This window comes from Kitasatospora sp. NPDC097605 (genome assembly GCF_040302725.1).
In the GTDB taxonomy this organism is placed as follows: Bacteria; Actinomycetota; Actinomycetes; order Streptomycetales; family Streptomycetaceae; genus Kitasatospora.
The window spans coordinates 112623-226613 of the sequence record NZ_JBEOSF010000009.1; the positions used below are offsets into that span (position 1 = coordinate 112623).

103 protein-coding genes and 1 tRNA gene (2 of these 104 running past the window's edge) are annotated in these 113991 nt (G+C 72.9%); 34 read left to right on the forward strand and 70 right to left on the reverse strand.

Features of this window, described 5'->3' with window-relative positions:
* Positions 1 to 953 carry the 5' portion of a DNA polymerase I gene (gene polA / locus ABTX81_RS13195; protein WP_350544153.1) on the reverse strand. 1729 nt of this gene lie to the left of the window's left edge, so only the first 953 of its 2682 coding nucleotides appear in the window; it begins with the start codon at positions 951 to 953; its stop codon lies off the left edge, out of view.
* Positions 954 to 1367: 414 nt separating this feature from the next.
* Between polA and ABTX81_RS13200 the strand changes: the two genes are divergently transcribed.
* The 6 genes from ABTX81_RS13200 to ABTX81_RS13225 all read left to right on the forward strand — a co-directional run bounded on the left by ABTX81_RS13200 (position 1368) and on the right by ABTX81_RS13225 (position 8127).
* Entirely contained in the window at positions 1368 to 1781 is a 414-nt protein-coding gene (locus ABTX81_RS13200) for a PaaI family thioesterase (RefSeq protein ID WP_350544155.1), read from the forward strand.
* 544 nt (positions 1782 to 2325) lie between these two features.
* Positions 2326 to 3555 carry a branched-chain amino acid ABC transporter substrate-binding protein gene (locus ABTX81_RS13205; RefSeq protein WP_350543916.1) on the forward strand — a complete coding sequence of 410 codons (1230 nt, stop codon included), beginning with the start codon at positions 2326 to 2328 and terminating at the stop codon, positions 3553 to 3555.
* A 136-nt stretch (positions 3556 to 3691) separates the two neighbouring features.
* Entirely contained in the window at positions 3692 to 4621 is a 930-nt protein-coding gene (locus ABTX81_RS13210) for a branched-chain amino acid ABC transporter permease (RefSeq protein WP_350543919.1), read from the forward strand.
* 5 nt (positions 4622 to 4626) lie between these two features.
* Entirely contained in the window at positions 4627 to 6558 is a 1932-nt protein-coding gene (locus ABTX81_RS13215) for a branched-chain amino acid ABC transporter permease (RefSeq protein ID WP_350544157.1), read from the forward strand.
* Between the two features lie 7 nt (positions 6559 to 6565).
* Positions 6566 to 7414 (forward strand): ABC transporter ATP-binding protein, encoded by an 849-nt coding sequence (locus ABTX81_RS13220; protein ID WP_350543922.1) that lies wholly within the window; start codon positions 6566 to 6568, stop codon positions 7412 to 7414.
* Positions 7411 to 8127 (forward strand): ABC transporter ATP-binding protein, encoded by a 717-nt coding sequence (locus tag ABTX81_RS13225; protein WP_350543925.1) that lies wholly within the window; start codon positions 7411 to 7413, stop codon positions 8125 to 8127. Before ABTX81_RS13220 ends, ABTX81_RS13225 begins: the two co-directional genes overlap by 4 nt.
* A 55-nt stretch (positions 8128 to 8182) precedes the next feature.
* Here the strand turns inward: ABTX81_RS13225 and ABTX81_RS13230 are convergent, their stop codons facing one another.
* The gene (locus ABTX81_RS13230; RefSeq protein WP_350543927.1) at positions 8183 to 8845 is read right to left on the reverse strand and encodes an ANTAR domain-containing response regulator; all 663 of its coding nucleotides are present in this window, start codon (positions 8843 to 8845) and stop codon (positions 8183 to 8185) included.
* A 100-nt stretch (positions 8846 to 8945) separates the two neighbouring features.
* Here ABTX81_RS13230 and ABTX81_RS13235 point away from each other — a divergent pair.
* Both ABTX81_RS13235 and ABTX81_RS13240 read left to right on the forward strand, forming a co-directional pair.
* A tRNA-Leu gene (locus ABTX81_RS13235) sits at positions 8946 to 9019 on the forward strand.
* Positions 9020 to 9138: 119 nt separating this feature from the next.
* Positions 9139 to 9924: a helix-turn-helix domain-containing protein gene (locus tag ABTX81_RS13240; protein WP_350543929.1), complete on the forward strand. Its 786-nt coding sequence runs from the start codon at positions 9139 to 9141 to the stop codon at positions 9922 to 9924.
* Positions 9925 to 9966: 42 nt separating this feature from the next.
* On the opposite strand, the gene pyk is transcribed toward ABTX81_RS13240, so the two are convergent.
* A complete protein-coding gene (gene pyk, locus ABTX81_RS13245; RefSeq protein ID WP_350543932.1) occupies positions 9967 to 11397 on the reverse strand; it encodes a pyruvate kinase in 1431 nt (476 codons plus the stop codon).
* Between the two features lie 283 nt (positions 11398 to 11680).
* On the opposite strand from pyk, the gene ABTX81_RS13250 reads away from it, so the two are divergent.
* Genes ABTX81_RS13250 through ABTX81_RS13260 form a run of 3 tightly spaced genes read left to right on the forward strand, consistent with a single transcriptional unit; the run spans position 11681 to position 15214 of the window.
* Complete coding sequence (locus ABTX81_RS13250) at positions 11681 to 12817, forward strand: hypothetical protein (RefSeq protein ID WP_350543935.1); 1137 nt, start codon at positions 11681 to 11683, stop codon at positions 12815 to 12817.
* A 38-nt stretch (positions 12818 to 12855) separates the two neighbouring features.
* The gene (locus tag ABTX81_RS13255) at positions 12856 to 14526 is read left to right on the forward strand and encodes an extracellular solute-binding protein (RefSeq protein WP_350543938.1); all 1671 of its coding nucleotides are present in this window, start codon (positions 12856 to 12858) and stop codon (positions 14524 to 14526) included.
* Positions 14513 to 15214 (forward strand): hypothetical protein, encoded by a 702-nt coding sequence (locus ABTX81_RS13260; RefSeq protein WP_350543941.1) that lies wholly within the window; start codon positions 14513 to 14515, stop codon positions 15212 to 15214. The genes ABTX81_RS13255 and ABTX81_RS13260 overlap by 14 nt, the downstream gene beginning before the upstream one ends.
* Positions 15215 to 15324: 110 nt before the next feature.
* On the opposite strand, the gene ABTX81_RS13265 is transcribed toward ABTX81_RS13260, so the two are convergent.
* Complete coding sequence (locus tag ABTX81_RS13265; protein ID WP_350543944.1) at positions 15325 to 18333, reverse strand: helix-turn-helix transcriptional regulator; 3009 nt, start codon at positions 18331 to 18333, stop codon at positions 15325 to 15327.
* A 712-nt stretch (positions 18334 to 19045) separates the two neighbouring features.
* Between ABTX81_RS13265 and ABTX81_RS13270 the strand changes: the two genes are divergently transcribed.
* The 3 genes from ABTX81_RS13270 to ABTX81_RS13280 all read left to right on the forward strand — a co-directional run bounded on the left by ABTX81_RS13270 (position 19046) and on the right by ABTX81_RS13280 (position 22208).
* Positions 19046 to 19663 carry a helix-turn-helix transcriptional regulator gene (locus ABTX81_RS13270; RefSeq protein WP_350544159.1) on the forward strand — a complete coding sequence of 206 codons (618 nt, stop codon included), beginning with the start codon at positions 19046 to 19048 and terminating at the stop codon, positions 19661 to 19663.
* Positions 19664 to 19865: 202 nt separating this feature from the next.
* Positions 19866 to 21692, forward strand: coding sequence for a bifunctional metallophosphatase/5'-nucleotidase (locus ABTX81_RS13275; protein WP_350543946.1), 1827 nt, complete (start codon positions 19866 to 19868; stop codon positions 21690 to 21692).
* Positions 21693 to 22034: 342 nt separating this feature from the next.
* Positions 22035 to 22208, forward strand: a complete 174-nt coding sequence (locus tag ABTX81_RS13280) for a cupin domain-containing protein (protein ID WP_350543948.1) — start codon at positions 22035 to 22037, stop codon at positions 22206 to 22208.
* Positions 22209 to 22211: 3 nt separating this feature from the next.
* Here the strand turns inward: ABTX81_RS13280 and ABTX81_RS13285 are convergent, their stop codons facing one another.
* On the reverse strand, positions 22212 to 23186 hold the full coding sequence (locus ABTX81_RS13285; RefSeq protein ID WP_350543951.1) for a BtrH N-terminal domain-containing protein: 975 nt from the start codon (positions 23184 to 23186) through the stop codon (positions 22212 to 22214).
* The gene (locus ABTX81_RS13290) at positions 23183 to 24055 is read right to left on the reverse strand and encodes a MerR family transcriptional regulator (protein ID WP_350543953.1); all 873 of its coding nucleotides are present in this window, start codon (positions 24053 to 24055) and stop codon (positions 23183 to 23185) included. Before ABTX81_RS13290 ends, ABTX81_RS13285 begins: the two co-directional genes overlap by 4 nt.
* 206 nt (positions 24056 to 24261) lie before the next feature.
* Here ABTX81_RS13290 and ABTX81_RS13295 point away from each other — a divergent pair, with 206 nt between their 5' ends.
* Both ABTX81_RS13295 and ABTX81_RS13300 read left to right on the forward strand, forming a co-directional pair.
* Positions 24262 to 25188, forward strand: a complete 927-nt coding sequence (locus ABTX81_RS13295) for an NADP-dependent oxidoreductase (protein WP_350543955.1) — start codon at positions 24262 to 24264, stop codon at positions 25186 to 25188.
* A gap of 45 nt (positions 25189 to 25233) precedes the next feature.
* The gene (locus ABTX81_RS13300; RefSeq protein WP_350543957.1) at positions 25234 to 26163 is read left to right on the forward strand and encodes an AraC family transcriptional regulator; all 930 of its coding nucleotides are present in this window, start codon (positions 25234 to 25236) and stop codon (positions 26161 to 26163) included.
* A 75-nt stretch (positions 26164 to 26238) separates the two neighbouring features.
* Here ABTX81_RS13300 and ABTX81_RS13305 read toward each other — a convergent pair whose 3' ends face one another.
* The 5 genes from ABTX81_RS13305 to ABTX81_RS13325 form a co-directional block, all read right to left on the reverse strand.
* Positions 26239 to 27144 carry an LLM class flavin-dependent oxidoreductase gene (locus tag ABTX81_RS13305; protein WP_502892766.1) on the reverse strand — a complete coding sequence of 302 codons (906 nt, stop codon included), beginning with the start codon at positions 27142 to 27144 and terminating at the stop codon, positions 26239 to 26241.
* 94 nt (positions 27145 to 27238) lie between these two features.
* Positions 27239 to 27688: a MarR family winged helix-turn-helix transcriptional regulator gene (locus tag ABTX81_RS13310; protein ID WP_350543959.1), complete on the reverse strand. Its 450-nt coding sequence runs from the start codon at positions 27686 to 27688 to the stop codon at positions 27239 to 27241.
* 63 nt (positions 27689 to 27751) lie between these two features.
* Positions 27752 to 28606, reverse strand: a complete 855-nt coding sequence (locus ABTX81_RS13315; RefSeq protein WP_350543961.1) for an SAM-dependent methyltransferase — start codon at positions 28604 to 28606, stop codon at positions 27752 to 27754.
* Between the two features lie 152 nt (positions 28607 to 28758).
* Entirely contained in the window at positions 28759 to 30216 is a 1458-nt protein-coding gene (locus tag ABTX81_RS13320) for an aldehyde dehydrogenase family protein (RefSeq protein ID WP_350543964.1), read from the reverse strand.
* Between the two features lie 88 nt (positions 30217 to 30304).
* Positions 30305 to 31171, reverse strand: coding sequence for a Sco1979 family transcriptional regulator (locus ABTX81_RS13325; protein WP_350543967.1), 867 nt, complete (start codon positions 31169 to 31171; stop codon positions 30305 to 30307).
* Positions 31172 to 31474: 303 nt separating this feature from the next.
* Here ABTX81_RS13325 and ABTX81_RS13330 point away from each other — a divergent pair, with 303 nt between their 5' ends.
* Positions 31475 to 32338, forward strand: a complete 864-nt coding sequence (locus tag ABTX81_RS13330; protein ID WP_350543970.1) for a hypothetical protein — start codon at positions 31475 to 31477, stop codon at positions 32336 to 32338.
* Between the two features lie 145 nt (positions 32339 to 32483).
* Here ABTX81_RS13330 and ABTX81_RS13335 read toward each other — a convergent pair whose 3' ends face one another.
* From ABTX81_RS13335 to hisI, 17 genes are all read right to left on the reverse strand, one after another.
* Positions 32484 to 33944: a glutamate synthase subunit beta gene (locus tag ABTX81_RS13335; protein WP_350543973.1), complete on the reverse strand. Its 1461-nt coding sequence runs from the start codon at positions 33942 to 33944 to the stop codon at positions 32484 to 32486.
* Entirely contained in the window at positions 33937 to 38538 is a 4602-nt protein-coding gene (gltB, locus tag ABTX81_RS13340) for a glutamate synthase large subunit (RefSeq protein WP_350544163.1), read from the reverse strand. The genes ABTX81_RS13335 and gltB overlap by 8 nt, the downstream gene beginning before the upstream one ends.
* 465 nt (positions 38539 to 39003) lie before the next feature.
* Positions 39004 to 39723: a VIT1/CCC1 transporter family protein gene (locus tag ABTX81_RS13345; protein ID WP_350544165.1), complete on the reverse strand. Its 720-nt coding sequence runs from the start codon at positions 39721 to 39723 to the stop codon at positions 39004 to 39006.
* A gap of 172 nt (positions 39724 to 39895) precedes the next feature.
* Entirely contained in the window at positions 39896 to 40909 is a 1014-nt protein-coding gene (gene lgt / locus ABTX81_RS13350) for a prolipoprotein diacylglyceryl transferase (RefSeq protein WP_350543975.1), read from the reverse strand.
* Positions 40910 to 41064: 155 nt separating this feature from the next.
* Entirely contained in the window at positions 41065 to 41928 is an 864-nt protein-coding gene (locus tag ABTX81_RS13355; RefSeq protein WP_350543977.1) for a DsbA family protein, read from the reverse strand.
* Positions 41929 to 41996: 68 nt separating this feature from the next.
* The gene (locus ABTX81_RS13360) at positions 41997 to 42458 is read right to left on the reverse strand and encodes a MauE/DoxX family redox-associated membrane protein (RefSeq protein ID WP_350543980.1); all 462 of its coding nucleotides are present in this window, start codon (positions 42456 to 42458) and stop codon (positions 41997 to 41999) included.
* Positions 42459 to 42577: 119 nt separating this feature from the next.
* A complete protein-coding gene (locus tag ABTX81_RS13365; RefSeq protein ID WP_350543983.1) occupies positions 42578 to 42883 on the reverse strand; it encodes a hypothetical protein in 306 nt (101 codons plus the stop codon).
* Between the two features lie 207 nt (positions 42884 to 43090).
* Positions 43091 to 43900 carry a tryptophan synthase subunit alpha gene (gene trpA, locus ABTX81_RS13370; RefSeq protein ID WP_350543986.1) on the reverse strand — a complete coding sequence of 270 codons (810 nt, stop codon included), beginning with the start codon at positions 43898 to 43900 and terminating at the stop codon, positions 43091 to 43093.
* Positions 43901 to 43902: 2 nt separating this feature from the next.
* A complete protein-coding gene (gene trpB / locus ABTX81_RS13375) occupies positions 43903 to 45162 on the reverse strand; it encodes a tryptophan synthase subunit beta (protein ID WP_350543988.1) in 1260 nt (419 codons plus the stop codon).
* A gap of 56 nt (positions 45163 to 45218) precedes the next feature.
* Positions 45219 to 45368: a tryptophan biosynthesis modulator TrpM gene (trpM, locus tag ABTX81_RS13380; protein WP_350543990.1), complete on the reverse strand. Its 150-nt coding sequence runs from the start codon at positions 45366 to 45368 to the stop codon at positions 45219 to 45221.
* A gap of 10 nt (positions 45369 to 45378) precedes the next feature.
* The gene (trpC, locus tag ABTX81_RS13385; RefSeq protein WP_350543992.1) at positions 45379 to 46185 is read right to left on the reverse strand and encodes an indole-3-glycerol phosphate synthase TrpC; all 807 of its coding nucleotides are present in this window, start codon (positions 46183 to 46185) and stop codon (positions 45379 to 45381) included.
* 188 nt (positions 46186 to 46373) lie between these two features.
* Complete coding sequence (locus tag ABTX81_RS13390) at positions 46374 to 46820, reverse strand: DUF2752 domain-containing protein (RefSeq protein WP_350543994.1); 447 nt, start codon at positions 46818 to 46820, stop codon at positions 46374 to 46376.
* 86 nt (positions 46821 to 46906) lie between these two features.
* Positions 46907 to 47155, reverse strand: a complete 249-nt coding sequence (locus tag ABTX81_RS13395; protein ID WP_350543997.1) for an HGxxPAAW family protein — start codon at positions 47153 to 47155, stop codon at positions 46907 to 46909.
* 160 nt (positions 47156 to 47315) lie between these two features.
* Positions 47316 to 47954 (reverse strand): TIGR02234 family membrane protein, encoded by a 639-nt coding sequence (locus ABTX81_RS13400; protein WP_350544000.1) that lies wholly within the window; start codon positions 47952 to 47954, stop codon positions 47316 to 47318.
* Positions 47955 to 47974: 20 nt separating this feature from the next.
* A complete protein-coding gene (locus tag ABTX81_RS13405) occupies positions 47975 to 48421 on the reverse strand; it encodes a PDDEXK family nuclease (RefSeq protein ID WP_350544003.1) in 447 nt (148 codons plus the stop codon).
* A 53-nt stretch (positions 48422 to 48474) separates the two neighbouring features.
* A complete protein-coding gene (locus tag ABTX81_RS13410; protein ID WP_350544005.1) occupies positions 48475 to 49989 on the reverse strand; it encodes an anthranilate synthase component I in 1515 nt (504 codons plus the stop codon).
* Between the two features lie 56 nt (positions 49990 to 50045).
* Positions 50046 to 50417, reverse strand: a complete 372-nt coding sequence (gene hisI / locus ABTX81_RS13415; protein WP_350544007.1) for a phosphoribosyl-AMP cyclohydrolase — start codon at positions 50415 to 50417, stop codon at positions 50046 to 50048.
* Between the two features lie 166 nt (positions 50418 to 50583).
* Here hisI and ABTX81_RS13420 point away from each other — a divergent pair, with 166 nt between their 5' ends.
* The 4 genes from ABTX81_RS13420 (at position 50584) to ABTX81_RS13435 (ending at position 53584) form a co-directional block, all read left to right on the forward strand.
* Positions 50584 to 51216: a hypothetical protein gene (locus ABTX81_RS13420; protein WP_350544009.1), complete on the forward strand. Its 633-nt coding sequence runs from the start codon at positions 50584 to 50586 to the stop codon at positions 51214 to 51216.
* A 29-nt stretch (positions 51217 to 51245) separates the two neighbouring features.
* The gene (locus ABTX81_RS13425) at positions 51246 to 51884 is read left to right on the forward strand and encodes a TIGR03085 family metal-binding protein (RefSeq protein WP_350544011.1); all 639 of its coding nucleotides are present in this window, start codon (positions 51246 to 51248) and stop codon (positions 51882 to 51884) included.
* Positions 51885 to 51995: 111 nt separating this feature from the next.
* Entirely contained in the window at positions 51996 to 52781 is a 786-nt protein-coding gene (locus ABTX81_RS13430; RefSeq protein ID WP_350544014.1) for a VOC family protein, read from the forward strand.
* Positions 52782 to 52843: 62 nt separating this feature from the next.
* Positions 52844 to 53584, forward strand: coding sequence for a Crp/Fnr family transcriptional regulator (locus ABTX81_RS13435; RefSeq protein ID WP_350544017.1), 741 nt, complete (start codon positions 52844 to 52846; stop codon positions 53582 to 53584).
* On the opposite strand, the gene hisF is transcribed toward ABTX81_RS13435, so the two are convergent.
* Genes hisF through hisD form a run of 8 tightly spaced genes read right to left on the reverse strand, consistent with a single transcriptional unit; the run spans position 53581 to position 59404 of the window.
* A complete protein-coding gene (hisF, locus tag ABTX81_RS13440; protein WP_350544020.1) occupies positions 53581 to 54351 on the reverse strand; it encodes an imidazole glycerol phosphate synthase subunit HisF in 771 nt (256 codons plus the stop codon). The two genes, ABTX81_RS13435 and hisF, sit on opposite strands and share 4 nt — an antisense overlap.
* Positions 54348 to 54788 carry a Rid family hydrolase gene (locus ABTX81_RS13445; RefSeq protein ID WP_350544022.1) on the reverse strand — a complete coding sequence of 147 codons (441 nt, stop codon included), beginning with the start codon at positions 54786 to 54788 and terminating at the stop codon, positions 54348 to 54350. Before ABTX81_RS13445 ends, hisF begins: the two co-directional genes overlap by 4 nt.
* Entirely contained in the window at positions 54785 to 55510 is a 726-nt protein-coding gene (gene priA, locus ABTX81_RS13450) for a bifunctional 1-(5-phosphoribosyl)-5-((5-phosphoribosylamino)methylideneamino)imidazole-4-carboxamide isomerase/phosphoribosylanthranilate isomerase PriA (RefSeq protein WP_350544025.1), read from the reverse strand. Before priA ends, ABTX81_RS13445 begins: the two co-directional genes overlap by 4 nt.
* Before the next feature lie 20 nt (positions 55511 to 55530).
* Positions 55531 to 56166, reverse strand: a complete 636-nt coding sequence (gene hisH / locus ABTX81_RS13455) for an imidazole glycerol phosphate synthase subunit HisH (RefSeq protein ID WP_350544027.1) — start codon at positions 56164 to 56166, stop codon at positions 55531 to 55533.
* A 33-nt stretch (positions 56167 to 56199) separates the two neighbouring features.
* Positions 56200 to 56352 (reverse strand): CG2302 family histidine operon protein, encoded by a 153-nt coding sequence (locus ABTX81_RS13460; protein WP_350544030.1) that lies wholly within the window; start codon positions 56350 to 56352, stop codon positions 56200 to 56202.
* Complete coding sequence (gene hisB, locus ABTX81_RS13465) at positions 56349 to 56942, reverse strand: imidazoleglycerol-phosphate dehydratase HisB (RefSeq protein ID WP_350544032.1); 594 nt, start codon at positions 56940 to 56942, stop codon at positions 56349 to 56351. The genes ABTX81_RS13460 and hisB overlap by 4 nt, the downstream gene beginning before the upstream one ends.
* 6 nt (positions 56943 to 56948) lie before the next feature.
* The gene (locus tag ABTX81_RS13470) at positions 56949 to 58100 is read right to left on the reverse strand and encodes a histidinol-phosphate transaminase (protein ID WP_350544034.1); all 1152 of its coding nucleotides are present in this window, start codon (positions 58098 to 58100) and stop codon (positions 56949 to 56951) included.
* Positions 58097 to 59404: a histidinol dehydrogenase gene (gene hisD / locus ABTX81_RS13475; protein WP_350544036.1), complete on the reverse strand. Its 1308-nt coding sequence runs from the start codon at positions 59402 to 59404 to the stop codon at positions 58097 to 58099. The genes ABTX81_RS13470 and hisD overlap by 4 nt, the downstream gene beginning before the upstream one ends.
* 103 nt (positions 59405 to 59507) lie before the next feature.
* Between hisD and ABTX81_RS13480 the strand changes: the two genes are divergently transcribed.
* The 3 genes from ABTX81_RS13480 to ybaK all read left to right on the forward strand — a co-directional run bounded on the left by ABTX81_RS13480 (position 59508) and on the right by ybaK (position 62399).
* Positions 59508 to 61088, forward strand: a complete 1581-nt coding sequence (locus tag ABTX81_RS13480) for an oxidoreductase (protein ID WP_350544038.1) — start codon at positions 59508 to 59510, stop codon at positions 61086 to 61088.
* Positions 61089 to 61162: 74 nt separating this feature from the next.
* A complete protein-coding gene (locus ABTX81_RS13485; RefSeq protein WP_350544040.1) occupies positions 61163 to 61891 on the forward strand; it encodes an LON peptidase substrate-binding domain-containing protein in 729 nt (242 codons plus the stop codon).
* Positions 61892 to 61904: 13 nt separating this feature from the next.
* Positions 61905 to 62399, forward strand: coding sequence for a Cys-tRNA(Pro) deacylase (gene ybaK / locus ABTX81_RS13490; protein WP_350544042.1), 495 nt, complete (start codon positions 61905 to 61907; stop codon positions 62397 to 62399).
* Between the two features lie 134 nt (positions 62400 to 62533).
* Here ybaK and ABTX81_RS13495 read toward each other — a convergent pair whose 3' ends face one another.
* The 6 genes from ABTX81_RS13495 to ABTX81_RS13520 all read right to left on the reverse strand — a co-directional run bounded on the left by ABTX81_RS13495 (position 62534) and on the right by ABTX81_RS13520 (position 68768).
* Positions 62534 to 63292: a hypothetical protein gene (locus ABTX81_RS13495; RefSeq protein ID WP_350544045.1), complete on the reverse strand. Its 759-nt coding sequence runs from the start codon at positions 63290 to 63292 to the stop codon at positions 62534 to 62536.
* A gap of 59 nt (positions 63293 to 63351) precedes the next feature.
* Positions 63352 to 64164, reverse strand: coding sequence for an ABC transporter permease (locus ABTX81_RS13500; RefSeq protein ID WP_350544047.1), 813 nt, complete (start codon positions 64162 to 64164; stop codon positions 63352 to 63354).
* Complete coding sequence (locus ABTX81_RS13505; RefSeq protein WP_350544049.1) at positions 64161 to 65159, reverse strand: ABC transporter ATP-binding protein; 999 nt, start codon at positions 65157 to 65159, stop codon at positions 64161 to 64163. The genes ABTX81_RS13500 and ABTX81_RS13505 overlap by 4 nt, the downstream gene beginning before the upstream one ends.
* A 79-nt stretch (positions 65160 to 65238) precedes the next feature.
* Positions 65239 to 66510, reverse strand: coding sequence for an NYN domain-containing protein (locus ABTX81_RS13510; RefSeq protein WP_350544052.1), 1272 nt, complete (start codon positions 66508 to 66510; stop codon positions 65239 to 65241).
* Positions 66511 to 66750: 240 nt separating this feature from the next.
* Positions 66751 to 67779, reverse strand: coding sequence for an aspartate-semialdehyde dehydrogenase (locus ABTX81_RS13515; RefSeq protein ID WP_350544054.1), 1029 nt, complete (start codon positions 67777 to 67779; stop codon positions 66751 to 66753).
* Positions 67780 to 67877: 98 nt separating this feature from the next.
* On the reverse strand, positions 67878 to 68768 hold the full coding sequence (locus tag ABTX81_RS13520) for a dihydrodipicolinate synthase family protein (RefSeq protein WP_350544057.1): 891 nt from the start codon (positions 68766 to 68768) through the stop codon (positions 67878 to 67880).
* Between the two features lie 72 nt (positions 68769 to 68840).
* Between ABTX81_RS13520 and ABTX81_RS13525 the strand changes: the two genes are divergently transcribed.
* Entirely contained in the window at positions 68841 to 69728 is an 888-nt protein-coding gene (locus ABTX81_RS13525; RefSeq protein ID WP_350544060.1) for a LysR family transcriptional regulator, read from the forward strand.
* A 59-nt stretch (positions 69729 to 69787) separates the two neighbouring features.
* Here the strand turns inward: ABTX81_RS13525 and dnaE are convergent, their stop codons facing one another.
* Positions 69788 to 73333, reverse strand: a complete 3546-nt coding sequence (gene dnaE, locus ABTX81_RS13530) for a DNA polymerase III subunit alpha (protein ID WP_350544063.1) — start codon at positions 73331 to 73333, stop codon at positions 69788 to 69790.
* 188 nt (positions 73334 to 73521) lie between these two features.
* Here dnaE and ABTX81_RS13535 point away from each other — a divergent pair, with 188 nt between their 5' ends.
* The gene (locus ABTX81_RS13535; protein ID WP_350544065.1) at positions 73522 to 74850 is read left to right on the forward strand and encodes a DUF2252 domain-containing protein; all 1329 of its coding nucleotides are present in this window, start codon (positions 73522 to 73524) and stop codon (positions 74848 to 74850) included.
* 2 nt (positions 74851 to 74852) lie between these two features.
* Here ABTX81_RS13535 and ABTX81_RS13540 read toward each other — a convergent pair whose 3' ends face one another.
* The gene (locus tag ABTX81_RS13540) at positions 74853 to 75515 is read right to left on the reverse strand and encodes a hypothetical protein (protein ID WP_350544068.1); all 663 of its coding nucleotides are present in this window, start codon (positions 75513 to 75515) and stop codon (positions 74853 to 74855) included.
* Positions 75499 to 75930, reverse strand: coding sequence for an ATP-binding protein (locus ABTX81_RS13545; protein ID WP_350544070.1), 432 nt, complete (start codon positions 75928 to 75930; stop codon positions 75499 to 75501). The genes ABTX81_RS13540 and ABTX81_RS13545 overlap by 17 nt, the downstream gene beginning before the upstream one ends.
* Before the next feature lie 179 nt (positions 75931 to 76109).
* Between ABTX81_RS13545 and ABTX81_RS13550 the strand changes: the two genes are divergently transcribed.
* Positions 76110 to 76985, forward strand: coding sequence for a helix-turn-helix domain-containing protein (locus tag ABTX81_RS13550; RefSeq protein ID WP_350544073.1), 876 nt, complete (start codon positions 76110 to 76112; stop codon positions 76983 to 76985).
* Positions 76982 to 77209: a DUF397 domain-containing protein gene (locus ABTX81_RS13555; RefSeq protein WP_350544076.1), complete on the forward strand. Its 228-nt coding sequence runs from the start codon at positions 76982 to 76984 to the stop codon at positions 77207 to 77209. Before ABTX81_RS13550 ends, ABTX81_RS13555 begins: the two co-directional genes overlap by 4 nt.
* Positions 77210 to 77420: 211 nt before the next feature.
* On the opposite strand, the gene ABTX81_RS13560 is transcribed toward ABTX81_RS13555, so the two are convergent.
* Positions 77421 to 78692 (reverse strand): NsdA family TPR-like regulatory protein, encoded by a 1272-nt coding sequence (locus tag ABTX81_RS13560; protein WP_350544078.1) that lies wholly within the window; start codon positions 78690 to 78692, stop codon positions 77421 to 77423.
* Positions 78693 to 78916: 224 nt separating this feature from the next.
* Between ABTX81_RS13560 and ABTX81_RS13565 the strand changes: the two genes are divergently transcribed.
* From ABTX81_RS13565 to ABTX81_RS13575, 3 genes are read left to right on the forward strand one after another with little or no spacing between them, the layout of a single operon-like run.
* Entirely contained in the window at positions 78917 to 79450 is a 534-nt protein-coding gene (locus tag ABTX81_RS13565; protein WP_350544081.1) for an ATP-binding protein, read from the forward strand.
* Between the two features lie 10 nt (positions 79451 to 79460).
* A complete protein-coding gene (locus tag ABTX81_RS13570; protein ID WP_350544084.1) occupies positions 79461 to 80171 on the forward strand; it encodes a phytanoyl-CoA dioxygenase family protein in 711 nt (236 codons plus the stop codon).
* 44 nt (positions 80172 to 80215) lie between these two features.
* The gene (locus ABTX81_RS13575; RefSeq protein WP_350544086.1) at positions 80216 to 80647 is read left to right on the forward strand and encodes a hypothetical protein; all 432 of its coding nucleotides are present in this window, start codon (positions 80216 to 80218) and stop codon (positions 80645 to 80647) included.
* Between the two features lie 55 nt (positions 80648 to 80702).
* Here ABTX81_RS13575 and ABTX81_RS13580 read toward each other — a convergent pair whose 3' ends face one another.
* A complete protein-coding gene (locus ABTX81_RS13580) occupies positions 80703 to 82283 on the reverse strand; it encodes an MFS transporter (protein ID WP_350544089.1) in 1581 nt (526 codons plus the stop codon).
* Here ABTX81_RS13580 and ABTX81_RS13585 point away from each other — a divergent pair.
* On the forward strand, positions 82165 to 82989 hold the full coding sequence (locus ABTX81_RS13585; RefSeq protein WP_350544092.1) for a protein kinase domain-containing protein: 825 nt from the start codon (positions 82165 to 82167) through the stop codon (positions 82987 to 82989). The genes ABTX81_RS13580 and ABTX81_RS13585 overlap by 119 nt on opposite strands.
* 138 nt (positions 82990 to 83127) lie before the next feature.
* On the opposite strand, the gene ABTX81_RS13590 is transcribed toward ABTX81_RS13585, so the two are convergent.
* Positions 83128 to 83751, reverse strand: coding sequence for a dienelactone hydrolase family protein (locus tag ABTX81_RS13590; RefSeq protein ID WP_350544166.1), 624 nt, complete (start codon positions 83749 to 83751; stop codon positions 83128 to 83130).
* Positions 83752 to 83902: 151 nt separating this feature from the next.
* Here ABTX81_RS13590 and ABTX81_RS13595 point away from each other — a divergent pair, with 151 nt between their 5' ends.
* Complete coding sequence (locus ABTX81_RS13595; protein ID WP_350544169.1) at positions 83903 to 85540, forward strand: alkaline phosphatase D family protein; 1638 nt, start codon at positions 83903 to 83905, stop codon at positions 85538 to 85540.
* 221 nt (positions 85541 to 85761) lie between these two features.
* On the opposite strand, the gene ABTX81_RS13600 is transcribed toward ABTX81_RS13595, so the two are convergent.
* From ABTX81_RS13600 to ABTX81_RS13625, 6 genes are all read right to left on the reverse strand, one after another.
* Positions 85762 to 86607 (reverse strand): ABC transporter permease, encoded by an 846-nt coding sequence (locus ABTX81_RS13600; RefSeq protein WP_350544094.1) that lies wholly within the window; start codon positions 86605 to 86607, stop codon positions 85762 to 85764.
* A 32-nt stretch (positions 86608 to 86639) separates the two neighbouring features.
* Entirely contained in the window at positions 86640 to 89468 is a 2829-nt protein-coding gene (locus ABTX81_RS13605; protein ID WP_350544097.1) for an alpha/beta fold hydrolase, read from the reverse strand.
* Positions 89469 to 89538: 70 nt separating this feature from the next.
* Positions 89539 to 90000 (reverse strand): GNAT family N-acetyltransferase, encoded by a 462-nt coding sequence (locus ABTX81_RS13610; protein WP_350544099.1) that lies wholly within the window; start codon positions 89998 to 90000, stop codon positions 89539 to 89541.
* Positions 90001 to 90011: 11 nt separating this feature from the next.
* Complete coding sequence (locus ABTX81_RS13615; RefSeq protein WP_350544102.1) at positions 90012 to 90950, reverse strand: RluA family pseudouridine synthase; 939 nt, start codon at positions 90948 to 90950, stop codon at positions 90012 to 90014.
* 60 nt (positions 90951 to 91010) lie between these two features.
* The gene (gene lspA / locus ABTX81_RS13620) at positions 91011 to 91745 is read right to left on the reverse strand and encodes a signal peptidase II (RefSeq protein ID WP_502892774.1); all 735 of its coding nucleotides are present in this window, start codon (positions 91743 to 91745) and stop codon (positions 91011 to 91013) included.
* 138 nt (positions 91746 to 91883) lie between these two features.
* A complete protein-coding gene (locus ABTX81_RS13625; protein WP_350544108.1) occupies positions 91884 to 92405 on the reverse strand; it encodes a TraR/DksA family transcriptional regulator in 522 nt (173 codons plus the stop codon).
* A 580-nt stretch (positions 92406 to 92985) separates the two neighbouring features.
* On the opposite strand from ABTX81_RS13625, the gene ileS reads away from it, so the two are divergent.
* Positions 92986 to 96114 (forward strand): isoleucine--tRNA ligase, encoded by a 3129-nt coding sequence (gene ileS / locus ABTX81_RS13630; protein ID WP_350544111.1) that lies wholly within the window; start codon positions 92986 to 92988, stop codon positions 96112 to 96114.
* Positions 96115 to 96263: 149 nt separating this feature from the next.
* Here the strand turns inward: ileS and ABTX81_RS13635 are convergent, their stop codons facing one another.
* The 16 genes from ABTX81_RS13635 to rsmH all read right to left on the reverse strand — a co-directional run.
* The gene (locus ABTX81_RS13635) at positions 96264 to 97613 is read right to left on the reverse strand and encodes a DivIVA domain-containing protein (RefSeq protein ID WP_350544114.1); all 1350 of its coding nucleotides are present in this window, start codon (positions 97611 to 97613) and stop codon (positions 96264 to 96266) included.
* 59 nt (positions 97614 to 97672) lie between these two features.
* Positions 97673 to 97954, reverse strand: coding sequence for a YggT family protein (locus ABTX81_RS13640; RefSeq protein ID WP_030301231.1), 282 nt, complete (start codon positions 97952 to 97954; stop codon positions 97673 to 97675).
* Between the two features lie 93 nt (positions 97955 to 98047).
* Positions 98048 to 98650, reverse strand: a complete 603-nt coding sequence (locus tag ABTX81_RS13645; RefSeq protein WP_350544118.1) for a cell division protein SepF — start codon at positions 98648 to 98650, stop codon at positions 98048 to 98050.
* A 227-nt stretch (positions 98651 to 98877) separates the two neighbouring features.
* Positions 98878 to 99684, reverse strand: a complete 807-nt coding sequence (locus tag ABTX81_RS13650; RefSeq protein WP_350544120.1) for a YggS family pyridoxal phosphate-dependent enzyme — start codon at positions 99682 to 99684, stop codon at positions 98878 to 98880.
* A complete protein-coding gene (gene pgeF, locus ABTX81_RS13655; RefSeq protein ID WP_350544123.1) occupies positions 99684 to 100415 on the reverse strand; it encodes a peptidoglycan editing factor PgeF in 732 nt (243 codons plus the stop codon). Before pgeF ends, ABTX81_RS13650 begins: the two co-directional genes overlap by 1 nt.
* On the reverse strand, positions 100412 to 101650 hold the full coding sequence (gene ftsZ / locus ABTX81_RS13660) for a cell division protein FtsZ (protein ID WP_350544126.1): 1239 nt from the start codon (positions 101648 to 101650) through the stop codon (positions 100412 to 100414). Before ftsZ ends, pgeF begins: the two co-directional genes overlap by 4 nt.
* Before the next feature lie 411 nt (positions 101651 to 102061).
* A complete protein-coding gene (locus ABTX81_RS13665) occupies positions 102062 to 102838 on the reverse strand; it encodes a cell division protein FtsQ/DivIB (RefSeq protein ID WP_350544127.1) in 777 nt (258 codons plus the stop codon).
* On the reverse strand, positions 102831 to 103937 hold the full coding sequence (murG, locus tag ABTX81_RS13670) for an undecaprenyldiphospho-muramoylpentapeptide beta-N-acetylglucosaminyltransferase (RefSeq protein ID WP_350544128.1): 1107 nt from the start codon (positions 103935 to 103937) through the stop codon (positions 102831 to 102833). Before murG ends, ABTX81_RS13665 begins: the two co-directional genes overlap by 8 nt.
* Positions 103938 to 103943: 6 nt before the next feature.
* On the reverse strand, positions 103944 to 105302 hold the full coding sequence (gene ftsW / locus ABTX81_RS13675; RefSeq protein WP_502892767.1) for a putative lipid II flippase FtsW: 1359 nt from the start codon (positions 105300 to 105302) through the stop codon (positions 103944 to 103946).
* 65 nt (positions 105303 to 105367) lie between these two features.
* Positions 105368 to 106816, reverse strand: a complete 1449-nt coding sequence (gene murD / locus ABTX81_RS13680; protein ID WP_350544129.1) for a UDP-N-acetylmuramoyl-L-alanine--D-glutamate ligase — start codon at positions 106814 to 106816, stop codon at positions 105368 to 105370.
* A complete protein-coding gene (gene mraY / locus ABTX81_RS13685) occupies positions 106813 to 107874 on the reverse strand; it encodes a phospho-N-acetylmuramoyl-pentapeptide-transferase (RefSeq protein WP_350544130.1) in 1062 nt (353 codons plus the stop codon). Before mraY ends, murD begins: the two co-directional genes overlap by 4 nt.
* Positions 107874 to 109274 (reverse strand): UDP-N-acetylmuramoyl-tripeptide--D-alanyl-D-alanine ligase, encoded by a 1401-nt coding sequence (locus tag ABTX81_RS13690; RefSeq protein ID WP_350544132.1) that lies wholly within the window; start codon positions 109272 to 109274, stop codon positions 107874 to 107876. Before ABTX81_RS13690 ends, mraY begins: the two co-directional genes overlap by 1 nt.
* Positions 109271 to 110923, reverse strand: coding sequence for a UDP-N-acetylmuramoyl-L-alanyl-D-glutamate--2,6-diaminopimelate ligase (locus tag ABTX81_RS13695; RefSeq protein WP_502892768.1), 1653 nt, complete (start codon positions 110921 to 110923; stop codon positions 109271 to 109273). The genes ABTX81_RS13690 and ABTX81_RS13695 overlap by 4 nt, the downstream gene beginning before the upstream one ends.
* A gap of 6 nt (positions 110924 to 110929) precedes the next feature.
* Positions 110930 to 113185 (reverse strand): peptidoglycan D,D-transpeptidase FtsI family protein, encoded by a 2256-nt coding sequence (locus tag ABTX81_RS13700; protein ID WP_350544136.1) that lies wholly within the window; start codon positions 113183 to 113185, stop codon positions 110930 to 110932.
* Entirely contained in the window at positions 113182 to 113796 is a 615-nt protein-coding gene (gene ftsL / locus ABTX81_RS13705; protein ID WP_502892769.1) for a cell division protein FtsL, read from the reverse strand. The genes ABTX81_RS13700 and ftsL overlap by 4 nt, the downstream gene beginning before the upstream one ends.
* Positions 113797 to 113869: 73 nt before the next feature.
* Positions 113870 to 113991 carry the end of a 16S rRNA (cytosine(1402)-N(4))-methyltransferase RsmH gene (gene rsmH, locus ABTX81_RS13710; RefSeq protein ID WP_350544138.1) on the reverse strand. It continues 853 nt past the right edge of the window, so 122 of the gene's 975 nt are visible here — the last part of the coding sequence; its start codon lies beyond the right edge, outside the window; the stop codon is at positions 113870 to 113872.

Genomic DNA, 113991 nt, shown 5'->3' on the forward strand with positions numbered 1-113991 from the left:
CAGGCGGCGAGGGTGCCGGGGTCGGTGAGCAGTTCGCCGTCGACCTCGACGCCGGGGGCGAGTTCGGCGGCCTCGGGCTCGGCGGCGGCCGGGTCGATGCCGAAGACCCGGTCGCGGAAGTTGGCGTTGCGGAACTCCAGCGACTCCATCAGCGCGCCGACGGCCGGCTGGTCGAACGGCGCGCGGACCAGGTCGCCGACGCCGAGCGGGAGTTCGACGTCACGGACCAGCTCGGTGAGGACGCGGTTGCGCTTGACCGAGTCGAGGTGCTCGCGCAGCTTCTCGCCGATCTTGCCCTTGACCTCGTCGGCGCGGGCGACCAGCTCCTCGAAGGAGCCGAACTGGTTGACCCACTTGGCGGCGGTCTTCTCGCCGACGCCGGGGATGCCGGGCAGGTTGTCGGACGGGTCGCCGCGCAGCGCGGCGAGGTCGGGGTACTGGCGGGGGGTGACGCCGTACTTCTCGGCGACCTTCTCCGGGGTGTAGCGGGTCAGCTCGGAGACGCCCTTGGTCGGGTAGAGCACGGTGATGTGCTCGCTGACCAGCTGGAGCGAGTCGCGGTCGCCGGTGACGATGTCGACGTCGAAGCCGGCCGCCTCGGCGGCGGTGGCCAGGGTGGCGATGATGTCGTCGGCCTCGAAGCCCTCGGCGGTCAGCCGCGGCACGTTCATGGCGTCGAGCAGCTCGCCGATCAGGCCGACCTGGCTGCGGAACTCGTCCGGGGTCTTGGCCCGGTTGGCCTTGTAGTCGGGGAACTCGACCGAGCGGAAGGTCTGCCGGGAGAGGTCGAAGGCGACCGCGAGGTGGGTGGGGGCCTCGTCGCGGACGGTGTTGGCGAGCATCGAGGCGAAGCCGTACACCGCGTTGGTGGGCTGGCCGGTGGAGGTGTTGAAGTTCTCCACGGGCAGCGCGTAGAACGCCCGGTAGGCCATGGAGTGCCCGTCGAGCAGCATCAGGCGGGGCCGCGATCCGGCTCCGCCGCCACCCGGCGCGCCCTTGTCCGTACTCTGCGTAGCCACGTCAACGTCCGTTCCTGCCGATTCCACTACCGGCCACCGATCCTAGGGCCCGCCACCGACAAAAGGGGCATGCCGGGGGCGGGCGCCCCCGGGTGCGCTCACGCCCCGGACACCACGCCCGCTTCCCCCGCCACCGCCCCTACCGCCGAGTAGGACGGTCGTACGATCACAGGCAGCACGACGACGTGACCCCCGAGCGGCAGGAGTTCCCCCATGACCGACCCGGCCTCCGACGCGGCCACCGCCCCCTCCGGCGCGGCCCTCGACCCGACCGCCGACGCGACCCCGACCGCCGGCGCGGCCGCGGGCGGCGCCGCCCAGGCCCCCCTCCTGGACGTCTCGCCGGAGATGCTGGAGCACTTCGCCAAGCTCGGCGTGGAGCCGGCCACCTTCTCCGGCGGCCTGCTCGGCGAGAAGCTGGGCATCCGGATCGTCGAGGCCTCCGGCGACCGGGTGGTCGGCACCATGCCGGTGGACGGCAACCAGCAGCCGTACGGCCTGCTGCACGGCGGCGCCTCGGCGGCGCTGGCCGAGACGCTGGGCTCGGTCGGCGCGATGCTGCACGCCGGCCCGGGCCGGTACGCGGTGGGCGTGGACCTGAACGCCACCCACCACCGCTCGGCCACCTCCGGTCTGGTCACCGGCGTGGCGACCGCGGTCTTCAAGGGCCGTACGGCCGCGACCTACGAGATCGCGATCACCGACGACACCGGCAAGCGGGTCACCAGCTGCCGCCTCACCTGCATGCTGCGCGACCTCTGAGCCGATTCTTCGTCAAATCCCTTGCCCGCCCCCTTGTTTGACCTTCGACCGCCCTGGGCAGTCGTTGGTCTGGACAAGGGGGCGGCGGCGTATCGGGGCATTTCGGGCGGTGTAACACTGCGTAACAAGTAGGACATCCAAGCAACGGAGAGTTCCCGGGGGTCGAACCGGACGAAAGCAGCTCACCGGCACCACCACTGTCCGATATTCGAACGCCCACGCCCGGCGCCAACAGCCCGGACGACCCTGTCCGATTATCGGCGAGGCCAGGAGTCACCTGCCCTTCTACGCCTTACATAGGGCGAGTTGAGAACGGAACCCCAGCTACCAACGGATCGATCGGACCGGAACGACCACATGGTGAGACGACTTCTCTGTGTGCTCATAACAAGAGAATCACAGCCTCGCTACACCACTGCCCGAGCCGCCGACCGGCAACTAGTGTCACGGCCAGTCACCGCGCCACCGGAATGGGCCAGGCCCACCGCGCATCCAGGCTCCCGCCGTTCAGGCGCGGCGCCCTCCTGAACCGAAGGGGACCCTCGTGCGTCATCGTTCAGCAGTTGTCGTGAGCATTGCCGTGATCGGCGCCCTCACCCTCACCGCGTGCGGTTCCCGCGACGACAAGAAGTCCGGGGACAGCGGCAAGGGCGGCGACACCACCGTCTTCATCGGCGTCGACGCCCCGCTCACCGGCGACCTCTCCGCCCTCGGCGCCGGCATCCGCAACTCCGTGGACCTCGCCATCCGGCAGGCCAACGAGAAGAACGAGGTCCCCGGGGTCAAGTTCCAGCTCAAGGCCCTCGACGACACCGGCAAGCCCGCCCCCGGCCAGCAGAACGCCACCCAGCTGGTCGGCGACAAGGACGTCATCGGCGTCGTCGGCCCGCTCAACTCCAGCGTCGCGCAGTCGATGCAGCAGATCTTCAACGACGCCAAGCTCGTCCAGATCTCCCCCGCCAACACCGGCGTCGCCCTCAGCCAGGGCGAGAAGTGGGCCAGCGGCGAGAAGTCCCGCCCCTTCAAGACCTACTTCCGCACCGCCACCACCGACGCCGTCCAGGGCCCCTTCGCCGCCGACTTCCTGGTCAAGGACGCCAAGAAGACCAAGGTCTTCATCATCGACGACCAGAAGACCTACGGCGCCGGCCTCGCCGCCACCTTCAAGGCCCAGTTCCTCAAGAACGGCGGCCAGATCGCCGGCGAGGAGCACGTCAACCCCGACGACCGCGACTTCGCCGCCGTCGTCACCAAGGTCAAGTCCTCCGGCGCCGAAGCCGTCTACTACGGCGGCGAGTACCCCGCGGCCGGCCCGCTCTCCCTCCAGCTCAAGGACGCCGGCGTCACCATCCCGCTGATGGGCGGCGACGGCATCCAGAGCGGCGACTTCATCAAGCTCAACCCCAAGAGCCAGGGCGACTTCGCCACCGCCGTCGGCCTGCCCGTCGAACAGCTCCCCACCGCCGCCAAGTTCATCGCCGACTACAAGGCCGCCGGCTTCAAGGACGCCTACGAGACCTACGGCGGCTACTCCTACGACAGCGCCTGGGCCGTCATCCAGGGCGTCAAGGCCGTCGCCGCCGCCAACGGCGGCAAGCTCCCCACCGACGCCCGCGCCAAGGTCGTCGAGGCCGTCCAGAAGGTCTCCTTCGAGGGCGTCACCGGCAAGGTCTCCTTCGACGAGTACGGCGACACCACCAACAAGCAGCTCACCGTCTACACCGTCAAGGACGGCAAGTGGGCCGTGGAGAAGTCCGGCACGTTCAACGGCTGAACCGCCACCTGACCCAGCGTCAGGCGCACCACAGCACGCCGGAAACACCGCGCGCGGGGGACGCCACGAGCGCCCCCGCGCGCACCCACATCCACCACCCACGCGGACACCCCACACGCACAACGGAGGCCCAGCGGTGCACGACCTACCGCAGCAGCTGGCCAACGGCCTGATCCTCGGCGCCCTCTACGGGCTCGTCGCGATCGGCTACACGATGGTCTACGGCATCGTCCAGCTCATCAACTTCGCCCACGGCGAGATCGTCATGGTCGGCGGCTTCGGCGCCCTGACCGCCTACCTCGCCCTCCCCGGCGGCACCACCCTGTGGCTGGCCCTACCGCTGATGCTGCTCGCCGGCATCCTGGTCTCCACCCTCACCGCCGTCGCCGCCGAGCGCTTCGCCTACCGGCCCCTGCGCACGGCCCCCCGGCTCGCCCCGCTGATCACCGCGATCGGCCTGTCCATCCTCCTCCAGCAACTGGTCTTCGCCTTCTACCCCGACGCCAAGAAGGCCCGGGTCTTCCCCAAGATCCCCGGCGACCCCTTCGAAATCGGCTCCGTCGCCATCCAGCGCAGCGACCTCTTCCTGATCGCCGCCGCCCCGCTCTGCATGATCGCCCTCGGCTGGTTCGTCACCCGCACCCGCTCCGGCCGCGCCATGCAGGCCACCAGCCAGGACCCCGACACCGCCAAACTGATGGGCATCGACACCGACCGGATCATCGTCATGGCCTTCGCCATCGGCGCCGCCTTCGCCGCCGTCGCCGCCGTCGCCTACGGCCTGCGCAGCGGCCAGGTCGACTTCCGAATGGGCTTCCTGCTCGGCCTCAAAGCCTTCACCGCCGCCGTCCTCGGCGGCATCGGCAACATCTACGGCGCCATGCTCGGCGGCATCACCCTCGGCCTCGCCGAAGCCCTCGCCACCGGCTACATCCAACACCTGCCCGGCATGCACCTCTTCGGAGGCGGCGCCTGGAAGGACGTCTGGGCCTTCGTACTCCTCATCGTCGTCCTGCTGGTCCGGCCCCAGGGCCTGCTCGGCGAGCGCGTCGCGGACAGGGCGTGAGCACCATGACCACCACCAGCACCGAAACCACCCCGGTCATCCCCCTGCCCGGCCACACCGCCGCCCTCCTCACCGGCCTCGGCGCCCTCGCCGTCACCGCCTCCTCCCTGATGGCCTGGACCTGGACCGCCGACTACCCCGGCGACCTCACCTACTACGGCTCCCCCGCCGGCCTCCAATGGCTCGCCCTCGCCGCCGGACTCATCACCCTCCTGCTGCTCCTCGCCACCCAGGGCGTCCCCGGCCTGCGCTGGGCCGCCCCCCGCCACAGCCACAACGCCGTCCTCTTCGCCGCCACCGGCTCCCTCGCCGTCGGCTGGTTCTCCGCGATCTCCATCGCCACCGACCTCGGCGGCCTCGCCAACCTCGAACCCGGCGCCCTGGTCCTCGCCGCCGGCTCCCTGCTCGCCGTCGCCGGCGCCCTCGGCCTGCCGCTCGACCGGCGCACCGCCGTCCCGCTGCGCATCCTCGACAAGCGGCTCTTCCTGCTCGTCCCCGCCGCCCCCATCGCCTGGTTCGCCACCCACGCCATCCCCGAGGACAAGCCGGTCGCCCCCGTGCTCACCGCCCTCGCCGGCGCACTCGCCATCGCCACCGGCGCCGTCCTGCTCGTCCAACTCGGCCACCTCGCCAACAGCTGGCTGCGGCTCGGCACCGTCCAGCGCCCACTGCCCGCCGCCCGCGAACTGCCGTCCTGGGCCGAGGTCGGACTCATCGTCATCGCCTTCGCCGTCGGCCTGTTCGCCATCACCTTCGGCATCGACACCGAGTACGGCGAACTCTTCACCGGCTACCTGCTGCTCGCCGCCTCCGTCGTCGCCGCACTCGGCCGCTCCGGCCTGATCGCCCGGCTGCGCGCGCTGACCGTCAAGTACCAGGCCGTCACCACCGGCGCCGCCTTCGCCGCCGCCGCCAGCTTCCCCTTCACCCAGACCAGCGACCAGTACACCTCGGTCGCCACCAACATCCTGATCTTCGCCACCGTCGCCCTCGGCCTCAACATCGTCGTCGGCCTCGCCGGCCTGCTCGACCTCGGCTACGTCGCCTTCCTCGGCGTCGGCGCCTACAGCGCCGCCCTGGTCTCCGGCTCCCCCGCCTCCCCGATCCACGTCCAGTTCCCGTTCTGGGCCGCCATGCTCACCGGCGCCGCCGTCTCCATGGTCTTCGGCGTCGTCATCGGCGCCCCCACCCTGCGACTGCGCGGCGACTACCTCGCCATCGTCACCCTCGGCTTCGGCGAGATCTTCCGCATCACCATGCTCAACCTCAACGGCACCACCGGCCCCAAGGTCACCAACGGCTCCAACGGCATCCCCCGGATCCCCGACCTCAAGATCCTCGGCTGGGACCTCGGCAAGCCCACCACCGTCTTCGGCGTCGAACTCGGCCGGTTCTCCAACTACTACCTGCTGATGCTGCTCGTCACCGCCCTCGTCGTGCTGGTCTTCGCCCGCGTCGGCAACTCCCGCATCGGCCGCGCCTGGGTCGCCATCCGCGAGGACGAGACCGCCGCCGAGGCCATGGGCATCAACGGCTTCCGCCTCAAACTCCTCGCCTTCGCCCTCGGCGCCTGCCTCGCCGGCCTCGCCGGCACCGTCCAGGCCCACGTCAGCTACACCGTCACCCCCGACCAGTACACCTTCGCCGAAGCCCTCCCGCCCAACTCCGCCTTCCTGCTCGCCGCCGTCATCCTCGGCGGCATGGGCACCATCAGCGGCCCCCTGGCCGGCGCCACCCTCCTCTTCCTCATCCCGAAGAAGCTGGAATTCCTCGCCGACTACCAACTGCTCGCCTTCGGCATCGCCCTCATCGTCCTGATGCGGGTGCGCCCCGAGGGCCTCATCCCCAACCGGCGCCAGCAGCTGGAGTTCCACGAAGCCGCCATCCCCGCACAGCCCACCGGCGACGGCGTCGCCCTCACCAAGGCAGGGGCGTGACCCCCAGATGACCACCACCAGCGCCCCCGCACCCGCCGCCCCCGCCCCCGGCCCCGGCCCCGCCGCACCCCTGCTCGACGTCTCCGGCGTCACCATGCGCTTCGGCGGCCTCACCGCCGTCAACAACGTCTCGCTCACCGTCGGCCGCGGCGAGATCATCGGCCTCATCGGCCCCAACGGCGCCGGCAAGACCACCTTCTTCAACTGCCTCACCGGCCTCTACGTCCCCACCGAGGGCACCGTCACCTACCAGGGCACCGTCCTGCCACCCAAACCCCACCTGGTCACCCAGGCCGGCATCGCCCGCACCTTCCAGAACATCCGGCTCTTCGCCAACATGACCGTCCTCGAGAACGTCCAGGTCGGCCGGCACAGCCGGATGCACCAAGGCCTGCTCTCCGCCGTCCTGCGCGGCCCCGGCTACCGCCGCTCCGAAGCCGAGAGCCGCGAGAAAGCCCTGGAACTCCTCGAGTTCACCGGCCTCGCCGGCAAGGCCGACCACCTCGCCCGCAACCTCCCCTACGGCGAGCAGCGCAAGCTCGAGATCGCCCGCGCCCTCGCCTCCGACCCCGGCCTGCTGCTCCTCGACGAGCCCACCGCCGGCATGAACCCCCAGGAGACCCGCGCCGCCGAGGAACTCGTCTTCGCCATCCGCGACCGGGGCGTCTCCGTCCTCGTCATCGAGCACGACATGCGGTTCATCTTCAACCTCTGCGACCGCACCGCCGTGCTCGTCCAGGGCCAGAAGATCGTCGAGGGCGACCGCGAGACCGTCCAGAACGACGAACGCGTCATCACCGCCTACCTCGGCGCCCCGCTCGAAGGCACCACCCCCGTTACGGAGACCGACCAGTGACCGCACTCCTCGAGGTCCAGGACCTCCGCGTCGCCTACGGCAAGATCGAGGCCGTCAAGGGCATCAGCTTCACCGTCAACCAGGGCGAGGTCACCACCCTGATCGGCACCAACGGCGCCGGCAAGACCACCACCCTGCGCACCCTCTCCGGCCTGCTCAAGCCCACCGCCGGCAGCATCACCTTCGACGGGCAGCCGATCGACGCCGTCCCCGCCCACAAGATCGTCGCCCTCGGCCTCGCCCACTCCCCCGAGGGCCGCCACATCTTCCCGCGGATGACCATCGAGGAGAACCTCCTCCTCGGCGCCTTCCTGCGCAGCGACAGCGAGGGCATCACCCAGGACGTCGAACGGGCCTACGGCCTCTTCCCCATCCTCGGCGAACGCCGCAAGCAGGCCGCCGGCACGCTCTCCGGCGGCGAGCAGCAGATGCTCGCCATGGGCCGGGCCCTGATGTCCCGCCCCAAGCTGCTCATGCTCGACGAGCCCTCGATGGGCCTCTCGCCGCTGATGATGCAGAAGATCATGGCGACCATCGTCGAACTCAAGGCCGAAGGCACCACCATCCTGCTGGTCGAGCAGAACGCCCAGGCCGCGCTCTCCCTCTCCGACCGCGGCTACGTCATGGAGACCGGCAGCATCGTCCTCCAGGGCACCGGCGCCGACCTCCTGCACGACGAATCGGTGCGCAAGGCCTACCTCGGCGAGGACTGACCCCCGCACGGCGAAGGGCCCGGCACACCCCGTGCCGGGCCCTTCCGCAGCCTCGCTACTCCGCGCCGCCCGCGGCCTCCTCGGCCTTCTTGCGGTCCTGCGCGGCGCCCTCCTCGATGACCGCCTCGGCCACCGCCGCCATCGTCATCCGGCGGTCCATCGAGGTCTTCTGGATCCACCGGAAGGCGGCCGGCTCGTTCAGCCCGAACTTGGTCTGCAGCACGCTCTTCGCCCGGTCCACCAGCTTCCGGGTCTCCAGCCGCTGGGTGAGATCCGCGATCTCCTCCTCCAGCGTCCGCATCTCCGTGTACCGGGACACCGCCATCTCGATCGCGGGCACCAGGTCGCTCTTGGAGAACGGCTTGACGATGTACGCCATCGCCCCCGCGTCCCGCGCCCGGTCCACCAGCTCCCGCTGCGAGAACGCGGTCAGCATCAGCACCGGCGCCAAGTGCTGCTCATGGATCTGCTCGGCGGCGGACAGCCCGTCCAGCACCGGCATCTTCACGTCCAGGATCGCCAGGTCCGGCTTCAGCTCCTGCACCAGCCGGACCGCCGTGGCCCCGTCCCCGGCCTCCCCGACGACGGTGTACCCCTCCTCCTCCAGCATCTCCTTCAGATCGAGGCGGATCAGCGCCTCGTCCTCGGCGATCACAATCCGGGTGATCTGGGGCGAATCGGTCTCAAGCGGCTCGGCCTGCTCGTCGGCGGTGCTCACGGGGCTCCTCGTTCCGGCGGGGTACTGCATGCACGAGGGTACCTAGACACGGTATGTTTGAGTTCACGCAGGGTCGGAGCCAACCTTCGAAACTGTGGATGCCCCGGTAGCCCAGTGGTGAGAGGCACGGCGCTCAAACCGCCGACAGCGTGGGTTCGAATCCCACCCGGGGTACTTTTCCTTCGATTCCAAAGCCACTTAGGGCACCCTGACGGTTGGCGATCTTCATTCGTTCGAGTGGAAACAATTCCGTCCGCCCGCGCATTCGGCGCAAGGGTTCGAAGATCGCCCGTATGGCCGTTCGATCCACTCGCGAAGAAGCCGTCCGCCTCCTTCGCCAGGGCGTCCGCAACTGCGAAGTCGCCCGCCGCCTCGGAGTCCCCTCGGGCACCATCGGAGCCTGGAAGCACCACGACCTCGCCAGACACGGCAAGCTCCCCGGTCGAAAGCGCTCCGCCTGCCTGCACTGCCACGGCGACCGACTCAACCGTCCCGCGTACGCCTACCTCCTGGGTCTCTACCTCGGCGACGGCTACATCCTGCTGCCCAACGAATGCCGTAGGACCCAGAGTCTTCAGATCACATGTGACGAGAAGTGGCCGGGCATCATCGACTCCGTCGAGCAGGCCATCTGCCAGGTCCTCCCGAACAACACGCCCTGCCGGGTCCGGCGCACGGGCTGTCGCGATGTCAAGGTCTACTCGAATCACCTGACCTGCTACTTCCCCCAGCACGGCCCCGGCAAGAAGCACGAGCGCACCATAGCCCTGAAGCCGTGGCAGCAGGAGATCGTCGACGCCCACCCGTGGGAGTTCCTGCGCGGCCTGATCCACTCCGACGGCTGCCGCATCACCAACTGGACGACCCGCACCGTCGGCGGCGTCGAGAAGCGCTACGAGTACCCGCGCTACTTCTTCACCAACACCTCGACCGACATCGTCCGCCTCTTCACCAACACGCTCGACGCCGTTGGCGTGCAGTGGAAGTCCGTTACCCGCCCCACGGGCAGCATGAACGTCTCCGTGGCCCGCAAGGAGTCCGTGGCGCTCATGGACGCCCACATCGGCCCCAAGTACTGACGGCGGCGCGCCCCCGCTGGAGGGCCGCGCCGCCGGAAGGGCTCAGTCGTCCAGGGTCCCCACATGGTGGACGCGGACGAGATTGGTGGAACCGGCGAGGCCGGGCGGGGAGCCGGCGGTGATGACGACGATGTCGCCCTTCTGGCAGCGGCCGAGGGAGAGCAGGGCGGCGTCGACCTGCTCGACCATCTCGTCGGTGGTGGGCGCGAACGGGCCGAGGAAGGTCTCCACGCCCCAGGTGAGGGCGAGTTGGCTGCGGACGGCCGGTTCGTAGGTGAAGGCCAGGACGGGAATCGGCGAGCGGTAGCGGGTCAGCCGGCGGGCCGTGTCGCCGGACTGGGTGAAGGCGACCAGGTACTTGGCGTGCAGGAAGTCGCCGATCTCCGCGGCCGCCCGGGCGACGGCGCCGCCCTGGGTGCGGGGCTTGTTGCTCGGGGTGAGCGGGGGCAGTCCGTCGGCGAGGATGTCCTGCTCGGCGGCCTCGATGATCCGGCCCATCGTGCGGACCGTCTCGGACGGGTACTTCCCGACCGAGGTCTCGCCGGAGAGCATCACCGCGTCGGTGCCGTCCAGGACGGCGTTGGCGACGTCGGAGGCCTCGGCGCGGGTGGGCCGCGAGGAGTTGATCATCGAGTCGAGCATCTGGGTCGCCACGATGACCGGCTTGGCGTTCCGCCGGGCGAGCTTGACCGCCCGCTTCTGGACCATCGGCACCTGCTCCAGCGGCATCTCCACCCCGAGGTCGCCGCGGGCCACCATGACCCCGTCGAAGCGGTCGACGATGGAGTCGAGGTTCTGCACCGCCTGCGGCTTCTCGATCTTGGCGATGACCGGGACCCGGCGCCCCTCCTCGTCCATCACCCGGTGGACGTCCTCGACGTCCCGCCCGCTGCGGACGAAGGAGAGCGCGACCAGGTCGGCCCCGGCCCGCAGGGCCCAGCGCAGGTCGGCGATGTCCTTGTCGCTGAGCGCGGGCACCGAGACGGCGACCCCGGGGAGGTTGAGGCCCTTGTGGTCGGAGACCAGGCCTCCCTCGACGACGACGCAGCGGACCCGCGGTCCGTCCACCCCGACGACCTCCAGGGTGACCCGTCCGTCGTCGACGAGGATCCGCTCGCCGGCGGTGACGTCCCCGGCCAGCCCGGGGTAGGTGGTGCCGCAGCCGTTCTGGTCTCCCCCGACGCCGTTGTCGGTGGAGATGGTGAACTCGTCGCCGCGTTCGAGAAGTACCGGACCCTCCGTGAAGGTCCCGAGGCGGATCTTCGGGCCTTGAAGGTCGACGAGCACGCCGACGCTGCGGCCCGTCTCGTCCGCGGCCTTGCGGACCCGGCGGTAGCGCTCCTCGTGCTCGATGTGGGAGCCGTGGCTCAGATTCAGTCGGGCGATGTCCATCCCGGCGTCGACCAGGGACTTGATCTGGTCGTAGGTGTCGGTGGCGGGCCCGAGGGTACAGACGATTTTTGCTCGGCGCATACTGCTGAGAGTAGGCATTACCGGCGCGTAACGACGATGCGGGTCCGGACAACAGGATGGCCGTTGCCGTAAGGAGAGTTGAACAATCTGACACAACGTCGGACCGGTGTGCGAGAGGTCCCCCGGAGTCGTCCGCGCCCGTCGCCCGATGCGATTCCGTGAAGGTGTGTTCACCCCTGGTTCACCGTCACTTCCGCCATCGCTCGCGGTGCGGCGGGACGCTCGTCACCCCGGTGCGATGCCGGGGTCCGGAAGTGGTTCCGACGAGGGGGAAGCGTCCGGCATGAAACGCGGTGTGGTCGGGGTCCTGGTGCTGCTGCTGATGGCCGGCGGCGTGGTGTGGTGGCTGGTGAAACCGGGGGGCGGGGATACCGGCGGCACGACCGGCGGCACGACCGGGCAGCCGAATCCCACGAAGGTCGTGAAGGTCACCGGCACGGTCGGCTCCGAGAAGAAAGCGTTCTTCGAGGACCCCAAGGTCAAGGAGGAACTGCGCCGGCAGGGGCTGGAGGTGAGCGCCCAGAGCGCCGGCTCCTGGCAGATGAACGACGTCAAGGACGACGCCGCGACCGACTTCGCCTTCCCGGCCAGCCTGCCGCCGGCCGAGGCGATCCAGAAGGCGCGCGGCATCACCGCCACGCCGGTCCGGCCGTTCTACTCGCCGCTGGTCGTGCTCGCCTACAAGGACACGGCCGAGATCCTCAGGAACAACGGCCTGGCGGCGCGCACCGATGCCAAGGTCTGGACGCTCACGACGGACAAGTTCATCGGCGCGCTCATGGAGGGCCGCACGTGGGAGCAGCTCGCCCCGCAGAACAGGCCCTCGGAGCTTGCGGGGAAGATCTATCTGACCACCACCGATCCGGACACGTCCTCGTCCGGCGCGCTCTACATCGCGATGGCGTCCTACCTGCTGAACAACAAGGAGGCGGTGCAGGACGAGGCCACCGCCAAGCGGATCGGCACCAACCTGCATGAGCCGTTCAACCGGCAGGGCGGGATGCAGACCTCCACCGACCAGCCGTTCACGGACTTCACCTCCGGCACCGGCCGCCCGCTGGTGCTCGCCTACGAGTCCCAGGTGCTCGAACTGGCCGCCGGCGGCAACATGCCGGACAACATGGTGCTGCTCTACCCGGACACCGCGGTCATCTCCGACCATTCGCTCGTCGCGTTCACCGACAACGGGAAGAAGCTCGCCGACGTCCTCATGAAGGACGACAAGCTCCGTCAACTGGCGGTCGACCACGGCTTCCGGCCCGCCGCGCCGGCGTCGGGCGAATCCCCGTTCAAGGCGCACGTGGCCACGCTGAACACCCCCAGGAACGCCTTCGCGTTCGACCCCGATGTCAGCCACCTGCCGCTGGTCACGCTGCCCCGGCAGGAGATCCTGCTCAGCCTGATCAAGGCCACGAAGTGACGGGAACCATGGCACGCACATTCAACGGAAGGGCGAGGATGAGGAAGAGCGGTGCCCGGCACCTGGCCGTCGGACTGGCGCTGTTGGCGGCCACGGCGACGGCGTGCACGTCCTCGCCCGCCCCGGGCCCGCAGCCGAGCGGCCCGGCCTCGGGGAGCGCGCAGACCACGGTCGGCGCGCCGCCCGCGCCCACCGGGCAGCCGGGGGTGCTGCGGATCCTCGCCGGCAGCGAACTCCAGGACATGGTGCCCGTGCTGGAGGAGGCGCAGAAGGCCACCGGGGTGACCGTGCAGTTCTCCTGGACGGGGTCGCTGGACGGCGCGGACGCGGTGGCCGGGGGCAACGCCGACGGCAAGTACGACGCCATCTGGTTCCCGTCGAACCAGTACCTGCGCCTGTACGACAAGAGCAAGGAGAAGCTGCTCTCCGAGACGCCGATCATGGCCTCGCCGGTGGCTTTCGGGATCCGCACCTCGGTGCTCAACGACCTGTCGTGGGGCGACGGTTCGAAGGTGACCTGGGGCAACCTGGCGGAGGCGGCGTCGGCCGGCAAGCTGTCCTACGGCATGGCGGACCCGTCCCGCTCGAACTCGGGCTTCTCGGCGCTGGTCGCGGTGGCCTCGGCGTTCTCCGGGGCCGGCTCGGCGCTGACCGACGCGGACGTGCAGAAGGCGGCGCCGCAGCTCAAGCAGTTCTTCACCGGGCAGAAGCTGACCTCGGGTTCGTCCGGCTGGCTGGCGCAGGCGTACACCCGGACGGAGCAGGGCTCGATCGGGGCGCTGGTGAACTACGAGTCGGTGCTGCTGTCGCTGGACAAGACGCTGCCGGCCGACCAGCGGCTCACCGTGGTCCGTCCGACCGACGGTGTGATCTCCTCGAACTATCCGCTGACCCTGCTGAGTTCGACCCCGCAGCGGGAGCGCGACTCGTTCCAGCGGCTGACCTCCTACCTGCTGCAGCCGGAGGTGCAGAAGCGGATCTCGGACCTGACGCTGCGCCGTCCGATCGTGCCGGGCGTGGCGCCGGCGACCGGGCTGCCGACGGACCGGGTGCACGAGTTGCCGTTCCCGGGCACCAAGGCGGTGGCGGACGGGCTGCTGTCGGCGTACCAGAACGAGCTGCGCCGCCCCTCGCGGACGGTGTACGTGCTGGACACCTCGGGTTCGATGGCCGGGCAGCGGCTGGCCTCGCTGAAGTCGGCGATGGGCCGGCTGACCGGCTCGGACGACACCCGGGGGACGCGGCGGTTCCGGGACCGCGAGGAGGTCACGCTGATATCGTTCGCCTCCAAGGTGAAGTCCAGGAAGACCCACTCGGTGCCACCGGGCGGCGCCGCCCAGCAGGAGCTGGCGGCGATCAACGGGGACGTCCAGGCGCTGTCGGCGGACGGCGGGACGGCGGTCTACTCGTCGCTGGAGGAGGCCTACCGGGTGATCCAGCAGCAGCAGTCGGCGACGAAGGACGACCGCTTCACGTCGATCGTGCTGATGACGGACGGGGAGAGCAACGAGGGGGCGACGGACCAGGACTTCCGGGCCTTCTACGGCGGGCTCCCGGCGGCGCAGAAGTCGGTTCCGGTCTTCCCGATCCTGTTCGGTGACGCGGCGAAGGGGCAGTTGCAGGGCATCGCGGACCTGACCGGGGGCAAGCTGTTCGACGGGACGGGCTCGCTGGACGGGGCGTTCGAGGAGATCCGTGGCTACCAGTGATGGTGGCGGCGGGAGTGCCGGGCGGGGCGACCGGGCCTGGGCCTATCTGACGTCCACCCGCCACCTCGTGGCGGGCGGGTCGAGCGTGGTCGTCGGGGTCGGGACCTTCCTGCTGCAGGCTCCGACGGCGCTGCCGCCGCTGCTCGCGGTGGGCTCGTACATCGCGACGGTGACCCTGTGGCCGCAGCGGCCCCGGGACGAGGACCCGCCGGACCCGCAGGAGCCGCCGGGGCCGCCGGGGCCGCCGGGGCCGGACCCGGTACCCGGCCCTCCCGGGTCGCCGTCCGCGCGGATCGGTTTCAACCCGTTGCCCCCGCCGGCGCACGGGCGCACGGGTTTGGGTCCTGCCCGGGCCGGGGCGGCCGGGCCGCCGAGGCCGCCGGCCGCGCCGGAGGGGGCACCGGCCGCCGCCGCGCCGCGGTTGTGGCCGCGGTTGGAGGAGTTGGCTGCCTTCGTCGGTTCGGCGCCGCTGCCGCCGTCGTCGAACGTGCCGGGCCTGCTGGTGCGGCTGCGCACGGCGGGCCCGGGGCCGACCACGGAGCCGATCGTCCACCGTCGTCTGCCGCTGGCGGTGGACGGCTACCTGCGGGCGCTCACCTGGCAGCCGTGGGTGCCGGACGGGGCGGACCCGGCGGCCGAACTGGCCCGGGCGGTGGACGAGATGGCGGCGCTGGTGCCGGCGTCCTGAGCTCCTGAGCTCCTGACCCCCTGGCCTCCTCCTGGCCTCCTCCTGGCCTCCTGACCGACGCGTGCGACGACGCGGCCGGCCCCCGTCCGAGCGGACCGGGGCCGGCCGCGTCAGCCGTCCAGGGCGCCGGCGAGTTCGACCCGGCGGCGCACGCCCAGCTTGCGGAAGCTGTTGGTGAGGTGGGTCTCCACCGTACGGACCGCGAGGTGGAGCATGGCGGCGATCTCGGCGTTGGAGTGTCCGGCCGCGGCGAGGCGGCAGATGCGCCGTTCGCTGTCGGTGAGGGCCTCCGCGCCGGCGTGGTCGGCGCGGCCGATGCGGGCTCCGGAGTCGCGCAGCGCCTCCAGGGCGGCCGCCCGGTGGCGGACGGCGCCGAGGCGTTCGGCGCGGCCGGCGGCGTCGCGCAGGGCGCGGCGGGCGGCTCCGCGCCGTCCGCCGTCGCCGAGCAGGCGGCCGTAGGTGATCAGGGCGGGGATGAGTTCGGTGTCGATCTCGGCGGTGCGCAGCAGGTCGACGGCTTCGGCGGCGAGGTCGAGGCCGTGGCGTCCGCCGGTGGCGGCGGCGAGGGCTCGCAGGGCGCGGCCGACGGTGCGGGGGGTGCCCCAGACGCGGGCGAGGCGCAGTTCCTCCTCGGCGAGGGTGACGGCGGGGCCGGGTTCGCCGAGGCGGAGGTGGCATTCGGCGGCGGCGGAGCGCCAGGGGGTGACGATGGGGCTGCGGACCTGGCGTTCGCTCTGGCGGCGGCCGCATTCGAGGAGGTCGGCGAGGGCTTCGGCGGGTTCGCCGGAGGCGAGTCGGAGCAGGCCGCGGGCGTAGAGGTATTCGTTCCACTCCCAGGAGTCCTGGGCGCGGTCGGCGGCGACGGCGCGGGCGAGGCCGTGGGCCTGCCAGAGTCGGCCGGTCTCGATGAGGGCGAGGACGCTCTGGGCGACGAGGTGGGCGTTCTGTTGGCCGAGGAGTTCGGCGTAGCGGCCGGGGGCGGTCTCGTCGGGGGTGGGGGCGGCGGCGGTCCACCAGGAGGGGCCGATGGCGGTGTCGGGGTGGCCGGGGGCTCCCCAGGTGCGCGTGCGGGGCGGTCCGGGTGGTCCCCAGGGGGTGGCCGGGGTGGTGGCCGGGGTGGTGGGGGCGGTGAGGCCGTAGTCGTCGAGCAGGGCCTGGTACTGGCCGCGCATGATCCTGGTTTCGGCGCGGACGCTGAGCAGGCATTGGTAGCCGGGTTCGAGGGGGCCGCCGCGGTAGTCGGCGAAGCCTCGGGCGACGATCTCGTCGGCCTGGTCGAGGAGGTCGGCCCATTGGGAGAGGGTGGCGAGGGAGACGAGCAGGTAGGAGCGGCAGAGCGGGTCGACGGGTGCGGTGTCGAGTTCGCGGATGCGTTCGACGACCTCGGTGGCGGAGAGCAGGCCGCTGGTGGCGTCGAATTCGGTGAGGAGGGAGAAGGCGGGCGGGGCGAGGCGCTGGGGGGTGCGGGTGGCGAGGCGTTGGACGCCTTCGACGACCTGGAGCCAGCTGCGGCCGTCGTGGGCGGCGATCTGGGCGGTGGCGGCCTGGACGGCGTGCAGGACGTCCTCCTGGTCGACGAAGCGGTGGGCGAGTTCGTCCATGAGTTCGAGGGCGGCGGCGGTGTCGCCGCGGGTGGCGAGGACGGCGCCGAGGGTGTTGGCGGCGCGGAAGACGCCTTCGTCGGACTGCTGGAGGTGGACGGCTTCGGCGAGGTGGCGCAGGCCGACGGTGCGTTCGGCGGGGCCGAGGGTGACTTCGAGGCTGCCGAGTTCGGTGAGCAGCAGTCCGCGCTGGCGGTCGCCGAGGGGTTCGGCGAGGAGGCGGCGCAGCAGGGCGGCGGCGTCGGCGGGGTGGTCGTTCTCGGCGGCCTTGCGGGCGGCGCGGCGCAGGGTGTCGGAGGCCCAGCGGGGGGTGGGGGCGGGGGTGAGCAGGAGGTGGCCGGCGACGGTCTCGTCGGGGGCGCCGGTGCGGTGGAGGTGTTCGGCGGCGGCGAGGTGGACTTCGGCGCGGTGGCCGGGGGTGTGGCCGGTGAGGACGGCGTCGGCGAGCAGGGGGTGGGCGAAACGGGGCCAGTGGCCGGGGCCGGGGGTGTCGAGGTGCTGGTGGAGGGTGAGGTGGGCGAGCCAGCCGGCGAGTCGGCCGGGGTCGGTGGCGGTGAGTTCGGCCAGCAGGGGGACGGGGTCGAGGGGCGGGGTGCCGGGGGTGGGGACGGTGTCGGCGGCGGGGTGTTCGCGCATCCGGGCGAGGACGCGGGCGGCGGTGACGGCGTGGTCGCCGGCGCCGCGCAGCCAGGCGTCGACGGCTTCGGTGAAGGCGCCGCCGGGCAGGGCGCCGCAGTGTTCGGGCAGGGCGGCGGGCAGCGTGCGGGGCGGGGTGCCGGCGGCGGCGACGTCGGCGAGCAGTGCGGTGAGCAGCAGTGGGTTGCCGCCGCTGGCGCGGGCGCAGTCGGCGGCGAGGCCGGGGGGTGTGTCGGGTCCGAGGTGCTGCCGGGCGGTCCGGACGGCGGCGGGGGTGCCGAGCGGGGCGAGTCGCAGGGTGGTGGCGAGGTCGGGGGTGAGGTCGCGGGTGAAGTGGCCGGGCGGGGTGTCGAGGGTGGCCTGGCGGTGCTCGGTGGCGATGAGCAGGGCGGGCAGCCGGTCGATGCGGCGGGCGACCTGGCGCAGCCAGCGGCGGGAGGGTTCGTCGGCGAGGTGGATGTCGTCGACGGCGAGCAGCAGGGGGTGGTGGGTGCCGTGCAGGCGGAGCAGGGACCAGAGGGTGGCTTCGGCGGTGTCCGGGTCGCCGGCGCCGCTGTCGGGGGCGGGGCGGGCGGGCGGCACGGTGCCCCGGGTGGCCTTGGCGTAGGGGCCGGAGGGGGTGGGGCCGGTGTCGAAGAGTTGGCGGGCGGCCGCGTAGGGGGTGGTGCTCTCCTCGGTGGAGCAGCGGGCGCGCAGCACGGTGGTGCCGTCCTCGGCGGCGCGGTGGGCGGCCTCGGCGAGCAGCGCGGTGCGGCCGGTGCCGGTGGCGCCGGTGATCAGCAGGACGTGTCCGGTGCCCCGGCGGGCGGCGCCGGCCCGGTCGGCGATCTGCCGTAGCTGCGGTTCGCGTTCCGCGAGGTGGGTGGACGTCGTGGTGATCATCCCCGGTTTCCCTTCTTTCCCCTTCTGCCCTTCCCGGCCACCCATCGGTGTCCGAAGGGGCAGTGTCCGCCGTTGTACCGGGAAATCGGCTTGACGTGCTAACCACGTGTTACCGGTGAGTCCGGTTCTCGCCGTGGTGTGAGGGACCGGTGTGGGCCCGGGTGGCCCGGTGGAACGGCCCGGTGGGGCGAGGTCCGATCGTCGCACGGGCAGGTCAGCCGCCCTTGTGACCACCTGGGGTACCTGGGACGTTGCCCCCGTCGATCGGCGGGGACTGCCCGGCGGGCCCGATCTCGTGGTGGACCACGATGGCCGGGAGCCTGCCCGGGCGGGAAGCATGGTGGGAGTTTCCGGGGCACGGGCAGCGCTCCCGGATCGCCGTCGAAACGGCCGGCCGTCCCGGGTGGGGCGCAAACGCCCTGAGGTTCGGGGTCCGCCGGGTGGCCGGGCCGGCTTCTCCAGGAGGGGGCCAGATTTGACTGTTCTGCACACCGAGTACGACCGCCGTGGTACGGCGGTAAGGGCTTCGGCGTCCACCGCTCGAACGGTGGCTCCGCAGCGCACGGCGGCCCGCGCGGTCGCCGTGGCGGGGTCCGCGTCGGGCACGGCCGCGGTGGCGGCCGTCCGTCCTCAGGCGTCCGCCGCCGGGGCGGTCCGCGGTACGGCGGGGGCGGCCCGGCCGGTCGCCGCCGCCGCCGCCCGTACCTCGACGGTGCCGGTCGCCGTCCAGGCCGCCGATCCGCTTTCCCGGGCGGGTGCGGAGGCGCAGCTGCGCCGTTTCCCGGGGCTGGCGGTGGTGGACCCGACGGGTGCGGCCACGCCGGGCACGGTCACGGTGCTGGTCGCCGAGTCGGCCGACGCGGCCGCGACGGCGGCGCTGCGCCGCCTGGTGCGCGGGGCCGGGCAGCGGGTGGTGCTGGTGGTCGAGCGGCTGCGCGAGACCGAGTTGATGGAGGCCGTCGAGTGCGGGGTGGCGGCCATCCTGTGGCGCCGGGAGGCGACGCCGGAGCGGCTGGGCCGGGCGGTGCTGGCCGCGGCCCGGGGCGACGGTGACCTGCCGGCGGACCTGCAGGGGCGGTTGATCGCCCAGGTGGGCCGCTTGCAGCGGTCCGTGCAGGGGATGCCGGGGCAGGCTCCGGCGGGCCTGTCGGAGCGGGAGTCGGATGTGCTGCGGCTGGTCGCGGAGGGGTGGGACACCGGGGAGATCGCGGCCCGGCTGTCGTACTCGGAGCGGACCGTCAAGAACGTGCTGCACGGTCTGACCACCCGTCTCCAGCTGCGCAACCGGGCGCACGCGGTCGCCCACGCGGTCCGTGAGGGGTACATCTAGAGCCGGTCGGATCCGGTACAGGGCGGGCAGGTGCGGAGGTACAGCACCTGCCCGCCCGCGTCATGAACGAGTCGCCAAGATCTCACTTGCTGGACAGGTTCGGGGGCTGTCCTTCGGGGTGACGGCACGGCACACTTCTACGCGCGTACTTCTACGCGCGTCGCCGAGCCCCGCTCCGCAGTCCCCACGGGAGAGTCGTCCAATGTCCCTGAACCGCCGTGACTTCGTCACCCGGTCCGCCGCCACCGCCGCCGGCGCCGCCCTCGCGAGCGGCGCCGCCTTCGCCGCCGCCACCCCCGCCGCGGCGGCCGGACCGGACGAGGCCCGCGCCAAGGGGCGCACCAAGCGCCAGGCCTTCACCGTGATGGGCACCACCGACCTGCACGGCCGGGTGCTCAACTGGGACTACTTCACCGACGCGGTCTACGCCGACAAGGCGCACAACGAGGTCGGCCTCGCCAAGATCTCCACGCTGGCCAAGCAGGTGCGCGAGGAGAAGGGCTGGGACCGCTGCCTGCTCATCGACGCCGGTGACACCATCCAGGGCACCCAGCTGACGTACTACTACGCCCGGGTCGAGCCGATCGCCACCGACGCCGACACCGCGCCCGAGCACCCGATGGCGCTCGCCATGAACACCATGGAGTACACCGCCGCCGCGCTCGGCAACCACGAGTTCAACTACGGCATCGACACCCTGCGCGCCTACGAGGAGCAGCTGGACTTCCCGCTGCTGGGCGCCAACGCGCTGCACGCCCGCAACGACAAGCCGGCCTTCCCGCCGTACGTGATCCGCAAGCTGAAGCTGGGAACCGGCCCGGCGCTGAAGGTCGGCATCGTCGGCCTGACCAACCCGGGCATCGCGATCTGGGACAAGGCCAACGTGGCCGGCAGGATGACCTTCCCGGGCATCGTCGAGACCGCGAAGGCCTGGGTGCCCAAGGTCAAGGCCGCCGGCGCGGACGTCGTCGTGGTCGCCTGCCACTCCGGCATGGACGAGGCCACCTCCTACGGCGACCAGCTGCCCTGGCCGGAGAACGCCTCGGTGGCGCTGGCCGAGCAGGTGCCGGGCATCGACGCCGTCCTGGTGGGCCACGCGCACAAGGAGATCGCGCAGCGCCTGGTCGTCAACAAGGAGACCGGCAGGACCGTCGTGCTCTCCGAGCCGCTGATGTGGGGCCAGCGCCTGAGCTGCTTCGACTTCGAGGTCGAGTTCGACAAGGGCGCGTGGAAGGTCGTCTCGCTCTCCTCCCGGGTGCTGAACTCCAACACCGTCGCGGAGGACCCGGAGATCGTCGACCTGATGACCGAGCAGCACAAGAAGGTCGTCGCCTACGTCAACCAGGTGATCGGCACCGCCAGGATCGAGCTGTCCATCGCGGACGCGCCGTTCAAGGACACCCCGATCATCGACCTCATCGGCAAGGTGCAGGCCGATGTGGTCCGCGCCGCGCTGGCCGGCGGCCAGTACGCCGGGCTGCCGGTGCTCGCCCAGGCCGCGCCGTTCAACCGCACCGCGAGGATCCCGTCCGGCCAGGTCAAGCTGCGCGACGCGGCCGGCCTGTACATCTACGAGAACACCCTGGAGGCCCGCCTCCTGACGGGCGCCCAGATCAAGGACTACCTGGAGTTCTCGGCGAAGTACTACACCCAGCTCGCCCCGGGCGCGCCGGTCGACCGGGCCACCCTGACCAACGCGCAGAACACCCCGGACTACAACTACGACGCGGTGTACGGCGTCTCGTACGACATCGACATCGCCCAGCCGGTCGGCTCGCGGATCGTCGGCCTCTCCTTCGAGGGCAGGCCGATCGACCCGACCGCCCGGTTCGTCCTCGCGGTCAACAACTACCGCGCCAACGGCGGCGGCAACTTCCCGCACGTCGCGGCGGCCCAGCTGCTGTGGGCCAACTCGGACGAGATCCGCAACGCGATGATCGCCTGGGTGAAGGAGAAGGGCGTCATCGACCCGGCGGACTTCTTCACCGAGTCCTGGCGCCTGGTCCGGGCCGGCCAGCCGGTCTTCTGACCCCCGGCGCCGCCGCGCCACCCGCAGGAACAGCCCCGGACGCCCGGGGCTGTTCCCTTCCGCATCCGGCCCCGGTTGGCCTGGGCCGGTGCGGACCACCGCCTGCTGGCCCCTGGAGGCCCCGCCCCCGGACGACGTGCCGGCCGAGTTCCGCGAGCCCTGCGCCCGCATCGGCCGTGACCTGCGGCGCCTGCCCGCCGGCGCCCGGCTCCCGGACGGCCTGCGCTGGGAGCTCTCGGAGGACCACTGCACCGGGTTCCTGCTCGGGCTGGGCGGCGCCCGGGGCCGCTGTTCGCCCACGACACCGACCCGTACCTGCCGCCCGGGCCGCTCACCGCGTACGTGGCCGAGCAGGTGCAGGACCACCTGGCCGGCCATGAGTTCGTCCAGTGGCCGGCCTGCCCCGGCCACTCCCACCCGCTGGTGCCGGCCGCGGACGGCGCCGACGCCGTCTGGCGGTGCCGGACCTCCCGGCGCCCGCTGTTCCGCATCGGCGACCTGCCCGCGGGCCCCTGAGCGCTACTCCGCCAGGCGGGCCAGCTCCTCCATCGCCCCGCGCTCGGTCCGGGCCAGCTCCTCCAGCAGGCGGCCGGCCCGCTCCAGCGGCGCCCGGTCGACGGACTCCCCCGCCGCGGCGACGAGCCGGGCCACCTCGGTCCAGCCCGCCGCGGCCTCGGCGTAGCGGTCGCGGGCGGTGCGCACCCGGGGGTCGCCGAGCAGGTCGGCGCACTCACCGAGGAAGTCCCGGTAGAGGTTGCGGAACAGCGCGCCGCCGGTGCCGGCCAGCTCCATCAGCCGGGCGGCCTGGGGCAGTTGGCGATCCGGCCGCTCGGCGCGGGCCAGCCAGCCCGGCACCGCGGCGGCGGCCCTGGCGATGCCGCGGTGGCCGAGGTTGGCGATCGGCGGGTGCAGGAAGGCCGCCGCGCACGCCGCCATCGCGGGCACCACCAGGGTGCGCGGGTCGGGGAGTTCGCCGCGCCTGGCGAGCGTGAAAGAGCGGTTGCGGGCGGTCATCGGGCCGCGTTCGGCGCGCGCCGCCGCGAGCGAGGCCAGGCTGGTGGTCACCGCGCCGCCCTGCTGCGCGGTGTCCACCAGACGGGCGTTCTCGGTGTCGTAGCCCTCCATCGCGACCACATGGCCGCCGAAGTGCGTCCTGGAGGTGAAGTACTCCAGGTGGTAGCTGTCGAGCTGGAGCCCGACCGGGCGCCCGGCGTCCAGTGCGCCGGCCACGTTCTGCCAGGCCCGGCGGGCGGAGCCGGTCTCCCGGACGTCCAGGTCCAGCCCGAGCCGGGCGGCCAGCGCGCGGGTCAGCTCGAAGGGCTTGACCCGGCCGCCGAGGAACGGGAAGTCCATGCCCTTGGCGTCCCAGTAGATGAACGACAGCCCCGCCCCGAGCCCGAACAGCATCGGTTCGGACAGCTCGACGCCCTCGTGGCGCAGCAGCACGCCCAGCGCCGTCGTCTCGCAGTGCTTCCCACCGCGCGGCTGCGTCATGCCGCCTCCTCCGTCCGTTCCTCGACCCGGACCACCAGCCGGGTCGTCCACTCCTCCGCCGGGGCTTCCCCCGGTCCGACCAGGTACGCCTCCCGCACCGGCGCCAGCGGCCGCAGCCCGCGCTCGTGCACGGCGGCCAGCAACGCGTGGTAGGCGAGCGGAAGTTGGGCGTAGGGGCCGTGGTGCACGGTCTCCACCGCCGGCCCGCCGGGCAGCACCTCGCGCTCCAGGCCGTCGGGCAGCGCGTCCGCCCCGCCCGCCCCGCCCGTTTCGCCCGTCCCGTCCGGGCCCGTCGTCTCGGCGCCGACCGCGATCCGCATGCCCTCGGCGAGGTCCAGCGGGAACAGCCCCCACAGCGGGGGCCGCCAGGGCGTGCCGTCCAGGCCCGCCAGCAGCCGGCCGACGCACCCGCCGATCCGCTCCGCCAGCTCGCCCGGTCCGGCCACCGCCCGCACGACGGCGAGCCGGCGCTCCGGCTCCCGCCCGAGGGTGATCTCGTACCCGGGCAGTCCGCCGCCGTCCGCGAGGCGCTCCAGCAGCTCCAGCCGGGCGCGGTCGCGGGTGATCCGCTCGGCGACCCGGTCGCGTTCGGCGCGCAGCAGGCGGGCCCGCTCCGGCTCGGCGGCCGCCAGGGTCGCGCCGATCACCGCGAGCGGTACGTCGAGTTCGCGCAGCAGGGCGACGGTGAGCGCGTCGCGGGCCTGCCCGGGGGCGTAGTAGCGGTAGCCGGTGGCGGGGTCGACCCGGTCCGGGCGCAGCAGGCCGGTGTCGTCGTAGTGGCGGAGCTGTTTGACGCTCAGCCGGCAGAGGCGGGCGAAGCGCCCGATGGTGAGGTGGTCGTCCCGTGGGACGTCGTCTGGGTCTCGCACGGCCCCATCGTGGACCCTCCCTCCGTGGGAGGGTCCACTCGGCGCCTCCCCCGGCCGGGGCGGCCGGTCGGCGAGACGCTGGGACATCTTCCCGAGACAGCGGGATATTCAGCCGCGCGCCGGGCCTGCCTACCGTTGATCACGTCACCGAGAGCACGGCCAGTCGAGAAGTTCGAGAAGTCGAGAAGTCGAGAAGGAGCAGTCCCATGCGCGCAGTCACCCAGCGGTCCTTCGGCGGTCCCGAGGTCCTGGAGGTCGTCGAGGCCGAGCGGCCCGCCCCGCTCGGCGGCGAGGTGCTGGTCCGCGTCCACGCCAGCGGCGTCAACCCGGTGGACGCGGCGGTCCGTTCGGGCGTGTACCCGCTGCTCGGCGAGCCGCCGTTCGGGGTCGGCTGGGACATCTCCGGCGTGGTCGAGCAGGCCGGTCCGGGCGCCCGGTTCAAGGCCGGCGACGAGGTGTTCGGGATGCCGTTCTTCCCGCGCGCCGCCACCGGCTACGCCGAGTACGTGGCGGTGCCCTCCCGCCAGGTGGCCCGCAAGCCCGCCTCGCTGGACCATGTGGGGGCCGCCGCGCTGCCGTTGGCCGCGCTGACCGCCTGGCAGGGCCTGGTGGACGCGGCGGGGCTGGCCGAGGGGCAACGGGTGCTGATCCACCGGGCGGCGGGCGGCGTCGGCCACCTCGCCGTGCAGATCGCCAAGGCGCGCGGCGCGCACGTGGTCGCCCTGGCGAGCGCGCCGAAGCACGACTTCGTGCGCTCGCTGGGCGCCGACGAGGTGCTGGACTACCGCGAGGAGGGCTTCCTGGGGCGGGTCGGCCGGGTGGACGTGGTGTTCGACTCCTCCTCGCAGGGCACCGCCTCGCTGGAGGTGCTGGCGGCGGGCGGCGTGCTGGTCTCGATCATGGAGCACTGGAACACCGGGCTGGCCGCCGAGGTCGAGGCCGCCGGGCGCCGGTTCGCGGGGGTCTCGGTGGAGCCGGACTACGCCTCGCTGGAGGCGATCGCCCGGCTGGTCGACGAGGGCCGGATCCGTCCGCACGTCGCCGAGACCTTCCCGCTGGAGGAGGCCGGCAAGGCACACGAGCTGATCGCCACCGGCCGCACCCAGGGCAAGATCGTGCTGACCGTCGGCTGAGTTCCGTAGGGTTCTCGGGGACGGCACGGCGACCGGGGAGGGCATGTGGACATCCTGACCGAGGCACTGAGCTCGATGCGCACGGGGCAGCCCGCCTCCGTCCGCACCGAGGGGCGGGCCCCGTGGGGGCTGCGGCTGCCCCCGGTCGTCGGCGCCGGCTTCCACGTGGTGCTGTACGGGACGTGCTGGCTGGTGCCGCTGGAGGAGGGGAACGCGCCGATCGCGCTCAGCCCGGGGGACGTGGTGTTCCTGCGCGACGGGCGCGGCCACATCCTCGCCGACCAGCCGGGCACCCCGGCCGTGTACGATCGCGCCTCGCAGTTCCGGCCGTCGCTGCCGATCGGCACCCTCAGCATCGGCGGCGAGGGGCCGCGCACCAGCCTGCTGTGCGGCAACTACCACCTCGACCAGGCGCGCCCGCACCCGCTGGTGCGGCAGCTGCCGGCGATCGTCCACCTGCAGACCCGGCACGGCCGGCACCCGGAGCTGAGCGCGGCCGTCCAGCTGCTCGGCGCCGAGCTGGAGAACCCCCGGATCGGTTCGACCGGCATCGTCCCGGCGCTGATCGACTCGCTGCTGCTGTACATCCTGCGGGCGTGGTTCGAGGAGCAGCCGCCCGCCACCGCGGCCGGCTGGGCGGCGGCGCTCGGCGACTCGGCGGTGGCCCCGGCGCTCACCGCGATCCACCAGGCGCCGTCGACGGCGTGGACGGTGGAGTCGCTCGCCGCCCGGGCCGGGCTCTCCCGGGCGGCGTTCGCGCGCCGCTTCACCTCGCTGGTGGGCGAGCCGCCGATGGCCTATCTGACCCGCTGGCGGATGACCACGGCGGCCCGGCTGCTGCGCGAGTCGGAGGCCCCGCTCACCACCGTCGCGGCGAAGACCGGCTACGGCTCGGAGTACGCCTTCGCGAAGGCGTTCAAGCGGGAGTTCGGCCTGGCGCCCGGCGGCTACCGCCGGGAGTCCCGGGCGGCCTGAGCCCCGCCCGGCTCACCCGCCGTCCCCGGCGCGCAGCAGTTCGCCCTTCCGGGCGTCCCCCGGCGGGGCGGAGGACTACCCCTCGGCGACCGCCTCGCGCACCGCCGGGGCGATCTCGTTCGCCCAGCGGCCGAGGGTGAGCGGGTCCGGGGAGCCGTGGTCGGCGGCGAAGAGGGTGAAGCCGGAGGCGCCGTGCTCCAGCACCGCGCCGGTCAGTTCGGCCACCCACTGGTCCACCGAGCCGCCGAGCCAGGTCCGTTCGCCGTCCCGGGTCGCGGCGAGCGGGCGGTCGGTGATCTCGCCGGGGAGGTTGTAGACGGTGCGGATCTCGCGCGGGTCGCGCCCGACGGCGGCGGCCGCCTCGTCGATGACCGGCCGCGAGGTGCGGTAGCGCTCGCTGAGCCAGTCCGCCGCGTGGCCGGGGATCCAGCCGTCGGCGACCCGGCCGGTGACGGCCAGCGACTTGCGGCCGTTGGAGCCCGTCCACACCGGCGGCGCGGCCACCGGGGCGGGCTCGATCCGCCGGACGCGGTAGTGCCGGCCCTCGTGGGTGACCGGCTCGCCGCCGCCGGACAGCCGCTTCACCAGGACGATCGCCTCCTCGAAGGCCTCCACCGCCTCGCCCGGGGTGAGCCGCTCCACGCCCAGGTCGGCGATCCGGTCCCAGAGCCCGCCGGCGCCCATGCCCAGCACCACCCGCCCGCCGGAGAGCGCGGACAGCGAGGTCACCGCCCGGGCCAGCAGCGGCGCGGGCCGGCTCGGCAGGTTGGTGACATTGGCGAAGCCGCTGATCCGCTCGGTGCGCCCGAGCAGGAACCCGAGCGCGGCGTACGCGTCCACCCGTCCGCCGAGGTAGGGGTGGTCGGACAGCGAGAAGTGGTCCAGCCCGTCCCGGTCGGCCTGCTGGACGACGCTCAACAGCTGCCCGGTGTCGGCGATATCGCCCGGCGCGCCGAATCCGAAGACGACGGTACGACTCATGTTCCCTTGCCCCCAAAGCAGAAAAGAGTTGCAGTTCGCGGCACGAACATATTAGTTCGCGCCACGAACTGCAACCCCTCGGGCTCGACGGCCGCTACCCCCCGAACACCGGGGGCACCTTGTTGTCCAGCACGACCCGCCCGAGCAGCCCGGCGAGCGCCTCCCGCTCCCCGGCGGAGAGCCCGGCCGGCAACTCGTCGATCCGCCGGCAGGTCTCCGCGTAGAACCGCCTCGCCAGCGCGAGCCCCTCCACCGTCAGCGCGACCCGTACCGACCGCGCGTCCTCCTCACAACTCTCGCGCCGGACCAGCCCGTTGCGCTCACTGCGGTCGACCAGCCCGGACAGGCTCGACTTGGCCAGCCGCAGCAGCCCCCCGAGCTCCCCCATCACGTACGACCGCCCCATCAGCACACACAGCAACTGCCCCTGCTGCGACGTCAGCCCGTGCTCACGCGCCGACTCGGCATAGACCGCGTCCACCAGGAACGCCGCCCGCACCAACGCCCCCACGACCCCGACCCCGTCACCCGCACTCGTGTCCACCCACCCACCCTACCGCCCCAATTCGCACCACGAACTACCGCCGGCAGGAATGTGCCGGCCCCCTCAGGGCTTCTCGGCGACGGCGGCCCAGATGCCGATCTGGGAGTCGGTGGGGTGCTCGGGAGTGTCGGGGCGCCAGAGGGGGGCGGTGACCAGGCCGGGGGCGGTGAGGGTGAGGCCGTCGAAGAAGCGCAGCACCTGCTCGCGGCTGCGCATGGTGAGCTGGGCGGAGGCGTTGCGGTAGACGGCGGGGCCGCGGCCGGCGTCGGCGGTCGGGGTGAAGTCGAGGGTGCCGTGCGACAGGACGAGGCGGCTGCCGGACGGCAGGGCGTCCACCAGGGTGCGCACGATGCCGTACGGGTCGTCCTGCTCGTCGATGAAGTGCAGGACGGCGACGAGCAGCAGCCCCACCGGCTCGCCGGCGTCCAGCACCCGGCGGACCTCGGGGACGGCCAGGATCGCGGCCGGGTCACGCAGGTCGGCCTGGACCACCGAGGTGCTCTCCGGGGTGGTGCCGCTCAGCAGGGCGCGGCCGTGCACCAGCACGATCGGGTCGTTGTCGAGGTAGACCACCCGGGCGTCGGGCCGCACGCCCTGCGCGACCTCGTGGGTGTTCCCGGCGCTGGGGATGCCGGTGCCGATGTCGATGAACCGCCGGATGCCCTCGCCGGCGAGGTGACGCACCGCGCGGCCGAGGAAGGCCCGGTTGGCGAGCGCGCTGAGCCGCACCATCGGGCTGATCGCGAGCACCCGCTCGGCGGCCTCGCGGTCGGCCGGGAAGTTGTCCTTGCCGCCGATGTAGTAGTCGTACATCCGGGCCGGGTGCGGGATCTCGGGACGCAGGTCGGCGGGCGGCCGCGCCTCGTCGTCCTCGCCGCCGACGAGCCACTCCCGGCCGATCTCCTGAAACCCGGTCACCCTTGCCACCCCTTCGGTCCGTTCCGGTCACACACGGTCGAACACAGTCCCCCGCGGTCCGACAGGCGCAGCATAGGGCAGCCCCGGCCGGCAACGGGAACCCGGCCGTCCCCTCCGGCGCGGGAGCGGACGGCCGGGGCGGGCCGGAGCCGTCAGAACGGGAAGCGGCTGCGCCCGTGCTGGATCGAGATCCACTTCACGGTGGTGAACGCGTCGACCGTGGAGTCGCCGTTCAGCCGGCCCACGCCCGAGTTCTTCTCGCCGCCGAAGGGCACCACCGGCTCGTCCGCGATGGTCCCGTCGTTGACGTGGATCATGCCGGTCTCGATCCGCTGCGCGACCCGCACACCGCGCTCCACGTCGGCCGTGTGCACGGCGCCGCTGAGCCCGAACGGCGTGTCGTTGGCGATCCGCACCGCCTCGTCCTCGCCGTCGAACGCCACCACCAGCACGACCGGCCCGAACAGCTCGTGCCGCAGGATCGGCGCGTCGGCCGGCAGGTCGCCGAGCACCACGGGCTCCATCAGGCTGCCGGTGGTCCGGCCGCGCAGCAGCGCGGTGGCGCCGGCGGCGACCGCCTGGTCGACCTGCGCGCCGAGGGCGTCCGCCTGGACGGGGTTGATCAGCGGGCCGATGTGGGTGGCGGGGTCCCGGGGGTCGCCGACCTTGAGGGTGGCGACCTTGGCGACGAACTTGCGGGTGAACTCCTCGGCCACCGAGCGGTCGACCAGCACCCGGTTGGCCGCCATGCAGACCTGGCCCTGGTGCACGAAGCGGCTGAACACGGCCGCGTCCACCGCGTAGTCGAGGTCGGCGTCGTCCAGCACGATCAGCGCGCTGTTGCCGCCGAGCTCCAGCACGGTCCGCTTGAAGTGCGAGGCGGCGACGGTCGCGACGTGCCGGCCGACCTTGTCGGAGCCGGTGAAGGAGATCACCTTGGGGACCGGGTGCTCGATGAACGCGTCGCCGATCTCGGCGATGTCGGTGACCACGACGTTCAGCAGGCCGGCCGGCAGGCCCGCCTCCTCGAAGATCTTGGCGATCAGGGTGCCGCCGATCACCGGGGTCTCCTGGTGCGGCTTGAGCACCACGCCGTTGCCGAGCGCCAGCGCCGGGGCGACCGCCTTCATCGACAGGAACAGCGGGAAGTTGAACGGGCTGATCACCCCGACGACGCCGACCGGCAGCCGGTAGAGCCGGTTCTCCTTGCCGTCCACCGGGGAGGGCAGCAGCCGGCCCTCGGCGCGCAGCGACAGCTGCATCGCCTCACGCAGCATGTCCTTGGTGAGCGAGAGCTCGAACCAGGCCTTGACGGCGGTGCCGCCGAGCTCGGTCATGATGTCCCGGGTGATCTCCTGCTCGCGGTCCTCCAGGATGCGCAGCGCGCGCTCGAAGACCAGCCGGCGGGTGTAGGGGTTGGTCGCCGCCCACTCCTTCTGCGCCAGCGCCGCGGCCCGGTAGGCCTGGTCGACCTCCTCGACGGTGGCGACGGTGATCGCGGCGATCTTGTCACCGGTGTAGGGATCGACGTCGACGATGTCCCAGGAGCCGCTGCCCTCGCGCCACTCACCGTCGATGTACTGCAGCGCCAACTCGGAAAGGTACGACATCCGATCCCTCTCATGCCTACGGGGACGCACGAACAACGTTCGCGGTCGTTCGCGACCAGATCTGATCGGGGCTCATCGTACTTATCCGTCAGAGCTCTTGGCGTACGGAGCGAAGAAGTTCTCGTGTCCGCTCGGGGGAGAGGCTGTCCGCCACCAGACCGTCCATGGCGCCCGCGTACTCGGCGACCTCGGCCGGCTTGTCCAGGTACAGGGCGGTGGTGAACTGCTCCAGGTACACGATGTCCGGCAGTTCCCGCTCGTCGAAGGCCAGCACCGAGAACGCCCCGCCCTCGGCGCGCAGTCCGCCGAAGCCCAGTGGCATCACCTGCAGTTCGACGTTCGGCAGTTCGGTCAGCTCCAGCAGCCGGTCGACCTGCGCCCGCATCAGCTCCGGCCCGCCCCAGGGCCGGCGCAGCACGGCCTCGTCCAGCACCGCCACCAGCCGCGGCGCCCGCTCGGCGGTCAGCACCTCCTGGCGCTTGAGCCGCACCTCCACCCGCCGCTCGATCTCGGCCGGCTCGGTGACGTGCCCGCCGTGGGTGATCACCGACCGCGCGTAGTCGGCGGTCTGCAGCAGCCCGTGGACGAACTGCACCTCGTAGCTGCGGATCTCGGTGGCGGCCTCCTCCAGGCCCAGGTAGTTCTGGAACCAGCCCGGCAGGACGTCCCCGTAGCCGTGCCACCAGGACGTCGCGTTGGCCGCCCGCACCAGCCCCAGCACCGAGGCCCGCTCCGGCTCGGCGTCGACCCCGTACAGCGTCAGCAGGTCGGCGACGTCGCGCTCCTTGAAGCCGACCCGGCCGAGTTCCATCCGGCTGATCTTCGACTCGGAGGCCCGGATCGAGTAGCCGGCCTCCTCCCGGCTGACCCCGCGGGCCTCCCGGAGCCTTCGCAGTTGCGACCCCAGTAGCAGACGCCGCACCGTGGCACCACCACCCGCCTGAGTCGCACCCATCGCCTCAACCCTCCGCACCTCGCGCAGCCCCCCGGCCGTCGGCCGCAGTCTTCCATCAGGGACCGACAAACAACAGTCCTCGGAACACCCTCGACGGAGCCGCCGTCCACCGCCGTGACCGCCCGGACGACCACCGTCCGGATACGCGCGGTAGCCGACCCGTAGCTCCCCGGAACGCACTCTAGTCCCCCGCCGTCGCCATGGACATCCCCAACCCCCCGGTGACGCCCCGGGGGCCACAACTCGGCCGGATCCGACAACGGTTGACGCAACCCGAGCGCGCCGCCGGTCGTCCCCGTCGATGTGCTGAGACGACTTCGCACCGCCGCGCTCCTGCTCGCCGTGCTCGTCCTCCCCGGTGACGCCTCCTCGGCCCCCACCGGCGTCCTGGCCCCCGCCGGCGAGGCCCTGGAAAGGGCCCGGCAGGTGGCCGCCGCCTGGCCCGGCTCCGCGGCCGAGCGGATCTGGCGCACCGGCTACCAGCCCTGGATGTCCCGGGAGGAGTGGCTGCCGGGCGACTTCTCCCGGAACGACGGCGCCTTCGCCGCCTTCCTGGGCGGCCGGATGGACCTGCCGGCGGAACTCCCGGCCGCCGGCACCGGGACCGCCTCCTTCCCCGACGGTACTGCGCTGACCCTGCCGCTGACCGACCCGCGCACCGCCAACCGGTGGCTCGGCCGGCGGTCCGACCCGTGCACCAGGGAGCCCTGCGACACCCGGCTCACCGTCACCGCCGTCCGCCCCGCGACCCGGCCCCAGCGCACCAGCCGCGGGACGGCGACGGTCCCGGTCTGGGAGTTCGTGTTCGCCGGCCTCGGCGAGCCCTACGCGGTCGCCGCCGCGGAGTCCCAGGAGCCGCCCGGCCCCTCCTCCCTGGAGGACGACGCCCTGCCCGAGGGCGTCACGGACGTCCGGTACCTCCGCCCCGACCACGGCGCGCGGTGGCTGGAAGCCACGCTGTACCCGCGCGACTGCGCCGACGCCCTGCCCGGCGCGGTGTACGAGACCGCCGACGTCCTGGTGCTGGTCGGCCGCACCACCGGCCGGCCGGCCGACTGCGGGCCCTACGGCGGCTCGCGCGAGGCCCGGTTCCGGTTCGCCCGCCCCCTCGGCGACCGGGTGGTCCTCAACCTCGCCGGCCGCCCCGTCTCGTTCCCCGCAGGCTGACCCGCCCCGGGGAAACGCGAAAGGCGCCTGCCCCCAAACTGGTCGGGGATGTGGGCAGGCGCCATGGACCGCGGTGGCCCGGCGACGCTGACGGGGTGCGGCTCGGTACGACCCGGCGATGCGGCGCCGGGCTACCTGGACCGGATCAGACCACCAGGGGGCGGTCCGTCGGCCGGATCGGTGCGGGCAGCGGGGTCTTGCCGCCCAGGTAGGTGTCGACCGCCGCGGCGGCCGAGCGGCCCTCCGCGATGGCCCAGACGATCAGGGACTGGCCCCGTCCGGCGTCACCGCAGACGTAGACGCCATCGACATTGGTGGCGAAGCGGCCGTCCCGGCCCACATTACCGCGTGCGTCGAGGTCCACGCCCAGCTGCTCGACCAGACCGTTCTTCACGTCCGTCCCGGTGAAGCCCATCGCCAGGGTGACCAGCTGCGCCGGGATGGCCCGCCCGGTCCCCGGGACCTGCTCGAACTTCCCGTCCTTGAACTGGACTTCGACGAGGTGCAGCTGCTGGACGTTGCCCTCCTCGTCGCCGCTGAAGTGGGTGGTGGAGACGGAGTAGACCCGCTCGCCGCCCTCCTCGTGCGCCGAGGTGACCTTGTAGGTCATCGGCATGGTCGGCCACGGCTGGTGGGCCGGGCGGTCCTCGCCGGGCCGCGGCATGATCTCCAGCTGGGTGACCGAGGCCGCCCCCTGCCGGTGCGCGGTGCCGACGCAGTCCGCGCCGGTGTCGCCGCCGCCGATGACCACGACGTGCTTGCCCTTGGCGCTGATCGGCGACTCCACGAAGTCGCCCTCCTGCACCTTGTTGGCCAGCGGCAGGTACTCCATGGCCTGGTGGACGCCCTTGAGCTCGCGCCCGGGCACCGGCAGGTCGCGGGCGGTGGTGGCGCCGGCCGCGACGACCACCGCGTCGAAGCGCTCGCGCAGCTGCTGCCCGGTGATGTCCTCGCCGACGTGCACGCCGGTGCGGAACCGGGTGCCCTCCGCGCGCATCTGCTCGATGCGGCGGTTGATGTGGCGCTTCTCCATCTTGAACTCGGGGATGCCGTACCGCAGCAGGCCGCCGATCCGGTCGGCCCGCTCGTACACCACCACGGTGTGCCCGGCCCGGGTGAGCTGCTGGGCGGCGGCCAGGCCGGCCGGCCCGGAGCCGACCACGGCGACCGTCTTGCCGGACAGCCGCTCCGGCACCTGCGGGGTGACCCCGCCCCGGTCCCAGGCCTTGTCGATGATGGTGACCTCGACGTTCTTGATGGTCACCGCGTCCTGGTTGATGCCGAGCACGCAGGCCGACTCGCAGGGCGCCGGGCAGAGCCGCCCGGTGAACTCCGGGAAGTTGTTGGTCGCGTGCAGCCGCTCGATCGCGCCCTTCCAGTCGTCCCGGAAGGCGAGGTCGTTCCACTCCGGGATGAGGTTCCCGAGGGGGCAGCCGTTGTGGCAGAACGGGATGCCGCAGTCCATGCAGCGGCCGGCCTGCTTGGTGATGATCGGCAGCAGGCTGCGCTCGACGTAGACCTCGTTCCAGTCCCGCAGTCGCACGTCCACCGGACGCCGCTCGGCCAGCTGCTTGGGCGTGGTCAGGAAGCCCTTGGGGTCAGCCATGTGCCGCCTCCATCATCTTGCGAGTGGTCTCGGCCTCGGAGAGGCCATCGCGCTCAGCGGCGTCCTTGGCGGCGAGCACTGCCTTGTAGTCGGTCGGCATGATCGTGGAGAAGCGGGAGACCCCGCTGCCCCAGTCCGCCAGGAGCTCGGCGGCCACGGTGGAGCCGGTCTCCTCGTAGTGCTGCTGCACGGTCTCGCGCAGCCAGTCGCGGTCGGCGGCGCTGGGGGCCTCGATGCCCACCATGCCGCTGTTGACGCATCCCGGACGCAGGTCCAGCACGTAGGCGATGCCGCCGGACATGCCGGCCGCCAGGTTGCGCCCGGTCTCGCCGAGGATGACGACCCGTCCGCCGGTCATGTACTCCAGGCCGTGGTCGCCCACGCCCTCGACGACCAGGGTGGCCCCGGAGTTGCGGACGGCGAACCGCTCGCCGGCCTTGCCGCGCAGGTGGATCCGGCCGGCGGTGGCGCCGTAGCCGATGGTGTTGCCGGCGATGACGTGGTTCTGCGCGTCGTTGCCGATCGCCGCCGCGTCACGGGCCGGGCGGACCACGATCACACCGCCGGACAGGCCCTTGCCGACGTAGTCGTTGGCGTCGCCCTCCAGGCGCAGCGTGATGCCGCGCGGCACGAAGGCGCCGAAGGACTGGCCCGCCGAGCCGGTGAAGGTGACGTCGATGGTCCCCTCCGGCAGGCCCTCGCCGCGGTACCGCTTGGTCACGTGGTGGCCGAGCATGGTGCCGACGGTCCGGTTGACGTTGCGGATCGGCAGCTGGATGCGGACGGCCTCGCCGTTCTCCAGGGCGTCCTGGGCCAGGTCGATCAGCTGGTTGTCCAGGGCCTTGTCCAGCGCGTGGTCCTGGGTGGTGGTGCGGTGCAGGGCCGCGCCCTCGGGCAGCTCGGGCACGTGGAACAGCGGGGCCAGGTCGAGCCCGGCGGCCTTCCAGTGGCCGACGGCGGCCTCGGCGTCGATGTGCTCGGCGTGGCCGACGGCCTCCTCGATCGAGCGGAAGCCCAGCGAGGCCAGGATCTCCCGGACCTCCTCGGCGATGAACTCGAAGAAGTTGACCACGAACTCCGGCTTGCCGGAGAAGCGCTCGCGCAGCACCGGGTTCTGGGTGGCGACGCCGACCGGGCAGGTGTCCAGGTGGCAGACGCGCATCATGATGCAGCCGGAGACCACCAGCGGGGCGGTCGCGAAGCCGAACTCCTCGGCGCCCAGCAGGGCGGCGATGACGACGTCGCGGCCGGTCTTCAGCTGGCCGTCGGTCTGCACCACGATCCGGTCGCGCAGGCCGTTGAGCAGCAGGGTCTGCTGGGTCTCGGCGAGGCCGAGCTCCCAGGGGCCGCCCGCGTGCTTGAGCGAGGTGAGCGGCGAGGCGCCGGTGCCGCCGTCGTGGCCGGAGACCAGCACGACGTCCGCGTGCGCCTTGGAGACGCCGGCCGCGACCGTGCCGACGCCGACCTCGGAGACCAGCTTCACATGGATGCGGGCCTCGGGGTTGGCGTTCTTGAGGTCGTGGATCAGCTGCGCCAGGTCCTCGATCGAGTAGATGTCGTGGTGCGGCGGCGGCGAGATCAGGCCGACACCCGGGGTGGAGTGCCGGGTCCTGGCGACCCACGGGTAGACCTTGTGGCCGGGCAGCTGGCCGCCCTCGCCGGGCTTGGCGCCCTGGGCCATCTTGATCTGGATGTCGTCGGCGTTGACCAGGTACTCGGAGGTGACGCCGAACCGGCCGGAGGCGACCTGCTTGATCGCCGAGCGGCGCTCCGGGTCGTGCAGGCGGTCCGGGTCCTCGCCGCCCTCGCCGGTGTTGGACTTGCCGCCGAGCCGGTTCATCGCGATGGCCAGGGTCTCGTGCGCCTCGCGGGAGATCGAGCCGTAGGACATGGCGCCGGTGGAGAACCGCTTGACGATCTCGGAGACCGGCTCGACCTCCTCGACCGGCACCGGGGTGCGGCCGAGCGCGTCGAGCTTGAACAGGCCGCGCAGCGTCATCAGCCGCTCGGACTGCTCGTTCACCCGGTCCGTGTACTGCTTGAAGATGTCGTACCGGCGGTTGCGGGTGGAGTGCTGCAGCCGGAAGACGGTGTCCGGGTCGAACAGGTGCGGCTCGCCCTCGCGGCGCCACTGGTACTCGCCGCCGATCTCCAGCGCGCGGTGCGCGGCCGGGATGCCGGAGGCCGGGTACGCCTTGGCGTGCCGGGCGGCGGTCTCCTTGGCGATCTCGTCCAGGCCGATGCCGCCGAGCTTGGTGGTGGTGCCGGCGAAGTAGGCGTCCACCAGCTCCCGGGAGAGGCCGATCGCCTCGAAGACCTGGGCGCCGCGGTAGGAGGCGACGGTGGAGATGCCCATCTTGGACATCACCTTGAGCACGCCCTTGCCGAGCGCCTTGATCAGGTTCTTGATCGCCTTCTCGGGCTCCACGCCCTGCAGGCCCCCCTGCTGCAGATACGTGCCCTGCGCGACGAGGTCCTCGACCGACTCCATGGCCAGGTACGGGTTGACCGCGCCGGCGCCGTAGCCGATCAGCAGCGCGACGTGGTGCACCTCGCGGACGTCGCCCGCCTCGACCAGCAGCGACACCTGGGTGCGCTGCTTGGTGCGGATCAGGTGGTGGTGGATCGCCGAGGTGAGCAGCAGCGAGGGGATCGGGGCGTGCTCGGCGTCCGAGTGCCGGTCGGAGAGCACGATGATCCGGGCGCCGTCGGCGATCGCCGCGTCGGCCTCGGCCGCGATCGCGGTGAGCCGGGCGGCCAGGGCCTCGCCGCCGCCGGCGACCTTGTAGAGGCCGGACAGCGTGACGGCCTTGAGGCCGGGCTGGTCGCCGTCCGCGTTGATGTGGACCAGCTTGGCCAGCTCGTCGTTGTCGATCACCGGGAAGGTGATGCCGACGGAGCGGCAGGCCGCGGCCTCGGCGGCCAGCAGGTTGCCCTCGGGGCCGAGGTTGGACAGCAGCGAGGTGACCAGTTCCTCGCGGATGGCGTCCAGCGGCGGGTTGGTGACCTGCGCGAAGAGCTGCACGAAGTAGTCGAACAGCAGGCGCGGCTTCTCGCTCAGCGCGGCGATCGGCGAGTCGGTGCCCATCGAGCCGAGCGCCTCGGCGCCGGTCTTCGCCATCGGCGCCAGGATGACCCGCAGCTCCTCCTCGGTGTAGCCGAAGGTCTGCTGGCGGCGGGTGACCGAGGCGTGGGTGTGCGCGATGTGCTCGCGCTCGGGGAGCTTGGCGAGCTGGATCTGCCCGGCCTCGACCCACTCCGCGTAGGGGTGCTCGGCGGCCAGCGCCGACTTGATCTCCTCGTCCTCGACGATGCGGTGCTCGGCGGTGTCGACGAGGAACATCCGGCCGGGCTGCAGCCGGCCCTTCTTGACCACCCGGGTCTGCTCGATGTCGAGCACGCCGACCTCGGAGGAGAGGACGACCAGGCCGTCCTCGGTGATCCAGTAGCGGGCGGGGCGCAGGCCGTTGCGGTCCAGCACGGCACCGATCCGGGTGCCGTCGGTGAAGGTGACGCAGGCCGGGCCGTCCCAGGGCTCCATCAGGTTGGAGTGGTACTGGTAGAACGCGCGGCGGGCCGGGTCCATGGTGGCGTGGTTCTCCCACGCCTCCGGGATCATCATCAGCACGGCGTGCGGCAGCGAGCGGCCGCCGAGGTGGAGCAGCTCCAGGACCTCGTCGAAGGAGGCCGAGTCGGAGTGGTCCGGGGTGCAGACCGGGAAGATCCGGCTCAGGTCGCCCGGGATCAGGTCGGTGGCGAGCTGGGACTCCCGGGCGGTCATCCAGTTGCGGTTGCCCTTGACCGTGTTGATCTCGCCGTTGTGCGCGACGAACCGGTACGGGTGGGCGAGCGGCCAGCTCGGGAAGGTGTTGGTGGAGAACCGCGAGTGCACCAGGCCGAGCGCGGAGGCGTAGAGCCGGTCCGACAGGTCGGGGAAGAAGGGCTCCAGCTGGCCGGTGGTCAGCATGCCCTTGTAGACGATGGTGCGCGCGGACAGCGACGGGAAGTAGACCCCGGCCTCGCGCTCGGAGCGCTTGCGGACCACGAAGGCGATCCGGTCCAGCGCGATGCCGCTCAGGCCCTCGCCGGCCAGGAAGAGCTGGCGGAAGCGCGGCATGACGCTCCGGGCGGTGGCGCCCAGCAGGTCGGGGCCGACCGGGACGTCGCGCCAGCCGAGGACGGTCAGGCCCTCCTCGGCGGCGATCGCCTCGATCCGGGCGACGGCGGCGGCGTCCTCGTCGTCGGAGTCGGGCAGGAAGGCGATGCCGACCGCGTAGGCGCCGGCCTCGGGGAGGTCGAAGGAGACCCTGGCGCGCAGGAAGGCGTCCGGGACCTGGGTGAGGATGCCCGCGCCGTCACCGGAGTCCGGCTCGGCGCCGGTGGCGCCGCGGTGCTCCAGGTTGCGCAGGACGGTCAGCGCCTGCTCGACGACGGTGTGGTCGGCGGTGCCGGTCAGCGTGGCGACGAATCCGACGCCACAGGCATCGTGCTCGTTTCGCGGGTCGTACAGGCCCTGAGCAGCAGGTCGCGCATCCGGAACGAGCGCGTACGGCGGGCGGGGGGCGCCGGCCTGGGGCTCGTTGGCGGAGTGCATGGATGCAGACAGCATCGGCTCTCCCGTCGTCGTCTTTCGAAACTGATGCAGTAGGGACGACGTTGGCCCTGATGCGATTGAGGCACGCACGTTACATGATGCCGAAGGTCCCGGGAAGCGGAATATCGCGTCCACATCGCGGACGGATCCGCAGGTCACCGGGCAGTGAGGGGACGTGCCACACCGCACGTCCCGACGATTGTGCCCGGCCCTCCATCGCCTGAAACAGGGCCGAAATCCGGCGATCATGGGAGTCGATCAAAGTGCCCTGGGATTCCATCCCGGAAATCGATCCGCGGATGCGATTCCTCGGCCGATCCGCCCACATGGCGAGACATGGCCAGGCGCGGCCGGGCGGCCATGTGTGCAACCTCACCCGTTCAGTTGCATAACAATGCAACGGCACAGTGCCCGGCCGGCCCACCCGCAGGCCCCTCCACGGGCCCTCGACGGCCTCGCCGAAGGTCAGACCTGCCCGCCGATCAGCGCGCCCAGCAGATAGGTCACCCCGGCCGCCACCCCGCCCAGCAGCAGCTGCCGCACCCCGCTGTACCACCAGGTGCGCGCCGTCACCCGGGCCACCACCGCGCCGCAGGTGAACAGTCCGACCGCCGCGACCAGCAGCGCCGGCAGCAGCGAGGTCGCGCCCAGCAGGTAGGGCAGCAGCGGCAGCAGCGCGCCCACCGCGAAGCAGACGAAGGAGGAGCCGGCCGCCACCCACGGCGAGGGCAGGTCGTTGGGGTCGACGCCCAGTTCCTCGCGGGCGTGGATCTCCAGCGTCTGCTCCGGGTCGGCGGACAGCTGCCGCGCCACCTCGTGGGCCAGCTCGGGCTCCACCCCGCGCTCGACGTAGAGCTGGGTCAGCTCGGCCAGCTCGCCGTGCGGGTTGCGGCGCAGCTCCAGCCGCTCGACCTCGATCTCGGCCTGCACCAGCTCCCGCTGGGAGGCCACCGAGGTGTACTCCCCCGCCGCCATCGAGCAGGCGCCGGCGGCCAGCCCGGCGAGGCCGGTGAGCACCACGGTGCTGTTGGAGACGGCGCCGCCGACGACACCGGTCATCAGCGCGAAGTTGGAGACCAGGCCGTCCATCGCTCCGAACACCGCAGGCCGCAGCCAGCCGCCGTTGACGTCCCGGTGGTGCCCGGCGGCGGGTATCCGGGGGTGGTGCCCGGTCTCGTGCTCCAGGGCGGTCGCAGTCACGGCCGTTCCCCTCTCCGTCCATTGGTCCGATCGCCTTACTTATCGACCGTAGCCCTGTTGAGCTGGGCATTTCCAGCAAAGTAAGGCTGTCCGAACATGGCTGCGGCCGCCCTCCGCACGGGGTGCGGGGGCGGCCGGGAGCGGGAGTAGGCGCAGGTCAGGCCGGGTTCTTGGCGCCCTTCTCCAGCGTGTCGAGCTTCTCGGCGGGCCCGTCCCCGGGCTTGCCGTCGCGCTCCGCCTTCGGCAGATCGCCGTCCTCGGACCCGTCGGCCTTCGGCAGACCGCCCTTCGGCAGAGCGTCCTTCGGCCCGTCGGCCGGCGCGTCGGCCGCCGCCTCGGCGCGCGCCATCGGGTCGATGCTCGCCGGGTCCTCGCGGCCGGGCCGCTTCTTCCCGACGATCACGAAGTACGCCACGGCGGCGGCGAAGACGAGGATCGCCACCCAGTCGTTCAGCCGCAGGCCCAGGATGTGGTGCGCCTCGTCGATCCGCAGCCACTCGGTCCAGAACCGGCCCGCCGTGTACCCGGCGACGTACAGCGCGAAGGCCCGCCCGTGGCCCAGGGTGAACCGCTTGTCCGCCCAGATCACCAGCGCCGCGACGCCCACGCACCAGAGCGACTCGTAGAGGAAGGTCGGGTGGTGGATCGTGGTGACCACCTCGCCGTTCGGCAGCGTCTTGGTGATCTCCAGGCCCCACGGCAGGGTGGTCTCCCGCCCGTACAGCTCCTGGTTGAACCAGTTGCCCCAGCGGCCCAGCGCCTGCGCGAGCGCGATGCCCGGGGCGATCGCGTCCGCGTAGGCGGGCAGCGGGACACCGCGCCGGCGGGCGCCGATCCAGGCGCCGACCGCGCCCAGCGCGATCGCGCCCCAGATGCCGAGGCCGCCCTCCCAGATCTTGAGGGCGTTCCAGGGGTTCTTCCCCTCGCCGAAGTACAGCTGGTGGTCGGTGATCACGTGGTACAGCCGGCCGCCGACCAGGCCGAACGGCACGGCCCAGACGGCGATGTCGCCGACGGTGTGGCGGCCACCGCCCCGGGCGACCCAGCGCTTGCTGCCGAGCCAGACGGCCACGACGACACCGAGGATGATGCAGAAGGCGTAGGCGCGCAGCGGGATCGGTCCGAGGTACAGGACACCCCGCGACGGGCTGGGAATGTAGGCGATATCCATGGCAGCTCCGACGCTACAGGGTCGGTGGCCCGTCGAGGGCACCCCGGCGGGTCACAGTCGGGCACAGATCGGCGCGCGGACCCGGAGCACGGCCCGCCGCCGCCCCCTCCGGACGGGGAGGGGGCGGCGGCCACCCCGCAGCGTACGCGCCCGGTTCAGCCCGCGGTGGGCGAGGGGTTGTTGGCCTCCGAGGCGGTACTGGTGGGCGCCGGTGACTGCCCGTGGGTGCCCGGGGTGCCCAGCGGCTTGCCCTGGTTGGCGGCGTCCACCCACTTCACCAGGTTGGCCGGGGTGATCTCCTCGTTGTTGAACTTGGGGTAGATCGGCTGCCCGTTGAGCAGCACCGTCGGGGTGGACTTGAAGGTGGACTTGTCGAAGTCCTGCTGCACCGCCGACACCCAGCCGCTGAACTTCAGGTCGTTGACGCAGGCCTCGAAGGCCGGCGTGACCAGGCCGTCGACCTGCCTGGCGAGGTTGATCAGGACCGCCTTGTTCCCGAAGGCGTCGTTGGTCTCCTCCGGCTGGTTGCGGTAGAGCACGTCGTGGTAGTCGCGGAAGTGCCCGGCGTCCTGGGCGCAGCCGAGCGCGTTGGCGGCGTACTTGGAGCCCTTGCCCGGCACGGCCCGGTCGATGAACGAGACGATGTGGTAGTTGGTGAAGATCTTGCCCGCGTCCTCCAGCTGGCTGATGGTGGGCGAGAACTCCCGCTCGAAGACGCCGCAGGCGGGGCAGCGCGGGTCCTCGTAGACGGTGAGGACGGAGGGCGCGTTGTCCGAGCCGACCGGGACGACCAGGTTCTTGTCCCCGATGGTGCCGGCCGGGACGGCGGTGGGGGTCTCCGGCTGGGAGCGCTGGTCCTGCACCACCACGCCGGTGACCACGGCGGCGGCGATCACCGCGAGCGCCACTCCGCCGATGATCAGCTTCTTCTTCCGCCGGCCGCGGGCCTCGTCCTCGGCGCGTTCCGCCAGCATCCGCTCACGGGCGGTGCGCTTGCCTTCTCGGTTCTTCTCGCTCATCAGCCTTGGAATTCCAGGTTCGGGGGGTGGGGGTGCGGTGGTGCGGTCCCGGGGGCGGTGCGGGCGCTTCAGCCCGCCAGCCAGCCGTCCACCGAGAACTTCGTCCGGGGCCGCCAGACCAGCCAGCCGGCCAGCAGCAGGAACCCGGTGTCGCGCAGGATCTCCTGCAGGTACTCGGTCTGCGAGGCGTCGACCGCCCCGCCGCCGCCGAAGCACCCGCAGTCGATCGAGATGCCGCGCGCCCAGGCGGAGGTGATCCCGCCGATGAAGGCGAGCAGCAGGACCGCCGAGACGGCCGCGACCAGGCGCGTGCCCAGGCCGATCAGCAACAGCAGCGCGAGCGCCAGCTCCAGGAAGGGCAGCCCGTGACCCACCGGTTTGACCAGGGACTCGGGCAGGATCTCGTACGCGCGCACCGCCTGGGCGGCCTCCGCCGGGTCGGCGATCTTCGCCAGCCCGGCCCAGCCCCAGACCACGGCCAGGCCGAGCCGGGCGGCCGTGCCGATCCACTCCGTCGCCGGCCCGGCCATCCGGACAACCCCCTCGGGAAACACCGTCACGCCCTATGAACCGCTCGTGGGGGCGCCGGGTTTCTCCGGTTCTCCGAGTTAAGCCAAAAGAGTGAAGGTTAACCCACTCTGAGGGCATTTCACCCTAACGAGTGGTCGGGGTCGCAGCCGAACGGCCACCCCAGGTCGTGCCGGTCGAGCGCGTGGCGCTCCGGGCCCCCCGAACGGTCCGAACGGTCCGGGCGGTCGGGGCCGTGACGGCCGGCCCGCGCGGCCGCCGCCTCCATCCGGACCGCCTCCGCGCACGCAGAGGCGTCCCGCTCGGCCCGCTCCACCCCCCGTCTGGCCAGCGCCGGCCCGACCGCGCTCTGCGCCCCGAACGCGGCGCCGAGCGCCAGCGCGGCCGCGGCCGCCCGCAGCAGCACGGCTCGCTGAAGACCGGGCATCGGCCGACCCCTTCCGCTCGCCCCCGGGCACGTGGTGCGTGCACTCGTCCCTCCACTCAACGCCGCCCAACCGCGGGCTGGTGCGCGTGCCCGCCTCTGTTCACCCGTTCGGGTCGAGGGGTTGACCGAACGGGCCCGGGAACGCCGACGGCCCGCCACCCCGGGCGGGGGTGGCGGGCCGTCGGGCACCGCGGTGCGGAAGGGCGGCTACCGCCGGCGGACGCCCTGCGCCAGCTCGCCGGCCAGCTCGCGGACCGCCGCCAGCGCGGCCTGCTCGTCCCCGTCCGCGTCCAGGATCCGCTGCACGAACGCCGAGCCGACGATCACGCCGTCCGCGAACCCGGCCACCTGGGCGGCCTGCTCACGGGTCGACACCCCGAGGCCGACGCAGACCGGCAGCTCGGTGGTGGCCCTGGTCCGGGCGACCAGGTCCTCGGCCAGCTCGCCGACCTGCGCCCGGCTGCCGGTCACGCCCATCACCGCGGCCGCGTACACGAAGCCGCTGCCGGCCGCCGTGACCTCGGCCAGCCGCTTGTCCTTGCTGCTCGGAGCGACCACGAACACGGTGTCCAGACCGTGCTCCCCGGCCGCCTTGCGCCACTCCTCGGACTCCTCCACCGGCAGGTCCGGCAGGATGCAGCCCGCGCCGCCGGCCGCGGCCAGGTCGGCGGCGAACCGCGCGACCCCGTAGCGGTCCACCGGGTTCCAGTAGGTCATCACCAGCACCGCCGCGGCGGGGTGCGCGGCGGCGACCTCCTGGACGGTGCGCAGCACGTCCTTGATCCGCACGCCGGCCCGCAGCGCGATGTCGTCGGCGGTCTGGATGGTCGGGCCGTCCAGCACCGGGTCGGAGTGCGGCAGGCCGATCTCGACGACGTCGCAGCCGCCCTCGATCAGCGCGCCGACCGCCCGGATGCCGCCGTCCACGGACGGGAAGCCGGCCGGCAGGTAGCCGATCAGCGCGGCGCGGTCCTCGGCCTTGGCGGCGGCGAGGACACCACTGAGCTTCGAAGCCATGGTCACTTACCCCCGTGGGCGGAGCCGGCGCCCGGCTCGTCGTAGAGGCCGAAGTACTCGGCGGCGGTGTGCATGTCCTTGTCGCCGCGCCCGGAGAGCGAGACCAGGATGGTGGCCTCGGGTCCGAGCTCGCGGCCCAGCTCCAGGGCGCCGGCCAGCGCGTGCGCGCTCTCGATGGCCGGGATGATGCCCTCGGTGCGGGACAGCAGCCGCAGCGCCTGCATGGCGGCGTCGTCGGTGACCGGCCGGTACTCGGCGCGGCCGGTGTCCTTCAGCCAGGCGTGCTCCGGGCCGACGCCCGGGTAGTCGAGACCGGCCGAGATCGAGTGCGACTCGATGGTCTGGCCGTCCTCGTCCTGCAGGACGTAGGTGCGCGAGCCGTGCAGCACGCCCGGGTCGCCCTTGGTGAGGGTGGCCGCGTGCCGCGGGGTCTCGGCGCCCTCGCCGGCCGCCTCGCAGCCGATCAGGCGCACCCCGGCGTCCGGGATGAACTCGTGGAAGATGCCCATCGCGTTGGAGCCGCCGCCGACGCAGGCGACGACGGCGTCGGGCAGCCGCCCGGTGCGCTCCAGCACCTGCTCGCGCGCCTCCACGCCGATCACCCGGTGGAAGTCGCGGACCATCATCGGGAACGGGTGCGGCCCGGCCACGGTGCCGAACAGGTAGTGGGTGGAGTCGACGTTGGCGACCCAGTCGCGGAACGCCTCGTTGATGGCGTCCTTGAGGGTGCGGCTGCCGGACGTCACGGCCACCACCTCGGCGCCGAGCATCCGCATCCGGGCGACGTTCAGCGCCTGGCGCTGGGTGTCGACCTCGCCCATGTAGATGGTGCAGTCGAAGCCGAACAGCGCGCAGGCGGTGGCGGTGGCCACGCCGTGCTGGCCGGCGCCGGTCTCGGCGATGATCCGGGTCTTGCCCATCCGCTTGGTGAGCAGGGCCTGGCCCAGCACGTTGTTGATCTTGTGCGAGCCGGTGTGGTTGAGGTCCTCGCGCTTGAGCAGGACGCGCGCGCCGCCGGCCTCGGCGGAGAACCGCCGCACATCGGTCAGCGGGCTGGGGCGGCCGGTGTAGTCCTTGAGCAGCGCGTCGAGCTCGGCGGTGAAGGCCGGGTCGGCCTTGGCCTTCTCGTACTCCTCGGCGACCTGCTCCACGGCGGCGACCAGCGCCTCCGGGATGAAGCGGCCGCCGTACGCGCCGAAGTAGCCGCGCGCGTCCGGCACCTCGGCGCCGGGCAGGTAGTCCTTGTCGGACCGTTCGGACATGGTGAAGTCCCTCGGGAAGATGACGACGGTTGACGGTGACGTCGGTCGGCTGGGGATCAGCCGGACGTCGCGCGCCATCGCCGCCCCGGCACCTGCCCGGGCTCGCAGCCGATGACGTACCGCACCCGCCGCCCCAGCACCCGGCGTGCGGGCGCGCGGCAGCCGCGCGGGCGGCAGCCGGGGGCGAGACGGGTGGCGATCTTCATGGGTGCGGCGTCAGTCCTTGTGCCGGATCGCCGGGTGGGCGCCGGCCGCGACCAGGTCGGCCACCGCGGCCCGCGGGTCCTTGCCGGTCACCAGCGACTCGCCGACCAGCACCGCGTCCGCGCCCAGGTTGGCGTAGGAGATGACGTCCAGCGGGCCGCGCACCCCGGACTCGGCGACCTTGACGATGCTGTCCGGGATCGCGTGGACGACGTTGCCGAAGGTGTTGCGGTCCACCTCGAGGGTCTTGAGGTTGCGGGCGTTGACGCCGATGATCCGCGCCCCGGCGTCCACCGCGCGCTTGATCTCCTCCTCGTCGTGCACCTCGACCAGCGGGGTGAGGCCGATCGACCCGGCCCGCTCGATCAGCGACACCAGGGCCGGCTGGTCGAGGGCCGCGACGATCAGCAGCGCGAGGTCGGCGCCGTGGGCGCGGGCCTCCCACAGCTGGTAGGCGGTGACGATGAAGTCCTTGCGGAGCAGCGGGGTGTCCACCGCGGCCCGGACGGCGTCCAGGTCCGCCAGCGACCCGCCGAAGCGGCGCTGCTCGGTCAGCACGCTGATCGCGGCGGCACCGCCGGCCGCGTAGTCGGTCGCCAGCGAGGCGGGGTCCGCGATCGTGGCCAGCGCACCCTTGGACGGGCTGGAGCGCTTGACCTCGCAGATCACCCGGACGCCGTCGCCGCGCAGGGCCGCCACGCCGTCCTTGGCGTCCGGGGCCTTGGCGGCGAGCTCCTTGAGCTCGTCCAGCGAGACCCGGGCCTGCCGCTCGGCGAGGTCCTCGCGGACCCCTTCGACGATCGAGTCGAGCACACTCACTCGGGCGCCCCCATCATGTCTGCTAGTCCTGGTTCTGCTAGCGAGGAGCCGGACGGCCAGCAGGCCTCCGGCCCTTCGATGGTATCGGCAAGGGGGAGCGCGCAGCGCATCAGCCCGGCGCGCGTCTCACGGAACGGACCCCGGACACCGCCGCGAGCTGCGGCTTCACACCGTCGCCACCTCGACGGTCAGACCGGTGGCGGTGCCAGACCGGCGCCGACCGGCAGGTTGCGGACCACCGTGAAGACGAGGACGAGCAGCCCGACCAGCACCCAGCGACGGGCCCCGAGCGCGAGCCGGGGACCGGGCAGGGCGCGCAGCGCCGCCCAGAGCCAGCGCGCCCAGAGCACCCCGAGCACGGCGAACAGCAGCACCGCCACCGCGTTGTCGTGCAGCGCCCCGCTGAGGTCCCCGTGGGTCAGCGCGTGCACGCAGCGCAGCCCTCCGCAGCCGGGGCACCACCAGCCGGTGGCCGCCAGGAAGGGACAGTCGGGGTAGTGCCCGGGGACGTTCGGGTCCACCGCGGCGACGTACCCGGCGGGAAGGGCCACGGCGGCCGCTGCGGCCAGCGGCGGCACCAGCCGGCGCGGCGCGGAGGGCCGGGCGGAGGCGGTGGGAGCGGGGGCGGCGTTCACGCCCACGATTGTGCCCGCCCGGGAGGGAAGGTGACAGACGCGAAACGGCGGCCCGCAGGCCGCCGTTCACGCGAAGCGCCGGTCGGTCAGGCGGAGGCGGCGGCCAGCGCGGCCTGCTCCTCGTGGGTGTACACCATGGTGCTGGGCTGCTTGCCCATGCCCGCCATCGACATGGCCTTGCCGACCACGCCGCCGAGCAGGACGACCGCCAGGCCGGCATAGACGAGCAGCACCGACGGCAGGATCATCGCGACGCCCGCGACGCAGAAGCCGATGAACGAGATGGTCACGCCGGTCCAGGCGGCGGGATTGTGGCCGTGTGCTGCTGCTGCCATCGGATGGTGCTCCTACGCTCTCGGGGCCCGGCCGGGCCTGCTCGGCCCCTCACGGGTTGACGTGTCCCACTGACGTCTCCATTGTGCCGGGCCACACACCGGCGCCCCAAAGGGGGTGGCGGGTCTATCGCGTCACAGTGCGGTGCGCCCGCCCGGCCGGTCAGCCGGCCGTCGGATCCTCGCCCCGGTCCAGCGCCTTCCACAGGTCCGCCGGGCTCTCCGCGGCGGCCGCCCGCCGCGTGGCCGGCGCCTTGCCGGTCGGCGCCTCGTAGCGGCTGCCCATGGCCGGCCAGTCGCGCCCGTACCGGGCGGTCAGCAGCCCGGCCAGCGCCAGCAGCAGCCCGCCCAGCAGCGCCACCCACGGCCAGCCGGTGTGCCCGACCCCGGTCGCGGCCGAGCCGGTCAGCGCGAGCTTGCGGGCCGCCTCGGCGTCCAGCGCGGCGGTGTCGCCGGCGCCCGCCGCCGCCGCGGCCGCCGCGCCGAGGCCGGCGAGCACGGTGAGCACCCCCACCGCGAGCCGGCCGGCGCCGCGCACCGCGAACACCGCGACCCCCGCCGCCAGCGCCACCAGCGCCAGCCCGGCGGGCAGTTCGGAGATCCTCCCGCCGGTGACGGAGACCTCCAGGGTGCCCGCCGTCCCCTCGGCCCAGACCCGGCCGGCGGCGGTCAGCACCAGCACCGCGCCCAGCGCGGTGAGCAGCAGCATCACCCCGAGCGTGCGCCGCCCGGCCCGTGCGGCGGGCGCGGGTGCGGCAACGGGGTCGGCGGACACGGCGTCGGTAGGGGCTTCAGCGCTCACCGCTCCAGTGTCCCCCGCCCTCACCCCGCCGCCGCACCCGGGGTCGGCGGCTCGGTGGGGAAATCGCCCGTCTCCAGCACCAACGTCCGCTCCCCCAGCGGCAGGAAGAGATCGTTCCCGAAGGGCACCCGCTCCGCCTCCCGGTACCCGACGCCCGGCAGCGGACGGCTGTGCACCGTGCAGACCCCCTCCCCCGGATCCACCACGACGTACAGCGGGACGGCCGCGGCGGCGTGGAAGCGGTGGCGTTCGGCCCGCTCCGGCGCCGGGAGCACGTCCAGCACCACCAGCGCGTCCACCGCCCGGTAGTGCCCGGCCGGGTCCGGCACCGCTCCCGGGGCGAGCAGCACCAGCGCGGCCGCCCGCCCCTCCAGCCGCACGTCCGCGAGGACGCCGCCGTGGCCGCCCGGCTGCCGCACCAGCTGTTCCCTGGCGGCGGTCACGATCCGCCGCCGCACATCCGGCATCCTGCTGTCCCTTCCGCTGCGGCGGTCCCCGCGACCGGCGCGGGGGCCGACTCCTACGGCTTACGCAGCGTATTCGCCGTGGCGACCGCGCGCAGGACGGCGGCGGCCTTGTTGCGGCATTCGGTGTCCTCGCCGTGCGGGTCGGAGTCGGCCACCACGCCGGCGCCGGCCTGGACGTACGCGGTGCCGTCGCGCAGCACCGCCGTGCGGATGGCGATCGCGGTGTCGGAGTCCCCGGCGAAGTCCAGGTAGCCGACGCAGCCGCCGTACAGGCCGCGGCGGGTGGGCTCCAGCTCCTCGATGATCCGCATCGCCCGCGGCTTGGGCGCGCCGGACAGGGTGCCGGCCGGGAAGCACGCGGTCAGCACGTCGAAGGCGGTCCGCCCCGCGGCGACCCTGCCGGTCACCGTGGAGACGATGTGCATCACGTGGCTGTAGCGCTCGATCTGCATGAAGTCGACGACCTCGACGCTGCCCGGCTCGCAGACCCGGCCGAGGTCGTTGCGCCCGAGGTCGACCAGCATCAGGTGCTCGGCCCGCTCCTTGGGGTCGGCGAGCAGCTCGGCGGCCAGCTCGGCGTCCTCGTGCGGGGTGGCGCCGCGGTGCCGGGTGCCGGCGATCGGGTGCAGCATCGCCTCGCCGTCGGTGACCTTGACCAGCGCCTCCGGGCTGGAGCCCACCACGTCGAAGCCGCCCTCGGCGCCGCCGTCCGGGCCGGGGAAGCGGAACAGGTACATGTACGGGCTCGGGTTGGTGGTGCGCAGCACGCGGTAGACGTCGAGCGCGGAGGCCGGGCAGGGCGCCTCGAACCGCTGCGAGGGCACCACCTGGAACGCCTCGCCGGCCCGGATCCGCTCCTTGATCTCCTCCACCGCGGCCCGGTACGGCTCGCCGCCGAACGGCGAGCGGACCTCGCCGGGGCCGCTCGGGGTGAAGGTGGCCAGGCCCGGGTCGACCGGCTTCAGCAGGTCGGCCTCCATCGCGTCCAGCCGGGCGACGGCGTCCGCGTAGGCCTCGTCCACGCCGCTGGCCAGGTCGTTGTGGTTGACCGCGTTGGCGATCAGCAGCACGGTGCCGTCGGCGTGGTCGAGCACGGCGAGGTCGGTGGCGAGCAGCAGGGTCAGCTCGGGCAGCTTCAGGTCGTCCGGGTTGAGGTCGGGCAGCTTCTCCAGCCGGCGGACCACGTCGTAGCCGAGGTAGCCGACCAGGCCGCCGGTGAGCGGGGGCAGGCCGTCGTCGGCGTGGCGCGGGGTGTGCAGGGCGCGCAGCGCGGCGCGCAGCACCTCCAGCGGGTCGCCGGTGGCGGGGATGCCGACCGGCGGGGCGCCGAGCCAGCGGGCGGCGCCGTCCGCTCCCGCGGTCAGGGTGGCGGCGCTGCGCACGCCGACGAAGGAGTACCGCGACCAGCTGCGGCCCTGCTCGGCGGACTCCAGCAGGAAGGTGCCGGGGCGCTCGTCGGCGAGGCTGCGGTAGAGGCCGATCGGGGTGAGGCCGTCCGCGAGGAGCCTGCGGGTGACCGGGATGACCCGGGTGTCGACGGCGAGCTTGCGGAAGGCTTCGAGGTCCATGACGGGCGGCACCTTACGACGGAGGGGCGGAAGGGGTGGGTCGGCCGGGCGGGTGGTCAGCCGAGCGGGAGCACATCGGCGTCGAAGCAGGTGCGGTCGCCGGTGTGGCAGGCCGCGCCGGTCTGGTCGACCTTCACCAGCAGGGTGTCGCCGTCGCAGTCCAGCGCGACCGACTTGACCGCCTGGACGTGGCCGGAGGTGTCGCCCTTCACCCAGTACTCCCGGCGGCTGCGGCTCCAGTAGGTGCAGCGGCCGGTGGTGAGGGTGCGGTGCAGCGCCTCGTCGTCCATCCAGCCCAGCATCAGCACCTCGCCGGTGTCGTACTGCTGCGCGACGGCCGGGAGGAGGCCGTCCTCGGTGCGCTTGAGCCGGGCGGCGATCTCGGGGGCCAGGGCGGTGGAACCGGGGGCGGCGGGTGAGGTGGACATGGGGCCATTGTGTCAGCCCGTCCCGGCGGGCCGGGCGGCCGTCCGGATCGCGGCCGCCGCCGTGGGCGGCGGCGGGCGGGCCCGCTGGGGCCGGACCGACCATCCGATCGAACGAGTTGTGGAAACCGCCTGCCGGGCGGCCCCGGTCTGCGCCATTCTCGTGGTCATGACCTCCGAGCAGCACGCCGCCGAACCCGCCGGACCGCCGGGCGGCGACGACCTCCCCCGCCCGGGGGGCACTTCCGACGCCCGCCCGTCCCGGGGCCTGCTGATCGCCGTCGCGGCGGTGCTGGCGGTGCTGCTCGCGGTGGTGGCCACGGTCCTGCTGTGGCCCGAGGAGAAGCCGGCGCCCAAGCCCCCGCCGCCCTCCCCCAGCACCGCCACGCCGACGCCCACCCCGACCCCCACGCCGACGCCGACCCCCACCCCGACGCCGTCCAAGGTCGTCCCGTACTCCTTCTTCACCGTCGGCACCTGCCTGGACCACCCGCAGCTGAACAAGACGGTCACCAAGCCGGAGGCCCGCCCCTGCGAGGAGCAGCACGACGGCGAGGCGATCGCCGACCAGCTGCTGCCGGAGGGCCTGTCCGGCGACTACCAGGTCGCCAACGCGATGCGGGACGGCTGCAAGGAGGCGCAGGCCGCCGCCGAGGCCCGCCAGGGCGGCGGCGGGCCGTACTACAGCTATCCGGTCGGCCCGAGCTACGCCTTCTACCAGCAGGGCTGGCGCGACTACACCTGCATCCTGACGGCGGGCAACCGGCCGGGCTCCACCAAGCTCACCGGCCGGCTGCGCTGAACCGCCGTCAGCCCTTCTAGGCTGGGGACATGTCGAACCACGCCCTCGCCGAGCGCCACCGCCTGGCCGAACTGCTGGCCGCCGCCGGGCCGGACGCCCCCACCCTCTGCGCCGGGTGGTCCACCCGGGACCTCGCCGCCCACCTGGTGATCCGCGAGCGGCGGCCGGACGCCGCCGCGGGCATCCGGATCGGCCCGCTGGCGGGCTGGACCCACCGGGTCCAGGAGTCCTACGCCGACCGGCCCTACGAGGAACTGGTCCGGCTGTTCCGCTCCGGCCCGCCGGTGCTCTCGCTGTTCTCGCTGCCCGGCGCGGACGAGGCGGCCAACACCGTCGAGTACTACGTGCACGCCGAGGACGTCGCCCGGGCCGGGGACGCCCCCGCGCCGCAGCCGGTGCCGCCCGGACGCTCCGAGGCGCTCTGGCGCCGGCTGCCGCTGATCGCCCGGCTGGAGGCGGGCCGCCGCTCCCCGGTGCGGCTGGAGCTCAGCCACCCGGACGGCCGCGGCCTGACCGTCGGCCCGGCCGGCCAGCCGACCGTGCGGATCACCGGCGAGCCGGGCGAGCTGCTGCTCTTCGCCTTCGGCCGCGGCGCCCGTGCCGAGCTGACCGTGGACGGCCCCCCGGACGCCGTCGAGGCGCTGCGCCACGTCCTGCCGCTCCCCTAGCCGGCCGGCGGCCGCCGGCCCCGGCTGCGGATGTCGGTGGTGGGGTGCAGACTCGCAGATGGCACGAGACCGGTCGTACCGTCTCCCTCCCCCTCGAAGGGACGCGACACCATGCTCACCACCGACTTCCCCGCCGGCTCCCCCTGCTGGATCGACCTCGGCAGCCCGGACCCGGCCGCCGCCGCCACCTTCTACGGGACGGTCTTCGGCTGGACCTTCCAGTCCGCCGGCCCGGAGGCCGGCGGCTACGGCTTCCTCCAGCTGAACGGGAGGACGGCCGCGGCCGTCGGCCCGCTCACCGAGGAGGGCGCCCGCTCCGCCTGGACGACGTACTTCCACGCGCCCGACGCCGAGGCCACCGGCAAGGCCGTCGAGCAGGCCGGCGGCGCCGTGCGGGTCCCGGCGTTCGACGTGATGGACGCCGGTCGGATGGCCCAGCTGACCGACCCGCAGGGCGCCCGGTTCGCGGTCTGGCAGCCCGGCACGGTGAAGGGCCTGGACGTCGTCTCCGACGACGGCGCGCTGATCTGGGTCGAGCTGCACACCAGCGCCGTGGACGCGGGCTACGGGTTCTACCAGAAGGTCTTCGGCTGGCGCTCCGAGGACTTCCCGGCGCCCGGCATGACGTACAAGGTGATCTCCCCGGCCGAGGGCGGCCTGCGGGAGACCAGCTTCGGCGGCATCGCCCCGGTGATGGGCGAGGCCCAGCCGCCGAGCTGGACGCCGTACTTCGGCGCCTCCGACGTGGACGCCGTGGTCGCCCGGGCCACCGGCGCCGGCGGCACCGTGCTGATGGGGCCGGAGAACGTCCCGGACGTCGGCCGGCTCGCCTGGCTGGCCGACCCGTTCGGCGCCCCGTTCGCACTGATCAAGGGCGAGCCGCCGAAGGAGTCCTGACCGCTTCCGCCGTCCCACCCCCTGCGCTAGCCTCTCCGGCGAGCAGCGCAGGGGGTGACGCCGTGCGGCGTGCGGAAGCGGACGGGGGCTGGCCCGAGGGCACCCTGCTGGCCGAGCTGCGCCGCGACGGCTCGCCCGCCGCGCTCGCCGCCGAGCAGGCCGTCCTGCGGCTGGGCACCCGGCGCGCGCACGGCCACGGCGAGACGCTGATCCTCGACCGGGACCTCGGCGGCTTCGTCCTGCTCCTGCTGACCGGCTTCGCCAAGGCCACCGTCGAGGACACCGCGGGCGCGACCGCCCTGCTGGACGTCCGCGCCTACGGGGACGTGGTCGGCGAGGCCGCCGCCCTCGACGGGCGGCCCCGCTCGGCGACCGTGACCGCGGCCGGCCCGGTCACCGCCCGCCGGATCTCCCAGCCCGACTGGCTGCACTGGCTGGGCACCCACCCGCCGGCCGGCATCGCGCTGAGCCGCTGCCTGGTGCACCGCGGCCGGGCCACCACCCGCCGGCTGGTCGGCCTCGCCTCGGAGCCGGTGCAACGCCGGCTCGCCCGCCAGCTCGCCGAGCTGGCCCGGCGCTACGGCACCGCCGGCCCGCGCGGCGTCGGCATCACCGTCCGCCCGCGGCTGACCCAGGCCGAGCTGGCCGCCCTGACCGGCGCCGGCGAGCGCCGGGTCCACCACGCCCTGCACGAGCTGGCCGACCGCGGCCTGATCCGGCTGGGCCGGCGCAGCACCACCGTGCTCTCGCTGCCCGGCCTGCTGGAGCTGGCCGACGGCCCCGACGGGCCCTGGAACACCTAGCGGACCGGGTGCCCGGCCTCCCGCAGCGCGTTCTTGACCTCGCCGATCCGCAGGTCCCCGAAGTGGAAGACGCTGGCGGCCAGCACCGCGTCCGCGCCCGCCTCCACCGCCGGGGCGAAGTCGGCGAGCTTGCCGGCCCCGCCGGAGGCGATCACCGGCACCGAGACGGTCTTGCGGACGGCCCGGATCAGCTCCAGGTCGTAGCCGTCCTTGGTGCCGTCGGCGTCCATCGAGTTGAGCAGGATCTCGCCCGCGCCCAGCTCGGCGGCGCGCCCGGCCCACTCGACGGCGTCCAGGCCGGTGCCCCGGCGGCCGCCGTGGGTGGTGACCTCGAAGCCGGAGGCGGTCTCGGTCCCCTCGGGGCAGCGGCGGGCGTCCACCGAGAGCACCAGCACCTGGCGGCCGAACCGCTGGGCGATCTCCCGGACCAGCTCGGGGCGGGCGATGGCGGCGGTGTTGACGCCGATCTTGTCGGCGCCGGCCCGCAGCAGCTTGTCGACGTCCTCGACGGCGCGGATGCCGCCGCCGACGGTGAGCGGGATGAAGACCTGCTCGGCGGTGCGGCGGACCACGTCGTAGGTGGTCTCGCGGTCGCCGGAGGAGGCGGTGATGTCGAGGAAGGTCAGCTCGTCGGCGCCCTCGGCGTCGTAGAGCTTGGCCATCTCGACCGGGTCCCCGGCGTCGCGCAGGTTCTGGAAGTTGACGCCCTTGACCACGCGGCCGGCGTCGACGTCCAGGCAGGGGATGACACGTACTGCGAGGGTCACGGCTGATTGCCTTCCAGAGCTTCCAGGGTTGCGGCGAGCCCGGCGCGGTGGGCGTCGAGTTCGATCTCGACGAGCATCCGCGAGTCCACCAGGCTCTCGACCACCACCACGGCGGCCGCCGGGCGCACCGCGCCGAAGATCTCGTGGTGGGCGCGGCCCGCCGCGTCGATGTCACGGGCGTGGGTGAGGTACACCCGGGTGCGGACGACGTCGTCCGCCGTCAGACCGTACGCGGCCAGGGCCTCCAGCGCGTTGCCGAAGGCGGCCTTCGCCTGCTCGTAGGGGTCGCCCTCGCCGGACAGCACCCCGTCCACCAGCGGCCGGGCGCCGGCGATGTGGACGTGGTCCCCGGCGGCGACCGCCTGCGACGCGCCGAGCAGGTCCTCCCAGTGCGAGAACCCGCCGACCCGGCCGTGTACGATCCGACGTTCCGTCATCCCGAGACCGCCTCCAACGCCTCTCCGAGGGTGAACTTCTGCTCGTAGAGTGCCTTGCCCACGATGGCGCCCTCGACTCCCTCGCCGACCAGGCCGGCGATCGCCCGCAGGTCGTCCAGCGAGGAGACGCCGCCGGAGGCGACCACCGGCCGGTCGGTGGCGGCGCAGACGTCGCGCAGCAGCTGCAGGTTGGGGCCGGTCAGGGTGCCGTCCCGGTTGACGTCGGTGACCACGTAGCGGGCGCAGCCCTCGGCGTCCAGGCGGGCCAGCACCTCGAAGAGCTGGCCGCCCTCGCTGGTCCAGCCGCGCCCGCGCAGGGTGGTGCCGACCACGTCCAGGCCGACGGCGATCCGGTCGCCGTGCTCGGCGATGGCCTTGGCGACCCACTCGGGGCTCTCCAGCGCGGCGGTGCCGAGGTTGACCCGGGTGCAGCCGGTGGCCAGGGCGGCGGCCAGCGACGCGTCGTCGCGGATGCCGCCGGACAGCTCGACCTTGATGTCCAGGGTCTCGGTGATCTCGCGCACCAGGTCCCGGTTGGAGCCGGTGCCGAAGGCGGCGTCGAGGTCGACCAGGTGCAGCCACTCGGCGCCGGCGTCCTGCCAGGCGAGGGCGGCGGCGAGCGGCTCGCCGAAGGAGGTCTCGGTGCCGGAGGCGCCCTTGACCAGGCGGACGGCCTGGCCGTCCCGGACGTCGACGGCGGGCAGCAGTTCGAGGCGGCTCATGATGTACGAATCTTCCGTCGTCAGAGGGTGCTGACCCAGTTGGTCAGCAGGGCGGCGCCGGCGTCGCCGGACTTCTCGGGGTGGAACTGGGTGGCCCAGAGCGGACCGTTCTCGACGGCCGCGACGAACGGCTGCCCGTGGGTGGCCCAGGTGACCAGCGGCGGGTTGATCCGGGCGCTGTGCGCCTCCAGCTCCCAGTGGCGCACCCCGTAGGAGTGGACGAAGTAGAAGCGGGTGTCCGCGTCCAGGCCGGCGAACATCCGGCTGCCCTCGGGGGCGTCCACGGTGTTCCAGCCCATGTGCGGCACGACCGGCGCCTCCAGCGGCTCGACCGTGCCCGGCCACTCGTCGCAGCCGGCGCTCTCCACGCCGTGCTCGACGCCCTTCTCGAAGAGGATCTGCATGCCCACGCAGATGCCCATGACCGGCCGGCCGCCGGCCAGCCGGCGCCCGATGATCCAGTCCCCGCGGACCGACTTCAGCCCGCGCATGCAGGCCTCGAAGGCGCCGACGCCGGGGACCAGCAGGCCGTCGGCGTCCATCGCGGCCTGGTAGTCGGAGGTGACGGTGACGTTCGCCCCGGTCCGCTCCAGGGCGCGCTGCGCCGAACGGAGGTTGCCCGAGCCGTAGTCGAGCACCACGACGTTCTTGCCCATGTTCAGGTGTCCAGTCTTTCGTTCGCTCGACGGTTACAGGCGCATGAGGCCCGAGCCCAGGCACATCGCCGCGCCCAGGGCGAGCACCAGGATGACGCCCTTGGACTGCTTCTGCTTCCAGAACGAGATGACCCCGCCGGTCAGGAAGAGTCCGGCGAAGAGGAGGACGATCGCGGCCTTGCTCACAGCGCACCCTTGGTCGACGGGAGGATGCCGGCCGCGCGCGGGTCGCGCTCGGCGGCGTAGCGCAGGGCCCGGGCCAGCGCCTTGAACTGGCACTCCACGATGTGGTGCGCGTTGCGCCCGTACGGCACGTGGACGTGCAGGGCGATCTGGGCCTGGGCCACGAAGGACTCCAGGATGTGCCGGGTCATGGTGGTGTCGTAGGTGCCGATCATCGGCGCCATCTTCTCCGGCTCGGTGTGCACCAGGTAGGGGCGGCCGGAGAGGTCGACGGTCACCTGGGCGAGCGACTCGTCCAGCGGCACGGTGCAGTTGCCGAACCGGTAGATGCCGACCTTGTCGCCGAGCGCCTGCTTGAAGGCGGCGCCGAGCGCGAGGGCGGTGTCCTCGATGGTGTGGTGGGTGTCGATGTGCAGGTCGCCGTCGGTCTTCACGGTGAGGTCGAAGAGGCCGTGGCGCCCGAGCTGGTCGAGCATGTGGTCGTAGAAGCCGACGCCCGTGGAGATGTCGGTCTTGCCGGTGCCGTCCAGGTCTATCTCGACCAGGACGGAGGTCTCCTTGGTGGTGCGCTCGACGCGTCCGATGCGGCTCATGCGGGGTTACAGCTCCTGACTGGCTGCGCGCGCGGAGCGCGCACGTACAAGGGTGGCGGCGGGCGACGGGAGGGCGGTGGCGACGGCGTCCAGGAAGGCGTCGTTCTCGGCGGGGGTGCCGGCGGTGACGCGAAGCCACCCGGGGACGCCGTTGTCACGGACCAGGACGCCGTGGTCGAGGATGGCCTGCCAGACGGCGTGGGTGTCGGCGAAGCGGCCGAACTGGACGAAGTTGGCGTCCGAGTCGGTCACCTCAAGGCCGAGCCCGCGCAACGCCTCGACCAGCCGGTCGCGCTCGTCCTTGAGCCGGCCGACGTAGCCGAGCAGGGTGTCGGTGTGTTCCAGGCAGGCCAGCGCGGTGGCCTGGGTGACGGCCGACAGGTGGTACGGCAGCCGGACCAGCTGCACCGCGTCCACCACCGCCGGGTCGGCGGCCAGGTAGCCCAGGCGCAGCCCGGCCGCCCCGAAGGCCTTGGACATGGTGCGCGAGACCACCAGGTTGGGGCGGCCCTCGATCAGCGGCAGCAGCGAGTCGCGGTGCGAGAACTCGACGTACGCCTCGTCGACCACCACCAGGCTGGGCCGGGCGGCCTGCGCGGCCTCGTACAGCCGCAGCACGGTGCCGGCGTCGACGGCGGTGCCGGTCGGGTTGTTCGGCGAGCAGACGAACACCACGTGCGGGCGGTGCTCGGCGATCGCCGCGACGGCGGCGTCCAGGTCGACGGTGAAGTCGGCGTTGCGCGGGCCGGAGATCCAGCCGGTGCCGGTGCCGCGGGAGATCAGCGCGTGCATCGAGTACGAGGGCTCGAAGCCGAGCGCGGTGCGCCCGGGGCCGCCGAAGGTCTGCAGCAGCTGCTGGAGCACCTCGTTGGAGCCGTTGGCGGCCCAGACGTTCTCCCGGGCGACGGCGTGGCCGGTGGTGCGGGTGAGGTACGCCGCCAGGCCCTCGCGCAGCTCGACCGCGTCCCGGTCGGGGTAGCGGTTGAGGCCGCGGGCGGCCTCGGCGACCCGCTCGGCGATCCGGGCGACCAGCTCCTCGGGGAGCGGGTACGGGTTCTCGTTGGTGTTCAGCTGGACCGGGACGTCGAGCTGCGGGGCGCCGTAGGGCGACTGGCCGCGCAGCTCGTCCCGGACGGGGAGGTCGTCGATGGTCGTCACGTGCCGGGAACCGTCCACTCGAATCGGGCCTTGATCGCGTCACCGTGACCGGGCAGGTCCTCGGCGTCCGCCAGGTTGACGACGTGGGCGGCGATGCCGGCCAGCGCCTCGCGGTCGTACTCGACGACCTGCACGCCGCGCAGGAAGGTCTGCACGGACAGCCCCGAGGAGTGGCAGGCGCAGCCGCCGGTGGGCAGCACGTGGTTGGAGCCGGCCGCGTAGTCGCCGAGCGAGACCGGGGTGAACCGGCCGAGGAAGATCGCGCCGGCGTTGCGGACCCCGGCGGCGACCGCGTGCGGGTCCCGGGTCTGGATCTCCAGGTGCTCGGCGGCGTAGGCGTTGACCACGGTCAGGCCCTGCTCCAGGTCGTCGACCAGGATGATGCCGGACTGCCGGCCGCCCAGCGCCTCGGCCACCCGCTCGCTGTGCCGGGTGCGGGCGACCTGGACCTTCAGCTCGGCCTCGACCGCGTCGGCCAGCGCCACCGAGTCGGTGACCAGCACCGAGCCCGAGGTCGGGCCGTGCTCGGCCTGGCTGATCAGGTCGGCGGCGACGTCCACCGGGTCGGCGCTGTCGTCGGCGAGGACGGCGATCTCGGTCGGGCCGGCCTCGGAGTCGATGCCGATCCGCCCGGCGAAGTAGCGCTTGGCGGCGGCCACGTAGATGTTGCCGGGGCCGGTGACCATGTTCACCGGCTCGCACTCCTCGGTGCCCAGCGCGAACATGGCGACCGCCTGGGCGCCGCCGACCGCGTACACCTCGGTGACGCCGAGCAGCGCGCAGGCCGCCAGGATGGTCGGGTGCACCCGGCCGCCGAAGGCCTTCTGCGGCGGGGAGGTCACCGCGATGCCGCGCACGCCCGCCTCCTGGGCCGGCACCACGTTCATCACAACGGAGGACGGGTAGACGGCCAGACCGCCCGGGACGTACAGCCCGACCCGGTCCACCGGCACCCAGCGCTGGGTCACCGTGCCGCCCGGCACCACCTGGGTGGTGTGCCCCTCGCGGCGCTGGTCCGCGTGCACGATGCGGGCGCGGCGGATCGACTCCTCCAGCGCGGCGCGCACCTTCGGGTCCAGCCCCTCCAGGGCCTCGGCGATCTGCCCGGCCGGGACCCGGGTGGACTCCAGCCGCACGCCGTCGAAGCGTTCGGTGATCTCGATCAGCGCCGCGACCCCGCGATGATGCACGTCCTCGGCGATCGGACGCACCTTCTCCAGGGCGGCCGCGACGTCGAAGTCGGCACGGGGCAGCAGGTCGCGCGGGTCGTCGAGCGAGCCGCGCAGATCGATTCGAGAGATCACGCCACCCAGTGTAAGGAGTGGCCGGAACCGGCGGTCCCGCATTTCAGTCCGTGATACGAAGAGCGAGACGGCCGGGGAGGGCCGGGGACGACTGGGGGGAACCATGACGGATCGGGCACCGGACGACTGGACGGCCGCCGAGCAGGCGCTCTGGCAGGCGTTCCGGCACGGCCGGATCCACGATCTGCGCACCGGCGACCCCGCCGAGGACGATCCGTTCGGCGGGGCCGTCTGGGGCCCCGGGCGGACGATCCGCGCCCAGGTGCTCTCCCGGCTGCTGCTGGACGGGCCCGCCGCCGTCCCCGGCCGGGTCGCCTCGCTCAAGCTGACCGGCGCCCTGGTCACCGGGCCGCTGCGGCTGGCCGGCGGCACCATCGGGCACTACGTCGAACTGCACGACTGCCGCTTCGACCAGAAGATCCTGATGTCCGAGGCCGAGGCCGGCACCCTGCGCCTGGTCGGCTGCCTGGTCCCCCGGCTGGAGGCCTCCCGGCTGGTCACCTCCGGGGACCTCCACCTGGCCCGCTGCCGCGTCCCGCAGGGCGTCCGGCTCACCGACGCCCGGATCGGCACCGACCTGCTGCTCAACCAGGCCGTCCTGGGCGGCGACCGGTTCGGCCGGGCGCTGTCCGCCGACGGCCTCGCCGTCAGCCAGGACTTCGAGGCCGAACGGCTGGAGGCCACCGGCGAGCTCAGCCTGCGCACCGCCAGGATCGGCGGCCGGCTCTCGCTGCGCGGGGCCCTGCTGCGGGCCGTCCCGGAGAACCCCAACGCGCTCAACGCCCCGCGCATGACCGTCGGCCACACGCTGTACCTCAGCAGCTCCGCCGACCGCGGCTGGACCGACTCGCAGTCCTACTACGGCTCCGGCTACGGCCAGGTCGTCCCGCCGAACGCCGACAGCACGCCGTTCCGCGCGTACGGCCGGGTCCGGCTCTCCGACGGCCGGTTCGAGAACGCCTGCCTGATCTCCGGCGCCGAGTTCCACCTCGGCGAGGGCGACGAACTGGCCCTGCGCCGGATCCAGACCCCCGAACTGCGGTTCACCTGCCGCACCGCGCCCACCGGCACCGTCTCGCTCTCCCGCGCCCGGATCGGCAACCTCGTCGACGCCCCCGACGCCTGGCCGCGGGGCCGGCACCTCGGCCTCACCGGCTTCACCTACGAGTGCCTGCGCCCGGCCGCGCCGTTCACCGTCCAGCAGCGGATCGCCTGGTTGGAGAGCGCCTCGGTGGACTTCCAGCCCGAGTCCTACGAGCAGCTCGCCGCCGCGCTGCGCCGCGACGGCGCCGACGACGACGCCCGCGCGGTGCTCTACGCCAAGCAGCGCCGCCGCCGGCAGACCCTCCCGCTGCCGGCCCGGATCTGGGGCCGGGTCCAGGACGCCACCGTCGGCTACGGCTTCCGCCCCGGCCGGGCGGCGCTCTGGCTGCTGCTCGCCTGGGCGCTCGGCAGCCTCTACTTCGCCACCCACCGGCTCCAGCCGCTCAAGTCCGACGAGCGCCCGCACTGGAACCCGGTGCTGTACGCGCTCGGCCAGCTGCTGCCCGTCGTCGACCTCGGCCAGAGCGGCTGGAACCCCGGCGGCACCGCCCAGTGGGTCTCCTCCGGCCTGGTCATCGTCGGCTGGGTGCTCGCCACCACGGTCGCCGCCGGCGCCAGCCGGATGCTCCAGCGCGGCTAGCCCGGCACCGGCGCGGCACCGGCGCGGCCAGGGCCGTGAAGGCCCGGCGGGGCCGGGGAACTACGCTGTCCGCCGTGACAGAACGGCTTCCGCTCTTCCCGCTGAACACGGTGCTCTACCCGGGCCTGGTGATGCCCCTCAACGTCTTCGAGGAGCGCTACCGCCGTCTCGTCGCCGACCTGCTGGAACAGCCCGAGGACCAGCCGCGCCGCTTCGGCGTGCTCGCCATCAAGGACGGCCGCGAGACCGCCCCGGTCCGCCCCGACGACGGCCCGGCCGGCCCGCTGGACGGCCTCGGCACCGCCACCGGCGACCCGCTGGAGGCGCTCCACCACATCGGCTGCGTGGCCGACGTCACCTCCGTCCAGTTGCAGCCGGACGGCCGCTACGAGCTGCTGGTCACCGGCACCACCCGGTTCTGGCTCCGGTCGGTCGACGTCGGCGGCCCGTACCTGGTCGGCGAGCTCGAACCCATCGAGGAGCGCACCGGCGAGGGCTCCGGCGCGCTGGCCGCCGAGGTCGAGCGGGTCTTCCGCATCTACCAGCGCCGGCTCGCCGGCGCCCGCGAGGCCAGCACCGTCGGCCGCCAGGAACTGCCCGAGGACCCGCAGGTGCTCTCCTACCTGGTCGCCGCGGCCGCCGTCCTGGAGGTCCCGCTCAAGCAGCAGCTGCTGGCCTGCCCCGACAACGCCCAGCGGCTGCGCACCGAGCTCGACCTGCTGCGCCGCGAGACGGCGGTGCTCGGCTGGCTGCCCTCGCTGCCCGCCACCAACCTCACCCGCCAGCCCTTCAGCCCCAACTGATCGCGGAGCCCCCATGGCCAAGAAGCCGAAGAAGGGCGGCCAGGGCACGCCCGCGACGGTCGCCCTGGAGACCGCCGCCGTGCCGTTCACCGTCCACTCCTACGAGCACGACCCGGCCGCCGCCTCCTACGGCGGCGAGGCCGCCGAGGCGCTGGGCGTCCCGGCCGAGCGGGTCTTCAAGACCCTGGTCGCCGACGTCGACGGCGTCCTGACCGTCGGCGTCGTCCCGGTCGCCGGCCAGCTCGACCTCAAGGCCCTGGCCGCGGCGGTGGGCGGCAAGCGCGCCGCGATGGCCGACCCGGCCGCCGCCGAACGCAGCAGCGGCTACGTCCTCGGCGGCATCTCCCCGCTCGGCCAGCGCCGCCCCCTGCGCACCGTCGTCGACGCCAGCGCCCTCACCCACCCCACCGTCTACGTCTCCGCCGGCCGCCGCGGCCTGGAAGTCGAACTCTCCCCCACCCACCTCATCACCCTCACCAACGCCCGCACCGCCCCCATCGCCCGCTGACCCCCGCCCCACACACGTCAGGGGCGCCGGGGGCACCCCCGGCCGGAGCCTGGGGGCGGATCTGCGCGCGACGGAAGGCCCGCAGCCGCACCGTCCCCGCGACCCGAGCCCCCGCCCATCCGTCCGAACCCCGCTCAGCCCTCGCGCCGGTCCTCCACCGGAGCCGGAGCCGGAGCAGCCGGAGCCGGCCCCGGAGCCGGCGCCCCCGCGTCCGCGGCCGGAGGCCCCGGCACCCAGTACGGCGGCGGGTCCTCCTCCCGCTTCCCGAACGCCGCCGACAGCGCCAGCAGCAGCACCATCGCCGCCATCGGCCACGCCAGCACCGCGCCGTACGCCCCGAGGTCGATGTCCGCCTGGAAGTGCCCGCCGTTCCCGACCCGCCGTGCCTCCGCGACCAGGTCGCGGCCCGGCCCGAGCCACCGCCCGAGCCCCCACGCCCCCACCGACGCCAGCAGTCCGCCGACCGCCAGTCCGACCGCCACCGCGATCCCGCCGCCCCGCTTGCGGGTGACCAGGAAGGCCCCCAGCGCGGTCACGATCCCCATCCCCAGCCCGATCAGCACGAACACGCTGTCGGCCCCGGCCCGCTGCTCCCCCTCCGGGTCCCCGTAGAGGATCTTGTTGCCGTCGACCACCAGCGGCACCTTGGGCGCCAGCCAGGCCCACAGCGCACCCATCACGACCCCCAGCACCAGACAGGCCAGCACCGTGGCCGCCCCGATCCTCAGCTCGGGCAGCAGCCGCTGCGCCACCGGCTCCGCCGGCCGCGGCTTCCCGTTCACCAGGTCCGGCCCCGGCGGCAGTGCGTACGGATCGCGCGCGGCGTTCGGAGCGGGCACGGCGTCCGCCGGAGCGGCGTCCGCGGGGTCCGGAGGTGTGTTCGGTACGGTCACGCCCCCCATCGTTTCACGGTCGTGCTCCCCGCGGCCCGGCCACCCACCGACCCCACGCCCTACCGCCGGGTCGCCCGCCGGTACGCCCAGGTGGCGACGGCCAGCGACACCACGCCCACCCCCGCGCACACCGCGAGGTCCCCGACCACGGCCGCCCAGTCGGGCGACGGCTGGAACGTCCGGGCGAACGCCTCCACGGCGTAGGTGGACGGCAGCAGGTCGCGCAGCCACAGCACCGGCTGCGGCAGGTGGTCCACCGGCAGGACGCCGAGCAGCAGCGCCGCCGACATGCCCAGCTGCCCGAGCATGGTGGCGATCTCCTGCTTGGGCGCGAGCAGCCCGCAGGCGGCGCCGAGCCCGGAGAGCGCCGCGCCGGCCAGCGGCACCACCGCGAGCAGCACCCACAGCTGCCCGAGCGGCAGCCCGAACATCACCGCGCCGACCCCCGCCGTGACCAGCGTCCCGGGCAGGGTGAACGAGGCGAAGGCGGCGGCCGAGCCGAGCACCACCGAGGCGGCCGGCACCGGCAGCGTCGCGTAGTGGTCCAGCCCGCCGCTGGCCCGCAGCCGGCCGAAGTACTGGGCGAGCAGGTTGAGCGCCACGAAGGCGACCACCAGCACGCTGGAGCCGGACACCACGTACCGGGCGGCCGAGGTCTGCCCGGCGTCGACGACGCCCCGCATCATCACCAGGATGCCGAGCGACTGGAAGGTGGCCACGAACAGCAGCGGGATCCGCGCCACCCGGGCCCGGGCGAGCTGCGCCCGGTAGACCGCGGCGAGCGCGGGCAGAAGCCGGGCGGCGGGAGCCAGCGGGGCGGGCCCGCCGGCCGCGTCCGGGGTGGTCCGCGGCGGTGCCGAGAGCAGCGTCACTTGGCCAGTCCTCCGTGGCGGCCGCCCAGCTTGAGGTAGGCGTCCTCAAGACTCGGGGTGGCCAGGGTGAAGTCGTCCAGGGCGGCGAAGGCCGGGCCGGTGGTGACGGCGGCGACCAGTTCGCGGGCCTGCTCGGGGGTGGTGCGGACGGTCCAGCGGCGGCCGGTGCGCTCGGCCCGTTCGGCGAGCGCCGCCACCGCGGGGACGGCCAGCGGCGCCTCGTCGCGCCAGACCAGGTCGAGCCGGACGTCGCCGTCGACCAGCGCCTTGAGGCCGCCGGGGGTGTCGCAGGCGATCACCCGGCCGTCGTCGACCACGGCGACCCGGTCCAGCACGGTCTCCGCCTCGATCACGTTGTGGGTGACCAGCAGCACGGTGGCGGAGCGCTCGGCCCGGCGGCGTTCGACCGCCGACCAGACGGACCGCCGGGCGACCGGGTCCATGCCGGTGGTGGGCTCGTCGAGGACGAGCAGCGGCCGGTCGCCGACCAGGGCGGCGGCGAAGCAGGCGAGCCGGCGCTGGCCACCGGAGAGCTTGGCGAGCGGCCGCTGGGCGAGCGGCTCCAGGCCGAGTTCGGTGATCACCTCGTCGGCGGCGGCGCGGGCCGCGGCCCGGCTCAGGCCGCGCAGCCGTCCGGTGGTCTCGGCGGCGAGGGCGACGGTCAGCTCGTCGAGCGCGGTGGACTCCTGGCCGAGGTAGCCGAGCAGCCGGGCGGCCCGTTCGGGGTGCCGGACCACGTCGTGGCCGAGGATCTCGATGCTGCCGGAGTCCGGCCGCAGCAGTCCGGTGAGCTGGCGGACCAGGGTGGACTTGCCGGCGCCGTTGGGTCCGAGCAGGCCGAAGATCTCACCCTGCCGGACGGTCAGGGTGATGCCGTCGTTGGCCCGGATCTCGGTGGCGGAGGCGCCGCGCCCGGCGCGGTACGTCCGGACCAGGTCGCGTACGGCACAGCACGGCGAGGTCTCCTGGGGTGCCCGCCCGGCCGTCTCACTCACGACCGAAGACTCTACGCGGTGCAACGGGCGAACCGGACAACGGGGCCTCCCCCGGGCCCCTCCGGCCCCTCCGGCCCGGTCAGTCGTCGACGACCAGGTCCCCGCCGGGGACCCGGGCGGCGAGTTCCTTCCAGAAGCCCGCCCGGATCGCGTACCGGTCGTGCTCGTCGATCTGGTCGTCCTTGTGCGCCAGCAGCCCGAAGCGGGCGGCGTAGCGCAGCAGCTCGCCGTCGACCCGGTGCGGGATGCGCGGGTAGCCGGGCCACAGCACGGTGAGCCGTTCGGCGTCGCCGATCCGGCTGGTCCAGCGGCGGGCGAAGACCTGGCCGACCTCGTGGGCGTCGCCGCCGATGGAGGTGATGTCCTCCTCGCGGTCGGCCCAGCGCTGTTCGGCGGTGGTGACCTGGGCGAGGGTGGGCAGGCCGTCGCCGGCGGTGACGGCGGGCTCGGTGACGGGCCGGTCGATCCAGCCCCGGTCGGAGGACCAGCGCAGCACCGGGCCGGTCTGCGGCGCCCCGCCGTGCTGCTGGCCGTTCTGCTGCTGGGCGACCGCGGCCTGCCGGTCGGCGCTGCGCCCGGCGAGGTCCTTGGGGGTGGGGACGACCTTCAGCCCGGCGGCGGCCGGCTGGGGGCTGCTCCCGTTGACGGCGGGGGCGGCGGAGGCGGCGACGGCCGCGGGTTCGTCGGGCACCTGGGCCGCGGGCAGCGGGGCCGGCAGGGTGGCGGGGGGCGCGGCGGGCGGGGCGGCGAGGATCTTGGCGATGTCGTGCCGGGCGCCGGGGCTGGGGAAGACGCTGGAGGTGTCGCGCAGGCTGAACGATCCCTCGATCCACTCGCGGTCCAGCACCCGCCGCTCGTCGGCCTCGCCGACCAGGTCCTCGGACTGGTTGAAGTCGCCGTCGGCGGCCTGCAGCGCCCAGAGGTGGACGACGACGCCGTGCTCCTTGGCGGACATCATGCCGGGCAGCAGGTCGCCGTCGCCGGTGATCAGCACGACATCGGCGCAGGCCCGGTTGCGGGCGAGTTCGGAGAGTTCGGCGTGCATCGCGGCGTCGACGCCCTTCTGCACCCAGCGGCCCTCCGCCCGGGTGAGCGCGCCGAGCCGGACGGTGACCCGGGGCAGCACGCGCAGCCGCCGGTGCTCGGGCATCGGGCGACGCTCGGGCGCGGCGTCGAACCAGTAGATCCGCAGCAGCGGCAGGCCGGTCTCGGCCTCGGCGCGCTCGCGCAGGGCGGCGATCAGCGCGATGTGGTCGACGGTGACCTTGGAGCGGGACGGGTCACCGGCGAGCAGGCTGGCGGCGGCGCCCAGCAGGTATCCGGCGTCCACCAGGACGACACAGCGGTCCATCGCGCACCTCTTTCCGCTCGCCCTCGGGGTGGGGCTCCGCCGGGTCCGACGGTGCCTGGGGGCGCGCAGCGCCGGGGTCCGGGCGGCGTGGGGTGAGGGGGTCCCGCAGCCGCCCGATCGTTGGGTCAGCTTTTTCCCCGGGATCCGCCCGCCGAACCTCGGCACCTGCCGCTTTCCCGCACATGGCGCGAGGGCCCCCGTCCGTTCCCGGACGGGGGCCCTCGAAGGGTCTGCGGCGGCTCAGCCCTTGAGCTCGGCGGCGACCAGCTCGGCCAGCTGGACGGCGTTGAGCGCGGCGCCCTTGCGCAGGTTGTCGTTGGAGACGAACAGCGACAGGCCGTTCTCCACCGTCTCGTCGACGCGGATGCGGCCGACGTAGCTCGGGTCCTGGCCGGCGGCCTGGAGCGGGGTGGGGATCTCGCTCAGCTCGACGCCGGGGGCGCCGGTGAGCAGCTCGACCGCGCGCTCGGGGCTGATCGGGCGCTCGAAGCGGGCGTTGATCTGCAGCGAGTGGCCGGAGAAGACCGGGACGCGCACGCAGGTGCCGGCCACCTTCAGCCCGGGGATGCCGAGGATCTTGCGGCTCTCGTGGCGGAGCTTCTGCTCCTCGTCGGTCTCGTTGGAGCCGTCCTCGACGATCGCGCCGGCCAGCGGCACCACGTTGAAGGCGATCGGGCGCCGGTAGACCTTGGGCTCGGGGAACTCGACCGCCGAGCCGTCGTGGGCGAGGGCGGCGGCGCCGTCCACGACCTTGGCGGCCTGGTCCCGCAGCTCGGCCACGCCGGCCACGCCGCTGCCGGAGACGGCCTGGTAGGTGGAGACGACGAGGGCGGCGAGACCGGCCTCCTCGTGCAGCGGGCGCAGCACCGGCATGGCGGCCATCGTGGTGCAGTTCGGGTTGGCGATGATGCCCTTGGGGCGGTCGGCGATCGCCTCGGGGTTGACCTCGGAGACGACCAGCGGGACCTCGGGGTCGCGGCGCCAGGCGGAGGAGTTGTCGATGACGACGGCGCCGGCGGCGGCGACCTTGGGGGCGAGCGCCTTGGAGGTGGCGCCGCCGGCCGAGAAGATCACGATGTCCAGGCCGGTGTAGTCGGCCGTGGCCGCGTCCTCGACGGTGACCTCGGTGCCCTTCCAGGGCAGCGTGCGCCCGGCCGAGCGGGCCGAGGCGAACAGCCGCAGCCGCTCCACCGGAAGGTCGCGCTGGGCCAGGATCTCGCGGACCACGCCGCCCACCTGGCCGGTGGCCCCGACAATGCCGATCTTCATCCGACTACTCCTCTTTGACTCTCGCTACTCACAGCCGCACTCCGCCCATCATGCCTTGTCAAGGGCACCGAACGGCCCGGCATTCCATCCTGTGGTCCTCAGTGGTCCAGACCACTGGTGAGTTCCAGCGCCGCCGCGACCTCCGCCGGCCCGGCCGGCAGCAGCGGCAGCCGGACGTCCGGCGTCGGGATCCGTCCCTGCGCGTGCAGCACGCCCTTGACCACCGCCGGGTTCGGCGCGGCGAAGGCCGCCACCGCCAGCGCGGTCAGCCGGTGGCCCAGCTCCCGGGCGCGCGCCACGTCCCCGGAGCGCCACGCCCCGGCCAGCTCGACGAAGCGCGCGGTGGCCAGGTGCGCGGAGGCCAGGATGCCGCCGTCCGCGCCCAGCGCCAGCAGCGGCGCCAGGACGGCGTCGTCCCCGCCCAGCACCGAGAACCCGGCCGGCGCGGCGGCCAGCAGCTCCACCGCCGCCTGGTCCACCCCGCCGGTCGCGTACTTGACGCCCACCACGTTCGGCAGCGCGGCCAGCTCCAGCAGCGCGGCGCCCGACAGCGCCTGCCCGGTCCGGTACGGGATGTGGTAGACGACCAGCGGTACCGAACTGGCCTCGGCCAGCGCCCGGAAGTGCGCCACCGTCCCGGCCTCACCCGGCCGGACGAAGGACGGCACGGTGACCAGCGCGCCCGCCACCCCGGGCACCCGCCCGGCCAGGGCGGCCAGCTCCTCGGCGGCCGCGGCGGTGCCCGGCCCGCCCGCGCCGACCAGCAGCGGCACGCCGCGCGCCGCGCAGACCGCCGCGCAGACCTCGGTGACCGCGCGCCGCTCGTCCGCGCTCAGCGCGGCCGGCTCGCCGGTGGTGCCGAGCGCGACCAGCCCGGCCGCGCCCTCGTCGAGCACCGAGCCGGCCAGCTTCTCCAGCGCGTCCAGCGCCACCGAGCCGTCGGCCGCGAACGGGGTGACCAGCGGGACGTGAATGCCCTTGAGTTCCATGCCCACGATCCTCGGGTCCATCGATCCCGCAGGTCCAGTTCATGTTTCCGAAGCTTCTCGTAAGCTGAGCCGATGCTCGACGTCCGACGCCTGCGCCTGCTGCGCGAACTCGCCCACCTCGGCACCATCGCCGCCGTCGCCGAGGCGCTCAGCTTCAGCCCTTCGGCGGTCTCCCAGCAGCTGTCCGTCCTGGAGAAGGAGGCCGGTGTCCCGCTGCTGGAGCGCACCGGCCGCCGGGTCGCCCTCACCCCGGCCGGGCGCAACCTGGTCCGGCACGCCGAGGCCGTGCTGGAGCGGCTGGAGCAGGCGGACGCCGAACTGGCCCACGCCCGCGAGGGGCTGGCCGGCCCGCTGCGGATCGGCACCTACCCGTCGGCCGCCCGCGCGATCATCCCCGCCGTCCTCGCCGAACTGGCCGGCTGGCACCCGGGGCTGGAGCCGATGGTCACCGAGGTCGACCCGGCCGAGGTCGCGGCGGCGCTGCGCGCGGGCGAGCTGGACGTGGCGCTGGTGCACGAGTACGACCTGGTGCCCGCCGATCCGGAGCCCGGCCTGGCGGTGACCCGGCCGATCTTCACCGAGCCGATGTACCTGGCGGCCCGCGTCCCCGGCGCCGTGGCCGACCAGCGCGCCGAGCCGTGGATCCTCGCCCCGCCGGGCACCCTGTGCCACAGCATGGCCGTCCGGGCCTGCGAGGCCGCGGGCTTCGCGCCCCGGATCCGCCACCAGATCGACGACTTCGCCACCGTGCTCGCCCTGGTCGCGGCCGGCCAGGGGGTGGCGCTGGTCCCCCACCTCGGCATCGACCGGCCCCCGCCGGGGGTCGTCCTCACCCGGCTGCCGATGTACCGCCGCACCCGGACCGCCTTCCGCGCCGGCGCCGGCGCCCACCCGGCGATCTCCGCCTTCGTCTCCGCCCTGCACACCGCCGTCCCGGCCCCGCTGCGCAACTCCGCGTAGCGGGGAGCGCCCGCACCCGACCGGGTGCGGGCGCCCGCCGGCAGGACCCGCTCCCGGGGTCAGCCCGCCCCGTTGCCCGCCAGGCAGCTCGGGCCGAGCAGCTGCTTCAGGTCCCCGAACAGCGCCGGATCCGACTTCACCCGGTGCCGGTCGAGCCGCAGCACCGTCGTCCTGCTCCGCGCCTCCAGCCGGACCCGCACCTCGGTGGTCCCCCGGTGGCTGCTCAACACCTCGCCGAGGCGCGCCACCAGCGGGGGCGTCACCTTCCCGCTCGGGATGTTGATGATGATCGGAGCCTCGGCGTGCGCGTTCGACAGGTCCGGAACCGTCAGCTCCATCCCCATCAGCCGCGGCACGTCCTCCCGCTTGTCCAGCTTGCCGCGGACGAACACCACCGCGTCCTCGACCAGCTGCGAGGAGACCAACTGGTAGCTGGCCGGGAAGAACATGCAGTCGATCGAGCCCGCGAGGTCCTCGACCGTGGCGATCGCCCAGGCGTTGCCCTGCTTGGTCATCTTCCGCTGGAGGCCCGAGATGATGCCGCCGATGGTGACGATCGTCCCGTCCGGGCGCTCGGCGAGGTCCGCGACCGCGCAGTCCGCCTTGTCGGCGAGCACGTGCTCGATGCCGTGCAGCGGGTGCGAGGAGACGTACAGGCCGAGCATCTCCCGTTCCTGGGTGAGCAGGAAGGACTTCTCCCACTCGTCCTCGGAGAAGACCACGTCCAGCCCGAAGCTCGGTTCGTCGCTCGCCGTGTCGCCGCCGAAGAGGTCGAACTGCCCCTCGGCCTCCTTGCGCTTGATGCCGACGACGTTGTCGATCATCGGCTCGAACTGCGCGGTCAGGCCCTTGCGGGTGTGCCCGAGCGAGTCGAAGGAACCGGCCTTGATCAGCGATTCGACGGTCCGCTTGTTGCAGACCACCGACTCCACCTTCTCCAGGAAGTCCGGGAAGGAGGAGAACTTCCCCTTGGTCCTGCGGGTCCGGATCATCGACTCCACGACCGGGCCGCCGACGTTGCGGATGGCGGTCAGGCCGAACCGGACGGTGGTGTCACCGTGCGGGGTGAAGTCCGCGTCCGACTCGTTGACGTCCGGCGGCAGGACGTTGATGCCCATCTTGCGGCACTCGTTGAGGTAGACGGCCGACTTGTCCTTGTCGTCCTTCACCGAGGTCAGCAGGCCGGACATGTACTCGGCCGGGTAGTTGGCCTTGAGGTACGCCGTCCAGTACGAGACCAGGCCGTAGCCCGCCGTGTGCGCCTTGTTGAACGCGTAGCCGGAGAAGGGGACGAGGACGTCCCACACCGCCTGGATCGCCGCGTCCGAGTAGCCGCGCTCCCGGCAGCCCTTCTGGAACGGGACGAACTCGGCCTCCAGGATCTCCTTCTTCTTCTTGCCCATCGCGCGGCGCAGCAGGTCGGCCTGGCCGAGCGAGTAGCCGGCCAGGATCTGCGCGGCCTTCTGCACCTGCTCCTGGTAGACGATCAGGCCGTAGGTGGGCCGGAGCACCTCCTCCAGGGGCTTCTCCAGCTCCGGGTGGATCGGGGTGATCTCCTGCTGGCCGTTCTTGCGCAGCGCGTAGTTGGTGTGCGAGTTGACGCCCATCGGACCGGGCCGGTACAGCGCCAGCACCGCGGAGATGTCCTCGAAGTTGTCGGGCTTCATCAGGCGCAGCAGCGAGCGCATGGGGCCGCCGTCGAGCTGGAAGACGCCGAGCGTGTCGCCGCGCGCCAGCAGTTCGTAGGTCGGCTTGTCGTCCAGGGGCAGCTCAAGAAGGTTGATCTTGACGCCCTTGTTCTTCTCGATCGCCTTGACGGCGTCGTCCATGATCGTCAGGTTGCGCAGGCCGAGGAAGTCCATCTTGAGGAGGCCGAGGCCCTCACAGGTGGGGTAGTCGAACTGCGTGATGGTGACGCCGTCGGTGTGCCGGGTCCAGACCGGGATGTGGTCGGTCAGCGGCTCGGCGGACATGATGACGCCGGCCGCGTGCACACCGGGCTGGCGGATCAGACCCTCGATGCCGCGCGCGGTGTCGATCACCTTGCGCACGTCGGGGTCGGTCTCGTACAGCCCGCGGATCTCGCCGGCCTCGCTGTAGCGCGGGTGGCTGCTGTCGGTGATGCCGGACAGCGGGATGCCCTTGCCCATGACGTCCGGCGGCATCGCCTTGGTGATCCGGTCGCCCATCGCGTAGGGGTAGCCGAGGACCCGCGAGGAGTCCTTGATGGCGGCCTTCGCCTTGATGGTGCCGTAGGTGACGATCATGGCGACCTTGTCGGACCCCCACTTCTCCGTCACGTACCGGATCACGTCACCGCGCCGGCGCTCGTCGAAGTCGATGTCGACATCGGGCATGGAGATGCGCTCGGGGTTGAGGAAGCGCTCGAAGATCAGGCCGTGCGGGATCGGGTCGAGGTCGGTGATGCCCATGGCGTACGCGACCAGCGAGCCGGCCGCCGAACCACGGCCGGGGCCCACCGCGATGCCCTGGCTCTTCGCCCACATGATGAAGTCGGCGACCACGAGGAAGTACGCCGGGAACCCCATCTGGATGATGGTGTCCATCTCGTACTCGGCGAGCTTGCGGTGCTCCTCGTCGTACCCGTTCGGGAAGCGCCAGTCCATGCCCTCCCAGACCTTGGACTTGAAGAAGTCCGCCTCGGACTCGAAGCCCTCCGGGATCGGGAAGCGCGGCATCAGGTTGCGGAACTGGAACATGCCCTCGGTGTCGACCCGCGAGGCCACCAGCAGCTGGCTGTTGCGGCAGCCCTCCTGCCAGGCGTCCGACTGGTCCAGGGCGTACATCTCGGCGGCCGACTTGATGTAGTAGCCGGTGCCGTCGAACCGGAAGCGGTCCGGATCGGAGAGGTTCTTGCCGGTCTGCACGCAGAGCAGCAGGTCGTGGGCTCCGGCGTCGGCCTCGGTGGTGTAGTGCGAGTCGTTGGTGACGACCGGCGGGATGCCGAGCTTCCTCCCGATCTCGATCAGCCCGTCGCGGACCCGCTTCTCGATGTCGAGGCCGTGGTCCATCAGCTCCAGGAAGTAGTTGTCCTTGCCGAAGATCTCCTGGTACTCGGCGGCCGACCGCAGCGCCTCGTCGAACTGGCCGAGGCGCAGCCGGGTCTGCAGCTCGCCGGAGGGGCAGCCGGTGGTGGCCATCAGGCCGCCGGACAGCTCGGAGATCAGCTCCTTGTCCATCCGGGGCCACTTGACCAGCCAGCCCTCGGAGTAGGAGCGCGAGGTCAGCTTGAAGAGGTTGTGCAGGCCCTCCTTGTTCCGGGCCCAGATGGTCTTGTGGGTGTAGGCACCGGACGCCGAGACGTCGTCCTTCTTCTGGTGCGGCTGGCCCCACAGGATGCGCTTGGTGTTCGAACGGGACTCCGGGGCGACGTACGCCTCGATGCCGATCACCGGGGTGATGCCGGCGGCGGTGGCCTGCTTGTGGAACTCGGCCGCGCCGTACATGTTGCCGTGGTCGGTCATCGCGACATGGGTCTGGCCCAGCCGCTCGACCTCCTTGAACATCTGCTTCAGCCGGGCGGCGCCGTCCAGCATCGAGTACTCGGTGTGAACGTGCAGATGCGCGAACGGCTGATCGCTCAAGGCGGGGCCTCCGTAGGCTCGGTGCTGGCAGGTGGGCCGGCGAACGCGCAGGTCACAGAAGGTGCCGGAAACAGTTGCGGCCCGAGCCACCGACGGGGCCCGGACCAGCACTCACACGTTCACGTTCCTACTCTAGCCTCCTGGGGCAGCTCCGTTCCCGGCCACCCGCCGAGCCCGAAGGATCCCGAATGTCGCACCAGCCGCACCCCGCCACCGACCGCGCCGAGGCCGTACTCGGCGTCTTCGACACGGCCTTCGGCGACCTCCTCGCCCAGGACCCGGCGGCCTTCCGGGTGAAGTTCCGGAAGATGGCCGCCTCGGCGTTCGCCTTCTACCGGGGCACCGCCGCCCTCTACTACGCCGACCTCACCAGCGCGCCGTTCGATTCCTTCGGCGCGCCCTTCCTGGACGAGCGCACCAGCCGGGTCTGGATCCACGGCGACCTGCACGCGGAGAACTTCGGCACCTACCTCAACGCCGAGGGCCGCCTGGTCTTCAACGTCAACGACTTCGACGAGGCCTACGTCGGCGCCTTCACCTGGGACGTCCAGCGCCTCGCCGCCTCGCTGGCGCTGATCGGCTACGCCAAGGCGCTCTCCGACGCGACCATCACCGAACTGGTCACCTCCTTCGCCGACGCGTACCGCCACCGGATCTCGGCCCACGTCACCTCGGGCGACGCCGACCCGTACACCCTGGACACCACCGGCGGCCCGATCCTCACCACCCTCCAGCAGGCCCGCCTGCGGACCCGGGTCTCGCTGCTGGACGGCGACACCGTGGTCGAGGGCTACGACCGCCGCTTCCGCCTGGGCGGGGGCGCGATCGAGCTGGACGAGCCCACCAAGGCCGAGGTCCTCGCCGCCTTCGAGGAGTACCTCGCCACCCTGCCGCCGGCCTCCCGCACCCGCCCGGCCGCCCTGCGGGTCAAGGACGTGGTCGGCCGCCGGGGCATCGGCATCGGATCGGCGGGCCTGCCCTCCTACAACGTCCTCCTCGAAGGCCACACCGACGCCCTTGAGAACGACGTGATCATCTACATGAAGCAGGGCCAGACCCCCGCCGTGTCGCGCCACGTCACCGACCCCGCCATCGCCGGCTACTTCGAGCACGAGGGCCACCGCACGGTGATCTCCCAGCGCGCCCTCCAGTCCCACAGCGACCCCTGGCTCGGCTACACCACCCTGCGCGGCCGCGGCCAGCTGGTCGCCGAGGTGTCCCCGTACGCCACCGACCTCGACTGGCGCGACCTCAACGAACTGCCCGACCTGCTGACGGTGACCGAGTACCTGGGCCGCGCCACAGCGACCATGCACGCCGCCGCCGACGAGTCCTCCAGCGGCCACACCCTGGTCCCGTTCTCCACGGAGCACGCCATCCACGAGGCCATCGCCCGCGACGAGGCCGGCTTCACGCAGATGCTCGTCGACTTCGCCCACACCTACGGCGCCCGCGCCCGCGCCGACCACCAGCTCTTCGTCGACCTCTACCGCAACAACCGCATCCCGGGCCTGTAGCCCTACCTTGTCAGGGCCGCCAGCCGCTCCCCGGCGGCGGCCCTGACCGCCTCCGCCTCCAGCAGGTCATCTCGGAGGTACTCCAACCTCCCCCTCACCTCCACCCCGTCCGGAGCCCGCTCCACCCCCATCAACCGCGCGGCCTCCTCACAGTCCCAGAGACACTCCGCATAGATCCCGTCCAACCCCGCCGGCTCAATGGCCGCCAACGCCTCCAGGTACCCCACCCGCTCGTGCGAATGCGGCGTCCACAACCAGAACCGCCGGAGCAACGACACCGCGCCCCTGGCCTCCGTCCCGAACCCGGCCAGAGCCCGCGCGGTGTGCACCGGCCCGCACCACCGCTTCTCCACCCAGTCCCGCTCCAGCCGCCCCACCAGCGCCTCGACGTCCCCCTCGACGTCCGCGCCCTCCTCGTGCCGCCGCCCCTCGGCCTCCGCGGCGACCTCCACCCCGACCCCGGTATCCCGCACCAACCGCGCCAGATAGAGGGCCCGCTGATCGGCCTCGTCCCACCGCCAGTCCCACCGGACGCACGCCTCGACCACCTCGGCGGTCCCCCGCGGATCCTCGGCCACCATCCGCGCCCCGAGCCCCCGCCCCCGCTGCACCATCCCGATCAACGACCCCGCCGGCGCATACCGCCCATCACTCATCCTCGTCACACCCCCATCCTCCCCCGCCCAAATCCACCAGCGCGCACACCACCTTCCCCTCTGGCAATGGCTCCCACCACCAGCACCGCGACAGCCGCCTCACCAGGCCCAGCCCCCGCCCATGTTCGTCGCGATCGCCCCGAACCCGCCCGCCGAAGAACCCCGGGTGGGAGTCGCTGACCCGAATCTCCACCGCCCCCGGCGGATCCATCCGAAGGGAGATACCAACCACAAGCCCACTGGCATGCGTGATCGCATTGGTCACCAGCTCGGTGACAACCAGCTCGACCTCAAGGAGGTCGCCCAGCTCGGAGACCCAAGCCCCGATCTCCGCAACCGCCCTGTGCCGGACATAGCAGACAGCCTCCTCCCGCGACGGGACGAGCCACGAGACCTGCCGGGATTCGCTCTTGGTGAGCAGCATCGAGTCACTCCTGTGAGATCACACACGAAGGAGGCAAGGCGAACCAGAAGCCGTATCCGGCCCATCGCAATTCGCCACATCGAGCACCATGCCCCCAAGGTCATCGAGTGGGCAATATTCCCATCAAATATTTCCCCCTTGTGGGTTACCCAGCCGTCTCCGGATGGCACACTGCTGCCATGGCATGGAAGAGGAACCCAGCCCCACCATCGGTGTACCGACGTCAGCTCTCCGCCCGCTTCAAGGAGTTGAGGAGTCAGGCTGGCCTGACTCTGACCGAGGTGTCCGCCATAGTGGAGGTCAGCCAGGGCTCGCTGAGCCGCATCGAGACCGGGGACCGCGGCACAACCCCGGTGCTGGCCAAGGCCCTTCTGGACTGCTACGGCATAACCGATCCCGCAGCCCGCGAGGACGTCCTCGACCTGGTCCGCGCCGACGCGGCGCAGCGACAGCCGTGGTGGAAGAAGTACTCCGCCGTCATCAACACGACGAAGTACGGCGGCTACCTCGCCTTGGAGTCCAGCGCAGACTCCCTCCGGACCTACGAGACTGAACTCGTGCCCGGTCTTCTGCAGACCGAGGAGTATGCGCGCCAGGTGATCGGCAACATGCGCTTCGACCTCGACCCGCACCAGGTCGAAGCGCTGGTGCAGGTTCGGATGGGCCGCCGCGAGCTGCTGGCGGGCGACAACGCCATCAAGTTGTGGGCGGTGATCGACGAAGCGGCCTTCCGCAGGGTCCCGGACCCGGCCGTGCTCGATGGCCAGCTTGAGCATCTACTTCAGATGATGACCGAGACGAACATCACCGTGCAGCTCCTGCCCTTCAGCGCCGGTTTCCACCCAGGGCTGGACGGCCCGTTCGTCCTGATGGGCTTCCCCGACCCCAATCCAGAGGTCGTGTGGATGGAAAATGGCCCCAACTCGGTGTACTTCGAAGGCGTTGAAGAGGTGACCCATTACACGGAAGTGTTCGATCACCTGCGTGCTCGCGCCCTCGGCCCACCGGAGACCCATGCTTATCTGACCAGCATGCTCAAGGAGAACCGCACGTGACCAACAAGCCCGACCCCGCCGAGATCGACTTCTCCGACGTCACCTGGGAGAAGTCCCCGTTCAGTGGCGGCAGTGACAACTGCGTGGAGTTCGGCGCCGTTGGCCGGTACGTCGCCATCCGCGACTCCAAGAACCCCACGCAGGCCCCGCTCGTCTACACCCGCGCCGAGATCGGCGCCCTCCTCGACGGCGCGAAGTTCGGTGCCTTCGACCACCTGCGCTGAGTCCGCCCCACACACGCACAATCCGGCCGCCTTCGTCGCACACGACGAAGGCGGCCGGGTCCCCTCTGGGCCGCTGCAGGGCTCAAGGTGAACCGGCGCTTTCGACCGGGCACGGAAGCCCCGACCAGATCCTGTTCGAGCACACGATCATGTACCGCCCGACGGGGACTCCTCCGGGCCCCACTCGTACCGGATTCGCTGTTGGCGGTTGTCAGCTGGCCAGCGCCTCGCCGAGTCGGGCGTGTGCCGAGCCGGACAGCGCTTGGTGGAGGCTCTCCGCTCGCGTACGGACCAGTCCGTCACGGTACGCCTGCGGAAGTTGTTCCCACACGTCCACGGCCATGGCGGCTGCGGCAGCGGAATCGCCGTCGGTGTTGAGGCAGATCGCGGTGTCCATCGCCAGCAGGGCCCTGGTCATCACGGAGGGTGAGCGGGTGAGGGCGAGGGCGGCTTCCTGTTCGGCGTACGCCTCGCGGGTCTGTCCCAGGAGGGTGAACGCCTGGGAGAGGTGGACGTGGTGCTTCTGGAGGGGGTAGCCGAACCAGGTGTCGGCGGACTGGGCGGTGTCCAATTGCCCGGCGACGGTGCGGGCGTCGGTGACCGCGCGCAGTGCGCCCTGCCGGTCGCCGACGGCGGCGAGGGCGCGCGCGGTGACGGCGGCGGCCAAGGCCGCCGCGGCTGTGGGGGTCCGGCCGGCCTCGGTGCGGGCGCGGACGGCCAGCTCGGCGGCGGTGTTCGGGGCGCCGTAGTTGAGGGGCACCATCGCGTGCCTGGCCAGGACCCAGGCGAGCATGTGCCGGTCGCCGGACTCACGGGCGGCCTGTTCGGCAGTGGCGAACCAGCCGTGCGCGTCGCGCTGGTCGCCGCGGTCGTGCTGGATGATCGCCACCAGGCCGGTGATCCCGGCGGCGGTGCGGGCGAGGTCCGCCCTGGTGGCGGCGGGGTGTGGCCGTCCCAGGACGTCCCGCAGAAGGTCGAGGTCCTCGCGCATGTGGGCGAGGACGGCGCCGGGAGGGCGTCCGTGGTAGCCGCCGCGGTGGCGCTCGAACGCCCCGTCCAGGTAGGCGAGGTCGCCGGCGTCGGAACCGGACAGCCCGGCGTTGATGCCCTGTCTGGCCTCCGCGATGCCGGGCAGGGCGACCGATCCGGTCGCCGCCGCCGCCACGCCGAGGAACTGCCGCCGCTTCACGTCCTTGCCGTCCTTCCCTCCGCTGCCGGCCGCCTGCTGCTGCCTGCGCCAGCGCCTGGATACCCCCACCGCACGGACGATCTCCTCGACCGTCTGTCCGTATCCGTCGGCCAGCAGTTGGTGCCACCTCGGGACCGGGAGACGACGTTCGGTCTCCCACCGCTTCAGGTTCTCGGGGTCGAACCACTCGCCCCCTTGAAACTGGCACAGGTGCTGAGCCTGTTCCTCGCGGGTGCGATCGGCGGTTTCCCTGATGTTCCTCAGCAGGGCGCCGATGCCGTCTGCTGCCATCATGCCCGTCCCCCAAGCATTCACCTGTCGAGTGCCCGATCCTGGCCCCCCTAAGCGGCCCCCTGCGCGGAAATGCACCCCTTCCTGGCACCAGAGGTCGTAGCCGGGACGGAGTTGACTGTTCATCAGCCAACTGGTCGAGCGGGCAAAGCTGGAGCCTTCCCAGCACGCGGTCCTCCCACGCTTCCCGGCAGCCCGACCCCTCCGAAGGGTCCCTCCTCGTGGTCATGCACTCCCATGTCTTCTTCCTCGCCAGAGACCCGGTCTCCGTGCCCATCGCCCGCCGCAGGGTACGGGCCCGCGTCGTCGACTGGGGCGTCCGGCTCGACGAGGACTCCCGGCTCGCGCTCGACACGGTCACCTCCGAGCTGGTGGCCAACGCCGTACAGCACTCCTGCCGGCCGATGCTCACCGTCGCTGTCCACACGAACGTCCGGCAGCGGCGGGCCCTGGTCGAGGTCTACGACGGCTCGACCGCCCTGCCCCGGCGGCGCCGGGCCGGCGCGGACGCGGAAAGCGGCCGGGGCCTGGAACTGGTCGAGCACCTGGCCGTGGCCCACGGAGCGGAGCGGACCGAGCAGGGCAAGCGGGTCTGGGCCGAGCTGGCCCTGCCCGACCAGCCGGTGACCCGGCGCCAGATCCTCGCCGGTCCGCGCCGCGCTGTCCGGGCCGCTCTCCGCTCGCTCGGCCGCCGTGGCCGGCCGCCGATACGGACGCCGCACCACTCCGGGACCACCAGACCCGCCGTCCCCGCCCGGTAGCAACCCCGTCATGAAGGGACCAGCCTCGATGACCAGCACGACCAGTGCCGACGGCATCCTCGGCCGCCGCGGACTGCGGACCGGCATCGAGTGGTCCACCCCCGCGGCGGCCCGCGCCCGCGCCACCCAGCTCGTCGCCGAGCACCGCGCCCAGCGGCGGGAGATCGTCCGCAACCCGCACCTGAGCGCCGAGTGGGCCCGCGCCGCCGTTCGCGCCCCCCGACTGGTGGCGGCCGTCCGGGAAGCGATCGGCCCGGACATCGCGGTGGAGAACACGTTCCTCGTGGTGAAGTGGCCGCACCGGGCGTTCGAGATCCCCTGGCACCAGGACGGCATCGACGCCCGCGTCGAACTCGACCCCGACCACTCCGTCTCCGCGTGGCTGGCCCTCAGCGACGCCACCCTCGACAACGGCTGCCTGCACGCCGTGGTCGGCTCCCAGCACTTCGGCCACCTGCCGTTCTCCTCCGAGGCCGAGCACGGCGCCGAACGCGGCCGGGCCGACCAGGCGACCGGCTTCACCGCCGACGCCTCGACCGCACTGCCCCTGCCGGCCGGGTCCGCCCTGCTGATGGACAGCCGCCTGCTGCACCGCTCCACCACCAACGCCGGCGACGGCGCCCGCGTGGGCCTGAACGTCCGCTACGTCGCGCCGGGCGGCATCCGCCGCCGCGACCCCCAGAGCCCCAGCCTGGACCCGGTCACCGGGACGAGCTGGTAGCACCACCCAAGGGATCCACACCCCACCGAGAGGAGCACAACGACGTGACCATCCTCGACGAGATCGCCACCCGCGAGGACCTGGTGACCCGGGTCCGCGTCCTGACCGGGGAGGACGCCGACGCGGCCCGCCGCGCCGACAAGACCCCGATCGCCAAGTCCGACTGCACCTACTACTGCCCCGACGCGGCGACCGTCGAGCGGTGCATCCAGTCCTTGCGCGAGTCCGACGAGCGCCTGCGCAACCGCCCCGAGGAGCTCATGCTCTGGGACTGGCAGTGCACCTACTGGGAGGCCGAGCCCGGTAACCCCAACGGTGGCGGCACCGTCATCCTCGGCGTCGCCTGGTACGACCGGGCGTTCTTCGACGACCGGCGCGACGCCTGGTTCGGCGCGATGCACCAGCGGATCTACAAGGACCTCGGCATCCCGCTGGAGGACATCGCCGTCACCCACTGGCAGCTGATCGCGAGCTGACCTGAGCACCACCCGCACGAAGGCCGGGCCCCGCACCGCGGGGCCCGGCCCGTCCTCAGTCGCGGGCCGCCAGCTCCGGCACCGGCTCGGCATCCGGCAGCGGCCGGCGCCCCCGGACCAGGGCCGACACCAGCACGGCACCCGCCCCGCCGACCACCGCCACCGCCAGGCCGCCGCCCAGGAACGCGGCCCTCGGGCCGCCGGCGGCCAGGGCGGGGACGAACAGCATCGAGACCGTCCCGCAGGAGCGGATCACGGTCAGGTCCACCGTCAGCAGCCGCCTTCGGGCGGCCGGAGGGAACAGCGCGAAGTGCGTGGACAGCGCGATCTGCAAAAACGGCGACACCGCCCCCGACAGGACGGACAGCGCCAACAGCACCGGCAGCGACCCGGCCAGTCCGGTGGCGGCCAGCACCAGCCCGGACACGGCCCACGCCCCGCAGTACACCGCCGTCAGCGGCCCGGGCAGCCGCACGTTCCCGGCCACCAGATTGCCCGCCAGGGCCCCGGCGCCGGTGCAGGCCAGCACCGCCGCGTAGGCGGAGGCCCCGGCGCCGAGCCGACCGGCCAGCAGTGCGGGCATCGCCAGCGACACCGCCCCGGCGAAGATCCCGATCCCGTGCACGGCCAGCACCACCCCGGTGTCCGGATGTGTTCGCACGAGCGACCAGGCGCCCGGCCTCACCCCCGCCGCCGGCGGTCCGGCCTGCGGAACGGATCCGGCGGGCAGCCGGACGCGGGCGGCCAGCAGCACCAGGGCGAGGGCGGAGAGCGCGAACGTCGCCGCGTCCATCCAGAACAGCCCGGCCAGCGGCATTACCGCCAGCAGCAGCCCGGCGGCCCCCGGGCCGGCGATCCGGGCGATCCGGCCGGTCAGGTCCATCAGCCCGCTCACGGCCTGGACCTCACCCGGCCGCACCAGGTCCGGCACCATCGCGCCGAGGTTCGGGTCGAACAGGGCCCCGCCGACTCCCAGCAGGGCGGCCGAGGCGATCAGGCCCGCCGTGCCGAACTCGGACCACGCCCACGGCAGCGCGGCCACCAGGACCAGCCGCACCACGTCCACCGCCGCCAGCGCCCGCAGCGACGCGAACCGGTCCATGATCCGGCGTCCCGCGGTGCCCAGCACGATGTACGGCAGCGACTCGGCGACGGCCACCAGCCCCATCGCCCCGGCGCCCGCGTGTTCCCACGCCATCCACATCACGGCCATGGCGTACAGCCGGTCACCGAACACCGACGCCGTCTGCGCTCCCCACAGGAGAAGCACAGGCCCACGCCGCAGCAACCGCATGTACCGCATGATCAAACTCCGCCCTGGAAGCATGAAGTCCCGGCAGGCGTCAGCCACCGGGAACTCCCCACACCCTAGGGCAACTTGAAGCCCCGCCGACGCAGGCGCCCCGGCCGCCGTCCCGCCGACAGCGGCCACATCCACCACTCGCACCCGGCCCCGGGATCGGGCAGGCTGACTACCAGGAGACTGCCCGGACGGCGGCCACCCCGGAGGGACTTCCGTGCACCCACTGATCACCAAGCTCGGCCTGGACGGCGACCCGAAGCTCCTGCACGAGCGACGCGGCACCACCTTCTTCAAGGTCGGCGACACCTCCCTGAAGATCACCAGCGGCATCATGGCCGGCCGCGAAGGCGAGGTCCTGGCCGCCCTCGGCGCCGACCACTACCGGGCCCACGGCCAGTACGGGGACGGCACCTGGCTGACCATGCGATGGATCGACGGCACCAGCCTCTGGGACGCCCTGGAACCCGCCCACCGCGGCAACGACACCCCCGCCACCCGCCGCTCGATCCTCACCGCCGCCGCCGAAGCCGCGGAAGCCCTCGCCGACCTCCACGCCGCCGGCTGGACCCACGGCGACCTCCAGCCCGACCACATCGTCTTCGACGGCCAGGCCGTGCGGATCATCGACCTGGCCTGCGCCCAGGGGCCGGTCCCGGTGCCGTTCTACGCCCACCGAGGCGGCATGACCCACACCACCGCCCCCGAGGTCGCCACCCTGATCCTCGACACCACCGACCACATCACCACCACGCCCGAGGCGGACGTTTGGTCGCTGGCCGCCTCCCTGTTCTGGGCGTGGACCCGCACCCCGCCCACCGACTACCGAGATCCCCAGAACCACCGCCCAGACCTCCTCGCCGACATTGCGGTCGGTCGCCGCCACGACCTCGCCGCCGTTCAGCCCTGGCCTTTCCCCACTTTCGAGGACGCTCTGCGAGCCGGCCTCGCCCACGAATCCGGGCAACGGCCCACCGCCAAGGCACTGGCCCGCTTGCTCCGCTCCGTCCTGGCCATGGACGACGCCGCGGAATCCGGCTGACCAAGGGAACGCGTGTCCGGCCAGGCCGGGCCGGACAACGCGCTCACTCCCACCGTGCCCCCTTCCAGCACTGGGACTCTCTCAGCCTTCCCTGCGCGGGAAGTCGGCCCGGCCGACTTCCTGCGCCGGGGGTCCGGGCTAGGCGGCGTCCAGCTCCGCAAGGAAGTCGAGGGCCACGGCCCACGCGCGCTCGGCGGCCTCGGCGTCGTAGTCGGGGAGGTCCGGGTCGGTGAAGAGGTGGCCGGCGCCGTGGTAGCGGTGGATCTCGACGTCGGCGCCGGTCTTGCGCATGTTGAGGTACCAGGCGTTCAGCCAGTCCTCCGGCTCGAACGGGTCGGGCTCGGCGACGTGCAGCTGGACGGGGATGGCGGTGGCCGCGTCCTCGCGGATGTCGGAGGTGCCGTGCAGCAGGAGCAGGCCGCGGGCGTTCTCGTCGGCGAGGGCGAGGTTCTGGGCGAGCGAGCCGCCGAGCGAGAAGCCGGCGTAGACCAGCGCGGAGCCGGCGGCCAGCAGCGGGGCGGCCGCGCCGACGGCCCGACGCAGGAGTTCCTCGCTGCTCAGCTCCTCCTTGTACGCCATGCCCTCCTCGACGTCGTCGAAGGTCCGCCCCTCGTAGAGGTCCGGGGTGTGCACGGTGTGCCCGGCGGCGCGCAGCCGGTCGGCGGCGGCGTGGACGGCGGGGCGCAGGCCGTAGGCGGAGTGCAGGAGCAGGATCTGGGCCACGGGGGAGGACTTCCTTGCAGCGGACGGGAACCACCCCATCATCGCTCATGGCCGCCAGGTGGCCGCGCTCACCCGGCGGGGTGGCCGGACATCACCCACCGGTGAATCGACGACAAACAGTCAGTTCATCCTATGGAACACCTCGTTACCCACCGGTAGCCTGTCGGCCGTGACCGACCTTGTCGAAGACATGACCCCTGCCGCCCGCCCGCACCGCCGCCAGGTGCTCAAGGCCACCGCCATCGTCGCGGGCGCCGCCGCCCTGCCGCTGACCCTCGGCGCCGCGGCCCAGGCCGCCACCGCCCCGCAGTTCCTGCACGGCGTCGCCTCCGGCGACCCGCTGCCCGACGGCATCCTGCTCTGGACCCGCGTCACCCCGGCCCCCGAGGCCGTCCCCGGCTCCGGCCTCGGCGCCGACACCGAGGTCCGCTGGGAGCTCGCCGCCGACAAGGGCTTCACCCGGATCGCGGCGAGCGGCACCGTGACCACCTCCGCCGCCACCGACCACACCGTCAAGGCGGACGTCCGCGGCCTCACCCCGGACACCGCCTACTGGTACCGCTTCACCGCCGGTGCCACGGTCTCCGCGGTCGGCCGCACCCACACCACCCCGGCCGCCGACGCCGCCCTCGACCGGCTCCGCTTCGGCGTGGCGTCCTGCGCCAACTGGGAGGCCGGCTACTTCTCCGCCTACCGCCACCTGGCGGCCCGCGGCGACCTCGACGCCTTCCTCTTCCTCGGCGACTACATCTACGAGTACAAGACCGGCGAGTTCTGCGCCGCCGGCTCCGTGGTCCGCCCGCACGCGCCCGCCCACGAGATCCTCACCCTCGCCGACTACCGAACCCGCCACGGCCGCTACAAGACGGACGAGGACCTGCAGGCCCTGCACGCCCGGATCCCGGCCATCGCGATCTGGGACGACCACGAGTTCGCCAACGACGCCTGGTCCGGCGGCGCCGAGAACCACACCCCGGGCGCCGAGGGCGACTGGGCGGCCCGGGTCGCCGCCGCCAAGCAGGCCTACTTCGAGTGGATGCCGGTCCGCCCGTCCATCGCCGGCACCACCTACCGCCGGCTGCGCTACGGCAAGCTGGCCGACCTTCACCTGATGGACCAGCGCTCGTTCCGCTCCGAGCAGGTCAAGGTCGGCAACGGCGAGGTCGACTCGGCCGGCCGCACCATCACCGGCCGCGCCCAGATGGACTGGCTGAAGTCCGGCCTCTCCGCCTCCGACACCGCCTGGCGCCTGATCGGCAACGAGGTGATGATCTCCCCGGTCGCGCTCTTCTCGCTGCCGGACTACCTGCTGCGCCCGCTCGCCAAGCTGCTCGGCCTGCCCGGCGAGGGCCTGGCGATCAACACCGACCAGTGGGACGGCTACACCCACGACCGCCGCGAGCTGCTCGGCCACCTCAAGGCGAACGGCATCACCAACACCGTCTTCCTCACCGGCGACATCCACTCGGCCTGGGCGTCGGACGTCCCGCACGAGGCCGCCACCTACCCGCTGTCGGGCAGCGCCGCCACCGAGTTCGTGGTCACCTCGGTCACCTCGGACAACATCGACGACCTCCTCAAGGTCGCGCCGCAGACCCTCTCGCTGGTCGCCGCCACCGCGATCAAGGCCGCCAACCCGCACGTCAAGTGGGTGGACCTGGACTCGCACGGCTACGGCGTCCTGGAGGTCACCCCCGCCCAGACGCAGATGGACTACTACGTCCTCTCCGACCGGACCCGCAAGGACGCCACCAGCACGTGGACGCGCTCCTACCGCACCAGGTCAGGCACCCAGCGGATCGAGCGGGTCTACTCCCCCGTCAAGTAGCCGTCGCGACACAGCCGCCACCGCACCGGCCCCGCCCTCCGGCCGCCCCCGGAGGGCGGGGCCCCTGCTGTCCGGGGGCGGCCGGACAGCAGGGGCTCGTTCGTCCGGGCCGCTCCACCATCCCCCGCCTCACCGTCACCGACGACCGCGCCTCGAACGTGATGTGCGACCGCACCACCCTCGACCCCGGCCAGAGGTTCACCGTCCGAGGACCGCCGCGCCTACGACACGACGTCCTTGCGGGTGAACCCCCGGAAGGCCAGCGCCAGCAGCACCACCGCGTAGGACAGCGACAGCGAGACGCCCTGCACCATGCCGCCCCACTCCATCCGCGGCTGCAGGGCGTCCGCCCACGCGTACTGCCAGTGCGCCGGCAGCCAGGCCCGCAGGTCCCCGAGCGCCGTGATGGCGTCCAGCACCCCGGTGATGATCGAACCGAACACCGCCCCGCCGACCGCCCCCAGCGGCGCGTCCGTGGCGGTGGAGAGCCAGAACGCCATCGCGGCGATCACGATCTCGCTCAGGAACACGTACACCACCGCGACCGCCAGCCGGGGCAGCGCGTCCCCGGCGGTCAGGCTGGCCCCGGCGGGCAGCTGGAGGTCCCCCCAGCCGTACGCCACCGTGCCGACCAGCAGCCCGACCAGCGGCAGCAGCGTCACGGCCGCCGCCGAGAAGAGCAGCCCCACCAGGAACTTGCGCAGCAGCAGCCGCGCCCGCGGCACCGGCGCGGCCAGCAGGTAGCGCAGCGAGGACCAGCTGGCCTCGGAGGCCACCGTGTCGCCGCAGAACAGCGCGACCGGGATGACCAGCATGAAGCCGGTGCCCATGAAGAGCATGGTCGCCGCGAAGTTCGGCCCGGACGAGGTGGCCAGCTCGATGAACGTGGTCCGGTCGGTCCGCCCAGGGGTGCCCGCGACCGCGAACGCCGCCAGGACGAGCAGCGGCATCGCGGCCAGCACCCCGCCGATCACCAGCGTCCGGCGCCGCCGCAGCTGACGGACCACCTCGACCCGGAACGGCAGCGTCCGCCCGGCCCGGTAGCCGGCCGCATGGTCGGCCGACACCCCGGCACCGGCCGGCCCAGCACCCACGGCACTCACGCCGCACCTCCGATCAGCGACAGGAACGCGTCCTCCAGCCGGCGCTGCGGCCCGGCCGACTCCACCGGCACCCCGAGCCGCACCAGCTCGGCGAGCAGTTGGCTGCCCGCCATGCCGTCCAGCCGGACCAGCAGTCCGCCCTCGACGGCCTCGGCCGAACCGACCCCGTCGAGCGAGGCCACCTTGTCGGCCGCCGCCGCCAGCTCCGCCGCCCCGAACGAGGCGTCGGTGCCGATCAGCAGCTGCGCGCCGGCGCCGACGATCTCCGCGACCGCGCCGGTGGTGACCAGCCGGCCCCGGTCCATCACCACCAGGTCGGTGCAGCTCTGCTCGACCTCGGACAGCAGGTGGCTGGAGACGATGACGGTCCGCCCGGCCGCCGCGTACCGGATCATCACCTCGCGCATCTCGCGGATCTGCGGCGGGTCGAGCCCGTTGGTCGGCTCGTCGAGGATCAGCAGGTCCGGCAGGCCGAGCATGGCCTGGGCGATCGCCAGGCGCTGCCGCATGCCCTGCGAGTAGGTGCGCACCGCCCGGTCCAGCGCCTCGCCGAGCCCGGCGATGGCCAGCGCCTCCTCCAGGTGCGCGTCCGCCTCCGGACGGCCGGTGGCCTGCCAGTACAGCCGCAGATTGGCCCGCCCGGTGAGGTGCGGCAGGAAGCCCGCGCCCTCGACGAACGCGCCGACCCGGGAGAGCACCGGAGCGCCGGGCCGCACCCGGTGACCGAAGATCCGGATCTCGCCGGCGTCCGGGCGGATCAGGCCCATCAGCATCCGCAGCGTGGTGGTCTTGCCCGCGCCGTTGGGGCCGAGCAGGCCGAGCACCTGGCCCTGCTCCACCCGGAAGCCCAGGTCGCGGACGGCGTACCGGTCGGCGGCACCCTTGTAGCGCTTGCTCAGACCGGTGATCTGCAGCGGTACCCCGGCCAGCGCCGGATCGTACGCCGGTCCGTGCGCCCGGCGCGCGGCCCGGGCCGCGCGCAGCCGGGGCACCAGCACCAGCGCGGCGGCCAGCGCGAGCGCCACCAGCGGCAGCACCCAGGTCCGGGAGGGCAGCGGCGCCGCCTCGGTGACCAGCCCGTCCACGGTCGGCAGGGTCACCGGGCCGGTGACGGCCGCCCGGTAGGTGGCGGGCTCGACGGGCGAGGCGTACGCGAGGTCGGTCGAGGCGAGCACCAGCCGCAGCCGGTGCCCGGCGTCGAAGGTGTGGTCGACGGCGGGCAGCGCCACCGTGACGGTCCGCCCCTCCGGCGCGTCCGCCCCGGTCACCCGCAGCGGCGCGGACAGCTGCTGCGGCAGGCTCTGCTTGCCGTCGGGGGCGACGTCGTACAGCTTGGCGAAGAGCACCGCGTCGGGCCGGTCCGCCCGCACCCGGACCGGCACGGTCGGCTGTCCGGTCAGGTGCACCGAGCCGTCCAGCGGCGCCGACTCGAAGGCGGCGAACTGCCCGGGGAAGTCCAGCGACAGCCCGGCGCCCAGCGAGGACGCCTGGCTGAGCGCGCCGCCGAAGCCCGGCAGCGCGGAGACGTTGGACGGCGAGCCGCCGGGCGGGTTGGCGAAGGCCTGCTCGGCCTCACCGCTGGGCGCCTTCAGCTCGAACTGCCGCGAGCCGGTGCCGCCGAGGCCCGGGTAGGCGTCCGCGGTGGCCCCGCGCAGCACCGCCTGGAAGCCCGTCGAGTCGACCCCGCCGGTCCGGGTCACCCGGAACGCCGCGCCGGTGTCGCCCCCGTCGCCCTTCGGTCCGCCGCCCTTCAGGTAGTGGTCGAACCACCCCACCGTCCGGGCGTCCACCCGGTCACTCGTGTCGGTCGCGCCGTCGTGCCCGCCGGCGAACCAGTCCACCGCCACCGGGGCGCCGTTGGCGGCCACCGCCCGGGCGATCGCGTCGCCCTGGTCGAGCGGGAACAGCGAGTCCTGCTGGCCCTGGATCACCAGCGTGGGCGCCTTCAGCCGCTCGGCGACCGAGGACGGGCTGGAGCGCTCGAGCAGCGCGACCGCCTCCGGGTCGGCGCGCCCGGAGGTCGCCACCCGGTCGTACATCCTGCACAGCTCGTCCAGGAACCGGCCGCAGCCGACCTGCCCGCCGCCCTGCTCGGGCGCCAGGGCCGGCCGCGCCGCGCCGCCGGAGGGTCCGAGCTCGCCCACCGAACCGGTGGTGAAGAAGATCCCGGCCCACAGCTTCTTGAACACGCCGTCGGTCGCGCCCGAGCCCTGCACCCCCTGCGGGAACAGCGCGTCGGCCAGGTTCCACCAGGTGATCGCGCTGGCCACGGCGTCGATCCGGCTGTCGTACGCCGAGCCGAGCAGCGCCACCGCGCCGCCGTACGAGGCGCCGGTGATCCCCACCCGGGGGTCGCCGGGACCGTCCAGCCGCACCTCGGGGCGCTGGGCCAGCCAGTCGACCAGGTGCTTGACGTCCTCGACCTCGCGGTCCGGCGCGTTCAGCCCGATCCGCCCGCCGGAGCGCCCGAAGCCGCGCGCCGACCAGGTCAGCACCGCGTATCCCTGCCGGGCGAGCTCCTGGGCGCGTTCCCGCTCGCCCTCCTTGGAGCCGCCGAAGCCGTGCCCGAGCAGGACGGCCGGGCGCGGGCTGTCGCCGGTGGTGAAGAAGGAGGTGTCCAGCTGGACGACCTGCGCGCTGCCGGGCGTCTCGGGCATCGCGAGGAAACGATCCTCCTGCCGGACGGACTGCTCACCGCCGGCCGCGACGGCCACCGCCGTCCCGACCCCGGCGACGGCCACCAGGGCCACCGCCCCGGCCACCAGTCTCCGTCCGGCGGCCGTCCCACGGCCTCGCCACCGGCGCCACGCCCCACCGAGCTCCATGGCGGTGATCGTAGCCGCCCCCGGAGTAGGCGTCCGATAAAACCACCGGCTCCACGAACGCCGCGGAAACCTACAGCCCGCGGGTCATCGTCCGGTGCGGGATGCCGGCGTCCGGGTACTCCGGCCCCTCCGCGGTGTACCCCAGGCGCTCGTAGAACCCGAGCGCCTGCACCTGGGCGTGCAGTTCCATCTCGCGCGCCCCGCGCGCCACCCCCGCGGCCTCGACCGCCCGCACCAGCTCCGCGCCGAGCCCGGTCCCCCGGGCCGCCTTCAGCACCGCGAGCCGCCCGAGCAGCACCCGCCCCTCGATCCCTCCGGTGATCCCCAGCGCCTGCTCCCCGAAGATCAGCCGCGCGGTCCCGACCGCCGCACCGTCCGGGCCGAGCGCCAGCAGGTGCTCCGCGGTGGAGTCGAGGTCGTCCCACTCCTCCTCCTCGGCGATCCCCTGCTCGGCGATGAAGACGTCCCGGCGCACACCGTGCACCAGCGCGAGGTCGGCCTCCCCCTGCGCCACCCGGATCGTCACGGCCATTCCCGTCCCCCTCAGCTCTCCGAGGCGATGATGTCCAGCGCCTTTCGCAGGTCCGCAGGATACTCGCTGGCGAACTGCACCCACTCGCCGTCCGCCGGGTGCTCGAACCCGAGCGACACCGCGTGCAGCCACTGCCGGGTCAGGCCCAGCCGCTTGGCGAGCGTCGGGTCGGCCCCGTAGGTGAGGTCGCCGACGCAGGGGTGGCGCAGCGCGGACATGTGGACGCGGATCTGGTGGGTGCGTCCGGTCTCCAGCTTGATGTCCAGCAGCGAGGCGGCCCGGTAGGCCTCGATGAGGTCGTAGTGGGTGACCGACGGCTTGCCCTCGCGGGTGACGGCCCACTTCCAGTCGGAGCTGGGGTGGCGCCCGATCGGGGCGTCGACGGTGCCGCTGAGCGGGTCCGGGTGGCCCTGGACGAGGGTGTGGTACTTCTTCTCGGTCACCCGGTCGTGGAACTGCCGCTTGAGGTCGGTGTAGGCGCGCTCCGACTTGGCCACCACCATCAGCCCGGAGGTGCCGACGTCGAGCCGGTGCACGATGCCCTGGCGCTCGGCGGCGCCGGAAGTGGAGATCCGGTAGCCGGCCGCGGCCAGCCCGCCGATCACGGTGGGGCCGGTCCAGCCGGGGCTGGGGTGCGCGGCGACGCCGACCGGCTTGTCGACGAGCACGATGTCCTCGTCGTCGTGGACGATGCGCATGCCCTCGACCGGCTCGGCGACGATCCGCACCGGCGCGGCGGGCGCCGGGATCTCGACCTCCAGCCAGGAGCCGGCGGTGACCCGGTCCGACTTGCCGGCGACGGCGCCGTCGAGCGTCACCTTCCCGTCGGCGGCCAGCTCGGCCGCCTTGGTCCGGGAGAAGCCGAACATCCGGGCCAGGGCGGCGTCGAGGCGCTCGCCCTCCAGGCCGTCGGGAACGGGGAGGCTGCGGATCTGCGCTGCGGTACTCACCCGTACGAGTATGCCGGACGCGCGCCGCCCCGCCGGACGCTCCCGGGTGGCGCGGGGGTGCTACTCGGCCTTCTCGCCCTTCTCGGCCTTCTCGCCCTTCTCGGTCTGCTGGTGCACGGTGCCGTCCGGGTTGCTGCCGCGGAAGGAGAGCAGGACGACGAGGATGCCGCCGCAGACGATCGCCGAGTCGGCGAGGTTGAAGACCGCGAAGTGCTGGACGGAGATGAAGTCCACCACGTGCCCGCGGAAGACGCCGGGCGAGCGGAACAGCCGGTCGGTGAGGTTGCCGAGCGCCCCGCCGAGCAGCAGGCCGAGCGCGATCGCCCAGGGCAGGCTGTACAGCCGCCGGGCGATCCGCCAGATCACCACGATGACGGCCGAGGCGATCATGGTGAAGACGACGGTCAGCGCCTGCCCCATGCCGAAGGCGGCGCCGGAGTTGCGGATCACCTGGAAGGTCACCACGTCGCCGATCACCTTGATCGCCGCGTGGTTCTCCAGCCGGGCCACCACCAGCAGCTTGCTGCCGAAGTCGATCAGGAAGGCGAGCAGGGCCACGATCAGCAGCACCCCGACCCGCCGGGGTCCCTTCGGCTCCTCGGCCTGCGCGGTCTCCCCGGACTCGGCCGGCCCCTCGGTCCGCACCGACGCCTCCGGCTGGACCGGCGCCTCCGGCCGCGCGGGGGCCTCCGGCCGAACGGGCGCCTCCCCGTCGGCCGGGACGGCCCCGGCCGCGACATCGGCGGGCGTCGGGACGGACTCGTCCCGGGTCTGGGGGGAACCTTGCGTACTGATGATCCGCTCCGCTGCCGTGACGTGGGGGGCCGAGGCCGGTGGGACACCCGGTCCGGCGAGGGATCGGGCGACGTTACGGGGTCGAGCCTACGGCAAGCCCGACCCCCCGCGTCGCCCCGGTCGGCCGCCCGGGAGCCGTCAGCGCCGTTCCTGCTTCGCCTTGCACTGGACGCACAGCGTGGCCCGCGGGAAGGCCTGCATCCGTGCCTTGCCGATGGCCTGTCCGCAGGACTCGCACGTGCCGAAGCCGACCCCCTCCAGCCGGGCCAGCGCGTGCTCGGTCTGGGCGAGGCTGTCACGGGCGTTGTTGGCCAGCGCCAGCTCGCTCTCCCGCGAGATGTTCTTCGTACCGGCGTCCACCTGGTCGTCGCCGGCTCCGTCGTTGGAGTCACGCATCAGACCGGTGATGGCGGCCTCGGCCGCGCCGATCTCGTGCTGGAGCCGGTCGATGTCGCTGAGCAGCTCCGCGTGCAGCTCGTGCACCTCCTCGGAGGTCCACGGGTCCTCGCCGGGCCGGACCGGCAGCTCGGCCGGGTCGACCGACTCGGCACCGCCGCCGGCGGGCCGGGCGGTGGTCCCGGCCGCGGCCGGGGTACGGGTGCGGCCCGGGGCCACGAGGGTGGTGTCGGTGGTGTTCTTGCGCCGTGCGGTAGTGGTCACGGTCCCCTCCCCTGGGTCGCCTGCCACGGCCTTGCGTGCCCGCTTGGTGGCGGTACCCGCGCCGGTTGCCTTCTCAGCCATGGCTTCGACCCCATCTACGAACGAATCGAGCCGCCGGTTCCCGGCGGCCTCCAGTGCCGGAACGATAATCCCGATCAAAAACGGTCACAACATGACATACCGACGTCTCACAATGATCCCACCCGGCCAGACGCCACAGGCGCCACGCCCGGCACGCCGAACAGAGTTGTGCCCCCCGCCCCGGCGCGCCGAAACCGACTTGCGACGGCCGATACACTGGGCCTGCAAGGCGCAGATGGGGACGAGTACCGCAGTACGCAGCCACCAGCGACCCGGGGACGGTGCGAGCCCGGGGGTGTGCACCGCGCGAAGATCACCCCGGAGCCGCCGGAAGAACGGTCCGCGACCTCGCTCGTCGGCCCACTAGACCCGGCAGCAAGCCCAAACAAGAGGGCCGCAGACAGTGCCGCGGCCAAGGAGGGTGGTACCGCGGGACGGCACGCCGTCTCGTCCCTCCGTCGGATCCCGTCCATGCATCCGCCGGAGGTAGACGCCCGCGATGAGTACCTACAACCCCGTCCCCGCGCAGGTCGACCTGCCCGCCCTCGAACACCGGATCCTCTCCTTCTGGCAGGACAACAAGGTGTTCCAGCGCAGCCTGGAGCAGTCCGAGGGCCGCCCGGAGTGGGTCTTCTACGAGGGCCCGCCGACCGCCAACGGCATGCCCGGCGCCCACCACATCGAGGCCCGCGTCTTCAAGGACGTCTTCCCCCGCTACCGGACCATGAAGGGCTACCACGTCGCCCGCAAGGCCGGCTGGGACTGCCACGGCCTGCCGGTCGAGCTGGCCGTCGAGAAGGAGCTGGGCTTCTCCGGCAAGCAGGACATCGAGGCGTACGGCATCGCCGAGTTCAACGCCAAGTGCCGCGAGTCGGTGACCCGCCACACCGACGCGTTCACCGAGCTCACCACCCGGATGGGCTACTGGGTCGACCTCGACGAGGCCTACCGCACCATGGACCCGTCCTATGTGCAGTCCGTCTGGTGGTCGCTCAAGCAGATCTTCGACAAGGGCCTGCTGGTCCAGGACCACCGGGTCGCCCCCTGGTGCCCGCGCTGCGGCACCGGCCTCTCGGACCACGAGCTGGCCCAGGGCTACGAGACCGTCGTCGACCCCTCGGTCTTCGTCCGCTTCCCGCTGACCAGCGGCCCGCTGGCCGGCCGCGCCGCCCTGCTGGTGTGGACCACCACCCCGTGGACCCTGGTCTCCAACACCGCCGCCGCCGTGCACCCCGAGGTCACCTACGTGGTGGCCACCGACGGCACCGAGCAGCTGGTGGTCGCCGAGCCGCTGCTGGCCAAGGCGCTCGGCGAGGGCTGGGAACCGACCGGCGAGTCCTTCACCGGCGCCGAGATGGAGCGCTGGGCCTACCGCCGCCCGTTCGACCTGGTCGAGATCGAGGACGCGCACTACGTCCTCAACGCCGAGTACGTCACCACCGAGGACGGCACCGGCATCGTCCACCAGTCGCCCGCCTTCGGCGCCGACGACCTCGCGACCTGCCGCAAGTACGGCCTGCCGGTGGTCAACCCGGTGCTGGCCGACGGCACCTTCGCCCCCGAGGTCCCGCTGGTCGGCGGCCAGTTCTTCAAGAAGGCCGACGAGGCCCTGGTCAAGGACCTCCAGGCCCGCGACCTGCTCTTCCGCCACCTGCCGTACGAGCACAGCTACCCGCACTGCTGGCGCTGCCACACCGCGCTCCTCTACTACGCGCAGCCGTCCTGGTACATCCGCACCACCGCGGTCAAGGACGCCATGGTCCGGGAGAACGAGGCCACCAACTGGTTCCCCGAGAACGTCAAGCACGGCCGCTTCGGCGACTGGCTCAACAACAACATCGACTGGGCGCTCAGCCGCAACCGCTACTGGGGCACCCCGCTGCCGATCTGGCGCTGCGAGGAGGGCCACCTCACCTGCGTCGGCTCGCTGGCCGAGCTGACCGAGCTGACCGGCACCGACCAGAGCGGCCTCGACCCGCACCGCCCGTACATCGACGAGGTCACCTTCGCCTGCCGCGACTGCGGCGGCACCGCGACCCGGGTGCCCGAGGTCATCGACGCCTGGTACGACTCGGGCTCGATGCCCTTCGCCCAGTACGGCTACCCGTACCGGAACAAGGAGCTGTTCGAGAAGCGCTACCCGGCGCAGTTCATCTCCGAGGCGATCGACCAGACCCGCGGCTGGTTCTACACCCTGATGGCCGTCGGCACCCTGGTGTTCGACAAGAGCAGCTACGAGAACGTCGTCTGCCTGGGCCACATCCTGGCCGAGGACGGCCGCAAGATGTCCAAGCACCTGGGCAACATCCTGCAGCCGATCCCGCTGATGGACCAGCACGGCGCCGACGCCGTCCGCTGGTTCATGGCGGCCGGCGGCTCGCCCTGGTCGGCCCGCCGGGTCGGCCACGGCACGATCCAGGAGGTGGTCCGCAAGACCCTGCTCACCTACTGGAACACCGTCGCCTTCCAGGCCCTCTACGCCCGCACCGCCGGCTGGGCGCCGTCCGCGAACGACCCGGCCCCGGCCGACCGTCCGCAGCTGGACCGCTGGGTGCTCTCCGAGCTGAACACCCTGGTCCGCGAGGTCGACGCGGCCTTCGAGGCCTACGACACCCAGCGCGCCGGCAAGCTGCTCTCCGGCTTCGTCGACGACCTCTCCAACTGGTACGTGCGCCGCGGCCGCCGCCGCTTCTGGCAGGGCGACGCCGCCGCGCTCGCCACCCTGCACGAGGCGCTGGAGACCGTCACCCGGCTGATGGCCCCGCTCACCCCGTTCATCACCGAGCGGGTCTGGCAGGACCTGGTCGTCCCGGTCGCCCCGGACGCGCCGGCCTCGGTGCACCTGGCCACCTGGCCGGAGGCGGACGAGTCGCTGGTCGACGCCGACCTCTCCCGGCACATGGCGCTGGTCCGCCGCCTGGTCGAGCTGGGCCGGTCCACCCGTGCCGAGTCCGGTGTGAAGACCCGTCAGCCGCTGTCCCGCGCGCTGGTCGCCGCCCAGGGCTGGGACGAGCTGCCCGCCGACCTGCGCGCGCAGATCGCCGAGGAGCTCAACGTCTCCGCCCTGGAGTCGCTGGCCGAGGTCGGCGGCTCGCTGGTCGACACCACCGCCAAGGCCAACTTCCGTGCGCTGGGCAAGCGTTTCGGCAAGGGCGTGCAGGAGGTCGCCAAGGCGGTCGCCGCCGCGAACGCCGCCGAGCTCGCCGCCGAACTGCGCGCCGGGGGCACCACCTCCGTCGAGCTGAACGGCGAGAGCGTCGCCCTCTCCCCCGACGAGGTGATCATCACCGAGACCCCGCGCGAGGGCTGGGCCGTCGCCAACGAGTCCGGCGCCACCGTCGCCCTCGACCTGGCGATCACCCCCGAGCTGAAGCGCCTCGGCATCGCCCGTGACGCGATCCGCCAGATCCAGGAGGCCCGCAAGAACTCCGGCCTGGACGTCGCCGACCGGATCGTCCTGCGCTGGCGGGCCAGCAGCGACGAGACCGCGGAGGCCATCGCCGAGCACGGCACCCTCGTCGCCGAGGAGGTCCTCGCCACCGACTTCGCCGCCGGCGCCGCCGACTGGCAGTCCGACACCTTCTCCGACGACTCGCTCGGCCTCGCCTTCCAGTTGCGCAAGGCCTGACCGAACCCCTGAGGACCGCCGCCACCCCTCCCGAGGTGGCGGCGGTCCTTCGTCCCCCCGGCTCCTCGGCCAAGGGTGCCCGCAACGCGAAGCGCCCCCTCCCCGACCCCGAAGGGTCAGGAAGGGGGCGCTCGCTGCGAACAGCGCGCCTAGTTGTCGCCGTCCTCGTCGATCAGGAAGCCCCGCATCGGCGCCGGAGCCTGCTGCATCGGCTGCGGCGGCTGCGGACGCACGGCCGCCATCGGCTGGGTCATCCCGGCCGGCTGCATCTGCGGCGCACCGGAGTTGCCGCCCGAGGCCTGCCCGCCGAAGCCCGGCGCACCCGAGTTCCCGCCGAAGGAGCTCTGCCCGCCGAAGGCGGGCTGGTTCCCGCCGAACGACGGCTGGCTGCCGCCGAAGCTCGGCGACGGGCTGCTCATCGCACCGGCACCGGCCGGAGCCATCGACGACGCGGCCGGCGGCAGCGACGCGGTGGCCGGGATCCGCGGCGGAGCGAGCGAGTCGTCCGCCTGCGACTCCAGCTGGCGCAGCTGGGTCTCCAGGTAGGACTTCAGGCGCGTCCGGTACTCACGCTCGAACGCCCGCAGGTCCTCGACCTTGCGCTCCAGCGTGGCGCGGGCGGACTCCAGCGAGCCCATCGCGACCCGGTGCTTCTCCTGGGCGTCCCGCTCCAGCGCGTCGGCCTTGGCGCGGGCGTCCCGCTCCAGACCCTCGGCGCGGCTGCGGGCCTCGCCGACGATCTTGTTGGCCTCGGAACGCGCCTCGGAGATCGCCTGGTCGGCGGTCTGCTGGGCGAGCGCCAGCACCCGGGCGGCACTGTCGCCGCCGGGACCCTGCTGCTGCATCGGGGCACCCATCGGGCCGCCCATCTGCTGCGGGCCGCCCATGGGGCCGCCCATCTGCTGCATCTGCTGCTGGCCCATGCCCTGGCCCATGGGGTTGCCCATGCCCTGCGGGCCGCCGGGGCCGCCCATCGGCTGCAGCATCTGACCGCCCATCGGCTGGACCAGCTGCTGCTGGCCGCCCATGGTCTGGCCCATCTGCTGCTGCGGGCCGCCGGGGCCGCCCATCGGGCCGCCCTGGCCGGCGGGGAGCTGCGGGGCGCCGGACGGCAGGCCGAGCGGCTGGTTGCCCATCTGCTGCTGCTGCGGGCCGGGGCCCATCTGCTGCTGCTGCGGACCGCCCGGGCCCATCTGCTGCTGCGGGCCACCGGGGCCACCCTGCTGGCCGGGGACCGGCGGGCCGGATATGGCGGCCGGCACCGGGGCGCCGGGTCGGGCGTCCTGCGGCGGCTCCTTGCGCATGTTGGCCTGGTTCTGCGCGGCGGCCCGGGTCGCGGCGGCCAGCTTGGCCCGCAGGTCCTCGTTCTCGCGGAGGAGACGGGTCAGCTCCGCCTCGACCTCGTCGAGGAAGGCATCGACCTCGTCCTCGTCATAGCCTTCGCGCAGGCGGACGGTCGTGAACTGCTTGTTCCGAACGTCCTCGGGGGTCAATGGCATCTCTTCACCTCAACGTGATCGTCGGCACACCGGCATCCTGTCGCATCGCTCACCTACGACTAGGGCCGCACAAGCGAGATCAGGACATACACAATGATCATCAGTACGAAGAAGGACAGGTCGAGCGCCACGCCCCCGAGACGCAGCGGCGGAATGAACCGCCGCAGAAGCTTGAGCGGCGGATCCGTGACAGTGTACGTGGCCTCCAGGACCAGAACCATGGCCTTGCCCGGCCGCCACGAACGCGCGAACTGGAAGACCCAGTCCATCACCAACCGCACGAGCAGGAACACCAGGAAGACGGTCAGTGCGTAGTAGAGCACTGCCCACACGATCTCCATCGCGCTTCCCTCTCCCCTGTTCTCGGCCCTGCGGGCCGCTCTCCTGTCGCTAACTCACTGTCGATCAGATCCACACGTAAAGTCGTGGCCGGGTCAGCTCTGGTTGAAGAACCCACCCTCGGCGATCCGAGCCTTGTCCTCCGCCGTGACATCGACGTTAGCAGGCGACAGCAGGAACACCTTCTGCGTCACGCGCTCGATACTGCCGTGCAGACCGAAGACGAGTCCAGCGGCGAAGTCTACGAGTCGCTTCGCGTCGGTGTCGTCCATCTCCGTGAGATTCATGATCACGGGGGTCCCGCCACGGAACTGTTCGCCGATGGTACGGGCCTCGTTGTAGGTCCTAGGGTGCAGCGTGGTGATGCGGTAGGGCTCTCGTTCGTTCACGACCTTGGGCATGATCACCGGGGCGCTCTTCTCCAGGTTGTGGCGGCGTTCGGGTGTGATGGACGACACTGGGGCCATCCTCGGGGTCTCCTGGCGGATCGGGACGGCGGCCGGCACCGGCTGCGGGGTGATCGAGGAGACCGGTGCGGGCGCCGGCGCGGCCGGTCGCGGGATGTCCTCGGTCCGTCCGGTCCGGATCGGCTCGGGGTCCGCGTCGTAGTCGTCGTCGGGGTCGTACCCCTGACCGTCGTACGTCTCGTCCTCCACGAGGCCGAGGTAGACCGCCATCTTGCGCATCGCGCCGGCCATGCTCCTGTCTCCTCCGCTTGTGGTGGACCGGCTCCGTCCCGGCGGCCGGGCCGTGCGGCCCCGCCTGCGGATTCCGCGGTCCGCCCACGACGCTCCATCAGGCCGACGGCCGATCAAAGTTCGTGGATGAGGGCCGCGGAGCTGCGATCCACGGTTGGCTAGCGCTCAGATAAGCTGCTAGCTTCTGTCCTATTTTGTCCTGCAGTCTGATCTACTACCCGGTGACGTTACCCGAGGGGTGACCGCACTCCGAGTACCGCCGTTCCGACGCGCACATGTGTCGCTCCGGCGGCAATGGCCTGCTCAAGGTCACCGCTCATCCCTGCCGACACCATGGTGGCAGTCGGATGGGCGGTCCGTACGGCGGTTGCGATTTCCGCCAGTCGATCGAAGGCCGCGGCCGGGTCGCCGGCCAGCGGTCCCGCGAGCGGAGCGACCGTCATCACACCGTCCAGACGCAGCCCGGGCGTGTCGGCGATCGCGTCGGTCAGCGCCGCGACGTCCGCCGGGGCTACGCCGGCGCGGTGCTCGCCCTCGCCGTGCTCCTTGTCCAGGGCGATCTGCACCAGGCAGCCGAGGTCGGCGCGCTCGGCCTTGCGCACCGCCGCGCCGAGCGACTCCACCAGCCGCGGGCGGTCCACCGAGTGGACGTGGTCGGCGTAGCGGACCACCGAGCGGACCTTGTTGGTCTGCAGCTGGCCGACGAAGTGCCAGGTGAGCGGAAGGTTTCTGCACTGCTCCGCCTTGGGGCCGGCGTCCTGGTCGCGGTTCTCCGCGACGTCGGTGACCCCCAGTCCGGCCAGCAGCGCGGTGTCCTCGGCGGGGTAGGTCTTGGTGACGACGATCAGCCGGACCTCGTCACGCGCCCGCCCGGCGGCGGCGCAGGCGTCGGCGATCCGGCGCTCGACGACCTCCAGGTTGGTGCCCAGTTCCTCAAAACGGGCGCGCTGACCGTCCGTCAGCGCATTCAGCCAGTCCTGGTCCGGAAACCGGCCGGAGCCGTTCGGGAACGGTCCGTAGATGTCGTTCGTCATCAGTCTTCAGAGCCCAACCAGACGTAGCTCGCGAGCCGGCCGGTGCGCTGCTCGCGGCGGTAGGAGTAGTGATCGGCGGATTCGAGGGTGCAGACCGGTGACCGCACCAGTCCGGTGACGCCCGCCGCGGCCAGCTGGGCCGCGACTCCCCGCGCCACGTCCAGCGCCGGGGTCCCCCAGGAGGTCTCCGCGTACGCGGCGGGCACCGGGCCGGCGACCTCGGCGCGCAGCTGCGCGGGCACCTCGTAGCAGCGGCCGCAGACGGCGGGGCCGGTGGCGGCGGTGATCCGCCCGGGCTCGGCGCCGAGTTCCACCATCGCCCGGACCACCGCCGGGACCACCCCGGCGGCGAGGCCGGGCCGTCCGGCGTGGGCGGCGCCGACCACGCCCGCGACCGGGTCGGCCAGCAGCACCGGGGTGCAGTCGGCGGTGAGCACCGCCAGCGCCAGTGGCCGGTCGGTGACCACCGCGTCGACGGTCGGGGCCTCCCCCGCCGGCTGCCGCTCCGTCACCACGGCCACGTCCGCGCCGTGCACCTGGTTCATCCAGACCACGTCGGCCGGGTCGAGGCCGAGCGCGCGGGCCGCGATCGCCCGGTTCTCCCGGACCGAGGCCGGGTCGTCCCCCACCGCACCGCCGAGGTTCAGCTCCCCGTACGGCGAAGTGCTCACCCCGCCCCACCGGGTGGTGAAGGCGAAGTGAGCACCGTCGCGGACCGCGTGGTCGATCACTTAAGGAAATCCGGGACGTCGAGTTCCTCGGCCGGGCTCTCCACGAACGGCTGGCGGGCCGGCTGCACCTGCGGCGGCACCGGGGCGGCGGTCGCGGTGGCCGGGGCCTCGGCCGGGCGGGCCGGGGCGGCGCTCTCGCCCTCCGGACGGGAGGTCACCGAGCCGATGCCGCCGTACGACGGCCGGCCGGCCGGGCGCTCCGGGGCGCTGCCGCCGGAGGACGAGGCCGGCGGGGTGGCCGAGGCCGCGCTCGCCTTGACCACCGGCTCGCGGACGATGGCCGGCGGCTGCCCGCCGTCGAAGCCGGCCGCGATGACGGTGACCCGGACCTCGTCGCCGAGGGCGTCGTCGATGACGGCACCGAAGATGATGTTGGCCTCGGGGTGGGCCGCCTCGCTGACCAGCTGGGCGGACTCGTTGATCTCGAACAGGCCGAGGTCCGAGCCGCCGGAGATGGAGAGCAGCACGCCGCGGGCGCCGTCGATCGAGGCCTCCAGCAGCGGCGAGGAGATCGCCATCACGGCGGCGGCCTTGGCGCGGTCCTCGCCACGGGCCGAGCCGATGCCCATGAGCGCCGAGCCGGCGTCCGACATGACGGACTTGACGTCGGCGAAGTCGAGGTTGATCAGACCGGGGGTGGTGATCAGGTCGGTGATGCCCTGGACACCGGAGAGCAGGACCTGGTCCGCCGAGCGGAACGCGTCCAGCACGCTGACCTGACGGTCCGAGATGGACAGCAGTCGGTCGTTCGGGATCACGATGAGGGTGTCGACCTCTTCGCGCAGGGCGGCGATGCCGTCCTCGGCCTGGTTGGCGCGCCGCCGGCCCTCGAAGGTGAACGGGCGGGTGACCACGCCGATGGTGAGCGCGCCCAGCGAGCGGGCGATGTTGGCGACGACCGGCGCGCCGCCCGTGCCGGTGCCGCCGCCCTCACCGGCGGTGACGAAGACCATGTCGGCCCCCTTGAGGACCTCCTCGATCTCCTCGCGGTGGTCCTCGGCGGCCTTCCGGCCGACCTCGGGGTTGGCGCCGGCGCCGAGGCCCCGGGTGAGTTCACGGCCCACATCGAGCTTGACGTCGGCGTCGCTCATGAGGAGGGCCTGCGCATCGGTGTTGATCGCGATGAACTCGACGCCCTTGAGACCGACCTCGATCATCCGGTTGATGGCGTTGACACCACCGCCGCCGATACCGACGACCTTGATGACTGCGAGGTAGTTCTGCGGTGCTGCCACGTCGAAGGCCTCTCGCCTCGAATTTCCGGGTCGGCCCGATACCCCGGTGGGGACGGACCGACGGATGTCGATGGGTAGGGAGCCTGGTTTCTGACGTAATGTCCGAAATGCCGACCGCCGACCCCAACCCTAAACTTGACCTTTAGGGTTAGTGCTGTGCCTCTGTCACATCACCAGCGAACACAGTCTGGTGACACAGGACACTAGGTGGCTCCGGCCACGTGTTTCAACGAACACGCCGAGCTTCCCTTTTTCTTTTGAGCCTATGTGATCATCGACCGGCGAATGAAACCGGGGTGACCACCAAGGGTCAGGCCGACACGAAACCGCGTCAAGCCCACCCGTCGCCCGCCGCCACCTTTCGGCGACGCGCTCCGCGCGAACCCCTTGTGCACCGGAAAACCTACCGGATCATCCGGACACCGCAGGCGAGTCAGGGGCGCTCACATCGAAGTTCGTACCCTTCTGATTCAGCAGCGCCACCAGCACCCGGGCTTTTCGATCGGTCTGCTCGGGGCTCCCCCAGCGCACCGTGGCGCCGCCGCCGAGCTGCAACTGGATGTCGTCGTACGAATGCACGAGGACGGCCCCGGCCCGCTGCCGGACGTCCTGCGGCAGGCCGGCCGCCACCGTCACGGCGCCCCGCACCAGCTGCGCACGGTCGATCACCGATTCGGCGTCCAGGGCCTGCTGGCTGAGCTTCAGCTCCACCACCGGCACCCCCTCGGGGGCGGCCGGCTCGGTGGCGAAGCTCACGCCGCCCGCGTCGACCTGGGTGAACTGTCCGTCCTCGCCCCTGACGGCGGCGACCGCCTCGCGCTGGGTGACCTTCACCCGCAGGGTGTTCGGCCAGCCCCGCCAGATCTCCGCCTTCGCCACCCGGGGTATCGCCTCCACCCGGTGGCGGGCCTCGTCGAGGTCCACCCGGGCCAGCGGGCCGGAGCCGACCCCGCCGATCGCCGAGCGGACCTCGTCGGCCGTCAGCCGGTCGTCGCGCATGCCCTGCACGGCGACCGAGCGGACCTCCAGCACCGAGGAGAAGAACACCAGCCAGGACAGCGCTCCGAGGAGCACCGCGGCCAGGGCGCCCAGCACCATCACCCCCCGCCGGGAGAGCCGGAGCCGAGGAGCGTACTCCTCGGCCTCGAACTCCTCGTCGAGGGGATCGGCGAGCCGGGCGTCAGCCACGACGGCGGCCGCCCCGGGCGGCCTCGATGGCCTCGTAGACCATGCCGACCAGCAGCTCGTCGGCGTCCCGGCGGCCGAACTCGGCGGCGGCCCGGCTCATGTCCCAGAGCCGCTGCGGGTCGGTGAGCACCGGCAGCACGTTCTGCAGCACCCAGTCGGTGTTCAGCTCGGCGTCGTCGACCAGCAGGCCGCCGCCGGCCTTCACCATCGGCTGGGCGTTCAGCCGCTGCTCGCCGTTGCCGATCGGCAGCGGCACGAACGCGGCGGGCAGGCCGACCGCGGCCAGCTCGGCCACCGTCATGGCGCCGGCCCGGCAGAGCATCATGTCGGCCGCCGCGTAGGCGAGGTCCATCCGGTCCAGGTACGGCACCGGGCGGTAGGGCGGCATCCCGGGGATCTCGTCGACCTGCGGCAGCTCGTTCTTCGGGCCGACCGCGTGCAGGATCTGCACGCCGTACTGCTGGAGCCGGGGGGCGATCGCGGTGATCGTCTCATTCAGCCGGCGGGCGCCCTGCGAGCCGCCGGTGACCAGCAGGGTGGGCAGCCGCTGGTCGAGGCCGAAGTAGTGCCGGGCCTCCGGGCGGGCCGCGTTGCGGTCCAGGGTCGCGATGGTCCGGCGCAGCGGGATCCCGATGTACCGGGAGTCGCGCAGCTTGCTGTCCGGCGTGGAGACCGCGACGAAGTCGCTGTACCGGGCGCCGATCTTGTTGGCCAGGCCGGGCCGGGCGTTGGCCTCGTGCACCACGATCGGCACACCGGCCCGCTTGGCGGCCAGGTAGGCAGGCATCGCGACGTAGCCGCCGAAGCCGACCACGACGTCCGCCTTGACCCGCTCGATGATCTCCTGGGCGGCCCGGACGGTGCCGCGCAGCCGGCCCGGGACGGTGATCAGCTCGGGGGTGGGCTTGCGGGGCAGCGGGACGGCCGGGATCAGCTCCAGCTGGTAACCGCGGTCGGGCACCAGCCGGGTCTCCAGGCCGCGCTCGGTGCCGAGGGCGGTGATCCCGATGGACGGGTCATGCCTGCGGAGGGCGTCCGCGAGGGCCATGGCCGGCTCGATGTGACCGGCGGTCCCCCCGCCGGCGAGTACGACATGCACCGAAATTCACCGCTCCCTGCGTGCCGGCCCGCTGGCCGGGCGCGCTGTGGTTCGTCGTCGTGGCAGCACCCGGGCCAGCTGCTTCCTGATCCGGGAGTTCTTGCTCCGGGCGGCCAGGGCCGCCTTCGCGCCCGAGCTGCTGCGTGCCAGGCAGAGCAGCACCCCGATCGCGGACATGGCCGACAGCATGGCGGAACCGCCGTAGGAGAACAGCGGGAGCGGGACGCCCGCGATGGGCAGCAGTCCCAGCGCCGACCCCAGGTTGATCACGGCCTGCGCCATGATCCACGTGGTGGCGGCTCCCGCGGCGTACCTGACGAAGGGATCCTTCGTGCCGATGGCCACACGGATACCCGCGTAGCCTAGTGCCGCAAAGAGACCGATCACCGACAGCGTCCCCACCAGACCGAGTTCCTCGCCCGTGGTGGCGAAGATGAAGTCGGTGTGCGCCTCCGGGAGCTGGCCCCACTTCTCCACGCCCGCGCCGAGTCCAGAGCCGAACAGACCGCCGAGGCCGAACGAGTAGACGCCGTGCAGGGCCTGGAAGCAGGCCCCGGCCGGGTCGAGCTTGGTCACGCCGATGCAGGAGAGCCGCTCGGCGCGGTGCGGGACGGTGACCACCAGGGCGGTGCAGACCACGACGGCCACGCCGAGGGTGGCGACGAACAGCCGCAGCGGCGCGCCGACCATCCAGAGCAGGCTGAAGAGCATCGCGACCAGGATCATCGAGGTGCCCATGTCGCCGCCGAGCATGATCAGCGCGAGCAGCAGCAGGACGCCGGGCACCAGCGGGACCAGCAGGTGCTTCCACTGGTCGAGGGTGCCGGCCTTCTGCTTGCGGGCCAGCAGGTCGGCGCCCCAGAGCACCAGGGCGAGCTTGGCGAACTCCGACGGCTGGAACTGGAACACGCCGAAATCCAGCCAGTTCCGGTTGCCGTTGACCTCCATGCCGATGCCCGGGATCGCGACCAGCACCATGGCGCCGATCACCACGAGCATCACCGGGTAGACGATCACCCGCAGCACGGCCACCGGCACCAGGGCGAAGCCGAGCAGCAGCGCGAGGCCGAGCACGACCGCGAGCAGCTGCTTGTAGAAGTAGAACTGGGTCGAGCGGTGCTGGCCCAGGGCGAGGATCTGCGAGGCCGAGAAGACCATCATCAGCCCGAGCACGACCAGCAGCAGCGCCGTGCCGGCGATCAGCAGGTAGGGCGTGAGCGGCCGGTCCAGGGCGTACCGCACGCGGGCCCGGAAGGCCTGCAGACGGGCGACCGGACCGGCCGACTTGTAGGCGGTGGTGGTGGCCGAGATCACCCGCAAGGACCCGGCCGGGCGGCCCTTCTCCGGCACGCTCGACCCACCCACCCTGCCGCTCCCGGCCACGCCCGCTCCCCTGTTCGTCCCTCAGGGCCGGAGCCCGTCCATGTCCCCTACTGGTCCGCCAGCTCCCGGACGGCAGCGGCGAAGAGGTCGCCGCGCTCGCCGTAGTTGGTGAACATGTCCATCGAGGCGCAGGCCGGGGCCAGCAGCACCGTGTCACCCGTTCGGGCGAGTGACGCGGCCGCGCGGACCACCTCGGTCATCGCCACCGCGCCAGTCTGGCCCCCGGCCGCCTCGATCACCGGGACATCCGGGGCGTGTCGCGCCAGCGCCTCGCGGATCAGCGCGCGGTCCTCGCCGATCAGCACGGCGCCGCGCAGCCGCTCGGCCGCGCCCTGGACCAGGTCGTCGAAGGTCGCGCCCTTGGCCAGGCCGCCGGCGATCCAGACGATCGGCCGGTACGCGGCGAGCGAGGCCGCGGCGGCGTGGGTGTTGGTCGCCTTGGAGTCGTCGACGTACGTGACGCCGCCGACCACCGCGACCTCGGCGATCCGGTGCGCGTCCGGCCGGAAGGCCCGCAGGCCCTCGCGGACGGCCTTCGGCTCCACGCCGTAGGCGCGGGCCAGCGCGGCGGCCGCCAGCGCGTTGGTGATGTTGTGCGGGGCCGGGGGGTTCACGTCCTCGACCGAGCCCAGCTCGGCCGCGTTCTTGGCCCGGTCGGGCACGAACGCGCGGTCCACCAGCAGGCCGTCGACCACGCCGAAGTTCGACGGGCCGGGCGCGCCGAGGCCGAAACCGATCGCCCGGCAGCCCTCCTCGACGTCCGCCTCGCGGACCAGCGCCTCGGTGGCCGGGTCGGCCAGGTTGTACACGCAGGCGACGACGTTGCCCTCGTAGATCCGGCCCTTGTCGGCGGCGTACGCCTCCATCGAGCCGTGCCAGTCCAGGTGGTCGGGTGCCAGGTTGAGCACCGCCGCCGCGTACGGGCGCAGCGAGGGCGCCCAGTGCAGCTGGTAGCTGGAGAGCTCGACGGCGAGCACGTCGTAGGGCTCCTCGGCGAGCACCGCGTCCAGCACCGAGACCCCCACGTTGCCGACGGCGGCGGTGCGCCGGCCGGCGGCGGTGAGGATCGAGGCGAGCATCTGGACGGTGGTGGTCTTGCCGTTGGTGCCGGTGACGGCCAGCCAGGGGGCGGGCTCGCCGGTGGCGGGCAGCGGCCGGCGCAGGCGCCAGGCCAGCTCGACGTCGCCCCAGACCTCGACGCCGGCCTCGGCGGCGGCGGCGAACAGCGGGCTGCTCGGCGGCCAGCCGGGCGAGGTGACGACCAGGCGGGTGCCCTCGGGCAGGGTGGCGCCGTCGCCGAGGCGGACGGTGACGCCCTGTGCCTCCAGCTCGGCCGCGCGGGCCCGCAGGCCCTCGCCGGAGCCGCCGTCCACGACGGTGACCCGGGCGCCGAGGCCGTGCAGGACCCGGGCGGCGCTGATCCCGGAGACGCCGAGCCCGGCGACGGCGACCGGGAGTCCGGCCCAGTCCGGGGCGGTCGGTTCGGGGGTGGTCATCCGGTCACCCATCCCGCGTAGAAGAGGCCGAGGCCGACGGCCACGCAGAGGCCCTGGATGATCCAGAACCGGACCACGACCAGGACCTCGCTCCAGCCCTTGAGTTCGAAGTGGTGCTGCAGGGGGGCCATCTTGAAGACGCGCTTGCCGGTCATCCGGAAGGAGCCGACCTGGATGATCACCGAGAGGGTGATGATCACGAAGAGGCCGCCCAGCAGGACGAGCAGGATCTCGGTGCGCGAGCAGATCGCCAGACCGGCCAGCGCGCCGCCGAGGGCCAGCGAGCCGGTGTCGCCCATGAAGATCTTGGCGGGCGAGGTGTTCCACCAGAGGAAGCCGAAGCAGGAGCCCATCAGGGCGGCCGCGACCACCGCGAGGTCCAGCGGGTCGCGGACGTCGTAGCAGTTGGAGGTGGCCGAGGCCACGTAGGCGCAGCTCTGGCCGTACTCCCAGACGCCGATGAAGGTGTAGGCGCCGAAGGCCATCACCGAGGCGCCGGTGGCCAGGCCGTCCAGACCGTCCGTCAGGTTGACGCCGTTGGAGGTGGCGGCGATCAGGAAGTACGCGAAGATGACGAACAGCACCGGGCCGATCGCCCACTCGAAGTCCCGGACGAAGGACAGGTGCTCGGAGGCCGGGCGGCGGCCGGCGTTGTCGGGGAACTGCAGGGCCAGCACGGCGAAGGCGAGGCCGACGATGGACTGGCCGGCCAGCTTGGCCTTGGCCCGCAGGCCCAGCGAGCGGCGCTTGACGACCTTGATGTAGTCGTCGAGGAAGCCCACCAGGCCCAGACCGGTGGTCAGGAACAGCACCAGCAGCCCGGAGGCGGTCGGGCTCTCGCCCGTTATCGCCTTGGTCGCGAAGTAGGCCACCAGGGTCGCCAGGATGAAGGCGATGCCGCCCATCGTGGGCGTGCCCTTCTTGCTGTGGTGCGCCTTGGGGCCGTCGTCGCGGATGTACTGGCCGTAGCCCTGCCGGGCCAGCAGCTTGATCAGCGCGGGGGTGCCGGCCAGCGACAGGATCAGGCCGATCATGCCGGAGAAGAGGATCTGCTTCATTACTCGGCCGCACCGTCCGCGAGGAGGGCCTCGGCCACCTTCTCCAGCCCCACCGAACGGGAGGCCTTCACCAGCACCACATCCCCCGGCCGCAGCTGACTGCGCAGCAGTTCGACCGCCGCGTCCGCGTCGGACACCAGCACCGACTCCTCACCCCACGAACCTTCGTTCCTCGCGCCCAGTTCCATGCAGGCCGCCTCGCGTCCGCCGACCGCCACCAGCTTGGTGACGTCCAGCCGGACGGCGAGCCGCCCGATGGCGTCGTGCTCGGCCAGGCTGTCCTCGCCGAGCTCCCGCATCTCGCCGAGCACCGCCCAGGTGCGGCGGCGCTCCGGGCCGCGCCCCCCCATCGAGATCAGCGCCCGCAGCGCGGCCCGCATCGAGTCGGGGTTCGCGTTGTAGGCGTCGTTGACGACGGTGACACCATCGGCCCGGTCGACGACCTCCATGCGCCAGCGGGACAGCGCACCCGCCTGGCTCAGCGCTTCGGCGGTGTCGTCGACGGTCATCCCGAGCTCCATCGCCACCGCTGCGGCGGCGAGGGCGTTCGAGACGTGGTGCTCACCGTACAGGCGCAGCTGCACGGGTGCGGAACCGGCCGGGGTGCTCAGTGTGAAGGATGGACGTCCGGTGGAGTCCAGGCGAATGTCCTGTGCCCGGACGTCGGCGTCCGCGGACTCGCCGAAGAACACCACCCGGGCCCTGGTCCGCGCCGCCATGGCGCGCACCAGGCGGTCGTCCGCGTTGAGGATCGCCGCGCCGTCGGCGGGCAGCGCCTCGACGAGCTCGCCCTTGGCCTCGGCGATCGCCTCCTGGGAGCCGAACTCGCCGACGTGCGCGGTGCCGACGTTGAGCACCAGGCCGATCCGGGGCGGGGTGATCGAGGTGAGGTACTCGATGTCGCCCTTGTGCCGGGCGCCCATCTCCAGCACCAGGTGCCGGGTGGCGTCCTCGACCCGCAGGGCGGTCATCGGGTGGCCGATCTCGTTGTTGAGCGAGCCGGGCGGGTAGACGGTGTCGCCCAGGCGCTCGAGCAGCTGGGCGACGAGGTCCTTGGTGCTGGTCTTGCCGGCCGAGCCGGTCAGCGCGACCACGGCCGCCTCGGAGCGGCCCACCACGGTGCGGGCGAGCTTGCCGAGGGCCTCCACCACGCTGTCGACCAGCACGGCGGGCCCGTCGACCGGGCGGGAGGCCAGCACCGCGACGGCGCCGGCCTCGACCGCGGTGTGCGCGTAGTCGTGGCCGTCCACGTGCTCGCCGACGAAGGCCGCGAACAGACCGCCGGGGCGGACCTTGCGGGAGTCGACCTCGACCGGGGCGGTCACCAGGGCGTCGGGGTCGGCTCCGGCCAGGGTTCCGCCGACTGCGGCGGCCACCTCGGCGAGGGTCAGTGCGATCACGGCTGCTCTACTCCTCCGGTGCCCCGGGCGGCCGTGGTCCGCGCGATGGATTCGCGCAGCACCTCCCGGTCGTCGAAGGGGCGGATCTCGTCTCGTACGTACTGGCCCAGCTCGTGTCCCTTGCCGGCCACCAGCACGGTGTCGCCGGCCTGGGCACGGGCGACCGCCAGCTCGATCGCCTCGGCGCGGTCGGGCACCACCAGGACGGCGCCGCGCTCGGCCTCGGGCACCGCGGCGGCGCCGTTCAGCATGGTGGCGAGGATCGCCAGCGGGTCCTCGCTGCGCGGGTTGTCGCTGGTCAGCAGGGCGGTGTCGGCGAGCCGGGCGGCGATGCCGCCCATCGGGGCGCGCTTGTGCGGGTCGCGGTCGCCGCCGCAGCCGACCACCACGTGCAGCCGGCCCTTGGTGACCTCGCGCAGCGAGCCGAGGACGGCCTCCAGGGCGTCCGGCTTGTGCGCGTAGTCGACCACCGCGACGTACGGCTGGCCCGCGTCCACCCGCTCCAGGCGGCCGGGCACGCCGGGGACGGCGGCGACGCCGGCCACGGCCCGCTCCAGCGGGAGCCCGGCGGTGGCGAGCAGGACGATCGCGGCCAGCGCGTTGGCGACGTTGAACGGGCCGGGCAGCGGGACGGAGGCATCCGCCTCGGCGCCGCCGGGACCGAGCACCCGGAAGGTCGAGCCGACCGGGCCGAGCTGGACGTCCACCGCGCGCCAGTCCGCCTCGGGGGCGCCGGTGGCGGAGAAGGTGGCGACCGGGATCTTCGCCTCGGCGGCGAGCCGGCGGCCGTAGGCGTCGTCCAGGTTGATCACGCCGGCGCGGGACTTGCCGGGCTGGAAGAGCCGGGCCTTCGCCTGGAAGTAGTCCTCCATGTCCGGGTGGAAGTCGAGGTGCTCGGGGGTGAGGTTGTTGAACAGCGCGACGTCGTAGGCCACGCCGTCGGTGCGGCCGTAGACCAGGGCGTGGCTGGAGACCTCCATGGTCACCGCGTCCGCGCCGCGCTCGCCCATCACGGCGAGGATCGCGTGCAGGTCGGTGGCCTCGGGGGTGGTCCGCTCGCTCTTGATCCGCTCGTCGCCGACCCGCATCTCGACGGTGCCGATCACACCGGGGTGGCGGCCGGCGCCGCGCAGGCCGCCCTCGACCAGGTAGGAGGTGGTGGTCTTGCCGTTGGTGCCGGTGAGCCCGATCATCAGCAGCCGCTCGGACGGCCGGTCGTAGACGGCGGCCGCGAGCTCGCCCATCCGGGCCCGGGGCCGGTCGACGACCAGCAGCGGCAGACCGGTGCCGGCCGCCAGCTCGGCGCCGGCCGGGTCGGTGAGCACCGCGACCGCGCCGGCCTCGGCGGCCTGCCCGGCGAACGACGCGCCGTGGTGGTTGGCGCCGGGGAACGCCACGTACAGGTCACCGGGGCGGACCTCGCGGGCGTTGTGGGTGACCCCGGTGACCTCGGGTCCCTCGACGGGGTCGAGGCCCAGCAGGCGGGCGACCTCGGCGAGCGGCCGGGCGCCGGTCCGGGCGGGGCGGGGCGGGCTCACGGTGATTTGATCGGGTTTCGGCACGGCGGAGAGGCTATCCGCCTCAGGGCGTCCAGGGCCAAACCGGCCCTTTCCCGCACCGGCGGCCGCACCCGCACGGTCGTTGCTCATGGTCGATCACGGCTTCCACTCGACGGGCAGGTTGGGCGCCTCGCTGCCGCTCGGCGGGACCTGGAGGGTCTTGAGGGTGAACTCCATCACCTGCTTGAACACCGGGCCGCACAGCTGGCCGCCGAAGTGGCCGTTGACCGGGTCCTGGATCACGCAGGAGACGGTGACCCGGGGCTGGTCGGCCGGGGCGAAGCCGATGAAGGAGGCGGTGTAGCCGCGGTAGCCGCCGGCCTTGGGGTCCACCCGGTTGGCGGTCCCGGTCTTGCCGGCGACCCGGTAGCCCGGGATCGCGGCCTTGCCGCCGGTGCCCTGCTCGTCGGAGACGACCGACTCCAGCATCTCGGTGAGGGTCTTGGCGGTCTGCTCGCCGACCACCCGGGACTGCTCGGGCGCCGGGGCCGCGGAGTACTTGCCGTCCGGCGCGGTGGTGCCCTGGACGACGCTGGGCTCCACCCGGACCCCGCCGTTGGCGATGGTCGAGAACACCGAGGTCGCCTGCAGCGCGTTGACCGACAGGCCCTGGCCGAACGGGATCGTGTACTGCTTGGACGCCTTCCAGTCCTCCGGCTTGTCGAGCAGGCCGGCGGTCTCGCCGGGGAAGCCGAGACCGGTCGGCTGACCGATGCCGAACTTCCGCAGGTAGTCGTAGAGCACCCGGTTGGCCTCGGGCTGGGTGGCGCCGAGGGTCTGGGCGGCCTCGATGGTGCCGATGTTGGAGGACTTGGCGAGCACACCCGCGAGGGTGAGGTACCAGGTGTCGTGCTCGACGTCGTCCTTGAACGCCACGTCACCGCGGACCAGCGGGTACGGCACGGTGACCTTGGTGTCCCAGGTGGCCTTGCCGGTGTCCAGGACGGCCGCCATGGTCATCAGCTTGGCGGTGGAGCCGGGCTCGTAGGCGTCCTGCAGGGCGGCGTTGCCGAGCTGCGAGTTCCTGGCCGTGCTCAGGTCGTTCGGGTTGAAGCCGGGCGAGGTGGCCATCGCCAGCACCTCGCCGTTGCGCACGTCCTGGACGATCACGTAGCCCTTCTCCGCCCCGGCGTTGGAGACCTGGTCGGTGATGGCCCGCTGGGCGGCCCACTGGATGTCGCGGTTGATGGTCAGCCGCAGGTCGCTGCCGGGTACGGCGGGCTCCAGCGAGCCGCCCGCGGTGGGCACCAGACGGCCGCCGGCCTGGGCGTAGCTGCTGTGGCCGTCCTTGCCGGCCAGGAGCTTCTGGTACTGCTGCTCCAGCCCGCCGGCGCCCTCGCCCTCGGCGTTGACGAAGCCGACCAGGTTGGCGGCCAGCCCGTCGGACGGGTAGACCCGCTTCTGGGTGTCCCGGTTGAAGACGCCGGCCAGCGGGTTGACGCACTCGTTGTCCAGCCGGGTGCGGCCGCCCTCCTCGGCGGGCTTGTTCAGCAGCCGCTTCTGGGCCTGGCAGGCGCGCGATCCGGCCTGCTTCTCCAGGCCGGACTTGAGGTCGCTGATCTGGTTCTTGACGTCCGGGGTCTGCTGGGCGGCCAGCCGCTTGTAGCGGCTCTTGGGGGTGTGCAGGTCGGCGGCGATCTTCTCCTTGGGCACGCCGAGGATCGGCGCCAGCAGTGCGGCCGCCTGCTCGGGGGCGTCGGGCAGACCGGTTGCCTCGGGGGTGAACATCGCCGGGTCGGCGGTGATGTCGTAGGCGTCGACGGTGGCGGCCAGGGCGACGCCGTCGGAGGACGTTATCGAGCCGCGCTCGGCGGTGATCGGGATGTTCAGGTAGCGGTTGGTGTTGGCGTCGGCGGCCAGCGCGTCGGAGTCCAGCAGCTGGAGCTGGACCAGCCGCCCGGCGAAGATCGAGAACACCACCGAGAGCACGATGGTGATCACCCGCAGCCGGCGGCGCGGATCGGCCAGCCGGATCCCCCGGGAGGCCGGGCGGCGGGCCGGCGGCCGGCGCTGGGGGCGCGGCCGGGGGGCCGGGAGGCGTCCGTCGGGGCGGCGCTGCTGCGGGGCGCGCGCGGGGCGGGGGCGGCCGGACTGCTCCGCCCGGGCGCCCTGGCCCTTGGCGGCCGCCGGCTTGGCGGGCTGAGCCTTCGGGTTCGGCGCCTTGGGACCCTGCGCCTTCGGGTTCGGCGCCTTGGGGCTCTGGGCCTTGGGACTCTGGGCCTTGGGACTCTGCGCCTTCGGGCCGGGGACACGGCCGGCGGACTGCCCGCGCGGGGCGGCCGGGCGCGGCGCGGCGCCCTTGACCGGGCGGCGCCCGTCGGCACCGCCGGAGGGCTGGCGGGGCGTGCTCATCGGCCGGCACCCCCGCTCGCGTGCGGCGACGGCTGCGCCGGGCCCGGGTTGACCTGGACGGTGACGTCGCCACCCGGCGCCGGGCCGGTCGGCGAGGCGGCGGCGGTGGGCGGCGGCGGGGCGGCCGGGGTGCCGGTGCCGGCGGCCGGCGCGCCCTCGGCGGGCTGCGTCGTCGGCTGGCCGGTCGGCTGGGTGCCCGGCGCGGGCTGCTTGCCGGGCCACGGTTCCGCGGTGGACCGTTTCACCGGAGGGCTGTCCTGGGCCGCCTTGGGCGTGCCGACCACCGCGCCGCCGTTCGGCAGGTCGAGGAAGGCCATCCCGCCGGCCGGCACCATGCCCAGCTCGGCGGCCCGGCGGGCCAGCGCGTCCGGCGCGGAGTTCTGGTCGATCTGGTGCTGCAGCCCCTGCTGCTCGTCGGTCAGCACGGTGGTCTGCCGCTGCAGCCGGGACAGCTCGAAGGAGCCCTCGTTGAGCGCGGTGTTCAGCGCCAGCAGCCCGAGCAGTCCGGCCCCGAGCAGCAGCACCACCAGCACCGCGAACGGCGTACGCCCCCGCACCGGCCGGCCCGGGCGCACGGTGATCCGCGCCCTGCCGCTCTGCCCGGGGAGCAATCGGCTCCCCGCCCCGCCTCCGGCCACCGGCCCCACTGTCTTTCCTCCGCCCTTCGGACCGCCCCGGTGCCGGTCAGCGCCGGGTGCTTCGGTCCCTGATCCTCTCCGCCACCCGCAGCCGCACGGGCGCGGCGCGCCGGTTCTCCTCGATCTCCTCCTCCGTGGCCAGCTCGGCACCGCGAGTGATCAGCTTCA

Coding starts and splice junctions, on each gene's coding strand:
- trpA (WP_350543986.1), bottom strand. CDS start 43,900: ATGGCTTCGAAGCTCAGTGGTGTCCTCGCCGCCGCCAAGGCCGAGGAC.
- ABTX81_RS13430 (WP_350544014.1), top strand. CDS start 51,996: ATGCTCACCACCGACTTCCCCGCCGGCTCCCCCTGCTGGATCGACCTC.
- ABTX81_RS13395 (WP_350543997.1), bottom strand. CDS start 47,155: ATGGCAGCAGCAGCACACGGCCACAATCCCGCCGCCTGGACCGGCGTG.
- ABTX81_RS13535 (WP_350544065.1), top strand. CDS start 73,522: ATGTCGCACCAGCCGCACCCCGCCACCGACCGCGCCGAGGCCGTACTC.
- ABTX81_RS13700 (WP_350544136.1), bottom strand. CDS start 113,185: ATGAGCACGCCCCGCCAGCCCTCCGGCGGTGCCGACGGGCGCCGCCCG.
- murD (WP_350544129.1), bottom strand. CDS start 106,816: ATGACCACCCCCGAACCGACCGCCCCGGACTGGGCCGGACTCCCGGTC.
- hisI (WP_350544007.1), bottom strand. CDS start 50,417: ATGTCCACCTCACCCGCCGCCCCCGGTTCCACCGCCCTGGCCCCCGAG.
- ABTX81_RS13420 (WP_350544009.1), top strand. CDS start 50,584: ATGACCTCCGAGCAGCACGCCGCCGAACCCGCCGGACCGCCGGGCGGC.
- ABTX81_RS13365 (WP_350543983.1), bottom strand. CDS start 42,883: ATGCCCGGTCTTCAGCGAGCCGTGCTGCTGCGGGCGGCCGCGGCCGCG.
- ABTX81_RS13410 (WP_350544005.1), bottom strand. CDS start 49,989: ATGGACCTCGAAGCCTTCCGCAAGCTCGCCGTCGACACCCGGGTCATC.
- gltB (WP_350544163.1), bottom strand. CDS start 38,538: ATGCACTCCGCCAACGAGCCCCAGGCCGGCGCCCCCCGCCCGCCGTAC.
- ileS (WP_350544111.1), top strand. CDS start 92,986: ATGAGTACCTACAACCCCGTCCCCGCGCAGGTCGACCTGCCCGCCCTC.
- ABTX81_RS13325 (WP_350543967.1), bottom strand. CDS start 31,171: ATGGGTGCGACTCAGGCGGGTGGTGGTGCCACGGTGCGGCGTCTGCTA.
- ABTX81_RS13610 (WP_350544099.1), bottom strand. CDS start 90,000: ATGGCCGTGACGATCCGGGTGGCGCAGGGGGAGGCCGACCTCGCGCTG.
- mraY (WP_350544130.1), bottom strand. CDS start 107,874: ATGAAGCAGATCCTCTTCTCCGGCATGATCGGCCTGATCCTGTCGCTG.
- ABTX81_RS13255 (WP_350543938.1), top strand. CDS start 12,856: ATGAGGAAGAGCGGTGCCCGGCACCTGGCCGTCGGACTGGCGCTGTTG.
- ABTX81_RS13305 (WP_502892766.1), bottom strand. CDS start 27,144: ATGAGTCGTACCGTCGTCTTCGGATTCGGCGCGCCGGGCGATATCGCC.
- ABTX81_RS13515 (WP_350544054.1), bottom strand. CDS start 67,779: ATGAAGATCGGCATTGTCGGGGCCACCGGCCAGGTGGGCGGCGTGGTC.
- ABTX81_RS13695 (WP_502892768.1), bottom strand. CDS start 110,923: ATGAGCAACGACCGTGCGGGTGCGGCCGCCGGTGCGGGAAAGGGCCGG.
- ABTX81_RS13355 (WP_350543977.1), bottom strand. CDS start 41,928: ATGAGCGAGAAGAACCGAGAAGGCAAGCGCACCGCCCGTGAGCGGATG.
- ABTX81_RS13215 (WP_350544157.1), top strand. CDS start 4,627: ATGACCACCACCAGCACCGAAACCACCCCGGTCATCCCCCTGCCCGGC.
- ABTX81_RS13645 (WP_350544118.1), bottom strand. CDS start 98,650: ATGGCCGGCGCGATGCGCAAGATGGCGGTCTACCTCGGCCTCGTGGAG.
- ABTX81_RS13250 (WP_350543935.1), top strand. CDS start 11,681: ATGAAACGCGGTGTGGTCGGGGTCCTGGTGCTGCTGCTGATGGCCGGC.
- trpM (WP_350543990.1), bottom strand. CDS start 45,368: ATGAAGATCGCCACCCGTCTCGCCCCCGGCTGCCGCCCGCGCGGCTGC.
- ABTX81_RS13335 (WP_350543973.1), bottom strand. CDS start 33,944: ATGGCTGACCCCAAGGGCTTCCTGACCACGCCCAAGCAGCTGGCCGAG.
- ABTX81_RS13265 (WP_350543944.1), bottom strand. CDS start 18,333: ATGATCACCACGACGTCCACCCACCTCGCGGAACGCGAACCGCAGCTA.
- ABTX81_RS13635 (WP_350544114.1), bottom strand. CDS start 97,613: ATGCCATTGACCCCCGAGGACGTTCGGAACAAGCAGTTCACGACCGTC.
- ABTX81_RS13445 (WP_350544022.1), bottom strand. CDS start 54,788: ATGACGGAACGTCGGATCGTACACGGCCGGGTCGGCGGGTTCTCGCAC.
- ABTX81_RS13360 (WP_350543980.1), bottom strand. CDS start 42,458: ATGGCCGGGCCGGCGACGGAGTGGATCGGCACGGCCGCCCGGCTCGGC.
- ABTX81_RS13550 (WP_350544073.1), top strand. CDS start 76,110: ATGGCATGGAAGAGGAACCCAGCCCCACCATCGGTGTACCGACGTCAG.
- ABTX81_RS13650 (WP_350544120.1), bottom strand. CDS start 99,684: ATGACGAACGACATCTACGGACCGTTCCCGAACGGCTCCGGCCGGTTT.
- trpB (WP_350543988.1), bottom strand. CDS start 45,162: ATGTCCGAACGGTCCGACAAGGACTACCTGCCCGGCGCCGAGGTGCCG.
- ABTX81_RS13580 (WP_350544089.1), bottom strand. CDS start 82,283: ATGATGCCGCTGGTGATCTTCAGGGAGGTGTCGCCGACCTTGAAGAAG.
- ybaK (WP_350544042.1), top strand. CDS start 61,905: ATGGCCAAGAAGCCGAAGAAGGGCGGCCAGGGCACGCCCGCGACGGTC.
- priA (WP_350544025.1), bottom strand. CDS start 55,510: ATGAGCCGCCTCGAACTGCTGCCCGCCGTCGACGTCCGGGACGGCCAG.
- ABTX81_RS13295 (WP_350543955.1), top strand. CDS start 24,262: ATGCGCGCAGTCACCCAGCGGTCCTTCGGCGGTCCCGAGGTCCTGGAG.
- ABTX81_RS13405 (WP_350544003.1), bottom strand. CDS start 48,421: ATGCCGGATGTGCGGCGGCGGATCGTGACCGCCGCCAGGGAACAGCTG.
- ABTX81_RS13595 (WP_350544169.1), top strand. CDS start 83,903: ATGACCCCTGCCGCCCGCCCGCACCGCCGCCAGGTGCTCAAGGCCACC.
- ABTX81_RS13220 (WP_350543922.1), top strand. CDS start 6,566: ATGACCACCACCAGCGCCCCCGCACCCGCCGCCCCCGCCCCCGGCCCC.
- hisH (WP_350544027.1), bottom strand. CDS start 56,166: ATGGGCAAGAACGTCGTGGTGCTCGACTACGGCTCGGGCAACCTCCGT.
- ABTX81_RS13545 (WP_350544070.1), bottom strand. CDS start 75,930: ATGCTGCTCACCAAGAGCGAATCCCGGCAGGTCTCGTGGCTCGTCCCG.
- ABTX81_RS13285 (WP_350543951.1), bottom strand. CDS start 23,186: ATGACGCAGCCGCGCGGTGGGAAGCACTGCGAGACGACGGCGCTGGGC.
- ABTX81_RS13275 (WP_350543946.1), top strand. CDS start 19,866: ATGTCCCTGAACCGCCGTGACTTCGTCACCCGGTCCGCCGCCACCGCC.
- ABTX81_RS13590 (WP_350544166.1), bottom strand. CDS start 83,751: ATGGGGTGGTTCCCGTCCGCTGCAAGGAAGTCCTCCCCCGTGGCCCAG.
- ABTX81_RS13520 (WP_350544057.1), bottom strand. CDS start 68,768: ATGGAACTCAAGGGCATTCACGTCCCGCTGGTCACCCCGTTCGCGGCC.
- ABTX81_RS13510 (WP_350544052.1), bottom strand. CDS start 66,510: ATGGACCGCTGTGTCGTCCTGGTGGACGCCGGATACCTGCTGGGCGCC.
- lgt (WP_350543975.1), bottom strand. CDS start 40,909: ATGGATATCGCCTACATTCCCAGCCCGTCGCGGGGTGTCCTGTACCTC.
- ABTX81_RS13565 (WP_350544081.1), top strand. CDS start 78,917: ATGCACTCCCATGTCTTCTTCCTCGCCAGAGACCCGGTCTCCGTGCCC.
- ABTX81_RS13605 (WP_350544097.1), bottom strand. CDS start 89,468: ATGGAGCTCGGTGGGGCGTGGCGCCGGTGGCGAGGCCGTGGGACGGCC.
- ABTX81_RS13480 (WP_350544038.1), top strand. CDS start 59,508: ATGACGGATCGGGCACCGGACGACTGGACGGCCGCCGAGCAGGCGCTC.
- ABTX81_RS13640 (WP_030301231.1), bottom strand. CDS start 97,954: ATGGAGATCGTGTGGGCAGTGCTCTACTACGCACTGACCGTCTTCCTG.
- ABTX81_RS13570 (WP_350544084.1), top strand. CDS start 79,461: ATGAAGGGACCAGCCTCGATGACCAGCACGACCAGTGCCGACGGCATC.
- hisB (WP_350544032.1), bottom strand. CDS start 56,942: ATGAGCCGCATCGGACGCGTCGAGCGCACCACCAAGGAGACCTCCGTC.
- ABTX81_RS13200 (WP_350544155.1), top strand. CDS start 1,368: ATGCTGGAGCACTTCGCCAAGCTCGGCGTGGAGCCGGCCACCTTCTCC.
- ABTX81_RS13240 (WP_350543929.1), top strand. CDS start 9,139: ATGGCCGTTCGATCCACTCGCGAAGAAGCCGTCCGCCTCCTTCGCCAG.
- ABTX81_RS13320 (WP_350543964.1), bottom strand. CDS start 30,216: ATGTCGTACCTTTCCGAGTTGGCGCTGCAGTACATCGACGGTGAGTGG.
- ABTX81_RS13425 (WP_350544011.1), top strand. CDS start 51,246: ATGTCGAACCACGCCCTCGCCGAGCGCCACCGCCTGGCCGAACTGCTG.
- pyk (WP_350543932.1), bottom strand. CDS start 11,397: ATGCGCCGAGCAAAAATCGTCTGTACCCTCGGGCCCGCCACCGACACC.
- ABTX81_RS13525 (WP_350544060.1), top strand. CDS start 68,841: ATGCTCGACGTCCGACGCCTGCGCCTGCTGCGCGAACTCGCCCACCTC.
- ABTX81_RS13560 (WP_350544078.1), bottom strand. CDS start 78,692: ATGATGGCAGCAGACGGCATCGGCGCCCTGCTGAGGAACATCAGGGAA.